89 protein-coding genes (1 of these 89 cut by a window edge) are annotated in these 85,932 nt (G+C 62.1%); 32 read left to right on the top strand and 57 right to left on the bottom strand.

The genetic code is table 11. The features are described from left to right. Positions 1-264 precede the first annotated feature (264 nt). Entirely contained in the window at positions 265-1,854 is a 1,590-nt protein-coding gene (locus MA04_RS11480) for a hypothetical protein (RefSeq protein ID WP_262460544.1), read from the top strand. A gap of 71 nt (positions 1,855-1,925) precedes the next feature. On the opposite strand, the gene MA04_RS11475 is transcribed toward MA04_RS11480, so the two are convergent. From MA04_RS11475 to trmH, 3 genes are all read right to left on the bottom strand, one after another. Beyond that, positions 1,926-3,323: a DegQ family serine endoprotease gene (locus MA04_RS11475; RefSeq protein ID WP_163126578.1), complete on the bottom strand. Its 1,398-nt coding sequence runs from the start codon at positions 3,321-3,323 to the stop codon at positions 1,926-1,928. Between the two features lie 99 nt (positions 3,324-3,422). Continuing rightward, positions 3,423-4,100: a 50S ribosomal protein L11 methyltransferase gene (locus MA04_RS11470; RefSeq protein WP_262460541.1), complete on the bottom strand. Its 678-nt coding sequence runs from the start codon at positions 4,098-4,100 to the stop codon at positions 3,423-3,425. Beyond that, positions 4,097-4,801: a tRNA (guanosine(18)-2'-O)-methyltransferase TrmH gene (trmH, locus tag MA04_RS11465; protein WP_163126576.1), complete on the bottom strand. Its 705-nt coding sequence runs from the start codon at positions 4,799-4,801 to the stop codon at positions 4,097-4,099. The genes MA04_RS11470 and trmH overlap by 4 nt, the downstream gene beginning before the upstream one ends. Positions 4,802-4,912: 111 nt before the next feature. Here trmH and MA04_RS11460 point away from each other — a divergent pair, with 111 nt between their 5' ends. Then, a complete protein-coding gene (locus tag MA04_RS11460) occupies positions 4,913-6,112 on the top strand; it encodes a CaiB/BaiF CoA transferase family protein (RefSeq protein WP_163126575.1) in 1,200 nt (399 codons plus the stop codon). Between the two features lie 141 nt (positions 6,113-6,253). Here the strand turns inward: MA04_RS11460 and MA04_RS11455 are convergent, their stop codons facing one another. Continuing rightward, on the bottom strand, positions 6,254-6,694 hold the full coding sequence (locus tag MA04_RS11455) for a group III truncated hemoglobin (protein ID WP_163126574.1): 441 nt from the start codon (positions 6,692-6,694) through the stop codon (positions 6,254-6,256). Beyond that, positions 6,691-7,008, bottom strand: coding sequence for a DUF962 domain-containing protein (locus tag MA04_RS11450; RefSeq protein WP_022995510.1), 318 nt, complete (start codon positions 7,006-7,008; stop codon positions 6,691-6,693). Before MA04_RS11450 ends, MA04_RS11455 begins: the two co-directional genes overlap by 4 nt. 156 nt (positions 7,009-7,164) lie before the next feature. On the opposite strand from MA04_RS11450, the gene MA04_RS11445 reads away from it, so the two are divergent. Then, entirely contained in the window at positions 7,165-8,394 is a 1,230-nt protein-coding gene (locus MA04_RS11445; RefSeq protein ID WP_240342776.1) for a serine hydrolase domain-containing protein, read from the top strand. A gap of 180 nt (positions 8,395-8,574) precedes the next feature. On the opposite strand, the gene MA04_RS11440 is transcribed toward MA04_RS11445, so the two are convergent. The 6 genes from MA04_RS11440 to xerD all read right to left on the bottom strand — a co-directional run bounded on the left by MA04_RS11440 (position 8,575) and on the right by xerD (position 15,557). Then, entirely contained in the window at positions 8,575-9,711 is a 1,137-nt protein-coding gene (locus tag MA04_RS11440; RefSeq protein ID WP_262460540.1) for an OprO/OprP family phosphate-selective porin, read from the bottom strand. Positions 9,712-9,970: 259 nt separating this feature from the next. Continuing rightward, positions 9,971-11,065 (bottom strand): threonine synthase, encoded by a 1,095-nt coding sequence (thrC, locus tag MA04_RS11435; protein WP_163126571.1) that lies wholly within the window; start codon positions 11,063-11,065, stop codon positions 9,971-9,973. 68 nt (positions 11,066-11,133) lie between these two features. Next, on the bottom strand, positions 11,134-12,435 hold the full coding sequence (locus MA04_RS11430) for a homoserine dehydrogenase (protein WP_163126570.1): 1,302 nt from the start codon (positions 12,433-12,435) through the stop codon (positions 11,134-11,136). 60 nt (positions 12,436-12,495) lie between these two features. Next, positions 12,496-13,689 (bottom strand): alanine transaminase, encoded by a 1,194-nt coding sequence (gene alaC, locus MA04_RS11425; protein WP_163126569.1) that lies wholly within the window; start codon positions 13,687-13,689, stop codon positions 12,496-12,498. 154 nt (positions 13,690-13,843) lie between these two features. Next, positions 13,844-14,581, bottom strand: a complete 738-nt coding sequence (locus MA04_RS11420; RefSeq protein WP_262460539.1) for a thioredoxin fold domain-containing protein — start codon at positions 14,579-14,581, stop codon at positions 13,844-13,846. A 64-nt stretch (positions 14,582-14,645) separates the two neighbouring features. After that, the gene (gene xerD, locus MA04_RS11415; protein ID WP_262460537.1) at positions 14,646-15,557 is read right to left on the bottom strand and encodes a site-specific tyrosine recombinase XerD; all 912 of its coding nucleotides are present in this window, start codon (positions 15,555-15,557) and stop codon (positions 14,646-14,648) included. Between the two features lie 144 nt (positions 15,558-15,701). Here xerD and MA04_RS11410 point away from each other — a divergent pair, with 144 nt between their 5' ends. Then, positions 15,702-15,962 (top strand): GlsB/YeaQ/YmgE family stress response membrane protein, encoded by a 261-nt coding sequence (locus MA04_RS11410; protein WP_014993779.1) that lies wholly within the window; start codon positions 15,702-15,704, stop codon positions 15,960-15,962. Positions 15,963-16,115: 153 nt separating this feature from the next. Here the strand turns inward: MA04_RS11410 and rplS are convergent, their stop codons facing one another. From rplS to ffh, 5 genes are all read right to left on the bottom strand, one after another. Then, a complete protein-coding gene (gene rplS / locus MA04_RS11405; protein WP_022995501.1) occupies positions 16,116-16,472 on the bottom strand; it encodes a 50S ribosomal protein L19 in 357 nt (118 codons plus the stop codon). A gap of 15 nt (positions 16,473-16,487) precedes the next feature. Then, positions 16,488-17,258, bottom strand: a complete 771-nt coding sequence (trmD, locus tag MA04_RS11400; protein ID WP_163126566.1) for a tRNA (guanosine(37)-N1)-methyltransferase TrmD — start codon at positions 17,256-17,258, stop codon at positions 16,488-16,490. 32 nt (positions 17,259-17,290) lie between these two features. Continuing rightward, complete coding sequence (rimM, locus tag MA04_RS11395; protein ID WP_262460536.1) at positions 17,291-17,821, bottom strand: ribosome maturation factor RimM; 531 nt, start codon at positions 17,819-17,821, stop codon at positions 17,291-17,293. Positions 17,822-17,852: 31 nt separating this feature from the next. Beyond that, on the bottom strand, positions 17,853-18,107 hold the full coding sequence (gene rpsP / locus MA04_RS11390; RefSeq protein WP_022995498.1) for a 30S ribosomal protein S16: 255 nt from the start codon (positions 18,105-18,107) through the stop codon (positions 17,853-17,855). A 166-nt stretch (positions 18,108-18,273) separates the two neighbouring features. Next, positions 18,274-19,707, bottom strand: a complete 1,434-nt coding sequence (gene ffh, locus MA04_RS11385; RefSeq protein ID WP_262460535.1) for a signal recognition particle protein — start codon at positions 19,705-19,707, stop codon at positions 18,274-18,276. A gap of 155 nt (positions 19,708-19,862) precedes the next feature. On the opposite strand from ffh, the gene MA04_RS11380 reads away from it, so the two are divergent. Both MA04_RS11380 and MA04_RS11375 read left to right on the top strand, forming a co-directional pair. Continuing rightward, positions 19,863-20,672 (top strand): cytochrome C assembly family protein, encoded by an 810-nt coding sequence (locus tag MA04_RS11380; protein WP_240342775.1) that lies wholly within the window; start codon positions 19,863-19,865, stop codon positions 20,670-20,672. Positions 20,673-20,782: 110 nt separating this feature from the next. Beyond that, positions 20,783-22,033, top strand: a complete 1,251-nt coding sequence (locus tag MA04_RS11375; RefSeq protein WP_394356148.1) for an HlyC/CorC family transporter — start codon at positions 20,783-20,785, stop codon at positions 22,031-22,033. A 153-nt stretch (positions 22,034-22,186) separates the two neighbouring features. Here the strand turns inward: MA04_RS11375 and rssA are convergent, their stop codons facing one another. The 4 genes from rssA to MA04_RS11355 are packed head-to-tail and all read right to left on the bottom strand — an operon-like array spanning position 22,187 to position 24,448. Beyond that, complete coding sequence (gene rssA, locus MA04_RS11370) at positions 22,187-23,107, bottom strand: patatin-like phospholipase RssA (RefSeq protein WP_262460530.1); 921 nt, start codon at positions 23,105-23,107, stop codon at positions 22,187-22,189. Further along, complete coding sequence (locus MA04_RS11365) at positions 23,104-23,322, bottom strand: DUF1289 domain-containing protein (protein WP_163126561.1); 219 nt, start codon at positions 23,320-23,322, stop codon at positions 23,104-23,106. The genes rssA and MA04_RS11365 overlap by 4 nt, the downstream gene beginning before the upstream one ends. Beyond that, on the bottom strand, positions 23,306-23,839 hold the full coding sequence (locus MA04_RS11360; RefSeq protein ID WP_163126560.1) for a gamma carbonic anhydrase family protein: 534 nt from the start codon (positions 23,837-23,839) through the stop codon (positions 23,306-23,308). The genes MA04_RS11365 and MA04_RS11360 overlap by 17 nt, the downstream gene beginning before the upstream one ends. 24 nt (positions 23,840-23,863) lie before the next feature. Then, on the bottom strand, positions 23,864-24,448 hold the full coding sequence (locus MA04_RS11355; RefSeq protein ID WP_229682989.1) for a CoA pyrophosphatase: 585 nt from the start codon (positions 24,446-24,448) through the stop codon (positions 23,864-23,866). Positions 24,449-24,635: 187 nt separating this feature from the next. Here MA04_RS11355 and MA04_RS11350 point away from each other — a divergent pair, with 187 nt between their 5' ends. After that, positions 24,636-25,199 carry an NUDIX hydrolase gene (locus tag MA04_RS11350; RefSeq protein WP_014993767.1) on the top strand — a complete coding sequence of 188 codons (564 nt, stop codon included), beginning with the start codon at positions 24,636-24,638 and terminating at the stop codon, positions 25,197-25,199. A 39-nt stretch (positions 25,200-25,238) separates the two neighbouring features. On the opposite strand, the gene MA04_RS11345 is transcribed toward MA04_RS11350, so the two are convergent. The 3 genes from MA04_RS11345 to purL form a co-directional block, all read right to left on the bottom strand. Further along, on the bottom strand, positions 25,239-25,565 hold the full coding sequence (locus MA04_RS11345; RefSeq protein WP_262460528.1) for a Nif3-like dinuclear metal center hexameric protein: 327 nt from the start codon (positions 25,563-25,565) through the stop codon (positions 25,239-25,241). A gap of 20 nt (positions 25,566-25,585) precedes the next feature. Then, a complete protein-coding gene (locus tag MA04_RS11340) occupies positions 25,586-26,293 on the bottom strand; it encodes a PaaI family thioesterase (protein ID WP_262460526.1) in 708 nt (235 codons plus the stop codon). A 149-nt stretch (positions 26,294-26,442) separates the two neighbouring features. Continuing rightward, positions 26,443-30,336, bottom strand: a complete 3,894-nt coding sequence (purL, locus tag MA04_RS11335; protein ID WP_262460525.1) for a phosphoribosylformylglycinamidine synthase — start codon at positions 30,334-30,336, stop codon at positions 26,443-26,445. Positions 30,337-30,892: 556 nt separating this feature from the next. Between purL and mltF the strand changes: the two genes are divergently transcribed. Next, positions 30,893-32,299, top strand: coding sequence for a membrane-bound lytic murein transglycosylase MltF (gene mltF, locus MA04_RS11330; protein WP_262460523.1), 1,407 nt, complete (start codon positions 30,893-30,895; stop codon positions 32,297-32,299). A 175-nt stretch (positions 32,300-32,474) separates the two neighbouring features. On the opposite strand, the gene tadA is transcribed toward mltF, so the two are convergent. Next, positions 32,475-32,930, bottom strand: coding sequence for a tRNA adenosine(34) deaminase TadA (tadA, locus tag MA04_RS11325; RefSeq protein WP_163126555.1), 456 nt, complete (start codon positions 32,928-32,930; stop codon positions 32,475-32,477). A gap of 174 nt (positions 32,931-33,104) precedes the next feature. Between tadA and purT the strand changes: the two genes are divergently transcribed. Both purT and MA04_RS11315 read left to right on the top strand, forming a co-directional pair. Continuing rightward, positions 33,105-34,286, top strand: a complete 1,182-nt coding sequence (gene purT / locus MA04_RS11320; RefSeq protein WP_262460522.1) for a formate-dependent phosphoribosylglycinamide formyltransferase — start codon at positions 33,105-33,107, stop codon at positions 34,284-34,286. Then, positions 34,283-34,693: an NINE protein gene (locus MA04_RS11315; RefSeq protein WP_163126553.1), complete on the top strand. Its 411-nt coding sequence runs from the start codon at positions 34,283-34,285 to the stop codon at positions 34,691-34,693. Before purT ends, MA04_RS11315 begins: the two co-directional genes overlap by 4 nt. 35 nt (positions 34,694-34,728) lie before the next feature. Here the strand turns inward: MA04_RS11315 and MA04_RS11310 are convergent, their stop codons facing one another. From MA04_RS11310 to MA04_RS11300, 3 genes are all read right to left on the bottom strand, one after another. Continuing rightward, the gene (locus MA04_RS11310; RefSeq protein WP_262460520.1) at positions 34,729-35,604 is read right to left on the bottom strand and encodes a hypothetical protein; all 876 of its coding nucleotides are present in this window, start codon (positions 35,602-35,604) and stop codon (positions 34,729-34,731) included. A gap of 37 nt (positions 35,605-35,641) precedes the next feature. Then, positions 35,642-37,195, bottom strand: coding sequence for a hypothetical protein (locus tag MA04_RS11305; RefSeq protein ID WP_262460518.1), 1,554 nt, complete (start codon positions 37,193-37,195; stop codon positions 35,642-35,644). A gap of 716 nt (positions 37,196-37,911) precedes the next feature. Beyond that, positions 37,912-38,295 carry a DoxX family protein gene (locus tag MA04_RS11300; protein ID WP_262460516.1) on the bottom strand — a complete coding sequence of 128 codons (384 nt, stop codon included), beginning with the start codon at positions 38,293-38,295 and terminating at the stop codon, positions 37,912-37,914. A 184-nt stretch (positions 38,296-38,479) separates the two neighbouring features. Between MA04_RS11300 and MA04_RS11295 the strand changes: the two genes are divergently transcribed. The 5 genes from MA04_RS11295 (at position 38,480) to MA04_RS11275 (ending at position 44,114) form a co-directional block, all read left to right on the top strand. After that, positions 38,480-39,088: a TetR/AcrR family transcriptional regulator gene (locus MA04_RS11295; protein ID WP_262460515.1), complete on the top strand. Its 609-nt coding sequence runs from the start codon at positions 38,480-38,482 to the stop codon at positions 39,086-39,088. Between the two features lie 3 nt (positions 39,089-39,091). Further along, positions 39,092-39,541, top strand: coding sequence for a PaaI family thioesterase (locus MA04_RS11290; RefSeq protein ID WP_199466710.1), 450 nt, complete (start codon positions 39,092-39,094; stop codon positions 39,539-39,541). 6 nt (positions 39,542-39,547) lie between these two features. Continuing rightward, the gene (locus MA04_RS11285) at positions 39,548-40,930 is read left to right on the top strand and encodes an MATE family efflux transporter (protein ID WP_063141753.1); all 1,383 of its coding nucleotides are present in this window, start codon (positions 39,548-39,550) and stop codon (positions 40,928-40,930) included. Positions 40,931-40,932: 2 nt separating this feature from the next. Next, positions 40,933-42,069 (top strand): thiolase family protein, encoded by a 1,137-nt coding sequence (locus MA04_RS11280; protein ID WP_262460509.1) that lies wholly within the window; start codon positions 40,933-40,935, stop codon positions 42,067-42,069. 467 nt (positions 42,070-42,536) lie between these two features. After that, positions 42,537-44,114 (top strand): c-type cytochrome, encoded by a 1,578-nt coding sequence (locus MA04_RS11275; RefSeq protein ID WP_080530648.1) that lies wholly within the window; start codon positions 42,537-42,539, stop codon positions 44,112-44,114. Here MA04_RS11275 and MA04_RS11270 read toward each other — a convergent pair. Then, positions 44,111-44,899, bottom strand: coding sequence for a crotonase/enoyl-CoA hydratase family protein (locus MA04_RS11270; protein ID WP_022995477.1), 789 nt, complete (start codon positions 44,897-44,899; stop codon positions 44,111-44,113). The two genes, MA04_RS11275 and MA04_RS11270, sit on opposite strands and share 4 nt — an antisense overlap. A gap of 103 nt (positions 44,900-45,002) precedes the next feature. On the opposite strand from MA04_RS11270, the gene MA04_RS11265 reads away from it, so the two are divergent. Further along, positions 45,003-45,824: a PaaX family transcriptional regulator C-terminal domain-containing protein gene (locus MA04_RS11265; protein WP_022995476.1), complete on the top strand. Its 822-nt coding sequence runs from the start codon at positions 45,003-45,005 to the stop codon at positions 45,822-45,824. A gap of 344 nt (positions 45,825-46,168) precedes the next feature. On the opposite strand, the gene MA04_RS11260 is transcribed toward MA04_RS11265, so the two are convergent. From MA04_RS11260 to MA04_RS11240, 5 genes are all read right to left on the bottom strand, one after another. After that, entirely contained in the window at positions 46,169-46,882 is a 714-nt protein-coding gene (locus MA04_RS11260; RefSeq protein WP_022995475.1) for a hypothetical protein, read from the bottom strand. Between the two features lie 16 nt (positions 46,883-46,898). Then, the gene (surE, locus tag MA04_RS11255; protein ID WP_163126542.1) at positions 46,899-47,891 is read right to left on the bottom strand and encodes a 5'/3'-nucleotidase SurE; all 993 of its coding nucleotides are present in this window, start codon (positions 47,889-47,891) and stop codon (positions 46,899-46,901) included. A 36-nt stretch (positions 47,892-47,927) separates the two neighbouring features. Further along, positions 47,928-48,545, bottom strand: coding sequence for a QsdR family transcriptional regulator (locus tag MA04_RS11250; protein WP_163126541.1), 618 nt, complete (start codon positions 48,543-48,545; stop codon positions 47,928-47,930). Between the two features lie 122 nt (positions 48,546-48,667). Then, on the bottom strand, positions 48,668-50,941 hold the full coding sequence (locus MA04_RS11245; RefSeq protein ID WP_262460503.1) for a helicase C-terminal domain-containing protein: 2,274 nt from the start codon (positions 50,939-50,941) through the stop codon (positions 48,668-48,670). Then, complete coding sequence (locus MA04_RS11240) at positions 50,938-52,614, bottom strand: VRR-NUC domain-containing protein (RefSeq protein WP_262460501.1); 1,677 nt, start codon at positions 52,612-52,614, stop codon at positions 50,938-50,940. Before MA04_RS11240 ends, MA04_RS11245 begins: the two co-directional genes overlap by 4 nt. Positions 52,615-52,807: 193 nt before the next feature. Between MA04_RS11240 and MA04_RS11235 the strand changes: the two genes are divergently transcribed. Beyond that, entirely contained in the window at positions 52,808-53,245 is a 438-nt protein-coding gene (locus MA04_RS11235; protein WP_163126538.1) for a DoxX family protein, read from the top strand. 61 nt (positions 53,246-53,306) lie between these two features. Here MA04_RS11235 and MA04_RS11230 read toward each other — a convergent pair whose 3' ends face one another. The 6 genes from MA04_RS11230 to MA04_RS11205 form a co-directional block, all read right to left on the bottom strand. Continuing rightward, positions 53,307-54,227, bottom strand: coding sequence for a metal ABC transporter permease (locus MA04_RS11230; protein ID WP_262460499.1), 921 nt, complete (start codon positions 54,225-54,227; stop codon positions 53,307-53,309). Next, positions 54,224-55,084, bottom strand: a complete 861-nt coding sequence (locus MA04_RS11225; RefSeq protein WP_262460497.1) for a metal ABC transporter permease — start codon at positions 55,082-55,084, stop codon at positions 54,224-54,226. Before MA04_RS11225 ends, MA04_RS11230 begins: the two co-directional genes overlap by 4 nt. Beyond that, the gene (locus tag MA04_RS11220) at positions 55,081-55,980 is read right to left on the bottom strand and encodes a manganese/iron ABC transporter ATP-binding protein (protein WP_262460496.1); all 900 of its coding nucleotides are present in this window, start codon (positions 55,978-55,980) and stop codon (positions 55,081-55,083) included. Before MA04_RS11220 ends, MA04_RS11225 begins: the two co-directional genes overlap by 4 nt. Then, complete coding sequence (locus MA04_RS11215; protein ID WP_316252597.1) at positions 55,977-56,885, bottom strand: metal ABC transporter substrate-binding protein; 909 nt, start codon at positions 56,883-56,885, stop codon at positions 55,977-55,979. Before MA04_RS11215 ends, MA04_RS11220 begins: the two co-directional genes overlap by 4 nt. A 192-nt stretch (positions 56,886-57,077) precedes the next feature. Further along, positions 57,078-57,407 carry a thioredoxin family protein gene (locus tag MA04_RS11210; RefSeq protein WP_262460494.1) on the bottom strand — a complete coding sequence of 110 codons (330 nt, stop codon included), beginning with the start codon at positions 57,405-57,407 and terminating at the stop codon, positions 57,078-57,080. Beyond that, entirely contained in the window at positions 57,404-58,315 is a 912-nt protein-coding gene (locus tag MA04_RS11205) for a LysR family transcriptional regulator (protein ID WP_026949037.1), read from the bottom strand. The genes MA04_RS11210 and MA04_RS11205 overlap by 4 nt, the downstream gene beginning before the upstream one ends. Before the next feature lie 122 nt (positions 58,316-58,437). On the opposite strand from MA04_RS11205, the gene MA04_RS11200 reads away from it, so the two are divergent. Beyond that, positions 58,438-59,079, top strand: a complete 642-nt coding sequence (locus tag MA04_RS11200) for an NAD(P)-dependent oxidoreductase (RefSeq protein ID WP_262460491.1) — start codon at positions 58,438-58,440, stop codon at positions 59,077-59,079. Here MA04_RS11200 and MA04_RS11195 read toward each other — a convergent pair whose 3' ends face one another. Further along, on the bottom strand, positions 59,080-59,820 hold the full coding sequence (locus tag MA04_RS11195) for an SDR family NAD(P)-dependent oxidoreductase (RefSeq protein WP_262460489.1): 741 nt from the start codon (positions 59,818-59,820) through the stop codon (positions 59,080-59,082). A gap of 102 nt (positions 59,821-59,922) precedes the next feature. Between MA04_RS11195 and MA04_RS11190 the strand changes: the two genes are divergently transcribed. Then, positions 59,923-60,555 (top strand): TetR/AcrR family transcriptional regulator, encoded by a 633-nt coding sequence (locus tag MA04_RS11190; protein WP_262460487.1) that lies wholly within the window; start codon positions 59,923-59,925, stop codon positions 60,553-60,555. Here the strand turns inward: MA04_RS11190 and ptsJ are convergent. Then, positions 60,518-61,816, bottom strand: coding sequence for a MocR-like B6 salvage transcription factor PtsJ (gene ptsJ, locus MA04_RS11185; RefSeq protein WP_262460485.1), 1,299 nt, complete (start codon positions 61,814-61,816; stop codon positions 60,518-60,520). The genes MA04_RS11190 and ptsJ overlap by 38 nt on opposite strands. Before the next feature lie 81 nt (positions 61,817-61,897). Between ptsJ and MA04_RS11180 the strand changes: the two genes are divergently transcribed. Genes MA04_RS11180 through MA04_RS11170 form a run of 3 tightly spaced genes read left to right on the top strand, consistent with a single transcriptional unit; the run spans position 61,898 to position 63,656 of the window. Further along, a complete protein-coding gene (locus tag MA04_RS11180; RefSeq protein WP_262460484.1) occupies positions 61,898-62,713 on the top strand; it encodes a YggS family pyridoxal phosphate-dependent enzyme in 816 nt (271 codons plus the stop codon). After that, positions 62,710-63,420 carry a glutamine amidotransferase gene (locus tag MA04_RS11175; RefSeq protein WP_262460483.1) on the top strand — a complete coding sequence of 237 codons (711 nt, stop codon included), beginning with the start codon at positions 62,710-62,712 and terminating at the stop codon, positions 63,418-63,420. Before MA04_RS11180 ends, MA04_RS11175 begins: the two co-directional genes overlap by 4 nt. After that, entirely contained in the window at positions 63,417-63,656 is a 240-nt protein-coding gene (locus MA04_RS11170) for a cytoplasmic protein (RefSeq protein WP_262460482.1), read from the top strand. The genes MA04_RS11175 and MA04_RS11170 overlap by 4 nt, the downstream gene beginning before the upstream one ends. Here the strand turns inward: MA04_RS11170 and MA04_RS11165 are convergent, their stop codons facing one another. Then, positions 63,657-64,253, bottom strand: coding sequence for a TetR/AcrR family transcriptional regulator (locus MA04_RS11165; RefSeq protein ID WP_262460481.1), 597 nt, complete (start codon positions 64,251-64,253; stop codon positions 63,657-63,659). Positions 64,254-64,427: 174 nt separating this feature from the next. Between MA04_RS11165 and MA04_RS11160 the strand changes: the two genes are divergently transcribed. Next, positions 64,428-65,339 carry a LysR family transcriptional regulator gene (locus MA04_RS11160; RefSeq protein WP_262460480.1) on the top strand — a complete coding sequence of 304 codons (912 nt, stop codon included), beginning with the start codon at positions 64,428-64,430 and terminating at the stop codon, positions 65,337-65,339. Here the strand turns inward: MA04_RS11160 and MA04_RS11155 are convergent. Further along, complete coding sequence (locus MA04_RS11155) at positions 65,336-66,133, bottom strand: helix-turn-helix transcriptional regulator (RefSeq protein WP_262460478.1); 798 nt, start codon at positions 66,131-66,133, stop codon at positions 65,336-65,338. The two genes, MA04_RS11160 and MA04_RS11155, sit on opposite strands and share 4 nt — an antisense overlap. A gap of 92 nt (positions 66,134-66,225) precedes the next feature. Here MA04_RS11155 and MA04_RS11150 point away from each other — a divergent pair, with 92 nt between their 5' ends. Further along, positions 66,226-67,680 carry an MFS transporter gene (locus MA04_RS11150; protein ID WP_262460477.1) on the top strand — a complete coding sequence of 485 codons (1,455 nt, stop codon included), beginning with the start codon at positions 66,226-66,228 and terminating at the stop codon, positions 67,678-67,680. A gap of 378 nt (positions 67,681-68,058) precedes the next feature. On the opposite strand, the gene MA04_RS11145 is transcribed toward MA04_RS11150, so the two are convergent. Both MA04_RS11145 and MA04_RS11140 read right to left on the bottom strand, forming a co-directional pair. Next, positions 68,059-68,667 (bottom strand): LysE family translocator, encoded by a 609-nt coding sequence (locus tag MA04_RS11145; RefSeq protein ID WP_262460476.1) that lies wholly within the window; start codon positions 68,665-68,667, stop codon positions 68,059-68,061. Positions 68,668-68,718: 51 nt separating this feature from the next. After that, positions 68,719-69,555 carry an AraC family transcriptional regulator gene (locus MA04_RS11140; RefSeq protein WP_262460474.1) on the bottom strand — a complete coding sequence of 279 codons (837 nt, stop codon included), beginning with the start codon at positions 69,553-69,555 and terminating at the stop codon, positions 68,719-68,721. Between the two features lie 182 nt (positions 69,556-69,737). Here MA04_RS11140 and MA04_RS11135 point away from each other — a divergent pair, with 182 nt between their 5' ends. Then, complete coding sequence (locus MA04_RS11135; RefSeq protein WP_262460473.1) at positions 69,738-70,106, top strand: YciI family protein; 369 nt, start codon at positions 69,738-69,740, stop codon at positions 70,104-70,106. A 126-nt stretch (positions 70,107-70,232) separates the two neighbouring features. On the opposite strand, the gene MA04_RS11130 is transcribed toward MA04_RS11135, so the two are convergent. Both MA04_RS11130 and MA04_RS11125 read right to left on the bottom strand, forming a co-directional pair. Further along, positions 70,233-71,465, bottom strand: coding sequence for a CaiB/BaiF CoA transferase family protein (locus tag MA04_RS11130; RefSeq protein WP_262460472.1), 1,233 nt, complete (start codon positions 71,463-71,465; stop codon positions 70,233-70,235). Positions 71,466-71,474: 9 nt separating this feature from the next. Beyond that, positions 71,475-72,659: an acyl-CoA dehydrogenase gene (locus tag MA04_RS11125; protein WP_163126521.1), complete on the bottom strand. Its 1,185-nt coding sequence runs from the start codon at positions 72,657-72,659 to the stop codon at positions 71,475-71,477. A 180-nt stretch (positions 72,660-72,839) separates the two neighbouring features. Between MA04_RS11125 and MA04_RS11120 the strand changes: the two genes are divergently transcribed. From MA04_RS11120 to MA04_RS11110, 3 genes are all read left to right on the top strand, one after another. Beyond that, positions 72,840-73,775: a LysR family transcriptional regulator gene (locus tag MA04_RS11120; RefSeq protein ID WP_163126520.1), complete on the top strand. Its 936-nt coding sequence runs from the start codon at positions 72,840-72,842 to the stop codon at positions 73,773-73,775. 159 nt (positions 73,776-73,934) lie between these two features. Then, positions 73,935-74,282 (top strand): GFA family protein, encoded by a 348-nt coding sequence (locus tag MA04_RS11115; protein ID WP_163126519.1) that lies wholly within the window; start codon positions 73,935-73,937, stop codon positions 74,280-74,282. 217 nt (positions 74,283-74,499) lie between these two features. Beyond that, positions 74,500-76,062 (top strand): MFS transporter, encoded by a 1,563-nt coding sequence (locus MA04_RS11110; RefSeq protein WP_262460470.1) that lies wholly within the window; start codon positions 74,500-74,502, stop codon positions 76,060-76,062. Between the two features lie 30 nt (positions 76,063-76,092). Here the strand turns inward: MA04_RS11110 and MA04_RS11105 are convergent, their stop codons facing one another. Beyond that, a complete protein-coding gene (locus MA04_RS11105) occupies positions 76,093-76,590 on the bottom strand; it encodes a VOC family protein (protein WP_262460469.1) in 498 nt (165 codons plus the stop codon). Between the two features lie 135 nt (positions 76,591-76,725). On the opposite strand from MA04_RS11105, the gene MA04_RS11100 reads away from it, so the two are divergent. Then, positions 76,726-79,071 carry a membrane-bound PQQ-dependent dehydrogenase, glucose/quinate/shikimate family gene (locus MA04_RS11100; protein ID WP_262460467.1) on the top strand — a complete coding sequence of 782 codons (2,346 nt, stop codon included), beginning with the start codon at positions 76,726-76,728 and terminating at the stop codon, positions 79,069-79,071. Here MA04_RS11100 and MA04_RS11095 read toward each other — a convergent pair. Both MA04_RS11095 and MA04_RS11090 read right to left on the bottom strand, forming a co-directional pair. Beyond that, the gene (locus tag MA04_RS11095; RefSeq protein ID WP_262460465.1) at positions 79,068-79,715 is read right to left on the bottom strand and encodes a DUF2238 domain-containing protein; all 648 of its coding nucleotides are present in this window, start codon (positions 79,713-79,715) and stop codon (positions 79,068-79,070) included. The two genes, MA04_RS11100 and MA04_RS11095, sit on opposite strands and share 4 nt — an antisense overlap. A gap of 53 nt (positions 79,716-79,768) precedes the next feature. Further along, the gene (locus MA04_RS11090; protein WP_014993691.1) at positions 79,769-80,236 is read right to left on the bottom strand and encodes a MarR family winged helix-turn-helix transcriptional regulator; all 468 of its coding nucleotides are present in this window, start codon (positions 80,234-80,236) and stop codon (positions 79,769-79,771) included. A 109-nt stretch (positions 80,237-80,345) separates the two neighbouring features. Between MA04_RS11090 and MA04_RS11085 the strand changes: the two genes are divergently transcribed. Continuing rightward, positions 80,346-80,792 (top strand): GNAT family N-acetyltransferase, encoded by a 447-nt coding sequence (locus MA04_RS11085; RefSeq protein WP_262460464.1) that lies wholly within the window; start codon positions 80,346-80,348, stop codon positions 80,790-80,792. Next, complete coding sequence (locus MA04_RS11080) at positions 80,789-81,430, top strand: FMN-dependent NADH-azoreductase (protein WP_262460463.1); 642 nt, start codon at positions 80,789-80,791, stop codon at positions 81,428-81,430. The genes MA04_RS11085 and MA04_RS11080 overlap by 4 nt, the downstream gene beginning before the upstream one ends. An 88-nt stretch (positions 81,431-81,518) precedes the next feature. Here the strand turns inward: MA04_RS11080 and MA04_RS11075 are convergent, their stop codons facing one another. Then, the gene (locus MA04_RS11075) at positions 81,519-82,145 is read right to left on the bottom strand and encodes a class I SAM-dependent methyltransferase (RefSeq protein WP_262460462.1); all 627 of its coding nucleotides are present in this window, start codon (positions 82,143-82,145) and stop codon (positions 81,519-81,521) included. A gap of 208 nt (positions 82,146-82,353) precedes the next feature. Between MA04_RS11075 and MA04_RS11070 the strand changes: the two genes are divergently transcribed. After that, on the top strand, positions 82,354-82,749 hold the full coding sequence (locus tag MA04_RS11070) for a hypothetical protein (RefSeq protein WP_262460461.1): 396 nt from the start codon (positions 82,354-82,356) through the stop codon (positions 82,747-82,749). A gap of 84 nt (positions 82,750-82,833) precedes the next feature. Here MA04_RS11070 and MA04_RS11065 read toward each other — a convergent pair whose 3' ends face one another. The 6 genes from MA04_RS11065 to MA04_RS11040 form a co-directional block, all read right to left on the bottom strand. Further along, on the bottom strand, positions 82,834-83,403 hold the full coding sequence (locus MA04_RS11065; RefSeq protein WP_163126510.1) for a transglutaminase-like domain-containing protein: 570 nt from the start codon (positions 83,401-83,403) through the stop codon (positions 82,834-82,836). Between the two features lie 51 nt (positions 83,404-83,454). Then, positions 83,455-84,135 carry a glutathione S-transferase family protein gene (locus tag MA04_RS11060; protein WP_262460459.1) on the bottom strand — a complete coding sequence of 227 codons (681 nt, stop codon included), beginning with the start codon at positions 84,133-84,135 and terminating at the stop codon, positions 83,455-83,457. After that, a complete protein-coding gene (locus MA04_RS11055) occupies positions 84,119-84,439 on the bottom strand; it encodes a hypothetical protein (RefSeq protein WP_262460457.1) in 321 nt (106 codons plus the stop codon). The genes MA04_RS11060 and MA04_RS11055 overlap by 17 nt, the downstream gene beginning before the upstream one ends. Before the next feature lies 1 nt (position 84,440). Next, positions 84,441-84,806 carry a hypothetical protein gene (locus MA04_RS11050; protein ID WP_262460456.1) on the bottom strand — a complete coding sequence of 122 codons (366 nt, stop codon included), beginning with the start codon at positions 84,804-84,806 and terminating at the stop codon, positions 84,441-84,443. A gap of 102 nt (positions 84,807-84,908) precedes the next feature. Continuing rightward, entirely contained in the window at positions 84,909-85,364 is a 456-nt protein-coding gene (azu, locus tag MA04_RS11045; protein WP_262460455.1) for an azurin, read from the bottom strand. Further along, positions 85,361-85,932: the 3' portion of an SCO family protein gene (locus MA04_RS11040; protein WP_262460454.1), read on the bottom strand. The gene runs 91 nt beyond the window's last position; 572 of the gene's 663 nt are visible here — the last part of the coding sequence; its start codon lies off the right edge, out of view — the gene reads right to left on this strand; its stop codon occupies positions 85,361-85,363. Before MA04_RS11040 ends, azu begins: the two co-directional genes overlap by 4 nt.

The raw sequence follows: 85,932 nt of genomic DNA, 5'->3' as shown, positions 1-85,932 counted from the left end.
GGGAAACCATACAAGCTTGCTTGCAAGCGAAGTGGAAGAAGTGGCCCCGATTCGCTTGCAAGCAAGCTCCCACAGCGGCTTCGTAGCCCGTTCTGTGCCAGCGATCAACATTGCTGAAGCCCGAAGCGCGACGGTTCCCTCGAAGCGGGTCTGTACAGACCCGTGCCCCCGATGGAGACCTACCCCCCCCTTAGCACGACTGTCATTTTTTACTTCCACACTGGCTCCTTGGGTTGTTAAACAAAAACATCTGGGGGGACTACCATGGGCGACGGCACGCCGGCTCGCGCGCGTCTGGTGGAATTGCTTTGGCAGTTGAAGCAGAACTACGACCGCGCCGGGGACACAGGTCTCGGTTTCATTCATTTCAACACCTTGCTGAACGACGCCCGCTACCGGGCGGAAATTATCGAACGGGCCCGCCACAGCCCTCACAATCATATCCGTCATCTGGGTGAGGAACTGGCGCGCCTTGACCACGCCGACGCGGCCAATAACGCCCGTCCTCAAGCGACCGCCACGGGTCCTTCCCGTTTCGCTTACCGGCGGCTGGCATGGCCTCTGATCATTGGCACCTTGTCGCTGTGCCTGCTGCTGTTCTGGTGGCTGGCTTTGCCCTACCTGCAAGGCGACCGGGTAGTGACCGGGGTGATCGAGCAGGACCAGACCTGGACCGCCGACCGCGATTGGGTACTGGGGGACGTGGTGTACGTACTGCCCGGCGTGCGCCTGACCATTGAGCCGGGCGCTCGCATCCTCGGCCGCGCCGATTCGGCGCTGGTCATCACTCGCGGGGCCCGTCTCCACGCCGCCGGCCGCGAGGATGCCCCCATCGTTTTCACCAGCAGCCAGCCCGAAGGGAAAAGAGCCGCCGGCGATTGGGGCGGGCTGGTCTTGCTGGGGGACGCTCCGGTCAACGAACCCGATGCCCAGATCGAAGGCATTGATGCCGGCGATCCGCTCGGCGCCTACGGCGGACAGAACCCGCAAGGCAGTTGCGGCGTACTGGAATACGCCCGGATCGAGTTCGCCGGCTTCGAGGTTTATGCCAACAATGAGCTGAACGGGCTCACCCTGGGTGGTTGCGGCAGCGGCACCATTGTCCGTCATGTGCAGGTGCACCGGTCCCTGGACGATGGCGTGGAAGTGTTTGGCGGCAACGTCGATCTGCGCCACATCGTGATTACCGGTGCCGGCGACGACGGGCTCGACTGGGATCTGGGCTGGCGCGGCAGAGTGCAGTTCCTGGTGGTACAACAACACGAGGATAGCGGCGACAACGCCTTCGAAGCGGACAACAACGGCGCCCATCACCAGGCACTGCCCCGCTCCGAGCCGATAATGTACAACGTCACGCTGGTGTCGCCGCGCAGCAGCACCCGCCATCATCGCGCCATGACCCTGCGCGAAGGTACCGGGGGCCATTTCCACAATCTGCTGATCAGCGGTTTTTCCGGCGAAGCCATCGATCTGCGCGATGGCGCCACGGTGGCGAATCTGGATACCGGCGCGCTGGATTTCCAGGGTGTGCTGATGCATGGCATCGGCCCGCGCGGCCTGAGTTATTTCGAAGCGGAGCAAGGCGACGCGGACGACGACGGCGGCTTCGACGAAGACACCTTTTTCCGAGGATTGAGCAGCGTCCGTTTCGATGAAGACCCGCGCTTCAATCAGGATGCGATCAACCCTTATCATCCCAATGTCACGCCGGCCCTGCGGTCACCGGCAACGCGCGGCGCGGTGCCAGTACCTCAAGGCGAATTCTGGGACGAAGCGGCCAACTACCTTGGCGCGGTGCGGCCCGGGGCCAGTGCCACCTGGCTGGATCGCTGGACCGCTTTTCCAGCCCGTTAGCGAAGACCGGCCGGGCTGTCCCACCGTTGTGGGACAGCCCGCTTATACGCCCACACCCGGATTTATCCGAATCAGCGCACCACCACGAAGAACACGCCGCCGTCACGATTAACGCGCAACAACAGGGCGGCATCGGCGTCGGGCACCGCCGACTCCAGTTCCTTCATATTCGCCACATTCTGGCGGTTGGCATTGATAATCACATCACCGCCACGCAGACCGGCGCGCCAGGCCGGGGAATTACGTGCCACCGCTTCCACCAGCACACCACTGTCGGCGTGCCGCAGCTCGCCTTTACGCAGATCGCGCAGGCTGGCGCCTTGCAGGAACTTGGATATGGCATCGCCGCCGGACTGACGCTGATCGGACTCGGTAATGACCGCCACGACTTCGCGCTTACGGCCATCGCGAATAATGTTCAGCCGCACTTTCTCGCCCACCGGCGACAGCCCGACCTTGTTACGCAAATCCGCCGCCCGGGTCACCGCCTGGCCGTCCACTTCCACCACTACATCACCAGCCTTGAGACCGGCCTTATCGGCGGCACTGTCCTCCACCACATTGGTGACCACCACACCGCGCTGCCGTTGTTCCACCTGGAAGGCGTCCGCCAGCTCCGGTGTCAGATCCTGGATCGTCACACCCAGCACACCGCGGCGTACCTCGCCATGCTCGATCAACTGCTCCATCACATTCACCGCCATTTCCGTGGGAATGGCGAAACCGATACCGACGTTCCCTCCGGAAGGCGCCAGTATCGCCGTATTGATACCGACCAGTTCACCACGCAGGTTGACCAGCGCACCGCCGGAGTTGCCGGGGTTGATGGAGGCGTCGGTTTGAATGAAGTTCTCGTAACCTTCAATGCCCAGGCCGGTCCGGCCCAGCGCGGAGACGATGCCGGAGGTCACGGTTTGGCCGAGACCAAAAGGGTTGCCAATAGCCAGAACATAATCCCCCACCCGTAAACCGGTGGAATCGCCGATCCGGATCTGGGTCAGATGGTCGGTCTTGTCCAGCTTCAGCACCGCCAGATCCACTTCCTCGTCCAGCCCCACCAGTTCCGCGCTCAGTTCGCGGCCATCGGTGAGAGTCACTTCGATCTTATCCGCGTTCTTGGCCACATGGGCGTTGGTCAGCACGTAGCCTTGCCTGGCGTCGACGATAACGCCGGAGCCGGCGCTGATGGCACGCCGGGTGGAAGGCTGCTGTTGCTCGGGAATATTAAAAAAACGGCGAAAGAACGGATCTTCCAACAGCGGGTTGCGGGCGGTGCGCACCCGCGTCTCGATGGCGATGTTCACTACCGCCGGCGCGGTTTTTTCCAACATCGGAGCCAGGGTCGGCAACGACTCCCCTTGCGCCACGGGCAACGCCGCCCGCGCCGGCACGGCGGCGGCCAACAACAGAGCAACGCAAAGCGCGCAAATAAAGGAATAATAGGATTTCAATGGTGCGTACAAGGCCACATCCTCCTGTACCTGGGCACTAACTTAATCGGGCTTGAATTGGCGATCAACATGACGGCCAAATTAGCGAATCGTGAAGCTTCGACCCTGACCCGGCCTTCAGGGTTCCAACAAATGGGGTTCCGATAAAAACAGCCGGACCTGATTAAACTCATTGGCTTCCCCCAGATCCGGCCAGGTGGTGGCGTGCCAGTGTCCCAGCAGGCGATACCCCGGCGGATTCAATTCGGCGATACGGGAATCCGCCAGCAACACCGGCGCGCCGGCCTGGTGAAAGCGGGCCAGCAGTGGCAGGTTATCCCGGTCATAGAGAATATCGGCGGCGGTGATGCGATCGGCCAGAGCCAGACAGGCCTCCAGATCGTCGCTCAATTCCACACTGACCCCGTTTAGGGCGGCGTTGGCTTCGCAGGCGGCCAGCGCGTCCGGGTCCAGATCGCAGGCGATCACACGGCGGGCGCCGGCCCTGGCGGCGGCCACCGCCACCACTCCGGAGCCGGGCCCCACGTCCACCACACAGCGGTCCTCCACCCACTCCGGGTGGGTCAGAAGATGGCGTGCCAACACCTGCCCCGAGGCCCAACATAACGACCAGTATGGCGGCGCTTCCATCAAGGCATTGGCCACCTCCTGATCCAGACGCCGGTCCGCCAGCAGCCGGTCCAACAGCCATAAGGACAGCTCCGGCACCAACGGCAGCGGCGTGGCACACAGTTGGATTTCCGGCAGCAAGGCATTGAGACGGGCCTGCAGCGCCAGTGGCGCCGGTGCACTCACGACGCCGCTTCCTGCCGCGCCTTGGCGGCGGCCAATTCCGCGTTGAAACGCGTGGCATGGCGGACTTCGCCGTTGTCGTTCAATTCCGGATAAGGCAGCCCATAGCGATCACAATAGCCCGCCAGTTTCGGATGCGCCCAGCGGAACAACGTATGCCGGTAGGTTTCCGGATCCAGCCGGGGGCGATCATAGAACCCGGCCGCGCGCCGCTGTTCGCAAGCTTCGGACAGAATGATCGCCGCCGCCACGCTGACATTGAACGACGCCACCATGCCCATCATCGGCACGATCACATGACCGTCCACGGCGGCGCCGGCGGCTTCGCTGACACCGAAGCGCTCGGTGCCCAGCAGTAACGCCGTGGGCTTGGTGAAATCCACTTCGCGGTATGGCAGCGCGGTGTCGGAAAAGTGGGCGGCCAGCACCTGCATGCCCTGGGCACGCACCTGTTCGATGGCGGCCACCCCGTCGTTATGCTTGTGCAGATTGATCCAGCGCTGCGAGCCCATGGCGGTGCCCGCCGCTACTTTGGCGCGATTTTCCGGCAGCACGGCGTGCACGTCGAGAATGCCGACGGCGTCGCAGGTGCGCACCACAGCGGCGATATTATGGGGTTTGTGCACCCCTTCCATGATCACGGTGAGATCCGGCTGACGGCGATCCAATGTGTCCAGCAACCGGCGATAGCGTTCCGGGGTCATGGGGACTCCTGTTGTTGGCGAAGCGGGGTAGTTGGGGCTGGATTGTAGCATGGGGTTCGCCTGTGCCCGTTCCGTCGGGCACAATGCGCTCAGATAACGAAGGAAGACCCGATGAGCGAACGTTCCCTGCCCCTGGCCGGTATCCGCGTGGTGGAACTGGGCCAATTGCTGGCCGGTCCTTTTGCCGGCACGCTGCTCGCCTATTTTGGTGCTGATGTGATCAAGGTGGAGCCCCCCGGCGGCGACCCGATCCGCCGTTGGCGCTCCCTGGATGATACCGACACCTCATTCTGGTGGCGCAGCCTGGGCCGCAACAAGCGCTCGGTCACTCTGGATCTGAAGACCGACCGCGGCCGCCAACTGGCCGGGCAGTTGATCGACCGCGCCGATGTGCTGATCGAGAATTTCCGCCCCGGCACCCTGGAATCCTGGGGGCTGGGCCCGGAGCGCTTCGAGCAAAGCAATCCCGGCCTGGTGTACGCGCGAATTTCCGGCTATGGCCAGGACGGGCCCTACGCCGACAAGCCCGGCTACGCCTCGGTGTGCGAAGGGGTCGGCGGGCTGCGCTACGTCAACGGCTTTCCCGGCGAGCGCCCGGTGCGACCCAACCTGTCCCTGGGCGACACCATCGCCGGCCTGCACGCGGCCCTTGGCATCGCCCTGGCTTTGCTGGAACGGCACGGCAGCCAACAGGGCCAGGTGGTGGATGTGGCCCTGTACGAGTCGGTGTTCAATCTGCTGGAAGCGGTGATCCCTGAATTTGACGGCGCCGGTCTGGTTCGCGAACCGTCCGGCTCCACCGTCACCGGCATTGTCCCCACCAATACCTACCGCTGTGGCGATGGCAAATACGTCATCATCGGCGGCAATGGCGATTCCATCTTCAAGCGGCTGATGCAGGCCATGGACCGCGAAGACCTGGCCGATGATCCGCGTCTGGCTCACAACCCGGGGCGGGTAGAGCACGAAGCAGAACTGGATGCCATTATTGGCGATTGGTGTGCCGGCCAGGACAGTCCCCGGGTACTGGCGCGACTGGAAGAAGCCCGGGTGCCTTGTGGTCCGATTTACAGCGCCGCCGACATGATGGCCGACCCGCACTTCCAGGCACGCGGCTTGTTCCAACAGGTGGAAATCAACGGTAAACCGTTGCGTATCCCCGCCATCACGCCACGCCTTGCCGGCACCCCCGGCGGCACCCGTTGGCCCGGCGGCGAGGCCGGCACTCACACTGAAGCGGTATTGCGCGAGGATCTGGGGCTATCCGAAGCGGAGTTCCAGGCGCTGCGGGACGAGGGCGTGCTGGGGTAGAATTCAGAGATTGCTACGAAGCCGCTGTGGGAGCTTGCCTGCAAGCGAATCTTTTGGTTCAGGAGTCCAATTCGCTTGCAAGCAAGCTCCCACAAACAGGGCAAGCTTCCCACAGCGGCTTCGTAGTAAAGCGGAAGCGTCTCAACGACGTTGTGACAGTTGCTCGTAGAGGTTGTCGATGATGCGCGCGGCCAGTTGCCTCGCGCGGTCGGTATAGGGCCCTTCGAAGTTCTGGTCCAGATTGGCCATGAACAACGCCAGCCAGCGCTCATGATGAGCGCCGGTGAGCGGCATCTTGTCGTCCACCGCCCGGTGTTTGGCCATCATATGCCGGTTGTAACGGTCGTCGCCAAGCAACAGCTTCTTCCAGAAAGCAGCGATCAGCGGCAGGTGCTCATCGAGGTCGATGCGCGCCACCTCGAGAAACACCGGCGCCAACAGCGGATCCTCGAGAATCCGCCGATAGAACAACGAGACCATGCGATCGATCTGTTCCGGGCTGTCCAGATCCGGCTGCCCTGACGCGGAGCGCTGCTCGACAACACCGGGCTGAAAAAGCCGTACCCGTTGCCGTTCACTCACCAGCGAATACGCCCGGTCAGGATATCCTTGAACATGACGAAATCACCGGCCAGGCTGTACCACGGATGCTTGAAGGTGGCGGGCCGATTCTTCTCGAAGAAGAAATGCCCCACCCAGGCGAAACCGTAACCAACCACCGGCAACAGCAACAGCCCCCACCAGTTACCGGAAATCAGAACACCGAACAACACCGCGAACAGACACAGCGTACCGATGAAATGCAGACGCCGGCAGGTCGGGTTGGTGTGCTCCTGCAAATAGTAGGGGTAGAACTCCGCGAAGCTCTGGAAATCAGATTGCTTTACCGTCGTCATAACGTCCACCTGTTCCGTTGCGCCCGACACCGTTGGTGGCCCTGGGGTCATCGGCCCAGGGCAGCGGCGCCAAGCCATCTGGTACCGCCATTGTCCACCATACCCGGGCATAAACAACAGCCCTGATCGGGCCATCCGCGAGATGGATCAATGACCATGACCCGCCTTTCCCTGCCCGCCGGCTTCGGCGCCAGCGCCATCACCGTTCCCCGCCATCTGACGCCAGTCACCGACCGGGGCGACGAGTGCACCGCCGCCGAGGCCGGGCTGCGGCCACAGCAGGTAGCCACCATTTGGCGCCACGCCCGCGAGCTCTACCGCACCGGCATGAACCCCGCCATCGCCCTGTGCCTGCGCCGTCGTGGACAGGTTTTTCTGGATCGCACCCTCGGCTACGCCGATGTCGACCAGCAGCGCCTGCTCACCACCGGCACTCCGATTTGCCTGTTTTCCGCCTCCAAGGCGGTCACCGCCATGCTGGTGCATCATCTGGCGGAACAGGGTGAACTGGATCTGGACCGGCCGGTGTGCCACTACATCCCCGAATACGGAGCCATGGGCAAGCACCGGACTACTCTGATGCACGTGCTGACCCATCGTGCCGGGGTACCCCGTATCCACGAGCCGGTGGCGGCGGAGGATCTGTTCGACTATGACCGCATCATGGCTTTGCTGTGCCGGGCCAAACCGGAAAACCCCGGGCGTCAGCAGGCTTATCACGCGATCACCGCCGGCTTCGTGCTTGGCGAGGTCATCCGGCGTGTCACCGGGGAGAGCATCGATGCCCTGCTGGACCGGGTGATCCGGCGGCCGATGGGGATGCGTTATTTCACCTATGGCTTGCGGGAGCCGGCGGTGGCACCGGCGGAAAACGCCGTCACCGGCCTGCAATTGCCACCGGTAAACGCCTTTCTCACTCACGCCGTGGGGGCTCCGCTGGAGGAAGTGGTGGGCCTCTCCAACGATCCCCGTTTTCTCGACGCCACCATCCCCGCCGGCAACCTGTACGCCACCGCCGAGGAGGCCAGCCGCTTCTTCCAGATGCTGTTGAATGATGGCCGCTATCAGGGCCAGCAATTATTCCATCCGGAAACCGTGCGCTTCGCCACGGGCCGGGCCGCCACCAAGGGAGGCCGCCTGGATCGTACCCTGATGGTGCCGCTGGCGTTCTCGCCGGGCTTCATGCTCGGCGCCCGTGCCCTGAGCCTGTACGGGCCGGGCACCAGCAACGCCTTCGGCCATTTGGGTTTCATCAGCATTTACTGCTGGGCGGATCGGGACCGGGATCTCGCCGGCGCCCTGCTGACCACCGGCAAGGCGGCGCTGGGCCGGCATTTTTCGGCGCTGCTGAAGTTGCAGATGGCGATCAACCGGCATACGGCCTGACTGTCATCGGGATCCGCCATAGACCGGACTACGAAGCCGCTGTAGGAGCTTGCCCTGCAAGCGAATGGACTCCCGGATCAAGAAAATTCGCTTGCAGGCAAGCTCCTACAGCGGCTTCGTAGCAACCACCTATTTCGTCTCTTCAGCGGCCCCCATACAGGCAAGGGCCGCATTGCTTGCTTAGAAGTAAAAATCAAACGCCACATAGGCGGCGTTGAAATTGCCTTCGTAGACGTCACCGTTGGCGTCGATGTCACCATCGGACCACAGGTATTCCAGATAGAGCCAGCCGGGGCCGTACTTGTAGCGAATACCCGGAGCGTAAAACTGCACATTGCCGGCATCATTGTTACGGGTGTCGGTGCTGGCCACGCCGCCGTCCAGGTAGTACGCCCAGTTGCGGTTCTGATACATCACCTCGGCCACGTGCCGCTGGGTTTTCACTTCCTCGTCCGCGGGCGCGGCGTCGGAAGCCAGGAAGGCATCGAGACCGCCAAAGTCACGGCGGGCGTCGACAAAGCGGTATTTGAAGCTCCAGGGCCCGCTCTGATACAGGTAGTGCAGATCATAGGCCACGTGCTCGCCATCGGCCTTGCGGCCGGAGGCAGTGTCCGCGGTGAGATCCTGCATCCGCCCGTACTGTACCGACGCCCCCACGGTATGGCCCTGCAGGAAGTGCCAGTCCAGGTTCAGAACACCGGTTTTCAGTTTGCGGTAACTGTCGCTGGTGCCCCAATGCCCGTTGTCATCCAGGGTGTCGGTGCTGTCCTCGCCCCAGTCGTCCTGATGGTAATAGGCCGCGTCATAGTGGAAATCACCGGCATCGCCGCTGAGTTTGAAACCAACGTCCATCTGATCGCCGTAACCACCCTGAAGGCCGTCGCCAGGCCAGAAGTTCACCGTTTTCCAGCCGAACGGCACCTGGCTCTTGCCCACTTTAAGCAAGGTGTGGTCGTTGAACTGGTAACCGATCCAGGCCTTGTGCATGGCGAAGGTATCGCCGCTGCTGTTGTTGTTGACGTCGGTGAAGGAACCTCTGCCGATACGGGCTTCGGCGCTGAAACGCCAGGGGCCGTAACCACCGTCGTCATCAGCGTAGAGGATGAACGCCGGGTCGGCGAAATTGCCGCCGGTTTCCCGATCCAGGTCCGCGTCGAAGGCGGAATTGGGGCCGCCAAAATCGGATTTTTGCACGTACTGGTACACCCACCAGACGCCGGCGCTGAGTTCAGCACCCGCATGAGCATTTTGTACCAGAAACAAAGAAGATACGGCGCCCAGCGCCAGGGCCGGTAAAGCCCGCTTATTGTCTGCCATCGGCTTCTCCCCAGTCGAGTCAGAACTTTTGCTTGAAGTAAGGTTTCGTTCCTTGCTGCCTGCTTTTTCGGATTATGGCGTGCCCGTCGCCTCGCTCGGCGTCAACACTGAAACGGCGAACAGGGCGCGCTCACCCTAAGGGTGTATCACAACCAAACGGGCGGGGTCACGTCAGGAGCGTTTTACCGGGCCGCGAAACAGCCCGGTAAAAACAAGGAAAATCGGCCACGAACAGTGTCGTCGCCGATTTAATTGAAGGTTACAGATTGTCCAGAATGGCTTTCTTCACCGCGTCCAGCTCGGCGTCGATGGTGACCATGCGGGCGCCGGAAGACAGTTCCTGCTGACATTGCGCGATGGCGGTGTCCGGATCCTTGAGCCCGTTACCGGTCAGGGTGCAAACAATGGTGCTGCCTTCGGCGATCTTGCCGGCCTTGATGTCACGCATGGCGCCACCAATGGAAGCGGCGGAAGCCGGTTCGCAGAACACCCCTTCTTTTTGCGCCAGCAGTTTTTGCGCGGCCAGGATTTCCTCATCGGTCAGTTCGTCGAACCAGCCTTCGGAATCCTTCTGCGCGGTCCAGGCTTTGTCCCAGGACTGCGGGTTACCGATACGAATGGCGGTGGCCACGGTTTCCGGATCTTCCACCGCAGCGCCCCGCAGGAACGGCGCCGCGCCCGTGGCCTGGTAGCCCACCATGCGCGGTACGCCGCCGGCGATACCGGCTTTGTGGTATTCGCTGTAGCCCATCCAGTAGGCGGAAATATTACCGGCGTTGCCCACAGGCAGGCAGTGGTAATCCGGGGCGCGGCCCAGTTCCTCGACGATTTCGAATGCCGCGGTTTTCTGCCCCTGCAGACGGAACGGGTTCACCGAGTTGACGATGGTGACCGGCGCTTTCTCGGCCACCTGTTTGACCAGTTCCATGCCCTGGTCGAAGTTGCCGCGGATCTGCATGATCATGGCACCGTACATCATCGCCTGGGCCAGCTTGCCCATGGCGATCTTGCCTTCCGGAATCAGCACGAACGCGGAGATGCCGGCCCGGGCCGCGTAGGCCGCCGCCGCCGCAGAGGTATTGCCGGTGGAGGCACAGATGATGGCATTGCTGCCCTCTTCCACCGCCTTGGTCACCGCCATGGTCATGCCGCGATCCTTGAAGGATCCGGTGGGGTTCAGGCCCTCGTACTTGACGTAGATATCCACGTCCTTGCCGAGCAGGCGCGGAATATTCTTGAGCCGGATCAGCGGGGTGTTGCCTTCGCCCAGGCTGATGATCGGCGTGTCGTCGTTCACCGGCAGGTGGTCGCGGTAACGGTTGATCAGGCCTGTGTAGCGGTCACGGAATGGCATGGCATTGTCTCTGCTTCTGGTGTGGAGGCCGGGATACGGGCCCCACGGGTATTAATCGTATCGTCTTTTCAAGCGTCCAGCGTTTCCACGCGAATACGCATTATATCGTTATCCACGGTGTCCAGGGCAGCGATTCGCTTGAGCGCTTCGTTCATGTCGCCTTCGCGCACCCGATGGGTCAGGATGACGATGGGCACCAGCCCTTCGTCCGCTTCCTTCTGCACCATGGCTTCGATGCTGATGCGATTGTCGCTGAGAATGCGAGTCACGTCCGCCAGCACGCCGGCCTTGTCCTGGACATGCAGGCGCAGGTAGTAACCACAGGAGACATTCTCGATGGTCAACACCGGCTCGTCGGACATCTGGTCGGCATGGAAGCCCAGATAGGGCACCCGTTCGTGGTGATCCACGGTCAGTTCACGGCCCAGCTCGATGATGTCGGCCACCACCGCAGAGGCGGTGGGCTCAGAGCCGGCGCCGGCGCCGTAATACAGGGTTGGGCCGACAGCGTCGCCATCGATCATCACCGCGTTCATTACGCCGTTCACCGCCGCCAACATGATTTCCTGCGGAATCAGCGTGGGATGCACGCGCAGCTCAATACCGTTGCCGGTGTCCTTGGCGATCCCCAGGTGTTTGATGCGGTAACCGAACTGGGCGGCGCTGTTGACGTCCTCGATGGTGATACGGCTGATGCCCTCCATATAGACCTTGGAGAACTGCAGCGGGATACCGAAAGCGATGGAGGCCAGAATGGTGAGCTTGTGGGCGGCGTCCACGCCTTCCACATCGAAAGTGGGGTCCGCCTCGGCGTAGCCGAGCGCCTGGGCTTCCGCCAGCACTTCATCGAAGCTGCGCGCGCCCTGCTCCATTTCGGTGAGAATGTAGTTACCGGTGCCGTTGATGATGCCCGCCACCCAGTTGATGTGATTGGCGGCCAGACCTTCGCCCAGCGCCTTGAGGATCGGGATACCGCCGGCCACCGCGGCTTCGAAAGCCACGTCCACGCCGTGTTCCTGGGCGGCGAGAAAGATTTCGTTGCCGTGTTCGGCGATCAGCGCCTTGTTGGCGGTGACGATATGTTTGCCGTTACCGATGGCGGTGAGCACCAGCTCGCGGGCGACGTCAGTGCCGCCGATCAGTTCCACCAGGATGTCCACGTCCGGGTCGTTGGCGACGTCGAACACATCCCGGGACACCCGGATACCGGTAATATCGCAGGCGGGATTTTCACGCCGCGCGCCAATGTGAGCGATCTCAATGGGCTGACCCACGCGCCGGGCAATCTCCCCCGCATTGCGTTTGAGTACATTGACGGTGCCTGAGCCCACCGTGCCCAGGCCAGCAATCCCAACCTTAATCGACTTCACTTGGTCCTCTCCAGAATGTGTGTAATCCAGGGTGCGTGTAATCCATGGGGGCCGACGGCGTCAGCCCGCGATCAGCCCATCGGCGCGGAACATCTTCTTGATGCCCCGCAGCGCCTGCCGGGTACGTTGCTCGTTTTCAATCAGGGCGAACCGCACATGGTCATCGCCGTATTCGCCGAAGCCAACGCCTGGAGAGACCGCCACACCGGCCTCCGACAGCAGCTTTTTGGAGAACTCCAGCGATCCCAGCGCCCGGTAAGGTTCCGGAATCCGGGCCCAGACGAACATGGTGGCGCGGGGCTTTTCCACCGTCCAGCCCAGGTCGTTGAGGCCGTCGCAGAGTACGTCACGGCGTTTCAGATACAGATCGCGGATTTCGGAGACACAGCTTTGATCGCCTTCCAGAGCGGCGATAGCGGCCACCTGGATCGGCGTGAAGGTGCCGTAATCCAGATAGGACTTGATGCGCGCCAGGGCGTGAATCAGCTCTTTGTTGCCGCAGCAGAAACCGACCCGCCAACCCGGCATATTGTAGCTTTTTGACAGGGAGAAGAATTCCACCGCCACGTCGCGAGCACCTTCCACCTGCAGAATCGACGGCGCCTCGTAGCCATCGAAAACGATATCGGCATAGGCGATATCGTGCACCACCCAAATACCGTATTCGCGGGCGATCGCCACCACCTTCTCGAAGAAATCCAGATCCACGCACTGCCCGGTGGGGTTGCCGGGAAAATTCAGCACCAGCATCTTGGGCTTCGGCCAGGCTTCCTTGATTGCGCGGACCAGTTCCTCGAAGAAATCCACACCCGGCACCAGCGGCACGTGACGGATATCGGCGTTGGCGATGACAAAGCCATAGGGGTGGATCGGGTAGCTGGGATTGGGCACCATCACGGTGTCGCCGGGCCCCATGGTGGCCAGCGCCAGATGCGACAGCCCTTCCTTGGAACCGATGGTGACGATGGCCTCGGATTCCGGGTCCAGTGCCACGCTGTAGCGGCGCTGGTACCAGTCGGTGATGGCCTTGCGCAAACGGGGGATGCCACGGGACTGGGAATAGCGGTGGGTATCGCCGCGCTGCACCGTTTCCACCAGCTTTTCCACGATGTGCGGCGGGGTCGGCTGGTCCGGATTGCCCATGCCGAAATCGATGATGTCCTCACCCCGCGCTCGCGCCGCTTTCTTCAGCTCTCCAACAATATTGAAGACATAAGGCGGCAAACGGCGAATACGCTGAAAATCGGCTTCCACGGCTGAATCCTTCAAAAAAGATGGCGCGGTCCGCGGCCGTACCGGAACGGGCACGTCACGGGCCGTGGCGGGGTTACTGGAAGCCGGACACATTAACGGCGCCAAGAGGCGCCGTCAATGTGTCCCGGGGGCCGAAAGGGCCGCGAACAGGAGCTTAAAGCTGCAGTCGCTGCAGCATTTGTTCAGGGGTCAGATAACCGCCCAGCTGGGTGCCTTCGGCGGTGTAAATAGCCGGCGTGCCTCGCACTCCGAACTCCACGCCCAGGGCGTATTCGTCGTTCACCTGGCCGGCGCAGCTGCCCAGCTTGTTTTCGACGATCTTGTCTTTCAGTTTGGCGTCGGTGAGCGCACTGGCCCGGTCCTTGGCACACCAGATGTGGCGCATGTCCTCGGCCGCCTCGGAAGCCGGTCCGCCGCGCGGGAACGCCAGGTAATGCACGGTGATTCCGGCCTCGTTGTACTCCTCGATGTGCTCATGCATCTTGCGGCAGAAGCCGCAGGTGATGTCGGTAAAGGCGTAGATTTCCGCCTTCTGATCATCAGCGGCGTAGGTGATCATGCGCTTGCTGTCGACCTTGGCCAGGCCGGCCTTGCGCACCTTCTCAAGGCGCTCTTCCGCCAGATTCACTGGCTTGCCGTCGCGTAGTTCGATCAGCTCACCGGTAAAAATGAAACGACCATCACTACTGGTGTATACCCACTGGCTTCCGCCACCGCCCTTGAGTTCCACCTGGGCCATGCCCTCCACCGGCGCCGGCTCGATTTTGCTGACTGTGAACTGGGGAAAGGTGTCGGCGAAGTTCTTCCTTACCGCCTTCTCATCCACCCCCGAATCCGCCACCGCCAGGGTGGCCGCGACCAATCCCAGGGCCGCCATCATCATCCTTTTCATGACATTCTCCAATGGTACGCCGCCCCCTGCGGCGATTATCGTTATTTGAGTGGCGACAGGCGCATCAAGTTCCCGCCCGGGGATGATGTTGCTCATAAAGCGTCTGTAGCCGCTGCTGCGCCACATGGGTATAGATCTGTGTGGTGGACAAATCACTGTGCCCCAATAACAACTGCACCACCCGCAGGTCGGCCCCGTGGTTGAGCAAATGTGTCGCGAACGCATGGCGCAGTGTATGGGGTGACAACGCCTTTTGCACCCCCGCGCTGACCGCGATCTGTTTGATCCTGTACCAGAATGCCTGGCGCGTCATTGTCTCTCCGCGACGGCTGGGGAACAGCACATCCTGATCCGGGTGAATCAGCAAGGGTCTGGCTTCCCGCAGATAGCGCGCCAGCCAGTGCAGAGCCTCTTCCCCCAGGGGCACCAGCCGCTCCTTGTCCCCCTTTCCCACCACCCGCACCAGCCCCTGGCGCTGATTGACCTGCCCCAGGGTCAGGCCGACCAGTTCCGACACCCGCAGACCACAGGCGTAAAGCACTTCCAGCATGGCGCGATCGCGCAAACCGAGCGGATCATCCAGATCCGGCGCCGCCAGCAGCGCTTCCACATCGGCCTCGCTGAGGCTCTTCGGCAAGGCCCGGCCGGTCTTGGGGCGCGCCACGTTCAGGGTGGGGTCTTCGTCGATACGCCCTTCCCGCTTCATCCAGCGGAAAAAACTCTTCAAGGCGGAAAGCTGACGGGCCACCGATCGCGCGCCCAATCCCTGCTCATGGCGATGGGCGAGGAACTGCAACAGCTGATAGCGCTGGCACTGTTCCAGCGGGGTGTGCTCCTCCCTGTTCAACCAATCTCCGAATTGGCGCAGGTCCCGGCCATAGTTTTCCAGGGTGTTACGGCTCAGCCCCCGCTCCAGCCATTGATTGTCGAGCCAGGCATCCACCAGCCGTTGCTGGACTTCGGACAGGTCCGTCATAACCTATTTCCCGTTTCGTTTCCGCGATTCTGGCGCCACGCGGTTCACTCAGCAAGCCGGGGTTTTACTATTTATTACCCGGGTCGCGCATCCATACGGGGCATACTCAGGGGGCTTTGAGTTACCAGAGGTAAGGAGTGCCCTATGGAAATTCTTTCTTGGATCGTACTGGGTCTGATCGCGGGTGTGATCGCAAAATGGATCATGCCGGGCAAGGATCCGGGCGGCTTCATTATTACCATTCTGATTGGTATCGCCGGTGCTTTTGTCGGCGGCTGGCTCGGTTCTCTGTTGGGGATCGGCGCGGGAGCGGCATCAAATTCGTTATCGATCGGCAGCATCATTACCGCCATCGTCGGTGCATTAGTGCTGTTGTTCCTGTACCGGTTGCTGGCTAAACGCTAACCCTCCGATGCAAAACAAAAAGGCCGCCCATCCATTGGAGGGGCGGCCTTTTTATGTCCGGTGGGAGCATCCTTGCTCGGCCAGAGGTCGCTTCCGAATGCCCTACAGCAAAGGCTGAAGCGACAATAGCTCGCAACCGGAGCGAGTAGCGTATTACCGGATTTTTTCCTTGATACGGGCGGATTTACCGGAACGCTCACGCAGGTAGTACAGTTTGGCGCGGCGAACATCACCGCGGCGGACGACTTCGATGGAGTCGACCAGCGGGCTGTGCAGCTGGAATACCCGCTCCACACCCACGCCGTGGGAGACCTTACGGACAGTGAAATTGGAGTTCAGGCCACGGTTGCGGCGGGCAATCACCACGCCCTGGAACGCCTGCAGACGCTCACGGGTGCCTTCTTTCACTTTTACTTGAACGGTGACGGTGTCACCGGGACCGAACACCGGCACGTCGCTTTTCAGCTGTGCCTGTTCGATTTCCTGAATCAGGGGTTTCTTGCCGCTCATGGCGTGCTCCTTGGTTCATTGATCGCTGTATTGCTGCTCGTACTCCCCAATGTATTCATTGAGAAGCCGCTCTTCTTCCTCGGTCCAGCCACTGACGCGGCGGGCTTCGAGCAAGTCGGGACGCCACCGCCAGGTGCGTCCCAGTGCCTGCTTCAAACGCCAGCGGCGAATCCGCTCGTGATCGCCGCTACGCAAGACTTCAGGCACCACCCGGCCCTGATGTTCTTCAGGCCGCGTATAGTGCGGGCAGTCCAGCAGGTTTTCCAATTCGCCGGAAAACGAATCCTGGGCTGCCGAATCCTCGTGCCCCAGCACTCCCGGTAACAGGCGCGCCACGGCATCCACCAGTACCAGCGCCGGTAGTTCACCGCCGCTGAGTACGTAATCGCCGATGGAGATCTGCTCATCCACCCGCGCTTCGATAAAGCGTTCATCGACCCCTTCGTAGCGACCGGCCACCAGGATCAATGCCGGTTCGGCGGCCAGTTCCTGGGCCTTGCGCTGGGTCAGTGGCCGCCCTTGAGGTGACAGGTAGATCACCCGGGCCGGGCCCACTCGCTCCCGGGCCGCGCTCAGCGCGCGTTCCAGGGGCTCCACTTTCATCACCATGCCCGGCCCGCCGCCAAAGGGGCGATCGTCCACGGTGCGGTGGCGGTCATCGGTGAAATCCCGGGGATTGACCGCTTCCAGACTCAGCCGGCCGCTCTCGATGGCCCGCCGTGTCACGCCAAAGCCGGTCACCAGCCCGGTCATTTCCGGGAACAGCGTCATCAGCGCGATTCGCATTGAGCGCCTCCCTGTCCACGTCCGCCGTGGCTCTAGAATTCCGGGTCCCAGTCCACGCGAATCTCGCCGCGCTCCAGGGCAACGTCGACAATCACGTCGTCCGGCACCCAGGGCAGCAGCCGTTCACGGCGGTCCAGACTGTCGGCATCGCCGATCACCACCAGCACATCGTTGGCGCCGGTTTCCATCAGCCGATCCACCCGGCCCAGATCACGGCCGTCCGGCAGTACCACCCGCAGACCGATCAGGTCCCGCCAGTAGAACTCACCTTCTCCGGAACGGGGCAACAGGGACTCCGACACGGCGATTTCCCGGCCGACCAGTTCCCGTGCCGCCTGCTCGCGGTCACCGATACCGTCAAAGGCGACGACCAACCCCTTGCCTTGGGGGCGGGCGCCAGCCAGTTTCACTTCTTCCCAATCCCGGCCCTTGCTCAGATACCAGGGCTGGTACTCGAAGATGTTCTCCATGGGATCCGTGTGGGAATAGACTTTTACCCAGCCTTTGATGCCATGTACCGCCATGATGCGGCCCACGATCACCTTGTCCGATTGAGATCCCATGGGTCTGGTCTGGATCAGAGAGCCAGGATGCTCAAGCGCTCTCGCTCTTGCGCGCTTCCTTGACCAGGTTTTTGACCCGGTCGGACAGCTGGGCGCCTTTCTGAACCCACTGGTCCACGGCTTCCAGGTCCACTTTCAGACGGATTTCACCGCCACGGGCGATCGGGTTGAAGTAACCCAGACGTTCGATGAAGCGGCCGTCACGGGCGTTACGGCTGTCGGTGGCAATGATTTGGTAGAAAGGGCGTTTCTTGGAGCCACCACGGGCGAGACGAATAACCAGCATTTTTCAGTCCTGTTTCAATCCGGTGTCCCGGCCGAACGCTCATCGCCCGGCCATCGTATCCGCTTGAAGTTCCCTCCGAATGGACCGGAGGGCGCGAAGGGCGCAGATTTTACGCGGGGTTGGCGGGGAAGGCAAGAACAGAGGCTGTTTCACCCTCCCCCCCCCCTTACATAGGCGGCAAACCACCTCCGCCGCCGCCCATACCACCGGGAGGCATACCACCCGGGGGCATGCCGCCGCCGGGGCCGCCCTGCCCACCCATCATGCCTTCCAGGCCGCGCATCATGTTCTTCATGCCGCCCTTGGTGCGCATCTTCTTCATCATCTTCGCCATCATCTTCTGCTGCTTCATCAGGCGATTGAGATCCTGAATCTCCAGCCCGGCGCCGGCGGCGATGCGCTTCTTGCGAGCCCCCTTGATCAGATCCGGGTTGCGGCGCTCCTTCGGCGTCATGGAGTCGATCAGCGCCTCCATGTGCTTCATGTTCTTCAGAGCCGCCGGATCCTGGGCCGCCTGCATCATGTTGCCCATGCCGGGCAGCTTGTCCAGCAAACCGGCCATGCCGCCCATGTTGCGCATCTGCTGGAACTGGTCCTTGAGATCCTCGAAGTCCATCGCCTTGCCTTTCTTGAACTTCTTGGCGATCTTCTCGGCTTTCTTTTTGTCCAGCTTGCGCTCGGCTTCCTCCACCAGGGACAGCACGTCGCCCATGCCGAGAATCCGGCTGGCGATACGGTCCGGGTGGAACGGTTCCAGGGCATCGGTTTTCTCACCCATGCCGATAAACTTGATCGGCTTTCCGGTGAGATGACGCACGGACAGCGCCGCGCCCCCGCGGGAGTCACCGTCGGCCTTGGTCAGAATCACCCCGGTCAGCGGCAGCGCTTCGTTAAACGCCTGAGCGGTGTTGGCGGCGTCCTGACCGGTCATGGCATCCACCACGAACAGCGTTTCCGCCGGCTCGATGGCGGCGTGCAGCCGTTTGATCTCCGCCATCATGGCGTCGTCCACGTGCAAACGACCGGCGGTATCGACGATCAACACGTCCATGTAACGGCGGCGGGCCTCGTCCAGGGCGGCGTTGGCGATATCCACCGGATCCTGGTCACCGGTGGACGGGAAGAAGTGGGTCTCCACCTCCCCGGCCAGGGTTTTCAACTGCTCGATCGCCGCCGGACGGTAGACGTCGGCGGACACCACCATCACCTTCTTCTTCTCGCGCTCCTGGAGAAAGCGCGCCAGCTTGGCCACGGAGGTGGTTTTACCCGCCCCTTGCAGACCGGCCATGAGGATGATCGCCGGCGGCTTGGTGGCCAGGTTGAGGGCGTCGTTGGCGTCGCCCATGGTGTGAACCAGTTCGTCATTGACGATCTTCACGAACGCCTGGCCGGGGTTCAGGCTTTGCAGGACTTCCTGCCCCAGGGCCTTTTCTTTGACCTGTTCGACGAACTCCTTGACCACCGGCAGCGCCACATCGGCTTCCAGCAGGGCCTTGCGTACCTCGCGCAAAGTATCGCGAATATTGTCCTCGTTGAGCTGTCCCTGGCCGGCCAGGCTCTTCAGCGACTGGCCCAGGCGCTCGGTGAGATTCTCGAACATGATCATCAACCTCCTGAATCGGGTGGCCGCCTTCCGGCCCGGAAAACGGCGACAGGGCGCGATTATAGGGCAGGCACCCCGCCGCCGTCATGGCGAACGCTTCAAAAGCCGGGACAGCTGTGCCAGACTTCGGCGGCTTTTCCCGGAAAACCACCATGGAACCTATGACTCCTGCCCTGGCCTTCGGCTTACCCGCCACCGCCCTGTACGTGTTGGCGTCCATACTGGTGTACCGCCAGTTCCGGGGGCAAGCCTCGCCTTCAAAAGCGACCATTCTGATCCCCGGCGGCCTGGCGGTGATCGCCCATGCGCTGACGCTGTACGCCCAGCTGATCACGCCGCAGGGCCTGCTGCTGGGCCTGTTTCCCGTGGCCTCGGCGGTGGCGCTGGTGGGCGCCGCCCTGGTGGTACTGTCCAGCTTGCTCAGGCCGTTTCAATGGGTCAGTGCGTTGGTATTTCCGTTCGCCGCCGCCACCATTCCCGCAGCGCTGTGGCTGCATACCGGCTATGTGGCCCATCCGCTGGAACATGGCATCGGCATGCATGTGCTGCTCTCCATCGTCGCTTACGCGGTGCTGGCGCTTTCCGCCTGCCAGGCGGTGTTGCTGTGGGTCCAGCACCGCCAACTCAAGGACGGCCACATCCGCGGTGTGATGCGGCTGTTCCCGCCGATCCAGATGATGGAATCGATGCTGTTCGACGCCCTGTGGCTGGGCGAATGCCTGCTGACCCTGGCGATCCTGTTCGGCTTCCTCTACGTGGATGACCTGTTCGCCCAGCATCTGGTCCATAAAACCGTGCTGACCCTGGTGTCCTGGGTGATTTTCGCGGTGTTGCTGTTTGGCCGTCATCTGCGCGGCTGGCGTGGCCTGACGGCTGTGCGCTTCACCCTGGCCGGCTTCGCCGTGCTGCTGGTGGCGTTCTTTGGCACACAACTGGTGCTGGAAGTGATTCTGCGGCGCTGATCGCGACGGCACGGTTATCGCTTGACACCCCGGAACCCGGCACCGAACAATAGCGAGCCAAACAGCAACCAAACGACCGTCTCTTGGCCAGCATCCCGGATGGGTGGTTATTGATCACCCTGATCATTCTGATCCTCTTTTCCGCTTTCTTCTCCAGCAGTGAAACCGGCATGGTGGCGATTAACCGCTACCGGCTGCGCCACCTTTCCCGGCAAGGCCACAGCGGTGCCGGACGGGTGGAAAAACTGCTGCGGCGTACCGACCGGCTGTTGTCGGTGATCCTGATCGGCAACAACTTCGTCAATAACTTCGCCGCCACCGTAGCGGCGATCCTGGCGATCCGCTGGCTGGGCGATTCCGGCGCGGCGGTGGCGCCGGTGGTCATCACCCTGATCATGCTGGTGTTCGCCGAGATCACGCCAAAAACCTACGCGGCGATGAAACCGGAGCGGGTGGCGTTCCCCGCCAGCTTGATGCTGCAGCCACTGCAATGGCTGCTGGCTCCGCTGGTATGGCTGGTCAACGGTATCAGCGGCCTGTTCCTGCGCCTGTTCGGCGTACGCACCGACAGCGCCGAGGAAGACCACCTCAGCCCTGAGGAACTGCGCACCGTGGTCAACGAAGCCGGTGGTCTGATCCCGGAAAAACACCAGAAGATGCTGCTGAACATCCTCGATCTGGAAAGCGTCACCGTCGAGGACATCATGATTCCGCGCAACGAGATGATCGGTGTCGATCTGGACGATGACATGAACGACATCCTCAACACCCTGCGCACCAGCCAGCACACCCGGCTACCGGTCTACCGCGGCGACCCCAACGACATGCTGGGCGTTCTGCACCTGCGCAAGCTCAGCCGTCTGCTGCTCAAGGAAGAAATCAACAAAGCGGAACTGATGCAGTACACGGTGGAACCCTATTTCGTTCCCGAAGGCACCTCACTGAACCGCCAGCTTATCCAGTTCCAGAATGCCAAACGCCGTATCGGCATCGTGGTGGACGAGTACGGCGACGTGATGGGCCTGGTGACCCTGGAAGATATTCTTGAAGAGATCGTTGGCGAGTTCACTTCCGATCAGGCCGCCACCACCAATCCGGACATCCTGCCCCAGGAAGACGGCAGCTTCGTCGTTGACGGCTCCGCCAACCTGCGCGACATCAACCGGGCGCTGCACTGGGACATCCCCATCGTCGGGCCGCGCACCCTCAACGGCCTGATCCTCGAGCACCTGCAATCGATTCCCGACGCCAACATTTCATTGCGGGTGGAGGACTACCTGATCGAGATCCTGCAGGTGAAGGACAATATGGTTAAGGCGGCGAGAGTGAGAAAAAAACAGGGAACAGTGAAGAGTGAATAGTTAAAAGCGAGAATCAAAGAAAGCGTTCTTGTATTTCACTGTAGGAGCCAGCCCTACAGGCGCATCGTCAAACGCAAAAAAATCGCCAGCATGGCTAGCTCCTACAGCGGCTGAAGGTCGAGGCGTTTTCGTTTTTTCGCTGTTCATTATTAACTATTCACTGTCAACTGCCTTCCCCAGCCACGCTCTGATATCGCCAGCATGGCGCTCGACCAGGCGGCGGCCTTCGTCGATGGCTTCCTTGGCACGGTGGAAGTCCATCAGGGCAAAATCCTCCAATAGCGGGATCAAGGTGATTTCCGGCGGGTCGCCGGCCATGCGGGAGCGGGTGATGCGGTCCTGCATGATGTTGACGCTGGAGGCGATAACATCGAAGAAGCCGGGAGCCTGGCCATCACCGCTGGTGAAGTAATTCGCCATCTTCTGCCAGAGGCTGTGCTCTTCCTCGGAGACACCGTTCTCCCCCGGCGGTTTCTGCCGGGACAGGTGAGCACCCACCAACTGAGCATTGAGGTTGACGGCGATGACCACGTCGGCACCGAAGGCGCGGGCGGCGGACACCGGCACCGGATTGACCAGGCCACCGTCCAGCATCCAGCGCCCCTGGTGTTTGAGCGGCGTGAACAGCCCCGGCAACGCACAGGACGCCCTTGCCGCCTGCAGAATCGGCCCCTTGCTGATCCAGATCTCACGGCCGCTCTTCATGTCCGTGGCGACGGTGACAAAACGCTGCTCCAGATCCTCGATGTTGGGGTTGCTGTGCCGCTCCTCGAAGAAACCGAACAGTTTTTCACCCTTGACCACACCGCCGGACAGGGTGAAGTCCATCAGGCCGAACACGTCCTTGGTGGTCAACGTCTTCACCCAGTCCGCCAGGTCATTGAGGGTACCGTTGACGTAGGCGCTGCCCACCAGGGCACCGATGGAGGTGCCGGCCACCACATCCGGACGAATCCCCATCTCTTCCAGGGCCTGGATCACACCAATATGTGCCCAGCCGCGCGCCGAACCACTGCCCAGCGCCAGTCCCAGACGCGGCGCCGGCGGCGTGTCCCGCTCCCCTTCCGCGCTCATCCCGGCACCACTTCGTCCATCAGGCAGGGCGCTAGTTCTCCGTCCATGCGCCGCTGACACCGGCGCAGCACTTCCACCTGGCGGTCCGCATCGAGGCGCCCCCAATGGCTGATTTCCTGGCCGGTGCGAAAGCAGCCGACACAGACATCGTCACCGTCCAGCGCGCAGATCGACACGCACGGTGAGACCGGCTTGGGACTATTTGAAACGTTCATCTTCTTGCAGGTGCTCCGAGAAATGACGGGCATGGGCCACATAGTGCTGGCTGCCCATGGTGATCATCGCCTTGTGGCCATCGGTGATTTCCTTCACCACCTTGGCCGGCGCGCCCATCACCAGGGAGTTGTCCGGGATCTGCATGCCTTCCGGCACCAGAGCGTGGGCGCCGATAATGCAATTGCTGCCTACCTTGGCGCCGTTCAGTACCACCGCGTTCATACCGATCAGCGTGTTATCGCCGATGGTGCAGCCGTGCAGCATGACTTTGTGGCCGACCGTGACGTTCTTGCCGATTTTCATCGGCACGCCCGGGTCCACGTGCAACACCGAGTTTTCCTGCACATTACTGTTATCGCCGATCTCGATGACATCGTTGTCGGCGCGGATCACCACGCCAAACCAGACACTGGCGTTTTCACCCAGCACCACGGACCCGATCAGGGTGGCGCTGGGCGCAATCCACTGGCCCTCGCCACGGAATTCCAGCTGGCGGTCGTTAATCGTGTAGATCATTTTCTTATCCTTGCCTGAACCGTTTCAATCGTCGCTGACATCGAAACGGATATCGGTATCGTAAACGTGATTGATCAGATCCAGGATCATGAACGCGGTCAATCCCCAGATCCGTTTATCCTCAAAATAGTAGTTCGGCATGCGCAGACGGCGGCCGTATACCTCCACCGGCGCGGTCAGATCCGGTTCCTGTTCCAGAAAGAAACGCAGCGGTACGTTGAAAATCGAGTCGATCTCGCCGGGCTCGGGCGTCAATTCCGCGTCCGCATGCACCACGCCGACAAAAGGCGTTACCTTCATGCCGAAACGGGACGGGATCGGCGACAGATTGCCCAGCACTTCCACCGCTTCCCGGGCCAGCCCCACCTCTTCCTGACTCTCGCGCAGCGCGGTCATCATCAAATTACGGTCGGAGGGATCCCGCTTGCCACCGGGGAAGGCCACCTCCCCAGCGTGAGTCGGCATGGAACGGGAACGAACAGTGAGAATCAGCTCCGGTTCCGGCTTATCGACAAAAGGCATTAAAACCGCCGCCTCGGGCAGATCCAGTGGCAACTCGATCAAACGGTAATCCGGCAGTCGCCTACGCAGGCGTTCCAGGTCTGTCATCCGCGCTTCTCCCGCGGCCATCTGCTGAGTGGACCTTCGCAGCACTGCTTCACTCTCTTACTCCCCTTTCTTTTCCATTCAGTTTGACCATCGCCCGCTCCACGGGCAAGGGCGCGGCACCGCTTTCGGATTGCCAGGGTTCCGACGAGCCAGTAGGCTGGCGTACTTCACCACGGCGAGAACGATCATGAAGTATTGCAGCCATTGCGGGCAGGAAGTGTTGTATTCGGTTCCCGAAGGAGACAACCGGCCCCGCTATTGGTGCAACCATTGTGGCACCATCCATTACCAGAATCCGAAGATCGTGGTTGGCGCCATCCCGGTCTGGGAAGGCCGCATTTTGCTCTGCAAACGCTCCATTGAACCCCGCAAGGGCTACTGGACCCTGCCCGCCGGCTTCATGGAAAACGGGGAAACCCTGCAGGAAGGCGCCGCCCGGGAAACCTGGGAAGAAGGTTGTGCCACGGTGGAGGTTGGGGACATCTATACGATTTTCAACCTGCCCCATATCAACCAGGTCTATGTCTTTTTCCTGGGCAATATGGCCAACGGTGACTATGGCGTGGGCGAGGAAAGTTCCGATGCCGGAATGTTCACGGAAGACGAGATTCCCTGGGACCAGCTGGCCTTCCCCACCATCGGCCGTACCCTCAAGTTTTATTTTCAGGATCTGAAAACCGGCGACTTCCCGGTACGCACCCAGGACATCCCACCGCTCAAGCGCAAACCGGCGCTGGATGAGAATATCTAGGCCGGTATCGTGCAACCAATAGCTGGCCAGCGTGATGCGTCAAACCGGTAGCGGCGCCAGCGGCCACAGGTCGATGGCCGGCTCCTCGTAGGGGTGGGCGTCACGCAAGGCGCGGACCGCCGGTTCCAGACAATCCGCCCCGCAGATCATCTCCACCCGGTACTCTTCCACGGTCTCCACCAGTCCCTGACTGCCCAGATAGGGATTGCTGCCCTGCAGGGGCCTGAACTGGCCCTGACCCAGCACCTGGAAGCTGCAACGATCGTAGTCACCAATGCGGCCGGCACCGGCATTGAACACCGCCGCCTTGACGGTTTCCACGTGACTCACCGGAACATAGAAGCAAAGCTTGTAGAGAGTCGCCATCGGTCCTCCTGATGATCGATTCAGGCCACATCGCTGCCGTTGGTCAGGTGCGCATATTCCGGTTTCAGACGGTAATCCCCCTGGGAGGAAATCCAGATGCCGTCGGCGGCCACGGTTTGCACGCCGTCGGCGAAAACCCGCGCCTCACTGAACAGCTTGCGCCCTTCCAGACGCACCAGTCGTGCCTCGAAACTGACCTCGGTATGCAGCGGGGTCGGCGCCATGTAACGCACCTTGAGAGTGCCGGTCATACCGACGTTACTGACAAAATCCTGGGTCTTGGCCAGCAACATATCCAGAGCCAGTGACAGCACGCCACCATGTACCTTGCCCGGCGGGCCCATGAAGGCGCGGCCAAAGGTGGTGCGGGCGCGCACGGTGTCGCCGTCGAGCCAGAAGGTCATCGGCGGCGACATGGCATTGGCGGGCCCGGAAAGAATCTCGAAATCCGCCATGTCCAGAGCGTCCTGGCGGCTGCCCTGGCCGACGATCAGACGGCCGAGGATGTCGCGCATACTGCGATGAGAGAAGCCTTCCAGGCTTTGCCGCAACGCGCGCGCCTGTTCGGTGGCGGCGGCCAGCGCCGCTTCATCCGCATCCAGACGCACCAACTGCTCATTGATCGCCGCCAGCTCCCGGGCCAGTTCCCGGCGCCGCGCCGACACCGGCGTCGGCTCCGGCAGCTCGCCGAGCGGCATATCAAAATAATGGTACTTTTCTTCCGTCATATTCGTGTCTGATCAGCCTGTTACTTAATCTACCTCTTGCACGCAACACGCTAGCACGCCCACACGCAAATTCGCTGGCAAGCCAGCTTCCCACACCCCTTTCTTCCGCCTTTCGCTGTCAACTGTCCACTATCAACTGTCAACTGCCTCTAACCGATCCACTTGCGCGCATTGGCGAACATACGGAACCAGGGGGCATTGTCGAAGCGGCGCCAATCATCCGGGATCCAGCTGTTCTGCAGCACGCGGAATACCCGCTCCGGGTGCGGCATCATAATGGTCACGCGGCCGTCCCGGGTGGTGAAACCGGTGGCGCCCTGGCTGGAACCGTTGGGATTGGCCGGGTATTGCTCGGTGGCATTGCCCATGCCATCCACGTAGCGCAGGGCCACCAGGCGCTGCTCCACATTGCGGGCCAGGTCGGCGTCGCTGATCTCCACCCGCCCTTCGCCATGGGCCACGGCGATGGGCAGGCGGGTGCCAGCCATGTCGCGCAGCAAGATGGACGGCGAATCGCCGATTTCCACCAGCGAGGTGCGGGCCTCGAACTGCTCGCTCAGATTGCGCACGAAGCGCGGCCAATGTTCCGCACCGGGCACCAGGTCCTTGAGGTGGGCCAGCATCTGACAGCCGTTGCACACGCCCAGGGCGAAGGTGTCCTCGCGGAAGAAAAAGCGGTTGAAGGCGTCACGCAGGCCGTTGTGATACAGCACTGTCTTGGCCCAGCCGCCGCCGGCACCAAGCACGTCGCCGTAGGAGAAGCCGCCGCAGGCCACCAGGCCTTTGATGTCGTCCAGATTGACGTCACCGGCCAGCAGGTCACTCATGTGCACGTCCATGGCGGCGAAGCCGGCGCGGTCAAAAGCGGCCGCCATCTCGGTCTGGCCATTGACGCCCTGCTCGCGCAGGATCGCCACCTTGGGCCGGGCGCCGCCGATGAACGGCGCCGCCACGTTTTCGCTCATGTCGAAGGTAAGCCGCACATTCAGGCCCGGATCATTGCTGTCCGGTATGGCGTCGAACTCCTGGCGGGCGCAGTCCGGGTTGTCACGCAACGCCTGGATACGATAGCTGGTTTCCGACCAGAGCCGTTGCAGACCGCGACGGGGCCGCTCCATCAGGATGGCGCCGCCCAGGCGTACCCGCACTACATCGTCCACGTTGAGCCGCGCCACGGCATGCACGCAACCGGCCAGACCGGCCTCGGCGTAACGCTGACGCACCGCCTCCGCTTCGCCTTCCGGCACCTGCAGCACCGCGCCCAGTTCTTCGGCGAACAGGGCCGCCACCGCTTCCGGTCCATCACCGGCGATGTCGTCCAGCACGATGTCGATGCCGACCCGGCCGGCGAACGCCATTTCCACCAGGGTGGTGAACAGGCCGCCGTCGGAGCGATCGTGATAGGCCATCAACTTGCCTTCCGCCAACAGCGCCTGGGTCACCTGGAAGAACGCCTTCAGATCGGCGGCGTCATCCAGATCCGGCGGCACATCGCCGACTTTTCCAAATACCTGCGCCAGCGCCGAACCGGCCAGCCGGTTTCGGCCACGGCCGAGATCCACCAGCAGCAATTCACTGGCCTCGGTGGTACGCAACTGCGGGGTCACGGTCAGGTTGATATCACTGACCTGGGCGAAGGCGGTGACGATCAGCGACAGCGGCGAGGTGACACTCTTGTCGATGCCACGCTCATTCCACACGGTGCGCATGGAGAGAGAGTCCTTACCCACCGGAATGGCGATACCCAGCTCCGGGCACAGTTCCATGCCCACCGCCTTGACCGTATCGAACAGCGCCTGATCCTCGCCCGGGTGACCGGCGGCGGCCATCCAGTTGGCGGACAGGCGGATCTGCCCGAAGCCGCCGATGTGGGCGCCGGCCAGATTGGTAATGGTTTCCGCCACCGCCATGCGGCCGGAAGCGGCGGCGTCCACCAGGGCCACCGGGGTGCGTTCCCCCATGGCCATGGCTTCACCGGTGGTGATATTGGCCTGGTTGGGATTGAAACCGGTGGCGGTCACCGCGCAGTCGGCCACCGGCACCTGCCAGGGCCCCACCATCTGGTCCCGATGAACCAGGCCGGTCACCGAACGGTCGCCGATGGTGATCAGGAAGCTCTTGGAGGCCACCGTGGGCAGCCGCAGCACCCGATCCACCGCATCGCGCAATTCGATATCATCGGTGCTGAAGGTCTGGCGCTGGAAATCTTCCCGGTCGAAGGCACGCTGCATTTTGGGCGGCTTGCCGAACAGCAGGTCCATGGGCAGATCCACCGGCGCGTCGCCGAAGTGCTCATCGGACACTTTCAGGTGTTCTTCCTCGGTGGCCTCACCAAGCACCGCGAAGGGCGCACGCTCGCGCCGGCACAGTGCCTCGAAGCGCGCCAGGTCTTGCGGCATTACCGCCAGCACATAGCGTTCCTGGGCTTCGTTACACCAGATCTCCACCGGGCTCATTCCCGGCTCATCACTGGGCACCCGGCGCAGTTCCAGGTTGGCGCCACGATCGGCATCGTGGACCAGTTCCGGCAAGGCGTTGGAGAGGCCGCCGGCACCGACGTCGTGGACGGAAACAATGGGGTTGTCGTCACCCAGGGCCCAGCAGCGATCGATCACTTCCTGCACCCGCCGCTCGATTTCCGGGTTACCGCGCTGCACCGAGGCGAAATCCAGGGCCTCGTCGGATTCGCCGCTGGCCATGGAACTGGCAGCACCGCCGCCGAGACCGATCAGCAGCGCCGGGCCACCCAGCACGATGATTCTGGCGCCCGCCGGAATACCTTCCTTCTGCACGTGACCGTCACGAATATTGCCAAGGCCGCCAGCGATCATGATCGGCTTGTGGTAACCGCGCCGTTCATCCCCGTTGATCCCCGGGGCTTCGATTTCCAGGGTGCGGAAATAGCCGCACAGGTTCGGACGGCCGAACTCGTTGTTGAAGGCGGCACCGCCCAGCGGCCCCTCGATCATGATGTCCAGGGCCGAGGCGATGCGCCCGGGGCGGCCGTAGTGGTCCTCCCACGGTTGCACGAAATCCGGAATGCTCAGATTGGAGACCGAGAACCCGGTAAGGCCGGCCTTGGGCTTGGCGCCGCGGCCAGTGGCGCCTTCGTCACGGATCTCGCCGCCGGCGCCGGTGGACGCCCCCGGATGCGGCGCGATGGCGGTGGGATGGTTATGGGTCTCCACCTTCATCAGCATATGCACCGGCTCATTGACGTAGCGGTACTCGGTGTCGTCCGGACGGGGGAAGAAACGGTCCGCCACCGGCCCCGCCGCCACCGCGGCATTGTCCTTGTAAGCGCTGAGCACGCCTTCACTGGCGTGTTTGTAAGTGTTGCGGATCATGCCGAACAGGCTCAGCTCCTGGGCCTCACCGTCGATGGTCCAGTCGGCATTGAAGATTTTGTGCCGGCAATGCTCGGAGTTGGCCTGGGCGAACATCATCAGTTCCGCGTCACTGGGGTTGCGCCCCAGAGCAGTGAAGCGTTCCACCAGGTAGTCGATCTCGTCGTCCGCCAGCGCCAGGCCCAACTCGCCGTTGGCGCGGGCCAGCGCGTCGCGACCGCCGCCGATCACATCCACCGTGGTCAGCGGTTTGGGCTGATGATGGCTGAACAGGGCCTCGGCCTGCTCGGGCTGATCCAGCACCGCCTCCACCATGCGGTCATGCAGCGGCGCCACCAGCTCCGCCCGGGCGATATCCGGGTCCGCCTGCAGCCGATATTCAATACCCCGCTCCACTCGCAACACCTTGTCGAGCCCGGCGTTATGGCAGATATCGGTGGCTTTGGAAGACCAGGGGGAGATCGTGCCGGGACGCGGCACCACCAGGAACCGGCGGCCTTCCACCTGCTCCTCGCTGATCGTCGGGCCATAGCTCAGCAAACCGTCGAGTACCGCCTGTTCCTGGGCGGACAACGGCGCGGAAATTTCCACGAAATGAACGAAACGGGCGGACAGTGCCTCCACCCGAGGCAAAGCGCGCAGCAATTTTTCCTTACGAAATGCGGAGAGAGCCGGGCTACCGGGTAGGATCAGCATGGGCTGGCTTTTCCTTTGGATCGACGGGGGATTGGAAGAAGCCGCAATGATACCGGATTCCTGGGGGGCGGCGCGAGGGCGCGAACCCGGATTCCCGCCTTTATCACGAGATGGTCACGACACGGTGGAAACCGTCATCAACCGGTCCAATAGCGGCAATTGTTGGACAAAAAAGTAGCGGCCCGGGGGTTGTGAATGGTAAATTCGCCTCCAATTGTAAAAGCACCGCTTATTTTTTATACCCGCCGTCCATGGCGGGCACCCTGGCGGACCGTCGCGGGCGACGTTAAAAATCGCTCCCGGCGATTTTTGATGCCCTGCCATCCATGGCGGGCACCCTGGCGGGCCGTCGCGAGCGACGTTAAAAATCGCTCCCGGCGATTTTTTGGTCATTCCAAGCCGTCTCAATCCCGGACCTCCGCCGAGGCATGGTCCGGCGACGGCTTCGAATGTCCTGCTTCCGGCAACAAGGACCGTTTCCGGAACCGAGGAAGCCCCGAAAACCAAGCAATGGGCGCTTCCAACCTATCTGGCAACCCCAGGAGGCAGCAAGGACATGACGATACGGTTACGCCGTAAACTGCTGGCATGGGCACCCCTGGTGCTGCTTGCCGCACTGATCCTGGGCCTGTTTCTGCGCCCATCCGGCACCGCCCTGGAACGGATCCAGGCCCGCGGCGAACTGGTAGTGGTCACGCGCCCGTCCCTGACCACCGTTTACGGCGATGAAAACGGTTCCACCGGCATGGAATACGAGCTGGCCCGCGGCTTTGCCGAGCGGCTGGGCGTTGAGTTGCGCCTGGTGGAAGCCGATGATCTGGCAACCGTGCAAAAGCTGCTGCTGGCCGGCAAGGCCGATTTCGCCGCCGCCGGACTGGTGATCACCGAGCAGCGTCGCCAGCAGTTGCGGCTGACCACCCCCTATCAGAAAGTCGATACCCTGGTGATGTACCGGCTCGGCGAACCGCGCCCCAATACCCTTGTTGATCTGGACGGCAAGAGCGTCGCCGTGGTGTCCGGTTCCAGCAACGCCGATCTGCTGGAGCAGGCCCGTGCCGCTCAGCCTGAGTTGAAGCTGGACGTCTACACCGGCACCAATGTGGAGCAAACGCTGGCCCGGGTGGAGGAAGGTGAAGCCGATTACGCTCTGATCAACTCCAACGATTACGCCATCCACCGGGGCCTGTTCCCGGATCTGGCGGCCGGCTTCACTATCGGCGCGGATCAGGGACTCGCCTGGGCCTTCGCCCCCGGCAGCGACGGCAGCCTGTATCAGGCCGCCCAGCGCTATCTGACCCAGCAAAACGCCATTGGCGCCACCGAGCAGTTGGCCAAGCGCTTCTACGGCCATGTGGAACGGTTTGACCTGTATTCCGCGCGCAGCTTTATCCGCCACCTGGACGACCGTCTGCCTGACTACACCAATGCCTTCCGCGATGCCGCCGAAGACGCCGGCTTCGACTGGCGCCTGCTGGCCGCGGTGGCCTATCAGGAATCCCTGTGGGATGCCGGCGCCATCTCCCCCACCGGCGTGCAGGGCCTGATGATGCTGACCAATCAGACGGCGCGGGAAATGGGCGTTACCGACCGTACCGACCCGGGCCAGAGCATCCACGCCGGCGCCGCTTACCTGCGCAAATTGCACGACCGCATGCCCGAACGCATCGCCGAGCCGGACCGCACCTGGCTGGCCCTGGCTGCCTACAATGTGGGCTTTGGCCACCTCGAAGACGCCCGGGTCCTGACCCAGAAACAGGGCGGTGACCCGGATCGCTGGCAGGATGTGAAACAGCGCCTGCCGATGCTGGCGAAGCCCGCCTACGCCGGCCAGTTGCGCTACGGCCCCGCCCGTGGCGGCCAGGCGGTGGCCTATGTGCGCCACGTACGCGGCTACTACGACCTGCTGGTGTGGGCGGAAAATTCCGAACGCCACCGCCCTACCCTGGTGGCGACAGCCGAATAACCCCTCGGCGAAAGAAAAAATCGATCTATGAATTCTCTGTGAGAGCTTGCTTGCAAGCGAATTGAATTCGCTCAGGCGTTTGCAATATTCGCTTGCAAGCAAGCTCCCACAGCGGCTAAAGATCAGGCTGTTTTGTCTTTTCACTTTTCCGCTGTCAACTGTCCACTATCAACTGTTAATTGCCTGTCCGTTTGCGCCGGAAAAAATCCCGCATCAGTTGCGACGCCTGGTCCGCCAGCACCCCGCCGGTGACTTCCAGGCGGTGGTTGTAGAAATCCCTCTCCGGCAATCCCAACTGGCTTTCACACACCCCGGCACGGGGCTCGCGGGCGCCGTACACCAACCGCGCCACCCGGGCATGGATCATGGCGCCAAAACACATGGTGCACGGTTCGATGGTGACGTATAGGGTGCTGTCCGGCAGCCGGTAGTTACCGGCGCGGGCAGCGGCATCACGCAGCGCGCCGATTTCCGCATGGGCGGAGGGGTCATGGCTGAGAATCGGCTTATTGTAGCCCTCGCCAATAACCTCGCCGTCACGCACCAGCACCGCGCCCACCGGCACCTCGCCCTGCTCCGCCGCGCGTTCCGCCAGGGCCAGCGCCCGCGCCATCCAGTATTGATCGTCCACTTGTCCGCCCGGGGTTGATTGGAAAGCTTTCGGCGACAATGGTAGGCGCGACGGCGCCGGGGTGAAACTCTTCCCTCGCGATGGCGGCACTTTTCGCTACAATCTTGTTCATCCAGGCGGGTTTGGACCCCGCTGAACCCATTGTTTCGACGATTTGTTCGATGAGGAGACGGCATGACCACCATCGGTACCCCCTATTCCGACAACGCTACCCGCGTGATGCTGCTGGGCAGCGGTGAACTGGGCAAGGAGGTGGCCATCGAGCTGATCCGCCTGGGTTGCGAGGTGATCGCCGTGGACCGCTATCCGCGGGCGCCGGCCATGCAGGTGGCGCAGCGCTGGCACGTAATCGACATGCTGGACGCGGACGCGGTGCGGGCAGTGGTGGAAGAAGAGCGCCCGGCGTTGATCGTGCCGGAAATCGAGGCCATCGCCACCGCCGAACTGGAAGCTCTGGAGCAGGAAGGCTTCACCGTGATCCCCACGGCCCGGGCAGCGCGGCTGACCATGAACCGCGAGGGCATTCGCCGCCTCGCCGCCGAAGAGCTGAGCCTGCCCACCTCGCCCTACCGGTTCGCCGGTGACAAGGACGAATACCTGGCGGCGGTGAAGGCAGTGGGCCTGCCGTGCGTGATCAAGCCGGTGATGTCCTCCTCCGGCAAGGGCCAGAGCCTGGTGAAAACCGGGGACCAGATCGACGCCGCCTGGGAGTACGCCCAATCCGGCGGCCGCGCCGGCCAGGGCCGGGTCATCGTCGAAGGGTTCGTCGAGTTCGACTACGAAATCACCCTGCTCACCGTACGGCACCGCAATGGCACCGATTTCTGCGCGCCCATCGGCCACCGCCAGGAAGACGGCGACTACCGTGAATCCTGGCAACCGCAGCCGATGAACGACGCGGCGCTGGAGGAAGCCCGCCGCCAGGCCGGCGCCATCACCGCTGCCCTGGGCGGCTGGGGCCTGTTCGGTGTGGAGTTCTTCGTGCGCGGGGACCAGGTCTGGTTCAGTGAAGTGTCACCACGCCCTCACGATACCGGTCTGGTAACCTTGATGTCACAAAACCTCTCTGAATTCGCGCTGCACGCCCGCGCCATTCTCGGGCTGCCGATACCGAACATCGAGCAGCGGGGTCCGTCCGCGTCCTCGGTACTGCTGGTAAAAGGTGATTCGGAAACCATGCGCTACGGCAATCTGGATCAGGCCCTGGCGGAGCCGGACACCGATCTGCGCCTGTTCGGCAAGCCGGAAGTGCATGGCAGCCGCCGCCTCGGCGTCGCTCTGGCCAAAGCGGATAGCATCGAAAGCGCGAGAGTCAAAGCCAACACCGTGATTACCACTATCGAGGTAAGTCTATGAACCCGCGGATTGACGATACCCACAGCAAGATCATTGGCTACGCCCTCTGGATCTTTGGCTTCATGGGGTCACACCGGTTCTACTATGGCCGGCAAATTACCGGCGTGATCTGGTTCTTCACCCTGGGGCTGTTCTTTATCGGCTGGATCGTCGATTTGTTCCTGATCCCGTCCATGGACCGCGATGCCGATCATCGCTATGTCTCCGGCCCGGTGGATTACAACATCACCTGGCTGCTGTTGACCTTTCTTGGCATCTTCGGCCTGCACCGTTTTTATATGGGCAAATGGGTGACCGGGCTGATATACCTGCTGACCCTGGGCTTGTTCGGACTGGGCATTCTCTACGACTTCCTCACTCTCAACGAGCAAATCGCCACCGCCAATAGCCGCAAGCGCTGGACCTGAATGGATATGGCTTTCCTCCTTTCCCCCTGAAGCGTCTACCCTCCGCCGGCGAAGTGGTAGAGATCCATCGCTTCTTCGGTGGATAGCGCGCCGTCATCCAGCATGGTATTGGCGAACGCATTCTTTGCCATCGACATGCCTACCGGGTTTTCATTCAGTTCCCGTATCGGATAGTGCTGATGAACGGCTTCCGAGGTCTCGACAACCACCTTCAGGGTGTCCACCAGTTCCCGCTCGACTTCGGGTAAATGCCCGGCCACCGCACTTTCCAGCTCTTCCGGGTGCTCTTCCAGGTACTCGAATTCCGCCGCGCCACCAACCGCCGCATAAGCAAGACGGGTCGCGTGAATCGATGCCATGACACCGATATCGGCCTGCTCCCGGGTAGGCAATTCCGAGACCGTCTCGCCTTCCAGGCGCAGTCGCAGGGCCTGGCGTCCATTCAGAAAACGCACCTGATAGTCATCACTGTCCTCGACCGCCGCCTGTTCAATGAGGATGTCCTGCAAAGCCATGGAGGAAAAAACCTCGATCCTATCGCCGTTCTCATCGGCCATTTGAATGGGCACCGCGCCCACCTTGATGGCGAATTCCGATGGCGCCATGCCCGATTGCATGGCAAGGACATCCGAATAAAGTCTTTTGATCTGCTCGCTGTCAGGGTGAGCCTCAAGCAGTGTCACGATATCCGTCGTCGCCGCCGCATAGCGGTGGGCCTGGATGTTATCTTCGATGGCTGCCAACAGCGCCTTCTCTTCCGCCGTCAATTCAACGTCGGAAATATCCAGTCCGGGGTCCGGCTCAGGCTGCACAACGTCTCCACCTCCCGAGCTGCTGAGGTCATCACTTCCACACCCCCACAGAAGAGGGAGCAGCAAGGTGATCGATAATACCCACTTGATGTAGTTCATCTTTTTGTCCACCCAATTTCGTCCATCGATCCCCCGTTCAGGGACAATCACTCAAGGATTCACCGCAGTAATAACCGCTCAGTGCGGTGACGGTCGCGTCACCTTCCATATCGCCGGTCTCGAACGTCACTTGCAGTTGGTAGTAAGCGCCGTTATCCCGCTTCAGTTGAATGGTATGGCCGACATCAGCGTCGAGTACCGCGCCATTCTCGAGGTTCACCAGAGCAAAGGGCTCGCCACTGCTGTCGTAAAGATTGGCCGAGTTTTCTCCGGACCAATAGCCATACAGAAATAGAGCGGTGTCCGGTCCCACCGCGGGCTGTGCGGCGGTGGCCGTCAAACGATTGTCCCCGTCGATATCGATAACGATAACGCTCAAGTCGCCATCGTCGTCGACTACCGGCAAGGCACTGTTCAAAATCAGAGGAACGACACTGGATTCTTCCGCGGTGATCGAGGTGACATGGCTGGATGTTTCCCCCTCGGCATTGGTGATGATCAGTTCGATCTCGTAGCCCCCCGCCACATCCGTTATCAGACTGGCTTGCGTACCGTCCTCTGAAATCACCAGTTCCGCGTTGCTCTCCTCCGGCGCGGAGCTCAGCGTGTACTTGAAGGAAGAACCACTGGGATAAGATGAGCGGTCCAGATCGAAGGACACCTCGTCACCAACCCAGTGCTCCGTCTCATCAGTCACCGGACCGGCCACGGGCGTGGAAACAAAGGAAAACGACTGGCTGCTGATAATTGGATCCGGCCGGGACGGCAACTTCAATCGGGCTTCGACGGTATAAGTCCCTTCCATTACGTCCGGAGTCAGGGTCGCCCTCTTGGCGTTGACGTCGGGCACCATCTCCACGCTGCTTCCTTCGGGACGTTCCGTGACCGCCCACCACAACTCCGCTCCCGGAGGTACCGTCGAGCCACTGGCATCGAACAGCACCAGCTCCCCCATATTGATGATCTCCGGCGGCGGGCGAAACACCACATTCACGACCGGCTCAAGCACCGTGACCGCCTCGCTCAATGTGACGTCGCCATCCGTGCCCGCACGGGTTCGTTTAACGGTATAACGGCCGACTTCCCCGGCAACAAAGTGCCGTTCTTCAGGCAGCGCCGTGGTCAGCAGCTCGGAGGACTTATCCACCGTTTGCCCCCCTTCCGGCGTCAGCAGCAATTCCCAGGTTGCGCCGTTGCCGTCCGTCTCTCCATTATCATCCAAACCACTCCAATAAGTGGCGACGATGTCGTCTCCGGGCAGCGCGTATTCCTGATTAAGTTCCAGACTCGGATGAACGTAACGGGCGGCCAGCGCCACCGATGCGGAGTCCCTCGTACCGTCGGAGCCGGTGGCGGATACCGTCAAGGTCGCGGCGCTGGGGCTGCTGGCTTCCCTTGCCGTTCCCATGTACCGCAGGTATTGCGTACCGCCTTCCTCAATGATGGCCCAGTCCGGTTCATTGGCGGACCATGAGCCCTCCGCCACCTCGGAAAGAGGTCCGTCCACCCAATAGTCGGGCAATGGCACCGGCCCGCTTTCGTTATCCAAAACCAGGAAGGGCTCTTGAAGAGCCACGCTCAAACTGTTCATTCCCTGCCTGGTTGCCGGTAGAGTGCCCGTACATTGATGAATTCGGCCTAGTGCATCCTGAGTCTGCAAAAGATAGCCGTACGCTCCGTCAGAGGGATCAACAGGGGTGTACGAGTAGGTGTAGTAATCCACCACTCTGAACTGTTCCCGAAGAGCTATCGAGGTCTCATCTATCTTATCTTTCCCTTCATACACCAGAGCATCGGGCCCCATCGGCAATGCCTTGACAATGGGATAACCTTCCCACACCCACACCTCGAGCTGGCAGTTACCGTCCTCAGCCCAGCAATCGGATAAGCTGCAAGCAATTTCGGGTTGCTCCTCGCAACTGCAATTCACCAGCACCAATGAGCACAACATGAGCAACCCGACCTGACTTGCCGATTTTATTCTCAGTGGAAAACGTCGTAAGGGTAATCGCACGGCACTGGCCTCCAGCCGGTGGGTTGTTCGAATTATCAACAGCCCTGAAGTTGATCTTTTTCCAACAAGGGCTGTGTGCTTTTCGTGCGAGAATAAACCACCCCTCCCCCCCATACCCTTCCCTATTTAGGGGGGGGGAAAGCGGAAAAATACTGGAGGCTTATTGCGAGCCGGAGAAACTCCGCCGGCTCGCTTCTGAATGAAGAGTCTAGTAGAAGTGACAATGATGCCGCCGCGAACTTGCCGGCCAGCGAACAGTGGTTGTGGGTAAGCGTATTGTCAGGCGGAGCCCATCAATTCCTCATTGCGTACTTGCCGGCACCGAGGAAGAACAACGCCGCCGCGGTGAACAAATAGAATCCCTGCAACTCAATCGCCCAGCCACCATTGTCGTTGATCGCGAACAGCTCATTCATGTGCACCAGCACCAACGCCACCAGCATGTTGCCGACGATCAACGCTGCCCCTATCCGGGTGTAATAACCAACAATGATCATAAGCGGCGCGATCACTTCGCCGATAAACACTCCGTAGGCAAAAAAGCCGGGCACGCCCAGGCTCTGCAAAGTGCCCGCGATCCAGCCAACGCCGTGCAGCAACTTGGAAATCCCATGCAACAGCAGCATGCCGCCCAGGCTCAAGCGCAGGATCAGCTTCCCTAAATCCGGATGGTTCATGGCGTTCTCCTCGTCCTCTGTTGATCAGTGATTTACCGATATTGAACGGGTTTCCCGCGACGAAGGAAAGACGCCCGTGACACAAACCGGGACCACCGATCTTGCTGCTTCCGACAAAAAATCGTTTACATGACACCCATCATGCATTTATAAATTATAGCCATCATCCAAAAGGAGGGCCGCCATGCGTGTCAGCCGAGAACAAGCCGCCGCCAACCGGCGCCGAATCGTCACCGAGGCTTCCCGGCTGTTTCGGGAAAAAGGTTACGACGGCGTGGCCGTGGCGGACCTGATGAAAAGCGCCGGCCTCACCCACGGCGGCTTCTACGGGCACTTCGAGTCCAAGGAAGCGCTGATGGCGGAAACCTGCGCCTCCTCCGGCGATATCCGTACCCGATGGGAGCGCCTCACGGCCAAACGCCAGCAACCACCCTTTCAGGTACTGGTGGAGCAATACCTGAGCCCGCGCCATCGCGACCAGCCCGGCCACGGCTGCCTGTTCGCCGCGCTCTCGGTGGATACCGCCCGGCAAACACCGGAAGTGCGCCACGCCTATACCGGCACCTTCCGCAAGTTCGCCGACATGATCGCCGACTGGCTCCCTGGCCGTCGCGCCAACCGCCGGCGCCGGGCCCTGGCCACGGCGTCCAGTCTGGTCGGCGCCCTGGTGTTGTCCCGCGCCGTGGATGACCCGGAACTGTCCAGCGAAATTCTCGACGCGGTACGCCAGCAACTGCTCGGCGCCACCGCTTCCGCAACCCCGGCTTCCTCCGGGAAGCCAGCCAAGGAGTAAACCGTGAATCAATCCAATACCGCCATGAAAGCCATGACTGGCCTGGAAACACTGCGGATGATGATGGAGAAGGATCTCCGCGCCGGCATCGGCCAAACCATGGACTTCACTCTGGTGGAGGTGGAGCGGGGACGGGTCGTGTTCGAAGGCTCGCCCAGTGAAAAAGTCTATAACCCGATCGGCACCGTCCATGGCGGTTACGCCGCCACCTTGCTGGATTCCGCTTGCGGCTGCGCCGTGCATTCCAACCTGGAGGTGGATCAGGCCTACACCACCGCGGAACTGAAAGTGGCCTACCACAAGGCCATGACCAAGGACACCGGCCCGGTACGCGCGGAAGGCAAGATCATTACCATGGGCCGCCGCCTGGCCTTCGCCGAGGCCCGCCTCACCGACAGCGAGGGCCGCCTTTATGCCAGCGCCACCTCAACGTTGCTGGTAATGCAACGGTAAACGCCGATGAACCGAGCCGCTGTCGCCACCGCGCCCCTGTCCCCTCCCCCTTCGAATGCCGGAGAGCGGGCACGCAGAATCCTGCACGCGCCGGTACTGCCTACGTTACTGAAACTGGCGCTGCCCAATCTGGTGGTGATGCTGGCTCAGGCCCTGGCCAACTTTCTGGAAAGCTACTACGTCGGCCTGATCGGCGTGGACGCCCTGGCCGGGGCGGCACTGGTGTTCCCGCTGGTGATGCTCATGATGATGATGTCCGGCGGCGGCATCGGCGGCGGTATTTCCTCGGCGGTGGCGCGCGCCCTCGGCGCCGGCGATGCCGACAAGGCCAACGCCCTGGCGCTGCACGCGGTGGTCATCACCGGTGTACTGGGTTTGCTCTGTTCAGCGGTGGTGATCGGCTCCGGTCCCGCTCTCTACGCCCTGCTCGGCGGCCGCGGCCAGGCCCTGGACGCGGCCCTTGCCTACTCCAACGCCCTGTTCGCCGGCGTCACCTTTCTGTGGCTGATGAACGGCCTGTCGGCGGTAATGCGCGGCGCCGGCAATATGCTGATGCCGGCGCTGGTGCTCACCGGCGGCGTGTTGCTGTTGCTGGTGCTGTCGCCGCTGCTGATCTTCGGCATCGGTCCACTGCCGGGTATGGGCATTACCGGCGCTGGTCTGGCGCTGGCCGCCTATTATCTGATCGCCACGGCGATTCTGGCGGTGGCCCTGATGCGCGGCCATGGCGGCGTCCGGTTGGACTTGCGGGCACCGCTGCGCAAAACCCTGTTCGCGGAGATCCTCGGCGTCGGCCTGTGGTCCGCCCTGAACACCGTGTTCTCCAATTTGTCCGTGGTGGTGGCCACCTTCTTCGTCGCCCGCACCGGGATGACGGCGCTGGCCGGCTTCGGCCTGGGTATTCGTATCGAATACCTGCAGATCCCGCTCAGCTTCGGTTTCGGCACCGCCCTGGTGGCCATGGTCGGCATGAACATGGGCGCTGGCCAGATCCAGCGCGCCCGTCGCATCGCCTGGATCGGCGCCGCCCTCACCGCCGCCACCACCGGCACCGTGGGCCTGCTCGCCGCCGCCTTTCCCACCGCCTGGCTCGGCCTGTTCACCGACGATGCCGAGGCGATCGCCACCGGCGCCATTTACCTGCGCACGGTGGCGCCGGTGTATGGCTTCTTCGGCGTCGGCATGGCGCTGTACTTCGCTTCCCAAGGCGTCGGCCGTATGCAGTGGCCGATCGCCGCCAGTCTGACCCGCCTTGCTGTTCTTGGCATCGGCGGCACTCTGATGACGACACTGTTTCCCGGCGATCTGGTGGCCCTGTGCGCGGTGATGGCCGCCTCCCTGGTGGCACTGGCGGCGGTCAACAGTATTCCCTGGCTGATCAGGAGATAATCATGAAAGCCGTTATCGCGGGCTACGCCCGTTCCCCGTTCCACTTCGCCCGCAAAGGGGCGCTCGCCGAAGTACGCCCGGATGATCTCGCCGCCCAGGTGGTGAAGGGATTGCTCGCCCGTACCGATCTGGATCCGTCGCAGCTGGAGGACGTGATTCTTGGCTGCGCCTACCCGGAGGCCGCCCAGGGCAACAACATGGCGCGCATCGTCGGGCTGTTGTCAGGCCTGCCCCGGGAGGTCGGCGGCATGACCATCAACCGCTTTTGCGGCTCGTCCATGTCCGCAATCCATATTGCCGCCGCCCAGATCGAGGCGGGCATCGGTGACGCTTACCTGTGCGTGGGCGTGGAAAGCATGTCCATGGTGCCCCAGGGCGGTTTCAACTTCTCCCCCAACCCCTGGTTGCGGGAACATACCGACGCTTACGTGTCCATGGGACGCACCGCCGAGAACGTGGCGCAACGCTATGAAATCCACCGGCCCGAGCAGGAAGAACTGGCTCTGGTCTCCCACCGCAAGGCCGCCGCCGCGCGGGACGGCGGTCTGTTGCGCGATGAAATCATCGCCATCGATACGGGAACGGGCGCGAACCGGATCGAAGACGACGGCTGCATCCGTCCCGGCACCTCTCTGGAAGCTCTGGCGAAACTGCCGCCGGCGTTTGATGAAAACGGCGTGGTCACCGCCGGCACCTCTTCACCGCTCACCGATGGCGCCAGTGCCGTGCTGGTCACCAGCGATGACTTCGCCCAGCGCCACAATCTGCCGGCCAGCGCCCGGATCCGCGCCGTGGCCACCGCCGGTTGCGACCCGACGGTGATGGGGCTAGGTCCGATTCCCGCCACCCGCAAGGCACTGCAACGGGCCGGTCTCAGTGTGGAGCAACTGGACGTGGTGGAAATCAACGAAGCGTTCTCCTCCCAGGCCCTGGCCTGCATCCGCGATCTGGGACTGAACCCGGATACCGTGAACCTGGACGGCGGCGCGCTCGCTCTTGGCCACCCCCTGGGCGCCACCGGCGCGCGCATCACCGGCAAAGCCGCCACCCTGCTGCGGCGGGAAAAGGCCCGCTACGCCCTTGCCACCCAATGCATCGGCGGCGGCCAGGGCATCGCCACCATCCTGGAGGCCCTGTAACAGCCCGTTCGCGGGCGCCCACCTTTTCGTCCGTTACTCCGACGACCCGGCGTCCCTGGCGTTCCCACTACGCGCCAGAGACAACGCCACGGTGATGGCTCCGCCATCGTCCTCTCCACGGCCGTGGCACCGGGGTCGCCGGGGGCTTTTTATGGCGGCCATCTTTAAGGTCTTTGGAGCCTCCATTCAGACATTGCTACAAGGCCGCTGTGGGAGCTTGTCCGGGCGGCGGGCCGCTGCAAGCGAATGGGTCACGCTGGAGGGCCGGCCGTATTCGCCAGCAGGCTGGCTCCCACAGCGGTTCTGTAGCGCCGTGCAGAGGGAACCCCAAGCCCCCAAGCCAGATTTTGCGTCAACTCCTTTGCCTCATTATTAATCGCGTTTTAATATAAGCTTATATCAATACATTTATTGTGGGCTTTTTCGGTCAGGACCTTCGCTCTGACCGCACGCCAGGGAGTTCCGTCATGCCAGCTTCACTTGCCAGCAAGCGGGCGCTACGCCTCAGCTTGATCCCCTTTCTGTTTGTTTCAGCCCTCGCGGCTCGCGGCGCCGACTCCGGAGAAACCCTGGCCCGTCAGGGCGCCAGCGGCGCGCCACCCTGCGTCACCTGCCACGGCACCGATGGCCGCGGCAACGCGGCCGGCGGCTTCCCTTCCCTGGCCGGCCTCAGTGCCGACTATCAGGCCAAGCAACTGCATGACTTCGCCAGCGGCAAGCGCGCCAATCCGATCATGGCGCCGATCGCCAAGGCGCTCAGCGACGAGCAGATCCAGGCAGTGGCGGAGTACTACGCCGGCCTCGATGCCGGCTCCGGTCAAACCGATCAGCAAAGCAGCGACAAGGCCGCTGCCTTGCCAGGGCGCGATTGGGTGGTGAATGGACACTGGCAGGCCAATCAGCCCGCCTGCGTCGCCTGTCATGGTGACGGTGCCCGTGGGGTGGGCAACCACTTCCCGGCGCTGGCCGGGCAACATGCCGGTTATCTGGAAGCCCAGCTCAAGGCCTGGCAAAGCGGGCAACGCAAAAACGACGCCGGCGGGCTGATGGCAGCGGTGGCAAACGCCATGACCGAGCAACAAATCAAGGAAGTCGCCGCCTATCTCGCCGCCCTGCCCACCACTGGAGAGATCCCGGAGCATGCCCGGCCGGATCCGGCACCCCGTGTCGCCGACGCCCTCAACAATTACTTCCAGCCGCCGCTGTTGGAGGATCTACCCGATAACGAATTCGGTGCCTCGGTGCGTCGCGGCGCGGATATTTTCCGCCACACCAGCACCGATGCCGAAGCCGGCCGCTACGTGGGCAATAGCCAGAGCTGCGTCAACTGCCACATGAACAACGGCCGCCAGGCCAACGCCGCACCAATGTGGGCGGCCTGGGGACAGTACCCGGCCTGGCGCGGCAAGAACCAAAAGGTGAACACCATGGCGGAACGCCTTCAGGGTTGCTTCACCTATTCGCAAAACGCCCAGGCCTCCGAGGCGGGACAGGCGCCGGCGGCGGACAGTCAGGTCATTGTTGATCTGATGAGTTTCATGTTCTGGCAATCCAAGAGCACCCCCACCGGGGAAGCTCTGCCGGGCCGGGGCTATCCGGAACTGGACAAGCCGGCGCAGCCGTTCTCACCGGAACGGGGGGCCGGCTTGTACGCGGAGCATTGCGCGCTGTGTCACGGCGACGACGGCCAGGGCACCGCTTTGGCGAAACGCCGCTACCAATTCCCGCCGCTGTGGGGAGATCAGGCCTTCAATTGGGGGGCCGGCATGCACAGGGTCAACACCGCCGCCGCCTTTATCCAGGCCAACATGCCCTTGGGCAAACCGGGCAGTCTGTCGGTACAGCAGGCCTGGGATCTGGCCGCGTTCATCACCAGCCAGCCACGGCCACAGGACCCGCGCTTCAAAGGGGATCTCGACGCCACCATTAAAGACTTCCACGGCAACCGGGCCATGGATTACTACGGTAAAACCGTGAACGGCTATCACCTGGGCGCGCCGGGAACCCTGGAGCAATGGCGCAAGGAGAGGACCACCGGCCGCTAGCCGTGATCGTCGAAGCTGCCGTGGCGCCCTGCTCCCCGGGCGAAGCGTTGCGCCCCGGCGATGGCTTCGGCGAATACCACCGGATAGCCGCCGGCGCCTTCACGGCGCAGGGCTTCCGTCAGATCGTGATCCCACTGCTGATAGGTGGAAAGGCGGTCCGCGCGCAGGCACCGTTGCGGGAACGCGGCGATCTCCCTGGCCAGGGCCTGGGCCTGGACCAGGGCGTCGCCGTCCGCCACCACCCGGTTGGCCAACCCCATGCGCAACGCCTCATCCGCCTGCACCGGGCGACCGGTGAGAATCATGTCCAGTGCCTGCCCCTGGCCGATGATTCGAGCAAGCCGTACGGTACCGCCGTCAATCAGCGGAACCCCCCAGCGGCGGCAGAACACACCGAACACCGCCGAGGCTTCCGCCACGCGCAAGTCGCACAACAGTGACAGCTCCAGGCCGCCCGCCACGGCATAACCTGACACCGCCGCGATCACCGGTTTACTCAGCAGCATGCGCGAGGGACCCATGGGGCCAGGACCGGTGCCTTCGGGTTCCACTTCGTTGCGGCGCTGCTCATCGCCCATGGCGGACAAATCGGCGCCGGCGCAAAAGTTGCCGCCGGCCCCGGCCAGTACCGCCGCATGAACGCTGTCATCCTGTTCGAACGCTTCAAAGGCAGCACGCAGGGCGTCGGCGGTGGGCCGGTCCACGGCATTGCGTTTATCAGGGCGGTTAATGATGATCGTGCGAACCGCACCCTCGGTGTGGGTGATAACCGGCGAATTGGACATGGGTTGTCTCCTGGTTTGAGGTCTGTACGGTTTTGAGGCATGCGCCGCGCGCCATTTGCCGCACCAAAATGCAATTTTTCGAAGCTAGGATATATTTCACTAAATGTCCAACATAGGAAAAATCAGTTACATTGAAGGCATGGAACCGACCGCTTCGGATCTGGTGCTTGATCTGCTATCCACCCACGATGCCCGGGAGCTGTCGATCGCCGCGCTGTGCCGGGCGGGCGAGGCCTGCGGCCTGCGGCCGCAGAACGTGCGGGTGGCGGTGAATCGTTTGCTGCGTCATGGCAAGATCACCAGCCCCGCGCGCGGAATTTACGCGCTCAATCCCCAGGGCAATTCTCTTATCGAGGATGTGCGCAACTGGCTACGCAAGGAGCAACAGGCGGTGGCCTGGGATGGCGGCTGGATCGGTGTCATCGACGCCGCCGTGCCAAGACGGGAAAAAGTCGCCTGGCGCCGTCATGAACGGGCGTTGGCGTTGAGGGGATTTCGTGCCCTGGCGAACAGCGGCCTGTGGCTGCGCCCGGACAACCTGATCGGTGGCGTCGCGACGGTGCGGGAGGATTTGAAACGCTTGGGCCTGGCCCCGGCGGCACGGGTCTTTGGCGTCAGTGCGTTATCCGGGCAGGATGAAACGCTGATTCGGGCACAGTGGGATACCCGGGCAATGACCTCGGCCTATGAGACTATCGGCCAACGCTTGAGAACCAGCGAGGCGACCCTGGACACGCTGCCACTGGCACAGGCTGCCCGCGACAGTCTGTTGCTGGGGCGTGCCGCCATTCGCCTGATCATTCATGATCCGCTGCTGCCCGAGGCCCTGATGGGCGGCGATGCACGTCATCGTCTGATCGATCAGGTGCGCGCCTATCAGGTCAGAGCCAAAGCGTTGTGGGCGCGGTTCCTGGAAGACGGCTGATCAACGGCGGGGGAAACCCCGGCAGGACCGCCACTTCCGACACGGCCCCACCGGATTCCTGCTTATCCGCCCCGGCTAGGGCCTGTTCACCCTATTTCCATCGCGCCTGCTGGATGCCCTTTTTTGCCTCCAGCCAGGCGGAGGGCGCGCGGTTTGGTCATTCCAAATGAGCAACCGACAACGACGCGGGAGGTAAAAAGGGCTCCAGCCCTTCGGGTTGCGGCTAAAACGTCACCACTCCGCGTTACTCGTCGTTCATTTGGAATCACCAAACTTCTCTCCTCGTGCCTGGATTGGTGACGTTTTAGCCGCAACAGGCGCGGTGGAAATAGGGTGAACAGGCCCTAGTCACGGAACCACAAATAGTCGTGGGGCTGCTGTTGAGCCGACACCACCACCCGCAGCGCGTCCCGTTCCCCGATAACCGCGTTCTGCAGATAGAGGGCACCGTTGGCGCTGGCGCTAAAGGGTCCACAGGCACCGGCGGTTAGCGCCAGCGAGGCCGGATCACCACTGCCCGCCGTGGTGACACTGCCCTCAAAGGCGCAGTCGCCCGATTGCGCCGACACCAGGCCCTGATCGCTAATGCGCACCGACCATAACGTGCCCTTCTCGTCCACGAACACGTAGTCCCCCGCCAGCGGGTCGTCGGCGATACTTTTCTCATCGCGCTGTAACACGAAGGTGCCGTTGAGGTCTCCCAGTGATAGTTCACCGCGTACCACGGCGGCGTCGGCATCGTCATCGGTAAAATGCACCGGTTCGCCCGCCTTTCCGTCCTGTTCCGCGATGCCGTCAAAACCGGTGTCATCCAGTTGGCCTTCCAGCAGAATCCGGGCGCCATCGGCCTCGTCGTCAAACGCCAACAGCGCGGTGCCATCTTCCTGTACCAGAGCCGTGATCCAGTTGGCGCCGCCGTCGTCGGCAAAGAAAGCGCCTTGATAGAGGCCAGCCAGGGACGCCGGCGTGCCAGCGGGAGAATGATCACCGCTGTTGCCACCACATGCCGTCAGCGACAACGCCAACAACGCAACGCCAAGGGATTTCAATTCGCTCATCGTTCCACCCTCCGGCTCAATCGGTTTCGGCGTCGCCAATACCATGGAGGGTAACCCGGGTCAGCGCCTTGGCGGCCCGGGGACCATTGAAGCTGGCATAGAGCGTGCTGATGCTGATGTACCCTTCACGTTGGGCGATACCTTCCTCACTGATCTCTTCGGCGGGAATGTCCTGACTGGCAAAATCAAACACATAACCGTCCAGGGAAACGGTACCGTCGTCCTGTGGTTGAAGGTCAATGGATAACGTGGAGTGTGGTCCGGCGTCGGTGAACAACAGGCCTTTGGGGGTGCCCGCCGGATAGTTGATGTTGAGCGCGATCCCCGGTGGCAACAACTTGTCCCCTTTGGCGTTATCCTGCAGCTTCTGCACCACGTCCGCCACCAAAGCGGCGGCAGCGGCGTAATTATCGGAACGCACGGAAAGACTGACAGCGATGGCGGGCACTTCTCTTTGCACCGAAGAGACCGCCGCCGCCACGGTACCGGAATGCAACGTGGAGCTGCCCACGTTCTCTCCGGAGTTGATGCCCGACACCACCAGATCCGGCGCCTCCCCCATCAAGCGCAATCCGACATAAGCACTGTCCGCGGGGCTCGCGCTGACGCGCTGGCCCAGTTCCAGAAACGGCATCGGCAAATGATCCACGGTGCCACAATCTTCACCGTTGGAGACCGACACCGCACTGACGCAGTAGCCGCCAGCGGCGGGCTCATCGCCTTTGAGATCCGAGGTCAGCGTTTCGAAACGCACACCGCAATCACCACTGGGCAGCGTCAGCCGCGACCCCTGACCGCTTTGCGGCCCTGCCGGAGCGTACATGGTGATGGTGTGCCCACGGCTTTGCAGTGTCTCGGCCAGGGCGTTGATTCCCGGCGCGGCACAGCCATCATCATTGACCAGCATGATGTTCAGCGCCGCCGCCTGCGTGGACAAGGCCAGAACGCCGATTCCCGTCGCGTATTTCGCCACTGTCCAGCCAGTGATAAAAACACCTGTCTTTTTCATCGTGATCTCTCCCGATCTTGTTGTAATTCGTCTGTGTTATGGAGCTGGTTGTTGAGCACCAAGCAGTAAACGGAAGGCGGTACGGGCATGCGGCATGGCGGTGTCGTGGCCGCTGATGATGTCGCCATAAAGAAAGGACTCGCCGACACGTACGATCAGGTAGGCCAGTTCGGCAAGTGGGATCGGCGACCGCCAGCGGCCGGCGTCGGCCTCGCTTTGCAGCAGGCCGCGAATGACCTCGATGGAGCGCCCCTGAATGATGCTGGACTTGGAGGTCAGAATCCGGATTGCGTATTCGGTGTCCTGGCGGATAAAACGCTGTAGCGGCTCGTTTTCCATGATACGCACCACTACCTGCTCACAGGCCCACGCCAGGTACTCGCCACCTTCACCTTTCGCGTCCTCGATGATCTGATCGAACAGCACCCGATAGAACGACCACAGAACTTCCCCGAGCAACAGGTCCTTGTTACCGACCCAGCGGAACAGCGTCGCCCGATTGACGCCCAGTTCCTCCGCCAGTGATCCCATATTGAGGCGCGAATGTTCGAGCCAGTGTTTGCGGGCGAGCTTGAGCGCATCCAGTGGCGTCGCCTGTACTTTTGCTTCCTGCTGAGTAAGGGCGCGGGTCAGTGGGGTATCGTTATGCATCATTTTTCAAATTTATTCTTTAATGCGTCATTTTTGTGAAATGTCGCATTCATCCTAGAAGTCATTTCCCTCCTCTGTCAATTGCCATCCCCCGTGTTATCGGTAGCGTGCCGTGAGCAAGGGTGTCAGCCGCACTGCCACCATGATGGCAGCAGCGCTCGCACCCTGGGGTGGGAAAAACGGTCGTCGATCAGATGCACCACGCCTTCGTCATCGCCGGTGCGGATCACCCGGCCGGCGGCCTGGACCACTTTGCGCAGCCCCGGATACAGGTAGGTGTAGTCGTAGCCATCACCGAACAACGCCGCCAAACGCGTCTTGAATTGTTCGTTCACCGGATTTATCTGCGGCAGCCCCAGCGTCGCCACGAAAGCGCCAATCAGGCGCCGGCCGGGCAGGTCGATGCCTTCGGCGAAGGCGCCGCCGAGCACCGCGAACCCGATCCCTTCCCCGCCTTCTTCGAAACGATCCAGAAACGCCTGGCGGGCCTCTTCGTCCATGCGTCTTTCCTGGGACCAGACCGGCACGTCCGGATGGGCCCGGCGGAACACTGAGAGCACGCCGTCCAGGTACTCATAGCTACTGAAGAACGCCAGGTAATTGCCACGGCGCTGCTGGAACTGATCACCAACCAACGCGGCGATCGGCGCCAGAGAGGCCTGACGGTCGCGGTAACGGGTGGAGATGCGGTGGCCGATGCGCACCTGTAATTGCTCCGCCCGGAACGGCGACGGCACATCCATCCAAGCGGTGGTGTCCGGCAGCCCGAGCAGATCGGCATAGTAACGGGGCGGGCTGAGCGTGGCGGAAAACAGCACCGCCGCCGAAGCGGTTTCAAAACGCGGCGCCAGCAAGGCCGCCGGCACCACGTTGCGCAAACACAAACACGAACCGGGTCGGCCACGGGACGGTGCACGCCAGTGGCTGTCAAACAGAAAGGCATCACTGTCGAATCGTTCCGCCACCCGGTTGAAATGCAGCGCATCGAAATAGAAACGGATCAGATCGCTGTCCAGAGCTTCCGGTTGTTCTGCCAGGTAATCGGTGATCGCCGCCACGCCCTGCTGCAAGGCGAAAAGAAACCCCTGGGGCGGATCATCATGAACGCGATAGTCGGTGTCGGGCTGGGCCTCCTCGATCTCCTTATTAAGCGCGTTCCAGTGCCGGTGGATGCGCTCGAACGCGCCTTTCAGGGATTTCGGCACCTGTTTTTTCACGCGGCGAAAGGCGATCTGATCCAGTTCGGCGGAATACATGCCACGGGCACGGTCCACCAGGTTGTGGGCTTCGTCCGCCAGCACCGCCACGCGCCACTGGTTTTCCGTGGTGAGCCCGTGCAACAGCGCGGAAAGATCGAAGTAGTAGTTGTAGTCCCCCACCACCACGTCACTCCAACGGGCCATTTCCTGGCTGAGGTAATACGGGCAGACGTCATGCGCCAGGGCCACCTCACGCAATGTCCGCCGATCCAGTATCGGCGACTCGGCAGCCGCCTGCCGGGCCGCGGGCAGACGATCATAAAACCCCGCGGCCAGCGGACAGGATTCCCCATGGCAGGCCTTGTCCGGATGTTCGCAACTTTTTTCCCGGGCGATCATTTCCACCGTACGCAACGGGATCGTGCCGTCATCGGTGAGCGTGCGTACCGCGTCCAGCGCCAGCTTTCGCCCCGGCGTTTTGGCGCTGAGGAAAAACACCTTGTCCAGCGCCTGGCCCGGCGCCGCCTTTAACAGCGGGAACAAGGTCCCCAGGGTCTTGCCGATACCAGTGGGGGCCTGGGCCAACAACGGTCGGCCGGTGCAGGCGCTTTGATACACCGACTCCGCCAGTTCACGCTGGCCGGAACGGAACCGGGCATGCGGAAACGCCAACGCGGTCAAGGCCTGATCCCGCGCCTGACGATGGGCCAGCTCACGGTCCGCCCATTGCAGGAAACGTTCACAGTGTTCATCAAAAAAACGGTTGAGGGACCCCGCCTCGTGGACTTCCCGCAGCGGCGTTTCCTTCTGCTTGACCACATCAAAATAAACCAGCGCCAGTTCCACCTGGTCCAGGCCGCGCTCACGGCACAGCAAAGCGCCGTATATCTTCAACTGTGCCCAATGCAACACTCGATGGTTGGCGGGCTGCCGTTCCAGATCGCCACGAAAGGTTTTGATTTCTTCCAGGCGGTTACGCCGGGGATCGTAACCGTCGGCCCGGCCACGCACATGCAAGTGGCGGTAGTCACCGGCCAAGGGTACTTCCCGTTGATAACTCTCACCGCGACGGCCGGTGACGGTGGTGTGCCCGGCAATGCCCTCCTGAGCGGTGGGCGAAGGGGTGAAACGCAAATCCAGGTCGCCGCTTTTGGCGGTGAATTCCGCCAGGGCGCGCACCGCCACGGTATAGCGGCTCACTCCGTCTCCCGCCAACGCACATGACACACCGCCACCGGAATATCGTGCTGCTGAAAATAGTCGAGCCAGCGCCGCTGATTATCCTGCAGACGATCGCCGGGCCCTTTCACTTCCACCATTCGATAACGGCGCTGTCGCGGCCATAGCTGAATCAGATCCGGTAACCCCGAGCGGTTGGCGCGCGGATCGGCCAGCAGTCGCTCAAAGCAGAGGCGCAGATGCTCGGCGGGAATACAGTCCAATGCCTGAGTCAGCAGGTCCGAATCGAGCGCGTCCCAAAACAGGAACGGCGACAAACGCCCTTGCTTTTCCTCAAAACGTTGCAGGATCACGGTGCGATAGCTGCCATCGTTCAGGCACGCCAGAGCCCGCGCGAACAGATCCCGGCGGCGGCTGACAAAATCGTCCCGATAGAGGTCCGCCGGCCCGCTTTGAAACGGATGGAAAAAGGCGCCTGGCAGGGGCGCGAACAGCGCCTCCCAGCACAGCAGCCCGAACAGACTGTTGATCAGGGTGTTTTCCACGTAATAGACCGGCTCCGAGGCGGTCCGCATATGGTTCCTCGCCGCCAGTTCCACCCACGGATAATAAGGCAGCGTCAGTTCGAACTCATGATACGTCGGCATGGCCCCGGCACGCCGCACCGGATGTCCGAGTTTACGTTGCAGACGGGGCAGCACCCGCTGCACCTGCTGCCACTCCGCTTCGTTGCGGGGCTCCGCCTCCGCAGTCCGGGCCAATTGGTAAGCCTCGACGTAGCGGCCGGTTTTTTCCAGGACCCGCAGCTCACGGGCACGGGCCTCGGCGTAATGGCATCGCTGATACAAAGCCAGGGCAGCCTGTTCCTCGCCGCGCCGCTCCCTCTCCCGCGCCACCTTGAACAACAACTTGTGTCCGCGCTCGCGCAACCACGGATTGTCCGGCAACGCTTCCAGGCGCGGCAGGAGCGCCTGTTCCAACGCCTCCAGATCGCCATCGCCATCGAACTGCTCTCGGCAAGCAGCCAGATCGAGATAGGCATCCACTTCCTCGCGACTCTGAAAGGGACGCGAGGCGCGGGACAAGGTCACAGTTTCATACAGAAAGGTGCCTTGTTCGGCGAGCACGAACTCGGACCAGTCCTGGTGCAGATTGCCGAAGAACATCAGACGCAGGCGATCGCACAGTGGCCGAATGCGCAACTGATAGACCGGCACACCGTCCCAGCCCCACGCCTTCGCGGCACGGGCCTGATCGTCGTCTTCCCGCAGTGCCTCCAGCCAAAGCGTCTTGCGCGCCGACAGCGCCAGGCCTTGCTCCGCCAGACGCTGGCGCAAAGCCGACTTCAACTCATCACGGGTACAGAGGGCAAACAGCGTCTCCAATGTCAGGAGCGGGTCGCCATCAACCCAGCCCGCGCTGATCAGCGGCGCCATGGCGGTAACCGTGTCGCCAACTTCGCGGTAGCCCAGCCGGTCCCGGCGGAAATACTCGCCCTTGCGCATCACCATCCGCGCCAGCAAGGCGCGGCTGGGTTCCGGCAAAGCTCGAAAGGCATCCAGGAATGCCATTTCCTCCGGCGCCAGCAGATCACCATGGCGCTCCCCCACCCAATCCAGCACGGTCTGGAAGTTGCGCAGGTAATAGAGCGGATCAGTGAGATCGGCAGTGAGTGGGCGAGATGTACTGGTCATCCGATTAGCATACCAATGGACAGTATTCGGTACCAACCATTGAGCCCTTCGACGCTGACGAAAGATCGAAATATCAGAACACAGAAAACAGATTATCTCTGTTTTTCATCGAATCATCTGCCCTTTTAATACCCCCATCGCCGCACGGCCCAGCGAGCCCGTGCCATTCTCAACCTTTAAGAGGCTTTCGATCATGACGTTATTGCAACCCGCTCTGCAGACTCGTAGCACCTGGGCACCGCTGCTGCTGCGCGTCCCCGTGGGGATTATTTTCATGGCCCATGGCGCGCAAAAACTGTTCGGCTGGTTTGGTGGCCATGGCCTGGAAGGCACCGGCCAATGGATGTCCTCCATCGGCCTGGAGCCCGGCGTTCTGATGGCTCTGGCGGCGGGTTCGGCTGAGTTCTTCGGCGGCTTGTTGTTACTGATCGGCCTGCTGACACGGCCCGCGGCACTGGCGCTTGCCTTCACCATGGTGATGGCGATTGTCACCGTCCATATCGGCAACGGCCTGTTCATGAGTAACAATGGCTACGAATTCGGTCTCGCCCTGTTAGCGGCTTCGGTCTCGCTGTTGATCTCCGGCGGCGGCAACCTGAGCCTGGACCGGGCCCTCTACCCGGAGGACTGAAACACCCGGTCCTTTGGTCCCATCACTGTTCCGGTGCCGCCCGGCGGTACCGGCATGTTGCTCAGGAACCCTGTCGATTCTGAATCAGCGGACAACACTCCGCGGCCGCCCGGCGTCGCGCTTCCCCGGTCCGTGTCCCGATCCGCTCCGCCGATTGCCGGCGTCCGGTCTTGCGCCCGGCGTGCACGAAGGCGACGACGAACAGCGCCGACAGAATCAGCACGATGGTGGGCGCCGGCGCGCTGTCGATAAAGAAAGACAGATAGACACCACTGAAAGCACCGAACACCGCCACCAGCACCGATAGCAGCAGCATCGCGCCGAAAGTGCGTGTGAGCAGGAAAACGATGGCGCCAGGCGCGATCAGCAGAGCGATGGCGAGAATCACCCCCACCGCCTGCAGCGCCCCGACGATGGTCATCGAGATCAGCGCCAGCAGCCCGTAATGCAGCCAGCCGGTTTTCAGACCCACAGCCCGGGCCTGGGCCGGATCGAACGCGTGCAGTAAAAGATCCTTCCATTTCAACCCGATAACACCGGTGGTAATCAGTGCGATCAGTGCCGCGGCAAGCAAGTCCGGGCCGGCGACACCAAGCAGGTCGCCGAACAGGATGTGATCGAGATGGACTTCCGACTGGATCTTCACATACAGCACCAGCCCCAGCCCGAACATGCCGGCGAATACCACGCCCATCACCGTATCCTGTTTGACCCGGCTGTGGTGATCGAGAAAGCCGGTGCCGACTGCACACAGCATGCCGGCGATGAAAGCGCCCACCGCGTAAGGAATACCGATCAGGTAGGACACCACCACCCCGGGAAACACCGCATGGGACATGGCGTCGCCCATCAGCGACCAACCCTTGAGCACCAGAAAGCAGGACAGCAGCGCCATGGGTACCGCCACCAGCATGGCGACGATCAGGGCATTGACCATGAACTCGAACTGAAACGGCGCCAGCAGCGTATCGATCAACGTCATACCGGCTCCGCGCAGGCCCGTGCCGCCCTTTTGCGCGCGGCCAGCAAACCGTGCTTCGGCGCCAACAGAAACACCAGCAGAAAGATCAACGTCTGCAGCACCACGATCACACCGCCGGTGGCGCCGTCGAGAAAATAACTGGCGTAGGCGCCGGTCAGGCTGGTGAGCGAGCCGATCGCCACGGCGATCATCAACAGCCGGGGAAAGCGGTCGGTGAGCAGATAAGCGGTGGCGCCGGGCGTCACCACCATGCAAATCACCAGAAACGCGCCCACGGTCTGCAACGCCGCCACCGTCGATGCCGACAGCAAGGTGAAGAACAGGATCTTGAGCCGGGTCGGATTCAAGCCGATGGAACGGGCGTGGCTCTCGTCGAAGAACGTCACCATCAGGTCCTTCCATTTGATCAGCAGCACGGCCAGGGAGACCAGGCCGATCAGCGCCAGTTGCAGCGTGTCCACCGGCGTGATGGCGAGAATGTTGCCCAGCACGATGGTCTGGATGTTCACCGAAGTGGGCGACAGGGAAACCATGAACAGCCCCAACCCGAAAAACGCGGAAAAGATCAGGCCGATCACCGCGTCCTCCCGAAGCTTGGTGCGCTGATTGAGAAACAGCATGGCGGCCGCCGCCAAACCACCGGAGAAGAACGCGCCGATAAACATGGGCAGCCCGAACAGGTAGGCCCCCGCCACCCCGGGCACGATGGAATGCGACAAGGCATCCCCGATCAGCGACCAGCCTTTGAGCATCAGGAAACAGGACAGAAACGCGCAGACGCCGCCGACCAGCGCGGATACCCACATGGCATTGACCATGTAGTGGTAACCGAACGGTTCCAGCAGCAAGGCGCTCATAGGTTATCGCCATTCCCTGCCGCGCGGGCCGAGGCCCGGCCGCCCCTGAGAATCAGCGGCCGCTCGTCGTCGGTGAACACGCCAATCGGGATCGGCATGCCGCTGCCTGCCTCATTGACGACGAAGTGCCGCAGCACACCACCAAACGCCTGCTCCAGATTCCGCTGGGTAAACACCTCGCTGGTGGGGCCATGGGCGAGAACGGTGCGCTTGATCAGTATGGTGCGATCACAGAACTCCGGCACACTGCCGAGGTTATGCGTCGAGACCAGCATCACCCGGCCTTCCTCGCGCAGTTCCCGCAGCAACGCCATGATCTGATCCTCGGTTTTCACGTCGACGCCGGTGAACGGCTCGTCGAGCAGAATCACCTGGCCGTCCTGGGCCAGCGCGCGGGCGAGAAACACTCGTTTTTTCTGTCCCCCGGACAGCTCTCCGATCTGCCGTTTGCGGAAGTCGGCCATATTCACCCGTGCCAGGGCCGTCTCCACCGCCTGGTGATCGGCGGCCCGGGCCCGGCGCATCAGCCCCATATGTCCGTAGCGCCCCATCATCACCACGTCTTCCACCAGCACCGGGAAATTCCAGTCCACCTCTTCCGCCTGCGGCACATAGGCCACCAGATTACGCCGCAGGGCTTGCCGGATCGGCATGCCGAGCACGCGAATGTCGCCCCGGGCCAAGCGCACGAAGCCCATGATCGACTTGAACAGCGTGGACTTTCCCGAGCCGTTGACGCCGACCAGCGCCGCGATGGTGCCGCGCGGGATACGGAAGCTGGCGTCGCGCAACGCGGTATGGCCGTTGCGGTAGGTCACCGTGGCATGTTGCACGGCGATCCCCTCTCCGTGCTGGCGGGCGACACATTCGGCAAGGCGGGCGGCAACGGCGTTCATTGAGTCAGACCTTTGGCGATGGTGGCGGCGGTGACCCGCAGCAGATCCAGATAGGTGGGCACCGGGCCGTCCGGGCCGGTGAGGGAATCCACATAGAGCACGCCGCCGTAAGCAGCACCGGTTTCCCGCGCCACCTGACGGGCCGGGGAAGCGGAGACAGTGCTTTCGGAAAACACCACACGGATGTTTTCCGCCCTGACCGTATCAATCACTTTGCGGACCTGCTGGGGCGTGCCTTGCTGGTCCGCGTTGATCGGCCACAGATACCGTTCCTTCAGATCAAAATCACGGGCCAGATAAGAGAACGCGCCCTCGCTGGTCACCAGCCAGCGCCGCGCCTCGGGCACCGCCGCCAGTTCCTGGCGAATCGGCTCGACCAGCGCCCGGATGCGGGCTTTGTATTGCTCGGCGTTGCGCCGGTAGGTATCTGCGTTATCCGGGTCATAACGCACCAGTGCATCACGAATGTTATCCACGTAGATCAACGCCGAAACGGGTGACATCCAGGCATGGGGGTTGGGCTTGCCGCTGTAGGGCCCCTCGCCGATACCCAACGGCTCGATCCCGTCCGACACCACCACCCCGGGCACGTCCCGTAAATGGCGGAAGAAGCGTTCGAACCACGACTCCAGATTCAAGCCGTTCCAGAGGATCAGACGCGCGCCCTGGGCACGTTTGATATCACCGGGGGTAGGCTGATAGTTGTGGATCTCCGCCCCCGGCTTGACGATGGACTCCACGGTGGCGGCCTCTCCGGCCACGTTGCGGGCAATGTCGGCGATCACCGTGAAGGTGGTGACCACCTTGAACTTGTCCCCGGCCATTGCCGGTGTCATCGCCGACAGCATGATCAGCGCCGCGCCGGCCCCCAGAACCAGGACCGGCCGAATCGCCTTGCCAAGCATCACTCACTCCTCCAATGACCCACGCCGGGTCCGTCCGGATCGTCCTCCTATAATGAACGCAATTGAGATTCATTTGCAAACAAGAGTGATCAACAAATAGAAGAGCGGAGGCTCCCCGCAATCCCCGCATCATCATTTACTCGTTATCGGCATTCAGGGTAATAGGAAAGGAAATGACACCAACATCATTGATTAATTGTTCCGCTCCAGTCGCGCCAGCGCCTCACGGATCACGGCGATATCGGTGGGACGCACCACTCTCGCTCGCTCCTCACCATCGCGCAGAAAAATCAGTGTCGGCCACAATTTGACCCGGAACGAGCGGCCCAGCCGCCGGCCCCGGCCGTCTTCCACCCGGATGTGATCAGTATCGGCTTGTTGCAGAACTTCCCGGATCAGCGGTTGCGCGGCACGGCAGTGGCCACACCAAGGCGTGCCGAATTCCAGTACCAGATTTCCCTTGCCGGCATCGATTTCCTGTCGTTCCGGCTCCCGCGCCACAAAGATTTCGTTGTAGCTCATTGCTGATTCTCCTGTTCCAAAGAGGCGCGAAAAGCGTCGACGAAGGCCCGCACCCGGGCCGGAATATAACGCCCTGGCGGATACACCGCGTGGATGCCGCCGTCCGGCAACCGCCAGTCCGCCAGCACCCGCACCAGACGACCAGCCCGGATCTCCGCTTCCGCGGTGGGCTGAGCCATGACCGACAAGCCGGCGCCACGCGCCAGCATTTCCCGCAGGACACCGGTGGCGTTGGTGCGTAACCGGGCCTGCATTTGTACCCTGCATTGCCGTTCGCCTTTGCGAAAGTTCCAGGTCAATGGCGAGCGCAACGGCGTGAAGGCGACCCAGTCATGGTCGCTCAGAGCTTCCGGCGTGGCCGGTGTGCCTCTTTTGCGCAGATACTCCGGCGAGGCCATCAACCATTGCTGAAAGTGGCCCAGCACAGTGGAACGGAGCGTCGAATCCCGTAGCCAACCGAGACGGATCGCCAGATCGATGCCTTCGCGAACCATATCGGTGATCCGGTCGCCGCCGCGTAACTCCACCTGCAATCCCGGGTGCTCGGCACTGAATGCCGCCACCACCGGCGCCAGAGTCTGCATGGCGTAGTCCTCGGGAGCGGAGATCCGCAACTCACCGGTCAAGGTCTGCCGGTCCGCTTCCAGAGTGCCCAGCGCCGCTTCCAGGCCACTCCATAACGGCCGACATTGCTGATAGAACGCCTCGCCGGCCGGGGTCGGCTGCACCTGCCGGGTGGTGCGATGAAACAGGCTCTGGCCCAGGCGCTCCTCAAGACGACGGATCTGCAGGCTGACCCGGGTCTTGGTGCAGCCCAGGCGCTCGGCGGCGGCGGTGAAACTGCCCGCTTCCACCAGGGCGATAAATACCGGCAGGCTGTTGTAGTCGAGATCTTCCACGGCGGCCATGGTCAGCCCCATTGTTATCAATTTAAAAACACTGAATTATTGATTGGGCTGTTTTTCAAATCAATCACCGGTGCCACCATGGCTTTGTTTTCGAGCAATCTCTTCCTCATAAGGAGTTGGTTATGAACATTGCACTGATTGGCGCCAGCGGCTTCATCGGCTCCGCCCTGCTCAACGAGGCCCTGGAAAGGGGCCACCAGGTCACCGCCGTGGTCACTCACCCGGAACGGTTGCCGCAACACGACAATCTGACGCCGGCGAAAGCGGACGTGATGGACAGCGAGGCCCTGGCCAAGGTGCTGGCCGGCCATGACGCCGTGATCAGCGCGTTCAGCGGGCATGCCCAGGACGACGTCTATGGCTACTACATCAAGGGCGTGGAATCGATCCTGCGCGCCCTGGAGAGCGTCGACGCCAAGCGCTTCCTGATCGTCGGCGGGGCCGCGTCACTGGAAGTGGCTCCTGGCAAGCTGCTGTTCGATACGCCGGAGTTTCCGGAGCAGTACAAGGCCACCGCCCAGGGCGCCAAGGCGGCTCTGGAACTGTTGCGCGGCCAGAGCGAACAGACCTGGACCATGCTGTCCCCGGCGGCGGAGATCTTCCCCGGCGAGCGCACCGGACGATTTCAGCTCGGCGGCGACCAGCTGATCACCGATCAGGACGGCAACAGCCGCATTTCGGTGCAGGACTACGCGGTAGCCATGATCGACGAACTGGAAAACCCACAACACCGGGATCAGCGCTTTACCCTGGGCTATGTCTGATCAGATATTGGCGCCACCGTCCATGGCGAACTCCGAGCCGGTCACCGAGCGGGCCTCGGGGCCGGCCAGCCAGGACACCAGCGCCGCCAGATGATCGGGGTCGTTGTAGCGGGGAATCGCCATGAGCGCCCGCTGGCCATCGGCATGGTCGCCGCCCGCGGGGTTCATATCGGTGTCGGTGGACCCCGGATGCACCACGTTGGCGGTGATACCACGCTCACCCAGATCCCGGGCCAGCGCCTTGGTGAAACCGATCAATGCCGCCTTGCTCATGGAGTACAAAGTCAGCCCCGCCCAGGGCACCCGCACCGCCAGGCTGCTGCCCAGATTGATCACCCGTCCGCCCTCCGGCAGCAGGTCCACCGCCGCCCGGGTGGCGACGAACACCGCCTGGGTGTTCACCTCCATGACCCGCTGATAATCCTCCAGGGTCAGTTCGCTGATCGGGCGCATCTCGAAAATGCCGGCGTTGTTGACCAGGATGTCCAGCCCGCCAAGAGCGTCCGCCGCCTCACGCACCGCCGCCGCCAGGGCCGCGCTGTCGCGGTTGTCGGCACGTAACGCCAGGGCCCGCCCGCCTCTGCTTTCGATATCCGCCACCACCGCCTCGGCAGCGGCCGACTGGCTGGTGTAGGTGATCCCCACCCGGGCGCCGTCGGCGGCCAGGCGACGGGCGATGGCGGCCCCGATACCCCGGCTGCCACCGGTCACCAAGGCCACTTTACCGTTCAAATCCGTCATGACTCTCTCCAAATATGTAGTGATCAATACAAATAAAAAATGACGTGCGAAATCGACGCCGTCAAGTTATTTTTTATTGATCGATACATAAAAGGAGTGCCCATGCCACCCCGCGGCAGACCTCGCAACTTCGACCGGGAAACGGTATTGCGCAAGGCGCTGGACGTGTTCTGGCGCAAAGGCTTCGAACACACCTCCATGGCCGACCTCACCGCCGCCATGGGGCTGAACCCTCCCAGCCTGTATGCCGCCTTCGGCAGCAAGGAGGGGTTATTCCGCGAAGTCCTGGAGCTGTACCGGCGGCACGGCGGCAACGGCATCTGGGAAGCGGTGGCGGACAGCGCCAGTGCCCGTGAGGCGGTGGCCCATGTGCTGCGCCGATCGGCACAAGCGTTCAGTCATGAAGACCGTCCGCCGGGCTGTCTGATCGTGCTCGCCGCACCGCAATCGGAGGGCGCCAGCCCGGCCATTTGCGAAATATTGAGGGAGCACCGGACGCGCAACATCAGCGTCCTGCGGGAGCGCTTCGAACGGGCTGTCGCCGACGGTGAACTGGCGCCGGGAACGGATTGCCAGGCCCTGGCGACATACCTGGCCACGCTGCAGCACGGCATGTCGATTCTGGCCCGCGACGGCGCCGACCGCGCCGCTCTAATGAGCGTGGCGGATACCGGTCTGGCTGCCTGGGACGCCCTGGTCAGCCGGCCGCCAGCACCCGCGCCAGATCCGCACTGAAATGGCGCGCCACCTCCGGCTCCAGTCCAGTCACTGTGACGCGCAAAGCGCCGGCGCCGGCGCCAAGACGGAAAGGCCGGTCATCGCGCACCAGCCAACCCCGCCGAGCCAGCGCCGCGGTGACCGGCGCCGCCGGCCCCGGCAGCGGTATCCATAGATTGAGCCCATCGCCGTCCCACGGACACAGCCCCTGGTCCCGCAGGGCTTGTGACAGGGTGTCCCGGCGACGCCGGTAATCGGCGGCAGCTTCCGTCACTCTCGCCATTACCGCCCTGCTCTCCAGGCACGAGGCCACCATATCCTGCAGCAAATGACTGACCCAGGCGGTACCGGAGGCCAGCCGCTGGCCAAACCGGCTGGCGCTGTCCTGATCGCTGACCACCAGCGCCAGTCTCAGATCCGGTCCAAAACACTTTGACACCGAACGCACCAGCGCCCAATGCCGGCTCTGCGGCGACGCCAGTGGCTGATAAGCCGCCCGCGACAACGGGGCGAAGTGATCGTCCTCGATCACCAGCACGTGCGGATATTCGGCCAGCACCTGGCGCAATGCCGCGGCCCGATCCGCGCTGAGGTTGCACCCGGTGGGGTTGTGGGCGCGCGGCGTGCACAAAACGGCACGGGCGCCGCTGGCGAGGGCCTGACGCAAGCCATCCACGGTCATGCCTTCCCCGTCCACCGGGACGCCCATGGGACGCAGGCCCAGTAAACGCAGCGTATGGATGCTGCTGAGGAAACAGGGATCTTCCACCGCCACCGGATCGGCGGGCACCAGATGGGCGGTCAGCAGCCGTTCGATGGCGTCCACCGCTCCGTGGGTCACGGTCAGCACCGGATCTGGACAGGGCACGTCCCGGAACCAGGGCTCCGCCAGGGCCGCCAATCGGGGCGACACTGGTGGCTCACCGTACAGGCGCGGTTGCCCGGACAGCGCCGCCGCCAGGGCGCGCGGGTCCGGCAACCAGCGCGGGTCCGGATTACCGCTGGCGAGATCCATCAACGGCGAGTCCGGTGCCGCGCCTTCCCGTGGGCCCGGTGCCGCTGGCTCTCGAATCAGCGTCCCCAACCGCCCCCGGGTTTCCGCCACGCCAACCACCACCAACCGCTTGTAGGCAGCAGCCACGGTATTGCGGTTCACACCCAGCCGCGCCGCCAGTTCCCGCACCGGCGGCAGCGCCTGGCCCGGTTCCAGGGCACCGCTTCGCACCTCGGCCCGCACGCTGTCGACGATCTCCGCCGCGCTTTGTCCCGTAATCGCCATTTTTTGTCCTATGACAATATAGATTTTGACCTGTGACAATCATAAACTAAGCGCTCTCCAAGTGCCCATCGGAGCCCGGTGATGACACCAGACCCAACCCAAACGCCCCCTTCGCCCTACCCTCCGGCGGCAACGGAGGCGCGGATTCGCGCCAATCTGACCTCGGTGCGCCAGCGCATCGCCGACGCCTGCAACCGGTGCGGCCGGGACCCGGCCACGGTACGCCTGCTGCCGGTGAGCAAGACCGTGGCGGTGGAACGGCTGCGGCTGGCCTACGCCGCCGGTTGCCGGGAACTGGGTGAGAACAAGGTTCAGGAAGCCCGCCATAAACATCAGACGCTGGCGGATCTGACCGATCTGCGCTGGTCGGTGATCGGCCATCTGCAGACCAACAAGGCCCGCTACGTGGCCCGTTTCGCCAGTGAATTCCAGGCCCTGGACAGCATCCGGGTGGCCGAGGCACTGGAACGCCGGTTGCAGCAGGAAGGCCGTGCCCTGGACGTCATGGTGCAGGTGAACACCTCCGGCGAGGACAGCAAATATGGCCTGGCGCCGAATCAGGTGGCGCCATTTCTGAAGGCATTGACGCCGTTCTCCTGCCTGCGGGTCCGAGGCCTGATGACCCTGGCGTTGTGGTCGTCCGACACCGACCGGGTGCGCGCCTGCTTCGTCCGGTTGCGCCAGTTGCGGGACCAACTACGCCAGAGCGCGCCGGACCGGATCGATCTGACGCACTTATCCATGGGCATGTCCGGCGACTTTGAAACCGCCATCGAGGAAGGCGCCACCGTGGTTCGGGTGGGTCAAGCCATCTTCGGCGCGCGTCTCCTGCCCGACAGTCACTACTGGCCGGACGCGGCTTCTTCTCCCACACCGCAAGCGGAGCAAACCCCATGACGATGAACACCGCCGTGGCCCTGCGCCACCTGGCTTTCGAGGATCTCGGCACGCTCGACCCCCTGCTGCGCGAATGGGGTTGGCAAATCCAATACCGGGATGTTGGCGTGGACACCCTCGAGGATTTATTCGATGCCCCGCCTGGCCTGCTGATCGTACTCGGCGGTCCGATCGGCGCTTTCGACGACCGTCTCTATCCGTATCTGCAATCCGAGCTGGCCCTGATCAGCGAACGTCTACTGCGACGGCAGCCGTTGCTCGGCATCTGTCTCGGCGCGCAATTGATGGCCCGGGCCCTGGGCGGCCGGATCAGCGCCATGCCGGAAAAGGAAATCGGTTTCGCGCCCGTTCAACTGACCCGCGTCGGCCTGGCCTCGCCGCTGACCGCTCTGGAAGACGTGCCGGTGTTGCATTGGCACGGCGACCGGATTCAATTACCGGCGGCCGTGTCCAGTCTGGCCACGACGACGCCTTGCCCGACCCAGGCGTTCGCCGTCGGCCACCACGCGCTGGGCCTGCAGTTTCACATCGAAGCGGACCCGGAAAAGCTGGAGCGCTGGCTGATCGGCCACACCCTGGAACTGTCGGGGGCCGGCATTGATCTGGAACAGTTGCGCCGGGACGCCGCGGAACACGGCCACTCTCTGATTCGGGCGGCGCGACGGCTGATGACTCAGTGGCGGGATCAATGGGAGCAAAAACAATGACGCAGTACCGTTTGACCATCCACCATCGGGGCCGGCTTTTGGGGCATTTCGAAACCGATAGCGCCGACGCCAGGGCGGCCATGGAACAGGTGCGAGGCTGCTTCTCCGAAGCCTCCGGCTACCAGCTCACCGTCCAGGTGGCGAACGAGGAATACCGTTTGCTGGAAAGCGGGCCCGACGGTTTGAGGGTTCTCGGCCGCCGGCCCTTGTACCAGCCACTCCCCGGGGAAGCCTGATCAGGTTCCGGTACCGCCCAGCATGGCCAGTAGCCGCTGGCTGAGAAAGCGCCCCACCTCCTCGCTGTCCCCACCGCGGGCGATGAGGTCATCGGCCAGACCATGCATGCTCCAGAACGCGATGACCGCCAGCCGCCGCCAATCCGCCTGTGGCCAGGCGCCGGCTTCGCCGCCGGCGCGCAGAATCGCTTCCACCTGATCCAGCACCTGGTTCAGATCAGGATCGCTGCGGTCATGATAGTGATCGGCGTAGACCAGATCGTGCAACCGAAAGTCCTCGACGCAGATGGACAGGCTGCTCTGGCACCAGGCGCTGAGCCGGCCGCGCCAGTCGTCCTCGGCGCAGGCTGCCATCGCTTCCGACACCCGTTCCAGGAAACGGCGGGCAAAGCGCTCGCGAAGCGCCGGCAGCAAGTCCGTTTTGGTGTTGAAGTAATGGTAGAAAGTGCCCTTGGCGACACCGGCCCGTTCGACGATATCGTCCACCGTGGTGGCCTTCATGCCTTTTTCCAGAAACAACACCTGCGCCGCGCTGACCAATTCATCCAGACGTACTTCCGCGGGCTTCACCTGCCGCTGCCGTTGCTTGGTTTTCAAGGGACTTCCTTCCATTAGCGCATTCCGCGCGAGAGCACCATCGCCCGTCAGTGTATCCGTTCACGCCGGATCGTCCCAGGAAACCGCCTCCGCCGTCCTATGTGTCGCTAATGCGATCATAAAAGCGCTATATTCACTCCACTCGTCGAGTGATACGAACAATGGAGGCGCACCATGGACCGGTTGGAGCTACTCAGGATCTTCGTGCGTGTGGTGGACTGCGGCAACTTCACCCGTGCCGCGGAGACTCTGCCGCTACCACGTTCGTCGGTGTCCGGCGCGATTAAAACGCTGGAACAGCGTGTTGGCGCGCGATTGCTGCATCGCACCACGCGCCAGGTTACCGTCACCGAGGAAGGACATCGTTTCTACGATCGTTGTGTGCGACTGCTTTCCGATTACGAAGAAACCGAGGAGTTATTCCGCCCCGGCAAAGCCCCGGCCGGACGCATCCGCGTCAATGTGCCGGCCCGCATCGGGCGGCTGGTGCTGGCTCCAGCGCTACCGGCCTTTCTTGACCGCTATCCGGATATCAAGGTGGATCTGTGCGTGGCCGACCGCCAGGTGGATCTGGTGCAGGAAGCGGTGGACTGTGTCATCCGCGTCGGTCCGCTGGCCGATTCCTCGTTGATCGCCCGGCCGTTGGGGCAATTGAAACTGATCAATTGCGCCAGCCCGGCGTACCTGCGGCGCCACGGTACACCGCGTACAGTGGAAGAACTGCCGTCGCATCGAGCGGTGCATTATATCGCGCCCAGTCAGGGCCGCCCCGAGCCCTGGGAATATCGGCGCGATGGTGAATACCACCAGGTGGAGATACCCGGTGCCGTGGCGGTGAACAACACCGAGCTGTATATCGCCTGCTGTCGGGCCGGGCTGGGTATGATCCAGGTGCCGGCCTACGACGTTCGCGAGGATCTGGACAACGGCCTGCTTCGCGAGGTGCTGCCCGAGTGGCGGGCGGAGCCCATGGAGATCACCTTGCTGTATCCGCAACGCCTGCATCTGTCGCACCGCTTCCAGGTGTTTTCCCAGTGGCTGGAAACGGTGATCGGCGAACGCCTGCGCCCCGCGCCCCGGCGTTAAGAGTGTTCATCCCGCGCGTACACCACCAGACGCAGATGACGATCCTCGTCCACGATCAGGGTGGTGTGCTGGTAACGCCGGGCCTGTCCATCGCAAAGCAATTCCCGGCTGCCCGTGCACGGCGCCGCAACATCTTGGCAAGGCCACCATTGGCGGAATTCCGGTGAGGCCCGTTCCAATTGCCGAACCAGATCGGTGATGCTGGGATCGGTGGTGGCGCGCACGAAATCACGGCGGAAGCTGGCCAGCATGCGCGGCGCTTGTTCGGCCCAGTTCACGAACACGCCGCGCAGATCCTCGGCGGTGAACAACAGCCACAGCAGATTGCGCTGCCCCGCCGGCCGCTGCTCGAAATCAAACAGGGTCTGGGCCGCCGCGTTCCAGGCCAGCACATCCCAGCGCAAATTGAGCACGTAAGCCGGATGGTGGGGCCAGTCGTCCATTAAACGCCGTACCAGCGGGGGCACCGAGCACCAGGTTTTGCCCGGTTCCACCGGCGGCCGGTTCTGTGCCAGCAAAAACAGATGGCGGCGCTGGGCGCCGTCCAGTTTGAGCACCCGGGCGATGCGTTCCAGTACCGGCGCGGACACGCCGATATCCCGTCCCTGCTCCAGCCAGGTGTACCAGGTCACCCCGACCCCGGCGAGCGTGGCCACTTCCTCGCGGCGCAAGCCGGACGTGCGCCGGCGTCCACTGTCCGCCAGCCCCACCTGCTCCGGGGTGATCGCCTCCCGGCAAGCGCGCAGAAAAGCGGCCAGTTCCCGGCGTGTGCGCTGCAGCCTTGGCGTGGCCATTGGGGGTTACCTCTTGTAATAGGATAAACAGCTAAATTGTAATGCGATAAAAGGCCGCCAGAATACCTCCCCTTCGCCCATAAGAGGAGACCATGATGACGTCCCGTTCCCAGCTTGCTTCGCCCCTTTCCCATGGCAAGGGTATTCCCGGCCTGCCGGTGTTGTTGCTCGGCGGTTTTGTCACCATTTTCGATCTGTTCGTGGTCAACGTGGCGATCCCCAGCATGCAGCGGGATCTGGGCGCCAGTTTCGCGCAAATCGGCTTTGTGCTGGCTGGCTATGAATTGGCCTTCGGCGCGCTGTTGATCACCGGCGGCCGTCTTGGCGACCGCTTCGGGCGGCGGCGTCTGTACCTCTGGGGGATGGTGCTGTTCACCCTGGCCTCGCTGCTGTGCGGCATCGCGCCCACGGCGGAAGCGCTGATCGCCGCCCGGGTGTTCCAGGGCGGGGCCGCCGCTCTGCTCTTTCCACAGATCTACGCCTCCCTACGCGTGCTCTACGACGCCGACACTCAGCGCCGGGCGTTTGCCTGTCTGGGTATGACTCTGGGGTTGGCGGCCATTGCCGGGCAAATGCTGGGCGGCTGGCTGGTGCACCTGGACCTGGCCGGTCTGGGCTGGCGCTCCATCTTTCTGGTCAATCTCCCCATTGGTCTGCTGACACTGATGTTCGGCGGTCGCGTGGCCGAATCCCGCCTGGAGCAGCGGCCGGATCTGGATGGTGCCGGTGTACTGCTGGTGGCGGCCGGTTTGACGCTGTTGCTGGTAGCACTGCTGGAAGGCCCGGCCCGGCACTGGCCACTGTGGAGCTGGGGCGCCCTGGCATTGTCCGGCCTGCTGCTGGCGCAGTTCAGCGTTCAACAACGTCGCCGGCAACGCCGGGGACACTTGCCGCTGGTGGATATGACGTTACTGCGGCAACCGGCTTTCGCACTGGGCTGTGTGCTGGTCACGCTGATTTACTCCACCTCCAGTTCCTTCTTCTTGTGCTTCGCGCTGCTGGTGCAAACCGGGCTGGGGTTGGATCCGTTCCAGGCCGGGGCGCTGTTCGCGCCGGCCAGCGCCGGTTTCATGGCGTCGTCATTGCTGGCGTCACGCTGGGTGACCCGCTACGGCACCGCGACCCTGGTGGCCGGCGGCGGTCTTTACGCGGTGTCCCTGGGATTGCTGATCGTGCAGGTGAAGTGGACAGCGGAGGGTGGCCTGCTGGCCTGGTGGATTCCGGTATTGATCGCGGTGGGCTTTGGCCAGGGTCTGGTAATGACGCCGTTGCTGAATCTGGTTCTGGGAGTGGTGCCGCAGCGGCAAGCGGGTATGGCCTCCGGAGTGATCTCCACACTGCAACAGGTAGGCGCCGCCCTCGGCGTGTGCGCCATGGGCATGCTGTTCCTCGGCACTTTACGGGCCGCTCCGGCGGCGGATCCTGCCGCCGCCCATGTGGACGCGTTCGTCATTGCCATGTTGTACAACCTGACGGCGGCGGCGCTGTCCTGTGTGCTGCTGCAGCAGCTGCGGCGGTTGGGTGTCGACTTGAGGCCTGACGCATGACACCTTGCTACAGCAGGTAGTGTCCACTACTGGGGCGCTTACGATCCGTTGCTTTGGTTATTTTCTTTTTTCTTCTTCCCTTTGTCGTAGTGCCACTTGATGGCGAAGAACATGCCCGTGCCGAACACGACAATCTTGAACGTAAAGAAAACTATAGGGATCCAATTCATCATTCGGAGTCTTTCCAGTCCATGACTTGACACTGTCTATCGTGAGGGGCGCCTCAACGGGTAGCGCCACTTGTTCGGACAGTGTTCCGGGATTTTCGAGTGGAACGCGCCAGGCAATCGTGCTGCCGTTTTAATCGCGGGCAGCGTCGCGAAGTATGCCTCATCCGGGGTTTGATCGGCCAGGACCGCGTGTGATATCAAGCGCTCTTCACAACACCCGAACGTCCACCACCGTGGACCAGGCAGTGAGCAGCAACAGCACCGCCATGGCGCGGTTGAACCAGCGCAGGCGCCCCGGCGAACGGGTCCAGGCGGCGGCTTTGACGCCCAGCCAGGCCCAGATCGCCATGCACGGCAGCGCCACCAGAAAGAAGATCAGCGACAACAAGGCCACGCGACCGCCCTGCCCGGCACCCGGGGTGACGAACACGCCCATGACCGCTAGCGCCATCATCCAGACTTTCGGGTTCACCAGTTGCAGGGTGGCGGCCACCGTAAAGCCACGGCCGCGGCCAAGCGCCCTTTCGTCGTCACCGAGGGAATCACTGCGGAACAGATGCCAGGCCATCCAGCTCAGCCAGGCAACACCCGTCCAGGCAATGGCCCGCTGGATCTGCGGGTGCTCCGCGAGGGAGCGGGTCAGGCCGCTGCCGACCAGCAGCACGATGGTGGCGGCGGCGGCGCAGCCGCCGATCACCATGGGCAGCGCCGAAGGCCAGCCATGGCGGGAAGCATTGCTCATCACCAGCACGTTAGTGGGACCGGGCGTGATCGAGGCGACAAAGGCAAACAGAAAAAACGCGACCAGGGATTCCATGACACCAACCCTTAACCAGATGGGATGGCTATCGTCGCGTAGCGGCCGCCGTCAGTCTGGAAGCTTTGAGCAGCGATTGCGGTAATAGGCCGGCGTCATCGCATAAGCACGGCGGAACCAGCGCCCAAGATGGCTTTGATCGGCGAACCCGGTGGCCGCCGCCACGTCCGCTGGTGTCTCGCCCCGAGCCAGCAAGCGGCGGGCTCCGACCAGACGCAGTTGCACCAGATAAGCGTGCGGCGACATGCCGAACGCCGCTTTAAAGGCCCGCGTGATACGGAAACGGTCGCAGCCGAGCGCTCGGCCCACGTCGTCCATGCCGATGTCATCGGCGATGTGGGCATGCAGGAATTCCCGCGTTTTCGCCGCCAGCAACGGCATCACCGGGTTCGGCTGCGGCCGGCGCCGCCATTGCACATGGCAGGTCAACCGCTCCAACAACGAATCCAACGCCGCCTGCCGGGTGATGCGAAAATCGCCGTAATGCATGACATCGAAGGCGGTGCCGATGGCGTGGGCCAGCCGCACGTCACTGCTCATGGCATCCTGAAACGCCATGCGGTACTCGTCGGGACGTTGTTCGAACAACCCGCCCAATTGCCGATGCAGCCAGTGCGGATCGATGTACAGTAGCCGGTAAGTAAAGCCCTCCGGCGTCGGCCCATGGCCGTCATGGACATCACCGGGTTCCAGCAGAATCACTTTGCCCGGCGTGCTCTCATGGCGGGTGCGCCCCAGATGAAACCGCTGCACGCCCTGTTCGGTGAGACCGATGGCATAGGTGTCATGCCAATGCGGGTCGTAGGCGTGACCTTCGAAATGGGCACGCAAACTCTCGATCCCGGTTTCCGAATCGCGAGACAGATCAACCCAATTGGTGGAAGTCATTGCCGTTCCTTGCCACTGTCTGGAGCGAATTCGCCCCGTGGCGTCATTACTATTACAGAAATAGGTACAGAAATCGGTTAGTGGAATTGATCATCAATACAGCCCCGAGCGGGGGCAGTCTGGAACATTTGTGCGGCGCCCCTCTATTCTTCAGTGATAACAGCATCCCATAGGAATAAAAAATGAAATTTCTCTGTCTGGCCTATGAAGCGGAACAGGCCCTCACCGATCTGACGCCGGAACAATGGCAGGCGCTGCGCCAGGAAACGCTGGACTATGTGGAAACCCTGCGCGCCGGGGGCCACCTGGTCAACACCCACGCGCTACAAAGCGCGCGCCGGGCCAAAACCACCCGCATCCGTGGCGGCAAGATCTCCGTCACCGATGGTCCGTTCGCGGAAACCAAGGAGCAGTTGGGTGGTTTTTTCCTGATCGAAGCACGGGATTTCGATGAAGCCCTGCGCCTGGCCCAGGGCTGGCCGTCGGCGCGGCTGGGCACGATTGAAGTGCGCCCGATCGAGGAGGCATTGCGCGAGGAAGGGCGGTATTGAAGGAGCTCTACGAAACCACTGTGGGAGCTTGCCCTGCAAGCGAATTACGCTGCATTAGAAGAATTCGCTTGCGGGGCAAGCTCCCACAGCGGCTTCGTAGCTCTCCCCGAGGGAAGCGAGCCGCAATCAGTTCTGCCCGGCAATACGCTCCGCGCGCAGCCGCTGGATCGCTTCGGCGGACAACCCCAGCGTTTCCGCCAGCACCTCGTCGGTATGCTCGCCCAGGCGCGGCGGCGCCGTGCGATACTCCACCGGTGACGCCGACAGCCGCAGCGGGCTGGCCACCTGCGGTACCGTGCCCAGACTCGGATGTGGCATTTCCAGTTGCATGCCCCGGGCCTGAACGTGGGGATCCTGAAACACATCGGCGATGCTGTTGACCGGCCCGCAGGGCACACCAGCCTGCTCCAGAACCTCGATCCATTCCCGGGTGGTGCGCATCACCGTGGCCTGCCGCATCAACGGAATCAGGGTATCGCGATTGTCCACCCGGGCCCGGTTGGTGGCGTAGCGGTCGTCCACGGCCCATTCCGGGTGTCCGGCCACCTCACAGAAGCGGGCGAACTGACCGTCGTTGCCGATGGCCAGGATCACATCACCGTCGGCGGTGGGGAAATCCTGGTACGGCACCACGCTGGGATGAGCATTGCCCATGCGCGTCGGAGCCTTGCCGGTGGTGAGATAATTGAGCGTCTGATTGGCCAGACAAGCAATCTGCACATCCAGCAGTGCCATGTCGATGTGCTGGCCTTCGCCGGTCTGATTGCGATGCTCCAAAGCGCCCAGAATGGCGATGGTGGAATACAGACCGGTGGTGATGTCGGTGAGCGCCACGCCCACTTTCATCGGGCCGGCTCCGGGCTCATCATCGCGATGGCCGGTGATGCTCATCAATCCGCCCATGGCCTGAATCAGAAAATCGTAGCCGGGGCGGCTGGAGTATGGCCCGGTCTGACCGAAGCCGGTGATGGAGCAATAAATCAGGCCGGGGTTGTCCGCGGACAGAGATTCATAGTCCAGACCATAACGGCGCAGGCCGCCTTTTTTGAAGTTCTCGATCACCACATCGCTTTGCGCGGCCAGTTCACGGATTAGCGCCTGCCCTTCCGGGTGGGCGATATCGATGGCCACCGATTTCTTGTTGCGATTGGTGCACAGATAATAAGCGGACTGGTCACTGTCATGACCCTCCGCGTCCTTGGCGTAGGGCGGCCCCCAGATACGGGTATCGTCACCGCTGCCGGGCCGCTCCACCTTGATCACCTCGGCGCCCAGATCGCCCAGGATCTGACCGGCCCAGGGGCCGGCCAGAACACGGGACAGATCGAGCACGCGCAGGTGCGACAGCGCGCCACTCATAAAAGCCCCTTAGTTGGTGAAGGCTTGCAGGCCGGTTTGCGCGCGGCCGAGGATCAGCGCGTGCACGTCGTGGGTCCCTTCGTAGGTATTCACTACTTCCAGGTTAACCAAGTGGCGGGCCACGCCGAACTCGTCGGAAATGCCGTTGCCGCCCATCATGTCCCGGGCCAGGCGCGCGATGTCCAGGGACTTGCCGCAGGAATTACGCTTCATGATCGAGGTAATTTCCACCGCCGCGGTGCCTTCGTCCTTCATCCGGCCCAGGCGCAGGCAACCCTGTAATGCCAGGGTGATTTCCGTCTGCATGTCCGCCAGTTTTTTCTGGATCAACTGGTTGGCGGCCAACGGGCGGCCGAACTGTTTGCGATCCAGGGTGTACTGGCGGGCGGTGTGCCAGCAAAATTCGGCGGCGCCCAGGGCGCCCCAGGCAATACCGTAGCGGGCGGAGTTCAGGCAGGTGAACGGACCACGCAGACCGGACACGCCCGGCATCAGGTTTTCCTCCGGCACGAACACGTTGTCCATGACGATTTCACCGGTGATGGACGCGCGCAGGCCGACCTTGCCGTGAATCGCCGGGGCACTCAGACCTTCCCAGCCTTTCTCCAGAATAAAGCCGCGAATCTTGTCATCCTCGGTCTTGGCCCAGACCACGAACACATCGGCGATGGGGCTGTTGGTGATCCACATCTTGGCACCGGAGAGCAGATAGCCGCCGTCGGTTTTCTTGGCGCGGGTGACCATGCCGCCCGGATCGGAACCGTGGTCCGGTTCGGTCAGACCGAAGCAACCGATCCATTCGCCACTGGCCAGCTTCGGCAGGTATTTCTGCTTTTGCTCTTCGCTGCCGAACTCGTTGATCGGCACCATCACCAGGGAAGACTGCACGCTCATCATGGAGCGGTAACCGGAATCCACCCGTTCCACTTCCCGGGCGATCAGGCCGTAGCACACATAGTTGAGGCCGGCACCACCGTAAGCTTCCGGAATGGTAGCGCCCAGCAACCCGAGTTCGCCCATTTCACGGAAGATTTCCACGTCGGTGTGCTCGTTGCGGAAGGCGTTGAGCACCCGCGGCATGAGTTTGTCCTGCGCGTACTGGTAGGCGGTGTCACGCACCATGCGCTCGTCTTCGGTGAGTTGCTGATCCAGCAGGAGGGGGCTCGCCCAGTCAAAGGCTGCGTTATTGGCCACGGTTATTCCACCTTTTCACTTCAAGAAGGGATGAGAGACTGCCCGGTCAGGCACGAAGGCGCTATTTGGGCGGGTTTGGCGCCATGCTATACAGGCCGCGGCGGTCAGAACAAGCCACTTTCTCGCACGCCTTTGTGCTATTTTATCACTTGTGAACGAAAACCGACCGGGAAGACCCGCATGCGACGCAAGATCCCCAGCACCACCGCTCTGATCGGCTTCGAGGCGGCCGCGCGCCATCAGAGCTTCACCAAGGCCGCCGAGGAACTGGCCCTGACGCAAAGCGCCATTTGCCGCCAGATCGCGGCCCTGGAGGACTTTCTCGGCGTCAAACTGTTCCGCCGCTCACGTCCGGGCGTGCGACTCACCGAAGCGGGCCGCGATTACAGCCGCCGGGTCAGCGTCCATCTTGATGAATTGGAACGGGATACACTGGCGGTGATGGGGGACCACGGCGCCGCCAACACCCTGGAACTGGCGGTGGTGCCCACCTTCGGCACCCGCTGGCTGCTGCCACGGCTGAAGGACTTCCGCCGCGCCCACCCCGGTGTCACCGTCAATCTGACCAACCGTACCAAGCCGTTTCTGTTCGCCGAGACCCGCTTCGACGCGGCGATCTATTTCGGCGATGGCGACTGGCCCGGCACCGAAGCCACCCTGTTAATGCATGAGGAGCCGATGCCGGTGTGCAGCCCGCGGCTGATCGCCCCGGAACGGGAGCTGGACGCACAGACCATCGCCGGCCTCACCCTGCTGCAACAGACCACCCGCCCCTACGCCTGGCGTGAGTGGTTCGATTCCGCCGGCCTGCGGGTGGAACGGGACATGACCGGCCCGCGTTTCGAGCTGTTCACCATGCTGGCCGAAGCCGCCATGCAGGACATGGGGATCGCCCTGATTCCACCATTCCTGATCCGCGAGGAACTGGCCTCCGGCCGGCTGATCATTCCATTACCGCACAGCTATCGCAGCTCCTGGGCTTACCACTTCATCCTGCCGGAACAGAAAGCGGAGAATCCGTTGTTGCTGTTGTTTCGGGATTGGCTGGTGGCGGAAATCGAACATTTCCGGGAGAGCGGCGGGCTGACAGCGGCGCCGGCACCACAGGCGGTTTGACGCCGGGCGAGACGCATGGGTGTCATGGCTCACAAGCCGCGATCTTTTCCCTATCCGATGTCTTCCCTATGTCATTTCCTGGCGTTAACCTTGGACACGATGTCGAATTCCTCACCCCGTCGTTCGACTCAATGACGACTCAAAAGAAAGGAGAGACCGATGAACTACAAAGGAAGTTGTCATTGCGGAAACGTCGCCTTCGAAGCCGAAGGCGAGTTGGACGGCGCCATGTCCTGTAACTGCTCCATCTGTCAGCGCAAGGGATCCCTGATGTGGTTCATTCCCCGGGATCACCTTCGCTTGCTGACGGCGGAGGACGACATCGCCACCTACACCTTCAATCAGCATGTGATCCAGCATCACTTTTGCCCGAAATGCGGCATTCATCCCTACGGTGAAGGGGTGGATCCGAAAGGCAATCGGATGGCGGCGATCAACATACGTTGTCTGGAAGGTGTCGACCTGGATTCGGTTCCCGTGCAGCGGTTCGACGGCCGCGCCATGTAACCGGTCCGGTTCGCCGACCAACCCGCCGAGCGACTGACCCACGCTCTTCACACTGCCCTTTGGGCATACCCGAACCTCATGGAGGTTCCTCTGTCGCGTTGCCATAACGGGAAACCTTCGGCCCGTTCCCGCCACCCCCGTTCCAACTAACCTATGGTGGCGTACCGCGCGGCATCTTGTAGTAAGTGAAAGGATAACGACTGTGACACAGGAGAATATGGAAGCTTCCAATGCGTCACCGCCCGCCGCCACGCGGCGCGAGTGGCTGGGTCTGGCGGTGCTGATGCTGCCCACGGTGCTGTTGGCTCTGGACATGACCGTGCTGCATCTGGCGGTGCCACAACTGAGCGCGGACCTGCATCCCACCAGTGATCAGTTGCTGTGGATTCTCGACATCTACGGCTTCATGATCGCCGGCTTCCTGGTGACCATGGGCACGCTGGGCGACCGTATCGGTCGGCGCAAACTGCTGCTGACCGGGGCCACCGCTTTCGGTGCCGCTTCGGCGTTGGCGGCCTTCGCCACCAGCGCGGAAATGCTGATCGCCGCCCGCGCGCTGCTGGGCATCGCCGGCGCGACCTTGATGCCCTCCACCCTGTCGCTGCTGCGCAACATGTTCCATCAGGAGCACGAGCGCACCGTGGCGATTACGGTGTGGATGACCGGCTTTATCGTTGGCAGCGCCATCGGTCCGCTGGTGGGCGGCGCTCTGCTGGAGTTTTTCTGGTGGGGCTCGGTGTTTCTGCTGGGCGTACCAGTGATGGCGCTGTTGCTGGTGTGCGGTCCACTACTGTTGCCGGAATTCCGCGACGAGCAGGCCGGGCGCCAGGATTTTCTCAGCGCGCTGCTGTCGGTGGCCATGGTCATCGCGGTGATCTACGGCTTGAAGGACATGGCCCGCAACGGCGTATCGTGGATGCCCTTGCTCTCCATCATCGCCGGGCTGGTGATCGGCGCGCTGTTCGTGCGCCGGCAACGCCGTTTGGCGGAGCCGATGTTCGATCTGGCGCTGTTCCGCAACCGTACTTTCAGCACCTCGGTGGTGGCCATGCTGCTCACCGTGCTGGCGCTGTCCGGTGCCTGGCTGATGGTGTTCCAATATCTGCAAGGGGTACTGGGTTTGTCGCCATTACACGCCGGTCTGGTGATGCTGCCGCCAGCGGTGATCCAGACCATCGTGTCGCTGCTGGTGCCACGCCTGACCCGCTATATGAGTCGAGGCGTGCTGGTCAGTGTCGGCTTGCTGCTGTCGGTATTCGGTTTCCTTGCCATGGCCATGGTCACCGGTATGGACACCATGGCCTGGCTGGTGGCCGGCATGACGATCATGGGCGTGGGAGTCATGCCGATGATGATTCTGGGCACCGACATGGTGGTCAGCGCCGCTCCGCCCAACAAGACCGGCGCCGCCTCGGCAACGTCGGAGACCGCCACGGAACTGGGCATGGCCCTGGGTATCGCGGTGATCGGCAGCGCTGGCGCCGCGGTTTATCGTGCGCACATGGCCGGTGTCCTGCCGCCTGATCTGCCAGCGGATCTGGCGCTGGCCGCCGGTGACACCCTGGGCGGCGCTCTGGATGCCGCCAGTCAGCTGCCGCCGGACGTGGCGGATCTGGTGCTGTCGGGGGCGCGTGAGGGCTTTACCCAGGCCTTGCACACCAACGCCCTGATCGGCGCGACCATCGTTGCCGTGACCGCGGCGATGGTGGGCTGGTTGCTGGCCCGCCGTCAGGCCATACCGGCCGCCCCGGATGACACCACGCAAACCGAAACCCCGTGACCCAACGCCGGGCTCCCTGCGAGCCCGGCATCACCCCCGGCGCGCCCGCTCCAGCGCCTGCCAGTCCAGCTTCTTCATCGCCATCATCGCCTCGGTGACCCGCGCCGCCCCGGCGGAACCGGCCTCTTCCAGCGCCTTCGGCAACCACTCCGGAAATACCTGCCAGGACAGGCCGAAACGGTCCTTCAGCCAGCCGCACTGCTGCGCGCTCGGATCGCCCCGCTCGGACAAGGCCCCCCAATAATGATCCAGTTCCTCCGGGCTCCGGCATGGAACCTGAAACGATACCGCTTCATTAAAAGTAAACAGTGGCCCGCCGTTCAGAGCCACGAAGGGACTTCCCTGCAACTCGAAGGCCACCACCATGACATCACCGGGATGCTGGCCATGGATCTCCTTGCCCGCCTCACCGTAATGACTGATGGCGGTGAGGCGTGAATCGGGAAACACCTCGACGTAAAAGCGCGCCGCTTGTTCGGCCTGGCCGTCGAACCAGAGACAGGGGGTGATCGTCAGCTCGTTACTCATCGTTGGCTCCTCGCGTTTGAATTGGACTCTGGTTAATCGCTTGCGGATGGTACGGTTCGACACATGTCGGCAGTGGTCCGCTGGTCCGCGCTGTGGCAATCTCGAAGCAGATCATCCGGATAGGAGGCTGGTTTGATGAACCAAAAAGAAAAAGCGTCGCCCTGGGTATCCGCGGTTACCGTCCTGGTGGGCCTACTCATGGTGGTCGCCGGCATCGGGCTGCTCAGCGGCGGTATTTACCTGATCCTGCTGGGTGGTTCCTGGTACTTCAGTCTCACCGGCATCGGCCTGATAGTCTCCGGCGGCCTGGTTATGGCCCGGCGGGCTCTGGGCTTCTGGCTATACACTATCGTTTTCATAGGCACCGCGTTGTGGGCCTGGTGGGAGGTGGGTCTGGATTTCTGGCCTCAGGTATCCCGCCTGTTCGCGCCGGCGGTGCTGCTGTTCCTGCTCGCGCTGCTGGCACCGGCTTTACGAGGCACCGCCTATCCGGTGGCGGCGGTGATTCTGCTTGGTCTGGCGGCGACGATTTTTCATGCTTTCCATCCCGGCCCCATCATCGCCAGCAAGACCGAACCGCCCTCATTGACAGTGACGGATCAGGCTCGGGAATGGCATCACTACGGACGCCAGCAGGACGGCACCCGCTATGCGCCGCAGGATCAGATCACACCCGATAACGTGGGCCGGTTGGAAGTGGCCTGGACCTTTCGCACCGGGGATATTCCCAATGCCAACCCTCCCGGAGCCGGCGGTGAGGACCAGAACACACCGATCCAGGTGGGCGACACGCTTTATGTCTGCACCGTGCATAACAAAGTGTTCGCCCTGGATGCGGACAGCGGTGAACAGAAATGGAGCTTCGATCCCGAAGCGTCCTCACCGTTGTGGCAACGTTGCCGGGGCCTGGGTTATTACCAGGCTTCCAACAACGAAGAGACCTGCGCCGGCCGCATCGTGCTATCCACCATCGATGCCCGCCTGATCCAGCTGGACGCGCAAACCGGCGCTCTCTGCCCTTCTTTTGGCGACGGCGGCACCGTGGACCTGAAACAGGGCATGGGAGAGGTGAAGCCCGGCTTTTATTTCCAGACCTCGGCGCCCACGGTGGCGCGGGGACTGATCATTATCGGCGGCTGGGTGTTCGATAACATGATGACCGGCGAACCCTCCGGCGTGATCCGCGCCTTTCACGCCGACAGCGGAGAACTGGCCTGGGCCTGGGATCTGGCCAATCCAACGCTCATCGGCCTGCCTGCGGAGGGCGAGACCTACACCCGCGGCACACCGAATGTCTGGTCCACGCCGGCGGTGGATGAGGAATTGGGATTGATCTATCTGCCCACCGGCAATGCCACTCCGGATTTCTTTGGCGGTCACCGTACCGACGCGGATGAAGACTATTCTTCCTCCATCGTTGCCCTGGATCTTGGTACCGGACAGGAACGCTGGAAATTCCAGACCGTACATCACGATATCTGGGATTACGACGTGCCCTCCCAACCCACTTTGTTCGATGTGGACGACGGTAGCGGCAATACCGTGCCAGCGCTGATCCAAACCACCAAGCGCGGTCAGATTTTCATGCTCGACCGGCGTACCGGCACCCCCATTGCCGAAGTGGAAGAGCGCCCGGTTCCGCAGGGCGCGGTGGATGGTGACTGGACCTCGCCAACGCAACCCTATTCGGTGGGCATGCCTGCCATCGGTGCGGAGAAGTTGTCGGAAGCCGCCATGTGGGGCGCTACCCCGTTCGATCAATTGTACTGCCGGATCCAGTTTCGCAAACTGCGTTACGAAGGCGATTTCACACCGCCGGGGCTGACCCCCAGCCTGCAATGGCCGGGCTATTTCGGCGGCATGAACTGGGGCAGCAACACCGTCTACAAGCCCGGCGGCTATCTGATCGTCAACGACACCCGTTCCCCGCAGCGGGTATTGCTGGTACCGCGCGAGGAAGCGGACAAGGAAGACGCTTCCGCCTCTCATACCGGTTTATCTCCTCAGCACGGTACGCCCTATGGCGCTTCCAAATACGTGTTCATGTCGCCGCTGGGCGTGCCTTGCCAGAAGCCACCTTACGGTACTCTCAGCGCCATCGATTTGAATCGGCGTGAAGTGGTCTGGCAGGTTCCATTAGGTACCGTGGAGGATACCGGCCCTCTGGGACTGAAAATGCACCTGCCGATTCCCGTGGGCATGCCGACGGTGGGCGGCCCCATGTCCACCGCTTCCGGCCTGGTGTTCTATGCCGGCACTCTGGACTACAACATTCGCGCCATGGACGTGGCCAGCGGGGAAACGGTATGGAAACATCGCCTGCCGGTGGGCTCCCAGGGCACACCAATGACTTACACCTCCCCGGCCAGCGGCAAACAGTATCTGGTGATCTCCGCCGGCGGCTCCCGGCAATCTCCGGATCGGGGCGACTACATTGTTGCCTTCGCCCTGCCAGACAAGCAGGACGGAGCCGCCCGCTAAAGCGATGGAGCGCCGGCATCCGCGCCGGCGCTTCGCCGTTGGAGGAGCACGTGCAATGCCACCGCCAGCACGGCTCCTATCGTCGCCAGCGCCATATCCTTCTGCGCGTCCCAGATGTCGCCCTGAGTCCCCAGGAACGCCTGTCCCAGATCGCCACCGAACCAGACCGCGGCAATCCACTCGATCAGTTCGTATAACATCGACGTGGCCATGATGATCGCGGTGGCGAACACGTAGCCCCAGCCACGCCCCAGACCGACCGCGCGCCGGCAGAACTCAAACAGAGGTATGGTTAACAGCAACCCGTAGGCCAGATGCACCAGCCGGTCGAACTGATTGCGCTCCCAGCCCATCAGTTGATCAAGACTGAAGCCAAACAGCTTCCTCAGCGCCGGATCGTAGGGCACCAGGGAGTAGGTATAATGGGAGCCCAGCTCGTGCAAGGCGAGAAAAGCAAAGATCAACAGATAGGCCTGGTTGGAGAAAACGAACCAGCGCCGGGTGATGATCAGTGCCACAACCGCCAACAACACCAGGGCGTTTTCCAGCATCCAGTCCGCACGATCGTGGGGCTCAACAGCCATCCAGACGGCAAACGCCACCAACAGGGACAGTAGAAGAAAAAAAACAGCGCGACCGGACATTCCGTGATTCCATATCTGAAAGCATTTCAGGCAAGCGGCCAGCGCGCGAAAGGTCAAGATTGGCCGTCGTCGGCAATGGCGACCAGCCAACGCCTGACGACCTTTTCCTCTTCGGCGCCGAGCCCTTTCATCAAAGCCTGTTCTACCTTATTCACCTTGGCTCTGCACTGTTTCAAAAGCCGCCGGCCTGATTCACTGGCTTCGATTCTCTGAATACGCCCATGTATCGGATGAGGCTGTCGCCGCACCAGACCACTCCGCTCAAGATTTTTGATGATCACGCTCACTGTCTGTGGAGTTAGCATGGCCAGCCGGGCCAGATCAGCGTTGGAAATCCCGGGATAGGCCTCCAGCATGGTAAGGGTCAGAAACTGGGGTAATGTGACCTCTTTGTCGGCAAGCGCTCTTTCCATTCTTAGTCTGTGGGCAGCGCTGGCCTGGCGTAGCAGATAGCCCAGGTACCCCTGCTCACCCCGCTTTCCTTCCCCGATATCGGGCACATCCGGCGATGCCTTGCGCATATTATCAGAACTCTTATATGATGTCAGAGCACTGATAATACACGGACCCTTTCTCTATCGCCAGCAGCAGGCGGCAGTGAAGGCAATGAATATGAAGGGAGATAACCCGATGCATCCGTCCTACACCCTGCACACCATGCAAGATGAGTCCGAGGTATCGCGGTGCTTTCCGCTTATGAAGCAGCTCAGACCCCATCTGTCCAGTCCAGCGGAATGGGTTTCCCGGTGGCGTACTCAGAGTGCGGAAGGCTACCGTTTGCTGGGGTTACAGCAGGAGGATCACTTCGTCGCCCTGGCCGGATATCGGGTCCAGAACAATCTGGTATACGGCCGATTTCTCTATGTGGATGACCTGGTTACCGATGAGCGGCACCGTAGCTGTGGGCTGGGCGAAAGATTAATGGCGGAAATAAAGTCGATAGGAGAAACGGAAGGTTGCGCAAAAGTGGTTCTGGACACGCCACTGAGCAATGTCCTGGGTCATCGCTTCTATTATCGTAACGGCCTGCTGGCTACCGCCCTGCGCTTCAATTTCATCTTGGAGAAGGCATCATGATCCGGATTCTGCATGTCTCGGCCAGCACCCGGGAGGCGTCATCCCGGAGCCGGATAGCCGCCGATATGGTATTGGCCAGGCTGCGTGAATCCCACCCGGATCAGAGTATCGTGGAGCGTGATCTGGCAGCCCGGCCGCTACCTCACCCGGATGTCGGCTTCGTGGAAGCCACCGCACTGCCGCCCAAAGCGCATACGGAACAGCATGCGCACAGCCTGGCGCTGTCGGAGAACCTGATTCGTGAGCTGGAGCTCTCGGATCTGTTACTGATCTCCACTCCCATGCATAACTTTACTGTACCTTCCGTACTCAAAGCCTGGGTTGATCACGTGGTACGTCCATACCGAACATTCCAGTTGAGTCCCGAGGGCAAGATCGGTCTGCTTCGTCCCCGGCCTGTCCTGGTGATCAGCGCCTGTGGTGGCGGATTTATGGATGACATGCCAGGAGAAACACCTCGAACAACGGGAAAACAGAAGGATTTCCTGACCTCATATTTGCGCTACGTTCTGGCGGTCATCGGTCTGACTCAAGTGCAGATATTGAGACTGGAGCATCAGAATGCACCCGGCGCCGGTGACATTACGGATGAAATCAACAACTGGGCGGATCAGGTTCTGGATCAGTTGGAACTCTGATCGCTTTCCGGTCATCCCTTATCGGAGTGCCCAAAAGGCAAGGCAGCGAACGTCCGCGATGACTTTCCGTCTTTCCCCACACACTTCGCTACCAGCTTGGCTTTTTCCCGGTCGCTGTCATCATGCCCCAGAGCCAGTTGATTTTATAGCGCTCCGAAGCCACCGACTGGAAGCCAGCTTCGCGCAACAGACCCTCGCATTCCGCACGGCGATAGGTTTTGAAATGAGCGGGATCCGACCACTTCAGATACCAGTCACACAGGCGGCAACTGAGGTAGTCATGGCACCAGTCGCTGATCACCAGCCATCCGCCTGGCCGCAGCACCCGAAACATCTCCGCCAGAGCGGCGTCAGGGTCACGGATATAATGAAACATGCTCAAGGAGACCACGACATCGAACTGTCCATCCTCGAACGGTAGTTGTTCCGCCCAGCCTTCCTTGAGGGTCACTTCCTCGCGCAAACGGTCTCGCGCCCGCGCCAGCATCTGCGGCACCGGATCGATACCAGACAGGAGTCGTGAGGGATGGCGTTCAGCCAACACCGCCAGCAGGGCACCGGTTCCGCATCCCACCTCCAAGACACGTTCTCCTGCATGCAGAGGCATCCGCGTCAGCGTCTCCTGGATGGTCCGGCGCAAATACCCGGACCAGCGTCGATCATAATCCGCGGCGAGACGGCCATAGGATTCCAGTACCGGCGGCTTGGATTTCATTTCGTTGCTCTTCTCACGGCAGGTTGCACGGCGGATCATCTTCCATCAAGGAATTCACAAGCAATTGCTGCGCCAAAAAGTCAATAGGAAAAGGCCACCTTGTCTTGTAAGCCTTTTACTCGAGAAATTCCGTTCTGGCTGATAGCCACCCTATGACAATTTTATTACTCTCGGCTTTGCTCTCGTACTTTATTAGGAGATCACGGATATGGAAATCCGACACGCACTGGAAGTTCTGCGGGATCTGGCGGAAGGCGTTGATCCAGTCACCGGGCAGCCCTTTCCGCAACACTCGCCTTATATTCACCCGGATATAACCCGGGCTCTGTTCACCTGTATTCAAGACATTCGCTACCGGCGCGCCTCCGCCGTCACCCTGAGAGACAACCAGGCGGCGGTGCCCGTGGTCAAGGGGCCTTATTACCTGAACCGTCCCTGGACGCCGGAACAGAGCCGGCAATTGCGGGATGCTTTCCTGTCAGGGCTCTCAGTGGAAGCTCTGGCACTATGCTTCTCCCGTTGCCCACCAATGGTCAGGAGCGAGCTGCAACGTCAGGGGCTGGTTCCCGGGGGGGACGATGAGAGCGCGACATCTTCCAGATGAACCTCGTACGGATCACCGTTGCCCGACAATCTCGGAACCGCCAGGCTCGCCCGGCAGCTTCCCACGGAAAGGCCCGCAATACGCTTACTCGCGGTCCGGCAAATGCATCAAGAGCACTTGAGCATCGTCATACGCGGTCAGCGCCGCTACCACTTCCGGCAGCGGATCGGGATAATAGCCGGGCAGATCCCGCTCACCCGGCAGATCAAGAGGGAACGCCAGGCGTTCCACTGGCGGCTCGAAGCGGGCATCGACTCCCGGCCGATTACCGCGGGCATCTATCCGATACCAGCCGTGCTCCGGCAGGAACACCGCGTTGAGTCCGTGCAGACAATACGGAGCTCCGTCGTCATTGAGGCTCAGACGCTGATAGCAAAAGGCCGCGGGCAAGCCATTCGCTCTCAACAGTGCCGCCAGCAAGTGGCTCTTGGCGTAACAGAAGCCGCTGCGTTCGCGCAGCACTTGCGAAGCTGAGCAGGTCACCGGGGAAAGCTGATAATCGATGGAATGCCGAATCTCATCGCGCACCCAGAGGAAACACCGCTGCGCTATCTCCGTGGGATTCTCCTCCTGACGCGACAACTCATCGGCCAAAGCCCGAACATCCGGGTGGTGCCAATCCACTACCTCGGTCGAAGCCAAAAACGTTTCCATACCCTTCCTATCTCTCCAAAATGAACATCACCCGTACGAACGAGAGCCCTATCAGTACGCCAGTTTTCCGTACAGCTGATCAAAGGGAATCTGAACTCGCCGCCGGTAAGCGGAACGCTCACTCAAACGCCGATACCAGTCGGATACTGCCGGATGGCGCGGCACCGGCAATCCCATTTCAAAGTAGCGATAAAGAGCGGTACCGGCGGGGATGTCGGCCAAAGACAGGGCAGCCCCTGCCAGATAAGGCCTGTTACTGAGTTCACGATCAAGCAGCTCGAAGTGCGCATCACAGGCCGCCAACGAGGATTCGATCGCGGCATTGTTCCGCTGCGTTTCGGGGGTCCGGTAGAATTTCCAGAACAACGCCATAAAGTCGGGCTGCAACGCGGTTTGTGCCCAGTCCATCCAACCATCACGGCAGGCGCGCTCAGCCAGTGATGAAGGCCACCAGAACTCCCCTCCATAGCGTGCAGCCAGATAGCGGAGAATCGCATGGGACTCCCAAATCACTGTCTTACCATCACGCAGCACCGGCACTCGCCCGTGAGGATTCATGGCTAGGAATTCAGGATCTTCCAAACCACCGTGGTCGCCGCCCAGGCTGATGTGCCGGTGCTCCAGCTCCAACTCATCCAGCAACCAGAGCACCTTCTGAACATTAAAAGCGCTATCGCGCCCCCATAGCGTCAGTACTTCAGTGGACGTTCCGAAGTTATAACCAACGGCCACAATCGGTCTCCCGAACGATACAGGCATACTGTTCTTCGGTGATGATATCGGCATCGGAAAGCCAATCCAGTATTGCTTCCAATGCTTCCAGCTCTTCATGGTTGCCACAGTGCAGGCTCATGAGGCGGCATGATCGCTCCAGCACAGCCACGTATTCCTCATCCGTTAATGCACCCCGCCAGTCGGCCACTGTTTTTGCCAAGGTCCATTTCGCCTCCACGGCGTTATCTTCCCTGTTTAATTGGCGTTCGACAGCCGAAATCAGGTTATTGGCCTCCACGTACACGTTTTTATTTCCCACCATGTCAGCCCGCTCTTTCGACAACATGCTGGCCCACGCCAATCATGGCCCCCAAAATCAGCAGGCATAAAGCATATAGCCCCACCTTGCGGCCTTGCGCCTTACCTTCTTCAGACACGGAGGGAGGCGGCTCAGTCTTGTTACCGAAGATACGGACCAATAACCGATATGGAAGCAAGAGAATCGCGGCCACGCCCGCTTCCATCAATCCAGCCAGCGTCGCCAGGACCAGGAATCCTATCAGGACTTTTATACCGCCCATCAGAGCGAGGGTCGCTAACAGATACCCGACTGCCAGAAACAACAAGCCGACCGCGAACAGCGCCAAAAAGCCGGCCCCGTCCATTATTTTCTCGAAGAGCATTTTCATCCCTGATCACCTCTTTCACCGCCTGTTTGAAGGCGCGGCGCCGGCAGCGTGGAAGACTTCCGGACAGGGTATCAGCATTCGACTTGAATTCCAGGGTAACCGCTAGTTCACCACCAGTTTCCCTTTCATCATCGTCCAGTGACCGGGAAAGCTGCAGAAGAAAGTATAGTCCTCCCCCGCTTGCAGACCACTCCCCGGAATCGTCAGCGAGGTGGATTGACCACCGCCAATCATGTCACTGGCTCCGATGACGCGGTCATCGTCGGACGGCACATATCCGCTCTCCGGCCCGGCCTTCATTCCAGCCTTGGCCACGTCCTTGAAGTCCCCAGTCAACGTCACCACCACATTGTGCCCCATGACGTTCGCGCCGAGCTTGCCACTGTGCACCAATTCAATGGTCACGGCTTCACATTGGGAGGATACCGTAAGCTGGGGTTGGTCAAAGCGCATATTGTCGTCGCCATGCAAGGTAACCTGGCAGTTATCGGCGGCCAGTGCCAGAGAGGACAGGCCCCAGATCAGCATACCGACAATAGCGTAACAGGCAGTGTTCATCGGTGATCTCCTTGAGCTTTAGAGTGATGGGATGCCGTGACCGCCTCGACCTCACGGACGAAGGCCGGATCCGGGGCGCCGGCCATTTTCTCGGTACGCGCCACGATGCGGCCGTCGGCATCCAGCAGCAGCCAGGCATTGGTGTGATCGAAGCCGCCGTCGTCACGTTGACGGAAACGGATATCCAGCAACGCGGCTATGGTTCGTTCCTGATGATCCCGAGGCCGCAGAAAAGTGGCCCGTCCGGGCGTCAGCCGATATCGGGCCATGGTTTCCGTCAGTACGTCGGGAGTGTCATGGTCCGGGTCCATGGAAATGATCAGTAGACGGGGAACCGCCGAACCCTCTTCCAGGAGCCGCTGTTGCACGCTCATTCCCTGGTGAATGATCAGCGGACAGCTCATGCGGCAGCGGGTATAGACCATCGAAACCAGACGGGGCTGGCCACGCAGGTCCCGCCACTGCAGCGTCTCCCCTTTTTCATTCTGCACCGTGGCGGACAGCGCGTAGACGGAGTCGCCGGGCAGACTTTGCTCACCACGCACCGCCTGAGGTATCAGCATCGTCA

Source organism: Alloalcanivorax balearicus MACL04, assembly GCF_025532145.1.
GTDB classification, from domain to species: Bacteria; Pseudomonadota; Gammaproteobacteria; order Pseudomonadales; family Alcanivoracaceae; genus Alloalcanivorax; species Alloalcanivorax balearicus.
The sequence above is the reverse complement of the archived record's forward strand: the minus strand, read 5'-3'. Positions and strand labels throughout refer to the sequence as shown.

What these genes read in the sequence shown, in the direction of transcription:
- MA04_RS11480 (WP_262460544.1), top strand. Translation starts at nt 265, where the DNA reads ATGGGCGACGGCACGCCGGCTCGCGCGCGTCTGGTGGAATTGCTTTGG.
- trmH (WP_163126576.1), bottom strand. Translation starts at nt 4,801, where the DNA reads ATGACCCCGGAACGCTATCGCCGGTTGCTGGACACATTGGATCGCCGT.
- MA04_RS11460 (WP_163126575.1), top strand. Translation starts at nt 4,913, where the DNA reads ATGAGCGAACGTTCCCTGCCCCTGGCCGGTATCCGCGTGGTGGAACTG.
- MA04_RS11450 (WP_022995510.1), bottom strand. Translation starts at nt 7,008, where the DNA reads ATGACGACGGTAAAGCAATCTGATTTCCAGAGCTTCGCGGAGTTCTAC.
- MA04_RS11445 (WP_240342776.1), top strand. Translation starts at nt 7,165, where the DNA reads ATGACCCGCCTTTCCCTGCCCGCCGGCTTCGGCGCCAGCGCCATCACC.
- MA04_RS11440 (WP_262460540.1), bottom strand. Translation starts at nt 9,711, where the DNA reads ATGGCAGACAATAAGCGGGCTTTACCGGCCCTGGCGCTGGGCGCCGTA.
- thrC (WP_163126571.1), bottom strand. Translation starts at nt 11,065, where the DNA reads ATGCCATTCCGTGACCGCTACACAGGCCTGATCAACCGTTACCGCGAC.
- MA04_RS11420 (WP_262460539.1), bottom strand. Translation starts at nt 14,581, where the DNA reads ATGAAAAGGATGATGATGGCGGCCCTGGGATTGGTCGCGGCCACCCTG.
- xerD (WP_262460537.1), bottom strand. Translation starts at nt 15,557, where the DNA reads ATGACGGACCTGTCCGAAGTCCAGCAACGGCTGGTGGATGCCTGGCTC.
- MA04_RS11410 (WP_014993779.1), top strand. Translation starts at nt 15,702, where the DNA reads ATGGAAATTCTTTCTTGGATCGTACTGGGTCTGATCGCGGGTGTGATC.
- rplS (WP_022995501.1), bottom strand. Translation starts at nt 16,472, where the DNA reads ATGAGCGGCAAGAAACCCCTGATTCAGGAAATCGAACAGGCACAGCTG.
- trmD (WP_163126566.1), bottom strand. Translation starts at nt 17,258, where the DNA reads ATGCGAATCGCGCTGATGACGCTGTTCCCGGAAATGACCGGGCTGGTG.
- rimM (WP_262460536.1), bottom strand. Translation starts at nt 17,821, where the DNA reads ATGGGATCTCAATCGGACAAGGTGATCGTGGGCCGCATCATGGCGGTA.
- rpsP (WP_022995498.1), bottom strand. Translation starts at nt 18,107, where the DNA reads ATGCTGGTTATTCGTCTCGCCCGTGGTGGCTCCAAGAAACGCCCTTTC.
- ffh (WP_262460535.1), bottom strand. Translation starts at nt 19,707, where the DNA reads ATGTTCGAGAATCTCACCGAGCGCCTGGGCCAGTCGCTGAAGAGCCTG.
- MA04_RS11380 (WP_240342775.1), top strand. Translation starts at nt 19,863, where the DNA reads ATGGAACCTATGACTCCTGCCCTGGCCTTCGGCTTACCCGCCACCGCC.
- rssA (WP_262460530.1), bottom strand. Translation starts at nt 23,107, where the DNA reads ATGAGCGCGGAAGGGGAGCGGGACACGCCGCCGGCGCCGCGTCTGGGA.
- MA04_RS11365 (WP_163126561.1), bottom strand. Translation starts at nt 23,322, where the DNA reads ATGAACGTTTCAAATAGTCCCAAGCCGGTCTCACCGTGCGTGTCGATC.
- MA04_RS11360 (WP_163126560.1), bottom strand. Translation starts at nt 23,839, where the DNA reads ATGATCTACACGATTAACGACCGCCAGCTGGAATTCCGTGGCGAGGGC.
- MA04_RS11355 (WP_229682989.1), bottom strand. Translation starts at nt 24,448, where the DNA reads ATGACAGACCTGGAACGCCTGCGTAGGCGACTGCCGGATTACCGTTTG.
- MA04_RS11350 (WP_014993767.1), top strand. Translation starts at nt 24,636, where the DNA reads ATGAAGTATTGCAGCCATTGCGGGCAGGAAGTGTTGTATTCGGTTCCC.
- MA04_RS11345 (WP_262460528.1), bottom strand. Translation starts at nt 25,565, where the DNA reads ATGGCGACTCTCTACAAGCTTTGCTTCTATGTTCCGGTGAGTCACGTG.
- MA04_RS11340 (WP_262460526.1), bottom strand. Translation starts at nt 26,293, where the DNA reads ATGACGGAAGAAAAGTACCATTATTTTGATATGCCGCTCGGCGAGCTG.
- purL (WP_262460525.1), bottom strand. Translation starts at nt 30,336, where the DNA reads ATGCTGATCCTACCCGGTAGCCCGGCTCTCTCCGCATTTCGTAAGGAA.
- mltF (WP_262460523.1), top strand. Translation starts at nt 30,893, where the DNA reads ATGACGATACGGTTACGCCGTAAACTGCTGGCATGGGCACCCCTGGTG.
- purT (WP_262460522.1), top strand. Translation starts at nt 33,105, where the DNA reads ATGACCACCATCGGTACCCCCTATTCCGACAACGCTACCCGCGTGATG.
- MA04_RS11315 (WP_163126553.1), top strand. Translation starts at nt 34,283, where the DNA reads ATGAACCCGCGGATTGACGATACCCACAGCAAGATCATTGGCTACGCC.
- MA04_RS11310 (WP_262460520.1), bottom strand. Translation starts at nt 35,604, where the DNA reads ATGAACTACATCAAGTGGGTATTATCGATCACCTTGCTGCTCCCTCTT.
- MA04_RS11305 (WP_262460518.1), bottom strand. Translation starts at nt 37,195, where the DNA reads ATGAACAGTTTGAGCGTGGCTCTTCAAGAGCCCTTCCTGGTTTTGGAT.
- MA04_RS11300 (WP_262460516.1), bottom strand. Translation starts at nt 38,295, where the DNA reads ATGAACCATCCGGATTTAGGGAAGCTGATCCTGCGCTTGAGCCTGGGC.
- MA04_RS11295 (WP_262460515.1), top strand. Translation starts at nt 38,480, where the DNA reads ATGCGTGTCAGCCGAGAACAAGCCGCCGCCAACCGGCGCCGAATCGTC.
- MA04_RS11285 (WP_063141753.1), top strand. Translation starts at nt 39,548, where the DNA reads ATGAACCGAGCCGCTGTCGCCACCGCGCCCCTGTCCCCTCCCCCTTCG.
- MA04_RS11280 (WP_262460509.1), top strand. Translation starts at nt 40,933, where the DNA reads ATGAAAGCCGTTATCGCGGGCTACGCCCGTTCCCCGTTCCACTTCGCC.
- MA04_RS11275 (WP_080530648.1), top strand. Translation starts at nt 42,537, where the DNA reads ATGCCAGCTTCACTTGCCAGCAAGCGGGCGCTACGCCTCAGCTTGATC.
- MA04_RS11270 (WP_022995477.1), bottom strand. Translation starts at nt 44,899, where the DNA reads ATGTCCAATTCGCCGGTTATCACCCACACCGAGGGTGCGGTTCGCACG.
- MA04_RS11265 (WP_022995476.1), top strand. Translation starts at nt 45,003, where the DNA reads ATGTCCAACATAGGAAAAATCAGTTACATTGAAGGCATGGAACCGACC.
- MA04_RS11260 (WP_022995475.1), bottom strand. Translation starts at nt 46,882, where the DNA reads ATGAGCGAATTGAAATCCCTTGGCGTTGCGTTGTTGGCGTTGTCGCTG.
- surE (WP_163126542.1), bottom strand. Translation starts at nt 47,891, where the DNA reads ATGAAAAAGACAGGTGTTTTTATCACTGGCTGGACAGTGGCGAAATAC.
- MA04_RS11250 (WP_163126541.1), bottom strand. Translation starts at nt 48,545, where the DNA reads ATGATGCATAACGATACCCCACTGACCCGCGCCCTTACTCAGCAGGAA.
- MA04_RS11240 (WP_262460501.1), bottom strand. Translation starts at nt 52,614, where the DNA reads ATGACCAGTACATCTCGCCCACTCACTGCCGATCTCACTGATCCGCTC.
- MA04_RS11235 (WP_163126538.1), top strand. Translation starts at nt 52,808, where the DNA reads ATGACGTTATTGCAACCCGCTCTGCAGACTCGTAGCACCTGGGCACCG.
- MA04_RS11230 (WP_262460499.1), bottom strand. Translation starts at nt 54,227, where the DNA reads ATGACGTTGATCGATACGCTGCTGGCGCCGTTTCAGTTCGAGTTCATG.
- MA04_RS11225 (WP_262460497.1), bottom strand. Translation starts at nt 55,084, where the DNA reads ATGAGCGCCTTGCTGCTGGAACCGTTCGGTTACCACTACATGGTCAAT.
- MA04_RS11220 (WP_262460496.1), bottom strand. Translation starts at nt 55,980, where the DNA reads ATGAACGCCGTTGCCGCCCGCCTTGCCGAATGTGTCGCCCGCCAGCAC.
- MA04_RS11215 (WP_316252597.1), bottom strand. Translation starts at nt 56,885, where the DNA reads ATGCTTGGCAAGGCGATTCGGCCGGTCCTGGTTCTGGGGGCCGGCGCG.
- MA04_RS11210 (WP_262460494.1), bottom strand. Translation starts at nt 57,407, where the DNA reads ATGAGCTACAACGAAATCTTTGTGGCGCGGGAGCCGGAACGACAGGAA.
- MA04_RS11205 (WP_026949037.1), bottom strand. Translation starts at nt 58,315, where the DNA reads ATGGCCGCCGTGGAAGATCTCGACTACAACAGCCTGCCGGTATTTATC.
- MA04_RS11200 (WP_262460491.1), top strand. Translation starts at nt 58,438, where the DNA reads ATGAACATTGCACTGATTGGCGCCAGCGGCTTCATCGGCTCCGCCCTG.
- MA04_RS11195 (WP_262460489.1), bottom strand. Translation starts at nt 59,820, where the DNA reads ATGACGGATTTGAACGGTAAAGTGGCCTTGGTGACCGGTGGCAGCCGG.
- MA04_RS11190 (WP_262460487.1), top strand. Translation starts at nt 59,923, where the DNA reads ATGCCACCCCGCGGCAGACCTCGCAACTTCGACCGGGAAACGGTATTG.
- ptsJ (WP_262460485.1), bottom strand. Translation starts at nt 61,816, where the DNA reads ATGGCGATTACGGGACAAAGCGCGGCGGAGATCGTCGACAGCGTGCGG.
- MA04_RS11180 (WP_262460484.1), top strand. Translation starts at nt 61,898, where the DNA reads ATGACACCAGACCCAACCCAAACGCCCCCTTCGCCCTACCCTCCGGCG.
- MA04_RS11175 (WP_262460483.1), top strand. Translation starts at nt 62,710, where the DNA reads ATGACGATGAACACCGCCGTGGCCCTGCGCCACCTGGCTTTCGAGGAT.
- MA04_RS11170 (WP_262460482.1), top strand. Translation starts at nt 63,417, where the DNA reads ATGACGCAGTACCGTTTGACCATCCACCATCGGGGCCGGCTTTTGGGG.
- MA04_RS11160 (WP_262460480.1), top strand. Translation starts at nt 64,428, where the DNA reads ATGGACCGGTTGGAGCTACTCAGGATCTTCGTGCGTGTGGTGGACTGC.
- MA04_RS11155 (WP_262460478.1), bottom strand. Translation starts at nt 66,133, where the DNA reads ATGGCCACGCCAAGGCTGCAGCGCACACGCCGGGAACTGGCCGCTTTT.
- MA04_RS11150 (WP_262460477.1), top strand. Translation starts at nt 66,226, where the DNA reads ATGATGACGTCCCGTTCCCAGCTTGCTTCGCCCCTTTCCCATGGCAAG.
- MA04_RS11145 (WP_262460476.1), bottom strand. Translation starts at nt 68,667, where the DNA reads ATGGAATCCCTGGTCGCGTTTTTTCTGTTTGCCTTTGTCGCCTCGATC.
- MA04_RS11140 (WP_262460474.1), bottom strand. Translation starts at nt 69,555, where the DNA reads ATGACTTCCACCAATTGGGTTGATCTGTCTCGCGATTCGGAAACCGGG.
- MA04_RS11135 (WP_262460473.1), top strand. Translation starts at nt 69,738, where the DNA reads ATGAAATTTCTCTGTCTGGCCTATGAAGCGGAACAGGCCCTCACCGAT.
- MA04_RS11130 (WP_262460472.1), bottom strand. Translation starts at nt 71,465, where the DNA reads ATGAGTGGCGCGCTGTCGCACCTGCGCGTGCTCGATCTGTCCCGTGTT.
- MA04_RS11120 (WP_163126520.1), top strand. Translation starts at nt 72,840, where the DNA reads ATGCGACGCAAGATCCCCAGCACCACCGCTCTGATCGGCTTCGAGGCG.
- MA04_RS11115 (WP_163126519.1), top strand. Translation starts at nt 73,935, where the DNA reads ATGAACTACAAAGGAAGTTGTCATTGCGGAAACGTCGCCTTCGAAGCC.
- MA04_RS11110 (WP_262460470.1), top strand. Translation starts at nt 74,500, where the DNA reads ATGGAAGCTTCCAATGCGTCACCGCCCGCCGCCACGCGGCGCGAGTGG.
- MA04_RS11105 (WP_262460469.1), bottom strand. Translation starts at nt 76,590, where the DNA reads ATGAGTAACGAGCTGACGATCACCCCCTGTCTCTGGTTCGACGGCCAG.
- MA04_RS11100 (WP_262460467.1), top strand. Translation starts at nt 76,726, where the DNA reads ATGAACCAAAAAGAAAAAGCGTCGCCCTGGGTATCCGCGGTTACCGTC.
- MA04_RS11095 (WP_262460465.1), bottom strand. Translation starts at nt 79,715, where the DNA reads ATGTCCGGTCGCGCTGTTTTTTTTCTTCTACTGTCCCTGTTGGTGGCG.
- MA04_RS11090 (WP_014993691.1), bottom strand. Translation starts at nt 80,236, where the DNA reads ATGCGCAAGGCATCGCCGGATGTGCCCGATATCGGGGAAGGAAAGCGG.
- MA04_RS11085 (WP_262460464.1), top strand. Translation starts at nt 80,346, where the DNA reads ATGCATCCGTCCTACACCCTGCACACCATGCAAGATGAGTCCGAGGTA.
- MA04_RS11080 (WP_262460463.1), top strand. Translation starts at nt 80,789, where the DNA reads ATGATCCGGATTCTGCATGTCTCGGCCAGCACCCGGGAGGCGTCATCC.
- MA04_RS11075 (WP_262460462.1), bottom strand. Translation starts at nt 82,145, where the DNA reads ATGAAATCCAAGCCGCCGGTACTGGAATCCTATGGCCGTCTCGCCGCG.
- MA04_RS11070 (WP_262460461.1), top strand. Translation starts at nt 82,354, where the DNA reads ATGGAAATCCGACACGCACTGGAAGTTCTGCGGGATCTGGCGGAAGGC.
- MA04_RS11065 (WP_163126510.1), bottom strand. Translation starts at nt 83,403, where the DNA reads ATGGAAACGTTTTTGGCTTCGACCGAGGTAGTGGATTGGCACCACCCG.
- MA04_RS11055 (WP_262460457.1), bottom strand. Translation starts at nt 84,439, where the DNA reads ATGGTGGGAAATAAAAACGTGTACGTGGAGGCCAATAACCTGATTTCG.
- MA04_RS11050 (WP_262460456.1), bottom strand. Translation starts at nt 84,806, where the DNA reads ATGAAAATGCTCTTCGAGAAAATAATGGACGGGGCCGGCTTTTTGGCG.
- azu (WP_262460455.1), bottom strand. Translation starts at nt 85,364, where the DNA reads ATGAACACTGCCTGTTACGCTATTGTCGGTATGCTGATCTGGGGCCTG.